This window comes from Moorena sp. SIO3A2, from assembly GCF_010672265.1.
In the GTDB taxonomy this organism is placed as follows: domain Bacteria; phylum Cyanobacteriota; class Cyanobacteriia; order Cyanobacteriales; family Coleofasciculaceae; genus Moorena; species Moorena producens.
Map to the genome: position 1 here is coordinate 1 of NZ_JAAHHC010000007.1, position 115,343 is coordinate 115,343.

At 43.7% G+C, this 115,343-nt stretch carries 100 protein-coding genes, 2 tRNA genes and 5 pseudogenes; 44 read left to right on the forward strand and 63 right to left on the reverse strand.

All coding sequences use genetic code 11. The annotated features are described in order from the left end of the window. The first annotated feature begins 582 nt into the window (after positions 1-582). On the forward strand, positions 583-1,557 hold the full coding sequence (locus tag F6K64_RS09385) for a 2-keto-4-pentenoate hydratase (RefSeq protein ID WP_287265342.1): 975 nt from the start codon (positions 583-585) through the stop codon (positions 1,555-1,557). A gap of 4 nt (positions 1,558-1,561) precedes the next feature. Next, positions 1,562-1,693 carry a hypothetical protein gene (locus F6K64_RS09390; protein ID WP_267872132.1) on the forward strand — a complete coding sequence of 44 codons (132 nt, stop codon included), beginning with the start codon at positions 1,562-1,564 and terminating at the stop codon, positions 1,691-1,693. 124 nt (positions 1,694-1,817) lie between these two features. On the opposite strand, the gene F6K64_RS09395 is transcribed toward F6K64_RS09390, so the two are convergent. Beyond that, on the reverse strand, positions 1,818-2,234 hold the full coding sequence (locus tag F6K64_RS09395; protein ID WP_008191443.1) for a ribosomal maturation YjgA family protein: 417 nt from the start codon (positions 2,232-2,234) through the stop codon (positions 1,818-1,820). 171 nt (positions 2,235-2,405) lie between these two features. Here F6K64_RS09395 and dacB point away from each other — a divergent pair, with 171 nt between their 5' ends. Then, a complete protein-coding gene (gene dacB / locus F6K64_RS09400; protein WP_287265344.1) occupies positions 2,406-3,992 on the forward strand; it encodes a D-alanyl-D-alanine carboxypeptidase/D-alanyl-D-alanine endopeptidase in 1,587 nt (528 codons plus the stop codon). A 47-nt stretch (positions 3,993-4,039) separates the two neighbouring features. Next, positions 4,040-5,206: a non-hydrolyzing UDP-N-acetylglucosamine 2-epimerase gene (wecB, locus tag F6K64_RS09405; protein WP_008191447.1), complete on the forward strand. Its 1,167-nt coding sequence runs from the start codon at positions 4,040-4,042 to the stop codon at positions 5,204-5,206. Positions 5,207-5,308: 102 nt separating this feature from the next. Here wecB and F6K64_RS09410 read toward each other — a convergent pair whose 3' ends face one another. The 14 genes from F6K64_RS09410 to F6K64_RS09475 all read right to left on the reverse strand — a co-directional run bounded on the left by F6K64_RS09410 (position 5,309) and on the right by F6K64_RS09475 (position 21,196). Further along, entirely contained in the window at positions 5,309-5,461 is a 153-nt protein-coding gene (locus tag F6K64_RS09410; protein ID WP_287248674.1) for a hypothetical protein, read from the reverse strand. Positions 5,462-5,526: 65 nt separating this feature from the next. Next, positions 5,527-6,303, reverse strand: coding sequence for a class I SAM-dependent DNA methyltransferase (locus tag F6K64_RS09415; protein ID WP_008191449.1), 777 nt, complete (start codon positions 6,301-6,303; stop codon positions 5,527-5,529). Positions 6,304-6,454: 151 nt separating this feature from the next. Next, positions 6,455-7,561, reverse strand: a complete 1,107-nt coding sequence (locus F6K64_RS09420; protein ID WP_008191451.1) for an RNA-guided endonuclease InsQ/TnpB family protein — start codon at positions 7,559-7,561, stop codon at positions 6,455-6,457. Continuing rightward, positions 7,548-8,177, reverse strand: coding sequence for an IS607 family transposase (locus F6K64_RS09425; protein WP_008191453.1), 630 nt, complete (start codon positions 8,175-8,177; stop codon positions 7,548-7,550). The genes F6K64_RS09420 and F6K64_RS09425 overlap by 14 nt, the downstream gene beginning before the upstream one ends. 353 nt (positions 8,178-8,530) lie before the next feature. After that, on the reverse strand, positions 8,531-10,471 hold the full coding sequence (locus F6K64_RS09430) for a DUF4335 domain-containing protein (RefSeq protein WP_008191455.1): 1,941 nt from the start codon (positions 10,469-10,471) through the stop codon (positions 8,531-8,533). 300 nt (positions 10,472-10,771) lie between these two features. Further along, positions 10,772-11,359, reverse strand: coding sequence for a DUF3038 domain-containing protein (locus F6K64_RS09435; RefSeq protein WP_008191457.1), 588 nt, complete (start codon positions 11,357-11,359; stop codon positions 10,772-10,774). A 247-nt stretch (positions 11,360-11,606) separates the two neighbouring features. Further along, complete coding sequence (locus tag F6K64_RS09440) at positions 11,607-14,207, reverse strand: endonuclease MutS2 (protein WP_008191459.1); 2,601 nt, start codon at positions 14,205-14,207, stop codon at positions 11,607-11,609. Between the two features lie 545 nt (positions 14,208-14,752). Further along, a complete protein-coding gene (locus tag F6K64_RS09445) occupies positions 14,753-15,637 on the reverse strand; it encodes an SDH family Clp fold serine proteinase (RefSeq protein WP_008191461.1) in 885 nt (294 codons plus the stop codon). Between the two features lie 746 nt (positions 15,638-16,383). Further along, the gene (locus F6K64_RS09450; protein WP_008191468.1) at positions 16,384-18,018 is read right to left on the reverse strand and encodes an amidase family protein; all 1,635 of its coding nucleotides are present in this window, start codon (positions 18,016-18,018) and stop codon (positions 16,384-16,386) included. Positions 18,019-18,141: 123 nt separating this feature from the next. Beyond that, positions 18,142-18,411 (reverse strand): DDE transposase, encoded by a 270-nt coding sequence (locus F6K64_RS09455; RefSeq protein ID WP_008191471.1) that lies wholly within the window; start codon positions 18,409-18,411, stop codon positions 18,142-18,144. Positions 18,412-18,565: 154 nt separating this feature from the next. Beyond that, on the reverse strand, positions 18,566-19,714 hold the full coding sequence (locus F6K64_RS09460; protein ID WP_008191473.1) for an RNA-guided endonuclease InsQ/TnpB family protein: 1,149 nt from the start codon (positions 19,712-19,714) through the stop codon (positions 18,566-18,568). 56 nt (positions 19,715-19,770) lie between these two features. Continuing rightward, complete coding sequence (locus F6K64_RS09465; protein ID WP_008191475.1) at positions 19,771-20,250, reverse strand: IS607 family transposase; 480 nt, start codon at positions 20,248-20,250, stop codon at positions 19,771-19,773. Positions 20,251-20,829: 579 nt separating this feature from the next. Next, positions 20,830-21,054, reverse strand: coding sequence for a hypothetical protein (locus tag F6K64_RS09470; RefSeq protein WP_008191476.1), 225 nt, complete (start codon positions 21,052-21,054; stop codon positions 20,830-20,832). After that, positions 21,035-21,196 (reverse strand): hypothetical protein, encoded by a 162-nt coding sequence (locus F6K64_RS09475; protein WP_008191478.1) that lies wholly within the window; start codon positions 21,194-21,196, stop codon positions 21,035-21,037. Before F6K64_RS09475 ends, F6K64_RS09470 begins: the two co-directional genes overlap by 20 nt. Before the next feature lie 197 nt (positions 21,197-21,393). Between F6K64_RS09475 and F6K64_RS09480 the strand changes: the two genes are divergently transcribed. The 3 genes from F6K64_RS09480 (at position 21,394) to F6K64_RS09490 (ending at position 25,712) form a co-directional block, all read left to right on the forward strand. Then, positions 21,394-22,098 carry an OB-fold-containig protein gene (locus F6K64_RS09480; protein WP_008191480.1) on the forward strand — a complete coding sequence of 235 codons (705 nt, stop codon included), beginning with the start codon at positions 21,394-21,396 and terminating at the stop codon, positions 22,096-22,098. A gap of 116 nt (positions 22,099-22,214) precedes the next feature. Further along, entirely contained in the window at positions 22,215-24,320 is a 2,106-nt protein-coding gene (locus F6K64_RS09485) for a flotillin family protein (RefSeq protein WP_131826844.1), read from the forward strand. 228 nt (positions 24,321-24,548) lie between these two features. Beyond that, the gene (locus F6K64_RS09490; protein ID WP_008191485.1) at positions 24,549-25,712 is read left to right on the forward strand and encodes a GuaB3 family IMP dehydrogenase-related protein; all 1,164 of its coding nucleotides are present in this window, start codon (positions 24,549-24,551) and stop codon (positions 25,710-25,712) included. A gap of 582 nt (positions 25,713-26,294) precedes the next feature. Here the strand turns inward: F6K64_RS09490 and F6K64_RS09495 are convergent. Next, positions 26,295-26,468 carry a hypothetical protein gene (locus tag F6K64_RS09495; protein WP_154659989.1) on the reverse strand — a complete coding sequence of 58 codons (174 nt, stop codon included), beginning with the start codon at positions 26,466-26,468 and terminating at the stop codon, positions 26,295-26,297. A 429-nt stretch (positions 26,469-26,897) separates the two neighbouring features. Here F6K64_RS09495 and trxA point away from each other — a divergent pair, with 429 nt between their 5' ends. After that, a complete protein-coding gene (trxA, locus tag F6K64_RS09500; protein ID WP_008191489.1) occupies positions 26,898-27,221 on the forward strand; it encodes a thioredoxin in 324 nt (107 codons plus the stop codon). A gap of 66 nt (positions 27,222-27,287) precedes the next feature. Here the strand turns inward: trxA and F6K64_RS09505 are convergent, their stop codons facing one another. Together F6K64_RS09505 and F6K64_RS09510 are read right to left on the reverse strand one after the other, a co-directional pair. After that, the gene (locus F6K64_RS09505) at positions 27,288-30,248 is read right to left on the reverse strand and encodes a methyl-accepting chemotaxis protein (RefSeq protein WP_008191491.1); all 2,961 of its coding nucleotides are present in this window, start codon (positions 30,246-30,248) and stop codon (positions 27,288-27,290) included. Positions 30,249-30,691: 443 nt separating this feature from the next. After that, a complete protein-coding gene (locus F6K64_RS09510; protein WP_008191493.1) occupies positions 30,692-31,054 on the reverse strand; it encodes a response regulator transcription factor in 363 nt (120 codons plus the stop codon). A gap of 532 nt (positions 31,055-31,586) precedes the next feature. Between F6K64_RS09510 and F6K64_RS09515 the strand changes: the two genes are divergently transcribed. Further along, positions 31,587-32,789, forward strand: coding sequence for an aminotransferase class V-fold PLP-dependent enzyme (locus F6K64_RS09515; RefSeq protein ID WP_008191495.1), 1,203 nt, complete (start codon positions 31,587-31,589; stop codon positions 32,787-32,789). A 383-nt stretch (positions 32,790-33,172) separates the two neighbouring features. Here F6K64_RS09515 and F6K64_RS09520 read toward each other — a convergent pair. Beyond that, positions 33,173-33,436 (reverse strand): annotated as a pseudogene (locus tag F6K64_RS09520) (ATP-binding cassette domain-containing protein); the annotation flags it as partial. Between the two features lie 135 nt (positions 33,437-33,571). Between F6K64_RS09520 and F6K64_RS09525 the strand changes: the two are divergent. Further along, complete coding sequence (locus F6K64_RS09525; RefSeq protein ID WP_008191500.1) at positions 33,572-34,549, forward strand: 2-hydroxyacid dehydrogenase; 978 nt, start codon at positions 33,572-33,574, stop codon at positions 34,547-34,549. A 46-nt stretch (positions 34,550-34,595) separates the two neighbouring features. Beyond that, positions 34,596-35,168: a hypothetical protein gene (locus tag F6K64_RS09530; protein ID WP_008191502.1), complete on the forward strand. Its 573-nt coding sequence runs from the start codon at positions 34,596-34,598 to the stop codon at positions 35,166-35,168. A gap of 58 nt (positions 35,169-35,226) precedes the next feature. Here the strand turns inward: F6K64_RS09530 and F6K64_RS09535 are convergent, their stop codons facing one another. Continuing rightward, entirely contained in the window at positions 35,227-35,523 is a 297-nt protein-coding gene (locus tag F6K64_RS09535) for a hypothetical protein (protein ID WP_165691815.1), read from the reverse strand. Positions 35,524-35,526: 3 nt separating this feature from the next. Here F6K64_RS09535 and F6K64_RS09540 point away from each other — a divergent pair, with 3 nt between their 5' ends. Further along, a complete protein-coding gene (locus F6K64_RS09540) occupies positions 35,527-35,682 on the forward strand; it encodes a hypothetical protein (protein WP_287263690.1) in 156 nt (51 codons plus the stop codon). Positions 35,683-36,077: 395 nt separating this feature from the next. Here the strand turns inward: F6K64_RS09540 and F6K64_RS09545 are convergent. Next, a pseudogene (locus tag F6K64_RS09545) lies at positions 36,078-36,545 on the reverse strand (class I SAM-dependent methyltransferase); the annotation flags it as partial. Between the two features lie 120 nt (positions 36,546-36,665). On the opposite strand from F6K64_RS09545, the gene F6K64_RS09550 reads away from it, so the two are divergent. Next, positions 36,666-37,067: a pre-16S rRNA-processing nuclease YqgF gene (locus tag F6K64_RS09550; protein ID WP_287265347.1), complete on the forward strand. Its 402-nt coding sequence runs from the start codon at positions 36,666-36,668 to the stop codon at positions 37,065-37,067. Positions 37,068-37,251: 184 nt separating this feature from the next. On the opposite strand, the gene F6K64_RS09555 is transcribed toward F6K64_RS09550, so the two are convergent. The 5 genes from F6K64_RS09555 to F6K64_RS09575 form a co-directional block, all read right to left on the reverse strand. Beyond that, positions 37,252-37,515: a DUF3146 family protein gene (locus F6K64_RS09555; RefSeq protein WP_287265349.1), complete on the reverse strand. Its 264-nt coding sequence runs from the start codon at positions 37,513-37,515 to the stop codon at positions 37,252-37,254. 807 nt (positions 37,516-38,322) lie between these two features. Further along, on the reverse strand, positions 38,323-38,742 hold the full coding sequence (locus F6K64_RS09560; RefSeq protein WP_287265351.1) for a secondary thiamine-phosphate synthase enzyme YjbQ: 420 nt from the start codon (positions 38,740-38,742) through the stop codon (positions 38,323-38,325). A 26-nt stretch (positions 38,743-38,768) separates the two neighbouring features. Further along, the gene (locus F6K64_RS09565; RefSeq protein WP_287265352.1) at positions 38,769-39,356 is read right to left on the reverse strand and encodes a hypothetical protein; all 588 of its coding nucleotides are present in this window, start codon (positions 39,354-39,356) and stop codon (positions 38,769-38,771) included. Positions 39,357-39,381: 25 nt separating this feature from the next. Further along, a complete protein-coding gene (locus F6K64_RS09570) occupies positions 39,382-39,981 on the reverse strand; it encodes a hypothetical protein (protein ID WP_229424213.1) in 600 nt (199 codons plus the stop codon). Between the two features lie 17 nt (positions 39,982-39,998). Then, on the reverse strand, positions 39,999-41,087 hold the full coding sequence (locus tag F6K64_RS09575) for a glycosyltransferase family protein (RefSeq protein WP_287265354.1): 1,089 nt from the start codon (positions 41,085-41,087) through the stop codon (positions 39,999-40,001). 163 nt (positions 41,088-41,250) lie between these two features. Here F6K64_RS09575 and F6K64_RS38825 point away from each other — a divergent pair. Then, positions 41,251-41,683, forward strand: a pseudogene (locus F6K64_RS38825) (RidA family protein). A 101-nt stretch (positions 41,684-41,784) separates the two neighbouring features. Here F6K64_RS38825 and F6K64_RS09590 read toward each other — a convergent pair. Next, positions 41,785-44,367, reverse strand: a complete 2,583-nt coding sequence (locus F6K64_RS09590; RefSeq protein ID WP_287265359.1) for an NACHT domain-containing protein — start codon at positions 44,365-44,367, stop codon at positions 41,785-41,787. A 385-nt stretch (positions 44,368-44,752) separates the two neighbouring features. On the opposite strand from F6K64_RS09590, the gene F6K64_RS09595 reads away from it, so the two are divergent. Continuing rightward, on the forward strand, positions 44,753-45,703 hold the full coding sequence (locus F6K64_RS09595) for a lysylphosphatidylglycerol synthase transmembrane domain-containing protein (protein ID WP_008181983.1): 951 nt from the start codon (positions 44,753-44,755) through the stop codon (positions 45,701-45,703). A 50-nt stretch (positions 45,704-45,753) separates the two neighbouring features. Here the strand turns inward: F6K64_RS09595 and aspS are convergent, their stop codons facing one another. Then, a complete protein-coding gene (gene aspS, locus F6K64_RS09600) occupies positions 45,754-47,541 on the reverse strand; it encodes an aspartate--tRNA ligase (protein ID WP_008181984.1) in 1,788 nt (595 codons plus the stop codon). 561 nt (positions 47,542-48,102) lie between these two features. On the opposite strand from aspS, the gene F6K64_RS09605 reads away from it, so the two are divergent. From F6K64_RS09605 to F6K64_RS09615, 3 genes are all read left to right on the forward strand, one after another. Continuing rightward, positions 48,103-48,513, forward strand: coding sequence for a roadblock/LC7 domain-containing protein (locus tag F6K64_RS09605; RefSeq protein ID WP_008181985.1), 411 nt, complete (start codon positions 48,103-48,105; stop codon positions 48,511-48,513). Between the two features lie 521 nt (positions 48,514-49,034). Beyond that, positions 49,035-49,895: a DUF4388 domain-containing protein gene (locus F6K64_RS09610; protein WP_008181986.1), complete on the forward strand. Its 861-nt coding sequence runs from the start codon at positions 49,035-49,037 to the stop codon at positions 49,893-49,895. A 150-nt stretch (positions 49,896-50,045) separates the two neighbouring features. After that, positions 50,046-50,594 (forward strand): GTP-binding protein, encoded by a 549-nt coding sequence (locus tag F6K64_RS09615; protein WP_008181987.1) that lies wholly within the window; start codon positions 50,046-50,048, stop codon positions 50,592-50,594. A 390-nt stretch (positions 50,595-50,984) separates the two neighbouring features. On the opposite strand, the pseudogene F6K64_RS09620 reads toward F6K64_RS09615, so the two are convergent. The 3 genes and pseudogenes from F6K64_RS09620 to F6K64_RS09630 form a co-directional block, all read right to left on the reverse strand. Further along, positions 50,985-52,303, reverse strand: a pseudogene (locus F6K64_RS09620) (IS701 family transposase). 413 nt (positions 52,304-52,716) lie between these two features. Next, positions 52,717-53,646: pseudogene (locus tag F6K64_RS09625) on the reverse strand (ISAzo13 family transposase); the annotation flags it as partial. Positions 53,647-53,877: 231 nt separating this feature from the next. After that, positions 53,878-54,258 carry a hypothetical protein gene (locus tag F6K64_RS09630; protein WP_008181994.1) on the reverse strand — a complete coding sequence of 127 codons (381 nt, stop codon included), beginning with the start codon at positions 54,256-54,258 and terminating at the stop codon, positions 53,878-53,880. A gap of 1,175 nt (positions 54,259-55,433) precedes the next feature. Between F6K64_RS09630 and F6K64_RS09635 the strand changes: the two genes are divergently transcribed. The 4 genes from F6K64_RS09635 to F6K64_RS09650 all read left to right on the forward strand — a co-directional run bounded on the left by F6K64_RS09635 (position 55,434) and on the right by F6K64_RS09650 (position 62,168). Next, the gene (locus F6K64_RS09635) at positions 55,434-55,634 is read left to right on the forward strand and encodes a hypothetical protein (RefSeq protein ID WP_131826852.1); all 201 of its coding nucleotides are present in this window, start codon (positions 55,434-55,436) and stop codon (positions 55,632-55,634) included. 451 nt (positions 55,635-56,085) lie between these two features. Then, positions 56,086-58,578 (forward strand): response regulator, encoded by a 2,493-nt coding sequence (locus F6K64_RS09640; RefSeq protein ID WP_008182000.1) that lies wholly within the window; start codon positions 56,086-56,088, stop codon positions 58,576-58,578. A gap of 1,260 nt (positions 58,579-59,838) precedes the next feature. Further along, positions 59,839-60,597 carry a DUF4388 domain-containing protein gene (locus F6K64_RS09645; protein ID WP_008182001.1) on the forward strand — a complete coding sequence of 253 codons (759 nt, stop codon included), beginning with the start codon at positions 59,839-59,841 and terminating at the stop codon, positions 60,595-60,597. 725 nt (positions 60,598-61,322) lie between these two features. Next, positions 61,323-62,168, forward strand: coding sequence for a DUF4388 domain-containing protein (locus F6K64_RS09650; protein ID WP_008182003.1), 846 nt, complete (start codon positions 61,323-61,325; stop codon positions 62,166-62,168). Positions 62,169-62,369: 201 nt separating this feature from the next. Here F6K64_RS09650 and F6K64_RS09655 read toward each other — a convergent pair whose 3' ends face one another. After that, the gene (locus F6K64_RS09655) at positions 62,370-63,014 is read right to left on the reverse strand and encodes a hypothetical protein (protein ID WP_008182005.1); all 645 of its coding nucleotides are present in this window, start codon (positions 63,012-63,014) and stop codon (positions 62,370-62,372) included. A 125-nt stretch (positions 63,015-63,139) separates the two neighbouring features. On the opposite strand from F6K64_RS09655, the gene F6K64_RS09660 reads away from it, so the two are divergent. The 3 genes from F6K64_RS09660 (at position 63,140) to F6K64_RS09670 (ending at position 66,025) form a co-directional block, all read left to right on the forward strand. Then, complete coding sequence (locus F6K64_RS09660) at positions 63,140-63,298, forward strand: hypothetical protein (protein WP_154659740.1); 159 nt, start codon at positions 63,140-63,142, stop codon at positions 63,296-63,298. Positions 63,299-63,992: 694 nt separating this feature from the next. After that, a complete protein-coding gene (locus F6K64_RS09665; RefSeq protein ID WP_008182007.1) occupies positions 63,993-65,189 on the forward strand; it encodes an NAD(P)/FAD-dependent oxidoreductase in 1,197 nt (398 codons plus the stop codon). 182 nt (positions 65,190-65,371) lie between these two features. Further along, positions 65,372-66,025: an HAD-IA family hydrolase gene (locus tag F6K64_RS09670; protein WP_008182009.1), complete on the forward strand. Its 654-nt coding sequence runs from the start codon at positions 65,372-65,374 to the stop codon at positions 66,023-66,025. Positions 66,026-66,145: 120 nt separating this feature from the next. Here the strand turns inward: F6K64_RS09670 and F6K64_RS09675 are convergent, their stop codons facing one another. Continuing rightward, positions 66,146-66,745, reverse strand: a complete 600-nt coding sequence (locus F6K64_RS09675) for a MiaE family protein (protein WP_008182010.1) — start codon at positions 66,743-66,745, stop codon at positions 66,146-66,148. Between the two features lie 589 nt (positions 66,746-67,334). Here F6K64_RS09675 and F6K64_RS09680 point away from each other — a divergent pair. Further along, on the forward strand, positions 67,335-68,081 hold the full coding sequence (locus F6K64_RS09680; RefSeq protein WP_008182011.1) for a metallophosphoesterase family protein: 747 nt from the start codon (positions 67,335-67,337) through the stop codon (positions 68,079-68,081). On the opposite strand, the gene F6K64_RS09685 is transcribed toward F6K64_RS09680, so the two are convergent. Next, positions 68,071-69,051 (reverse strand): M48 family metallopeptidase, encoded by a 981-nt coding sequence (locus F6K64_RS09685; RefSeq protein ID WP_081431826.1) that lies wholly within the window; start codon positions 69,049-69,051, stop codon positions 68,071-68,073. The two genes, F6K64_RS09680 and F6K64_RS09685, sit on opposite strands and share 11 nt — an antisense overlap. A gap of 971 nt (positions 69,052-70,022) precedes the next feature. On the opposite strand from F6K64_RS09685, the gene F6K64_RS09690 reads away from it, so the two are divergent. Beyond that, positions 70,023-70,544: a DUF4330 domain-containing protein gene (locus tag F6K64_RS09690; RefSeq protein ID WP_008182013.1), complete on the forward strand. Its 522-nt coding sequence runs from the start codon at positions 70,023-70,025 to the stop codon at positions 70,542-70,544. Between the two features lie 11 nt (positions 70,545-70,555). Here F6K64_RS09690 and F6K64_RS09695 read toward each other — a convergent pair whose 3' ends face one another. From F6K64_RS09695 to F6K64_RS09705, 3 genes are all read right to left on the reverse strand, one after another. Further along, positions 70,556-71,770, reverse strand: a complete 1,215-nt coding sequence (locus F6K64_RS09695) for an RNA-guided endonuclease InsQ/TnpB family protein (protein ID WP_287262837.1) — start codon at positions 71,768-71,770, stop codon at positions 70,556-70,558. Positions 71,771-71,807: 37 nt separating this feature from the next. Continuing rightward, positions 71,808-71,993 carry a hypothetical protein gene (locus F6K64_RS09700; RefSeq protein ID WP_131826851.1) on the reverse strand — a complete coding sequence of 62 codons (186 nt, stop codon included), beginning with the start codon at positions 71,991-71,993 and terminating at the stop codon, positions 71,808-71,810. Between the two features lie 168 nt (positions 71,994-72,161). Continuing rightward, positions 72,162-72,710, reverse strand: coding sequence for a hypothetical protein (locus F6K64_RS09705; protein WP_008182016.1), 549 nt, complete (start codon positions 72,708-72,710; stop codon positions 72,162-72,164). Between the two features lie 26 nt (positions 72,711-72,736). Between F6K64_RS09705 and F6K64_RS09710 the strand changes: the two genes are divergently transcribed. Both F6K64_RS09710 and rpoD read left to right on the forward strand, forming a co-directional pair. Beyond that, positions 72,737-73,405 carry a polysaccharide deacetylase family protein gene (locus F6K64_RS09710; protein ID WP_287247572.1) on the forward strand — a complete coding sequence of 223 codons (669 nt, stop codon included), beginning with the start codon at positions 72,737-72,739 and terminating at the stop codon, positions 73,403-73,405. 917 nt (positions 73,406-74,322) lie between these two features. Continuing rightward, entirely contained in the window at positions 74,323-75,444 is a 1,122-nt protein-coding gene (gene rpoD / locus F6K64_RS09715; protein WP_008182019.1) for an RNA polymerase sigma factor RpoD, read from the forward strand. Positions 75,445-75,866: 422 nt separating this feature from the next. Here the strand turns inward: rpoD and F6K64_RS09720 are convergent, their stop codons facing one another. Continuing rightward, positions 75,867-76,019, reverse strand: a complete 153-nt coding sequence (locus tag F6K64_RS09720) for a CAB/ELIP/HLIP family chlorophyll-binding protein (RefSeq protein WP_008182021.1) — start codon at positions 76,017-76,019, stop codon at positions 75,867-75,869. Between the two features lie 169 nt (positions 76,020-76,188). Between F6K64_RS09720 and F6K64_RS09725 the strand changes: the two genes are divergently transcribed. After that, the gene (locus F6K64_RS09725; RefSeq protein WP_008182023.1) at positions 76,189-76,746 is read left to right on the forward strand and encodes a peroxiredoxin; all 558 of its coding nucleotides are present in this window, start codon (positions 76,189-76,191) and stop codon (positions 76,744-76,746) included. Positions 76,747-76,907: 161 nt separating this feature from the next. Here F6K64_RS09725 and F6K64_RS09730 read toward each other — a convergent pair whose 3' ends face one another. From F6K64_RS09730 to F6K64_RS09740, 3 genes are all read right to left on the reverse strand, one after another. Beyond that, positions 76,908-77,693, reverse strand: a complete 786-nt coding sequence (locus F6K64_RS09730) for a hypothetical protein (RefSeq protein WP_008182024.1) — start codon at positions 77,691-77,693, stop codon at positions 76,908-76,910. 1,156 nt (positions 77,694-78,849) lie between these two features. Then, positions 78,850-79,902 (reverse strand): UDP-3-O-(3-hydroxymyristoyl)glucosamine N-acyltransferase, encoded by a 1,053-nt coding sequence (gene lpxD, locus F6K64_RS09735; protein ID WP_008182027.1) that lies wholly within the window; start codon positions 79,900-79,902, stop codon positions 78,850-78,852. 269 nt (positions 79,903-80,171) lie between these two features. Further along, positions 80,172-80,312 carry a QAALIT motif small membrane protein gene (locus F6K64_RS09740; RefSeq protein WP_154659741.1) on the reverse strand — a complete coding sequence of 47 codons (141 nt, stop codon included), beginning with the start codon at positions 80,310-80,312 and terminating at the stop codon, positions 80,172-80,174. Positions 80,313-80,868: 556 nt separating this feature from the next. Between F6K64_RS09740 and clpP the strand changes: the two genes are divergently transcribed. After that, complete coding sequence (gene clpP, locus F6K64_RS09745; protein WP_008182028.1) at positions 80,869-81,471, forward strand: ATP-dependent Clp endopeptidase proteolytic subunit ClpP; 603 nt, start codon at positions 80,869-80,871, stop codon at positions 81,469-81,471. 24 nt (positions 81,472-81,495) lie between these two features. Continuing rightward, positions 81,496-81,654 (forward strand): hypothetical protein, encoded by a 159-nt coding sequence (locus tag F6K64_RS09750; protein ID WP_008182031.1) that lies wholly within the window; start codon positions 81,496-81,498, stop codon positions 81,652-81,654. 200 nt (positions 81,655-81,854) lie between these two features. Here F6K64_RS09750 and F6K64_RS09755 read toward each other — a convergent pair whose 3' ends face one another. The 3 genes from F6K64_RS09755 to F6K64_RS09765 all read right to left on the reverse strand — a co-directional run bounded on the left by F6K64_RS09755 (position 81,855) and on the right by F6K64_RS09765 (position 84,916). Beyond that, positions 81,855-82,685: an ABC transporter permease gene (locus F6K64_RS09755; protein WP_008182032.1), complete on the reverse strand. Its 831-nt coding sequence runs from the start codon at positions 82,683-82,685 to the stop codon at positions 81,855-81,857. A gap of 113 nt (positions 82,686-82,798) precedes the next feature. Beyond that, entirely contained in the window at positions 82,799-83,557 is a 759-nt protein-coding gene (locus F6K64_RS09760; protein WP_008182033.1) for an ABC transporter ATP-binding protein, read from the reverse strand. 306 nt (positions 83,558-83,863) lie between these two features. After that, the gene (locus tag F6K64_RS09765) at positions 83,864-84,916 is read right to left on the reverse strand and encodes an ABC transporter substrate-binding protein (RefSeq protein WP_008182034.1); all 1,053 of its coding nucleotides are present in this window, start codon (positions 84,914-84,916) and stop codon (positions 83,864-83,866) included. Positions 84,917-85,523: 607 nt separating this feature from the next. Here F6K64_RS09765 and F6K64_RS38830 point away from each other — a divergent pair. Both F6K64_RS38830 and F6K64_RS09770 read left to right on the forward strand, forming a co-directional pair. Next, positions 85,524-85,646 carry a DUF8629 family protein gene (locus tag F6K64_RS38830; RefSeq protein ID WP_044492584.1) on the forward strand — a complete coding sequence of 41 codons (123 nt, stop codon included), beginning with the start codon at positions 85,524-85,526 and terminating at the stop codon, positions 85,644-85,646. Positions 85,647-86,288: 642 nt separating this feature from the next. Then, positions 86,289-87,920 carry an MBL fold metallo-hydrolase gene (locus F6K64_RS09770; protein ID WP_008182035.1) on the forward strand — a complete coding sequence of 544 codons (1,632 nt, stop codon included), beginning with the start codon at positions 86,289-86,291 and terminating at the stop codon, positions 87,918-87,920. Positions 87,921-88,291: 371 nt separating this feature from the next. Here the strand turns inward: F6K64_RS09770 and F6K64_RS09775 are convergent, their stop codons facing one another. The 4 genes from F6K64_RS09775 to F6K64_RS09790 all read right to left on the reverse strand — a co-directional run bounded on the left by F6K64_RS09775 (position 88,292) and on the right by F6K64_RS09790 (position 90,503). After that, positions 88,292-88,603: a DUF6679 family protein gene (locus tag F6K64_RS09775; RefSeq protein ID WP_008182036.1), complete on the reverse strand. Its 312-nt coding sequence runs from the start codon at positions 88,601-88,603 to the stop codon at positions 88,292-88,294. Positions 88,604-88,744: 141 nt separating this feature from the next. Then, on the reverse strand, positions 88,745-88,960 hold the full coding sequence (locus F6K64_RS09780) for a hypothetical protein (RefSeq protein WP_008182037.1): 216 nt from the start codon (positions 88,958-88,960) through the stop codon (positions 88,745-88,747). A 424-nt stretch (positions 88,961-89,384) separates the two neighbouring features. After that, on the reverse strand, positions 89,385-89,519 hold the full coding sequence (locus tag F6K64_RS09785; protein ID WP_267872009.1) for a hypothetical protein: 135 nt from the start codon (positions 89,517-89,519) through the stop codon (positions 89,385-89,387). Positions 89,520-90,281: 762 nt separating this feature from the next. Continuing rightward, the gene (locus F6K64_RS09790; protein ID WP_131826850.1) at positions 90,282-90,503 is read right to left on the reverse strand and encodes a hypothetical protein; all 222 of its coding nucleotides are present in this window, start codon (positions 90,501-90,503) and stop codon (positions 90,282-90,284) included. An 84-nt stretch (positions 90,504-90,587) separates the two neighbouring features. Here F6K64_RS09790 and F6K64_RS09795 point away from each other — a divergent pair, with 84 nt between their 5' ends. The 3 genes from F6K64_RS09795 to fba all read left to right on the forward strand — a co-directional run bounded on the left by F6K64_RS09795 (position 90,588) and on the right by fba (position 93,217). Further along, on the forward strand, positions 90,588-91,457 hold the full coding sequence (locus tag F6K64_RS09795) for an aldose epimerase family protein (protein ID WP_287255962.1): 870 nt from the start codon (positions 90,588-90,590) through the stop codon (positions 91,455-91,457). Between the two features lie 66 nt (positions 91,458-91,523). After that, positions 91,524-91,595, forward strand: a tRNA-Lys gene (locus F6K64_RS09800). Between the two features lie 542 nt (positions 91,596-92,137). Further along, positions 92,138-93,217 carry a class II fructose-bisphosphate aldolase gene (fba, locus tag F6K64_RS09805; protein ID WP_008182039.1) on the forward strand — a complete coding sequence of 360 codons (1,080 nt, stop codon included), beginning with the start codon at positions 92,138-92,140 and terminating at the stop codon, positions 93,215-93,217. Positions 93,218-93,353: 136 nt separating this feature from the next. Here fba and F6K64_RS09810 read toward each other — a convergent pair whose 3' ends face one another. Continuing rightward, entirely contained in the window at positions 93,354-93,668 is a 315-nt protein-coding gene (locus tag F6K64_RS09810; RefSeq protein WP_008182040.1) for a DUF3181 family protein, read from the reverse strand. A 238-nt stretch (positions 93,669-93,906) separates the two neighbouring features. Then, positions 93,907-94,185 carry a 2TM domain-containing protein gene (locus F6K64_RS09815; protein ID WP_008182041.1) on the reverse strand — a complete coding sequence of 93 codons (279 nt, stop codon included), beginning with the start codon at positions 94,183-94,185 and terminating at the stop codon, positions 93,907-93,909. 92 nt (positions 94,186-94,277) lie between these two features. Between F6K64_RS09815 and moaB the strand changes: the two genes are divergently transcribed. Next, a complete protein-coding gene (gene moaB, locus F6K64_RS09820) occupies positions 94,278-94,799 on the forward strand; it encodes a molybdenum cofactor biosynthesis protein B (RefSeq protein WP_008182042.1) in 522 nt (173 codons plus the stop codon). 102 nt (positions 94,800-94,901) lie between these two features. Here moaB and moaC read toward each other — a convergent pair whose 3' ends face one another. After that, complete coding sequence (gene moaC / locus F6K64_RS09825) at positions 94,902-95,396, reverse strand: cyclic pyranopterin monophosphate synthase MoaC (protein ID WP_008182043.1); 495 nt, start codon at positions 95,394-95,396, stop codon at positions 94,902-94,904. A 75-nt stretch (positions 95,397-95,471) separates the two neighbouring features. On the opposite strand from moaC, the gene F6K64_RS09830 reads away from it, so the two are divergent. Next, positions 95,472-95,545 (forward strand) — tRNA-Arg (locus tag F6K64_RS09830). 9 nt (positions 95,546-95,554) lie between these two features. Here the strand turns inward: F6K64_RS09830 and F6K64_RS09835 are convergent. From F6K64_RS09835 to F6K64_RS09845, 3 genes are all read right to left on the reverse strand, one after another. Next, positions 95,555-96,823, reverse strand: coding sequence for an MFS transporter (locus tag F6K64_RS09835; protein ID WP_008182044.1), 1,269 nt, complete (start codon positions 96,821-96,823; stop codon positions 95,555-95,557). A 555-nt stretch (positions 96,824-97,378) separates the two neighbouring features. Then, positions 97,379-97,723, reverse strand: a complete 345-nt coding sequence (locus F6K64_RS09840) for a hypothetical protein (protein ID WP_008182045.1) — start codon at positions 97,721-97,723, stop codon at positions 97,379-97,381. A 362-nt stretch (positions 97,724-98,085) separates the two neighbouring features. After that, positions 98,086-99,270 carry an NAD(P)H-quinone oxidoreductase subunit H gene (locus tag F6K64_RS09845; RefSeq protein WP_008182046.1) on the reverse strand — a complete coding sequence of 395 codons (1,185 nt, stop codon included), beginning with the start codon at positions 99,268-99,270 and terminating at the stop codon, positions 98,086-98,088. Between the two features lie 302 nt (positions 99,271-99,572). Here F6K64_RS09845 and F6K64_RS09850 point away from each other — a divergent pair, with 302 nt between their 5' ends. Further along, on the forward strand, positions 99,573-101,303 hold the full coding sequence (locus F6K64_RS09850) for a sensor histidine kinase (protein ID WP_044492597.1): 1,731 nt from the start codon (positions 99,573-99,575) through the stop codon (positions 101,301-101,303). Between the two features lie 19 nt (positions 101,304-101,322). Here F6K64_RS09850 and F6K64_RS09855 read toward each other — a convergent pair whose 3' ends face one another. The 4 genes from F6K64_RS09855 to F6K64_RS09870 all read right to left on the reverse strand — a co-directional run bounded on the left by F6K64_RS09855 (position 101,323) and on the right by F6K64_RS09870 (position 105,019). Continuing rightward, positions 101,323-102,759 (reverse strand): DICT sensory domain-containing protein, encoded by a 1,437-nt coding sequence (locus tag F6K64_RS09855; RefSeq protein ID WP_008182048.1) that lies wholly within the window; start codon positions 102,757-102,759, stop codon positions 101,323-101,325. A gap of 104 nt (positions 102,760-102,863) precedes the next feature. Beyond that, the gene (locus F6K64_RS09860) at positions 102,864-104,384 is read right to left on the reverse strand and encodes a UDP-N-acetylmuramoyl-L-alanyl-D-glutamate--2,6-diaminopimelate ligase (RefSeq protein ID WP_008182052.1); all 1,521 of its coding nucleotides are present in this window, start codon (positions 104,382-104,384) and stop codon (positions 102,864-102,866) included. 108 nt (positions 104,385-104,492) lie between these two features. Then, positions 104,493-104,765, reverse strand: a complete 273-nt coding sequence (locus tag F6K64_RS09865) for a glutaredoxin family protein (RefSeq protein ID WP_008182053.1) — start codon at positions 104,763-104,765, stop codon at positions 104,493-104,495. 8 nt (positions 104,766-104,773) lie between these two features. Further along, on the reverse strand, positions 104,774-105,019 hold the full coding sequence (locus tag F6K64_RS09870) for a hypothetical protein (RefSeq protein ID WP_165691799.1): 246 nt from the start codon (positions 105,017-105,019) through the stop codon (positions 104,774-104,776). Between F6K64_RS09870 and fghA the strand changes: the two genes are divergently transcribed. From fghA to clpB, 3 genes are all read left to right on the forward strand, one after another. After that, positions 104,906-105,757: an S-formylglutathione hydrolase gene (gene fghA, locus F6K64_RS09875; protein WP_044492587.1), complete on the forward strand. Its 852-nt coding sequence runs from the start codon at positions 104,906-104,908 to the stop codon at positions 105,755-105,757. The genes F6K64_RS09870 and fghA overlap by 114 nt on opposite strands. A 270-nt stretch (positions 105,758-106,027) precedes the next feature. Next, positions 106,028-106,774: an MBL fold metallo-hydrolase gene (locus tag F6K64_RS09880; RefSeq protein ID WP_008182061.1), complete on the forward strand. Its 747-nt coding sequence runs from the start codon at positions 106,028-106,030 to the stop codon at positions 106,772-106,774. Between the two features lie 468 nt (positions 106,775-107,242). Next, positions 107,243-109,870 (forward strand): ATP-dependent chaperone ClpB, encoded by a 2,628-nt coding sequence (gene clpB / locus F6K64_RS09885; protein WP_008182063.1) that lies wholly within the window; start codon positions 107,243-107,245, stop codon positions 109,868-109,870. A 103-nt stretch (positions 109,871-109,973) separates the two neighbouring features. On the opposite strand, the gene F6K64_RS09890 is transcribed toward clpB, so the two are convergent. The 3 genes from F6K64_RS09890 to F6K64_RS09900 are packed head-to-tail and all read right to left on the reverse strand — an operon-like array spanning position 109,974 to position 113,019. After that, positions 109,974-110,564: a hypothetical protein gene (locus F6K64_RS09890; RefSeq protein WP_008182065.1), complete on the reverse strand. Its 591-nt coding sequence runs from the start codon at positions 110,562-110,564 to the stop codon at positions 109,974-109,976. Between the two features lie 41 nt (positions 110,565-110,605). After that, the gene (locus F6K64_RS09895) at positions 110,606-112,762 is read right to left on the reverse strand and encodes an AAA family ATPase (RefSeq protein ID WP_008182068.1); all 2,157 of its coding nucleotides are present in this window, start codon (positions 112,760-112,762) and stop codon (positions 110,606-110,608) included. 29 nt (positions 112,763-112,791) lie between these two features. Next, a complete protein-coding gene (locus tag F6K64_RS09900) occupies positions 112,792-113,019 on the reverse strand; it encodes a hypothetical protein (protein WP_131826849.1) in 228 nt (75 codons plus the stop codon). 19 nt (positions 113,020-113,038) lie between these two features. Between F6K64_RS09900 and F6K64_RS09905 the strand changes: the two genes are divergently transcribed. After that, the gene (locus tag F6K64_RS09905; RefSeq protein ID WP_267872010.1) at positions 113,039-113,161 is read left to right on the forward strand and encodes a hypothetical protein; all 123 of its coding nucleotides are present in this window, start codon (positions 113,039-113,041) and stop codon (positions 113,159-113,161) included. Between the two features lie 460 nt (positions 113,162-113,621). Here F6K64_RS09905 and F6K64_RS09910 read toward each other — a convergent pair whose 3' ends face one another. Both F6K64_RS09910 and F6K64_RS09915 read right to left on the reverse strand, forming a co-directional pair. Further along, the gene (locus tag F6K64_RS09910; RefSeq protein ID WP_008182073.1) at positions 113,622-113,819 is read right to left on the reverse strand and encodes a hypothetical protein; all 198 of its coding nucleotides are present in this window, start codon (positions 113,817-113,819) and stop codon (positions 113,622-113,624) included. Between the two features lie 341 nt (positions 113,820-114,160). Then, positions 114,161-115,288: an RNA-guided endonuclease InsQ/TnpB family protein gene (locus F6K64_RS09915; RefSeq protein WP_008182078.1), complete on the reverse strand. Its 1,128-nt coding sequence runs from the start codon at positions 115,286-115,288 to the stop codon at positions 114,161-114,163. Positions 115,289-115,343 lie beyond the last annotated feature (55 nt).

A 115,343-nucleotide genomic window follows, 5' to 3' on the forward strand; every position in this document is an offset into this window, starting at 1 on the left:
TCTTGACCTTGGCGAATTAAATTCGCCAAGGTCAAGCGCACCTCTTAATCACTTCCTATTCAGGGAAATTGTGACTTGTTACTTATTACTCGTTACTTGTTACTTGTTACTTATTACTCGTTACTTGTTACTTGTTATTGTGTAGTGCAAGCATCTTGTTAGCTGACTATAGGCTAGTCAGCGAGACGCTCACACTCCAGTTACACATTTCGGATGTTCCGAGATCAGTGTTCCACCGGAAATGATCTGACTTGGCTTAATAATCTCTTGAAGCTGATCCTCGAAGACAGGGAATAGGATTTTCCGTTGACGGCTGAGTGTATTCAGTCAACCGTTAACAGTTAACCGTCAACACTACCGATTGCTGATTAGCTCGCCGAAAGTCGAGATCAACTAGTGTATTGATTCAGTCATGGGATAAGCTGAAATCATCCCCCCTTTGTCTAGGCTTTTGTCTAGACTTTTCTCTACGCTTATGGTTACCTCCTCTTGGTCGTCAATTCTCTATATGTATACTTCCCCTTCTGTAACTCATAAGTAACACCACAAAATTGAACTGAAGCAATTTTCGGCTCTTGAGTTATGCCAAATGGTTTGAATCCTGAAAACAGCTCTAGCAACACCATGCAAGATATCAAATCTATTTCCCTAGCAATTTTACTATTGGCTTCCGTTGTATATCTGCCAAGCTGCAACCTTACTGGGGCTAAGAACAACTCCAACTCAACTAGTAGCTCTCCTACTAAAGTTTTAGATCAAACCCCTGATGCTCGTCTGGTGGAGGAATTGACAACTAGCTATCTCAACAAAACCCCAGCTAGGGGAGTTGCGACTCAGCTAACCGTTGAACAAGCCCAGGCTTTGCAAGACCAATTTGTACAACAGTTGAGCTCTAGTTTAGGAAACGTTGTAGGTTACAAAGCTGGACTGACTAATCCTGCTGCTCAAGAGCGCTTCAAAGTCTCTGAACCCATACGAGGTGTACTTCTCGAAAAGATGTTGCTCAACAGTGGAGCGGTTGTCTCTGCCAACTTCGGTGCTCGACCTGTATATGAAGGAGACTTAATCGTTAGAGTTGGTAGCGAAGAGATTAATAGTGCTACTACCCCTAGGGAAGCTTTAGCTGCTCTTGATGCCGTCATTCCCTTCATGGAACTACCAGATTTAGTTTATGACCCAAAAGTGAATCTTGATGGGCCTGCTTTGGTAGCCATTAATGTCGGTGCTCGCTTGGGAGTTTTAGGAACACCGATTCCTTTATCTGCTACCCCTGATTGGGAAGAACGATTAAAAAATATAAAGATTGTAATTGTAGATAAGGCTGGCAATGAGTTAGCTGTTGGTAAAAGTAGTGCTTTATTAGGAAATCCGTTACAGGTAGTACTTTGGTTAAAAGATTCTTTGAAGGCATCAGGTAAAGTTTTGAAGAAAGGCGATTTACTGTCTTTAGGCTCCATGACTCCCCTAGTTCCTGTTAAATCTGGTACTACTATTCGTGCTCAATATATTGGATTATATCCCAAAGAAAAGGTAGAAATATCCGTTAGTTTTGAGTAATATCATGTCGGGTATAATAAAGGGAATAGGGAGTCGGGAGTCGGGAGTCGGGAGTTGGGAGGTAAGCATTCAGCTATCAGCATTAAGCTATCAGTTAATGCGCTACGCCCACGCTGCGCGAACAGCTTTTGACTAAAACAGGTAAGTATTAGTTTAATCTATTTTATGTCAGCTGTTCCCATAGCGAAGGAGGTTTATTTTAAGCTGACGGCTGACAGCTGACGGCTGAATGCTTACTGATTAATTAAGCGGATTTACTATTATCTGATCAGTTTCCGAAACTGGGAGATTTGCCGTAACCATAGCCAACCTAAGACGCTGCCAATGGCATAATAGAGGAAATCCCACCATACAAAGGTAGTTCCTAAGATGAATTTACCGATTAAGGAAGCACGAATCGGGGCTAAGAGAGGGGTTTGCCAAAGTTGTAATAATTCTAGGGCACAGGTAATGCTAAAAACTACTAAGGTAATTCTGGTTATTGCTTGGCGATTGGGGATAATAAAAAATATCAATAAACACCAAAAAATCTCATATAAAATAGCACCAGAGTAGTCATGAACCCATTTTTCTCCAAGACCAGAGTAATACTTGGAAAGAATCCCTAATGGTGTGATAATCAATAGGGATAGGATAATGAGCCAGCGTTGATGAGTAATTTTTAATAGTTTAGTCATTAACGGATTAGACAAATGAATTGAGTGCTGAGGGCGTCAGTAGGTCAGTTGTGAGTTGCGGCAGGAAACGGGCAAGATGCCCATTCCACGCCTGATGCCCGTTCCACGCCTGATGCCTGTACCTCAGTTATGAGTTGTGAGTTATGAGTTGTGAGTTATGAGTTGTGAGTTATGCCAAATCCCTTACATCGATGGGGAAAACCAATAACTTTGCTGCTGTTGTGGTTAGCTGTACAGTTAGTCATCAAGCAAGGGGTGATGGCGACACCGGCAGCAGTTGAAGTAGTTGAGGAACCGAAATCCTTTGGAGACAAGATTTGTCCTGCTGACTTAACTACAGCCATTGATGCCATAATCAGTCGTCCCGAATTTATGCGATCGCGTTGGGGTATTTTGATTCAACCCTTAGCCGACTCAGCTCCCCTCTACAGTCTTGAATCAGAACGTTTCTTTATTCCAGCATCCAATATCAAACTCATTACCACAGCAGCAGCGTTACGTCAACTAGGTCAGCAATACCGGATTCGCACACCGGTTTATGGTACTGGCACTAGCCCCTATTTGACTTCCTTACGGATTGTGGGACAAGCAGACCCAAGCTTAACCAATACCCAGTTAACAGATGTGGCACAACAACTAAAGGGTCAAGGGGTGACGTGGGTGCAACAGTTAATTGTAGAAGATGGCTATACTCCCTATGGTATTATCAATCCAACCTGGGAGTGGAGCGATAGTTATCTATACTATGGCGCTTCAGTTAATCGACTTATTCTCAATCAAAATACTGTTGGACTAACCCTATTTCCCCAACAGCCTGGTAAACCATTGCGCGTTAGTTGGAGTGATTCCATAGCGGCTAGACAGTGGCGTGTGGATAATCGTGCTGTTACCGGTAAGGCCGGAATACCATACTCAGTAGAAATAATGGGAGTTTTAGGTGAGCCGGTGTTAGTGATTAACGGTCAACTGGCGGCAGATGCTGCACCAGACTTCTGGGGGTTAGCAGTTCGCGACCCAGCCCATTATTTCCTAGAGTCCTTCCGCCGTATCCTGGAAGCTGAGGGAATTGGTGTGATTAAGGCATTGGTAAAAGACAGTTCAGCTGAGATGGTCAGATCATCAGATCAGGGGATGGGAAGAGAGGTTAATAATAGATTTCGTTCTAATGTTAATAATACAGAAATAACCAATACACAAACAACCAGAGAGTTAGCAGCAGTAGAATCTCTTCCGTTAGCGCTATTGTTAAAGGAAATCAATCAGCACAGTAATAATTTGTATGCTGAGGCATTATTGCACCAACTGGAAACAGAGGTAGGGAGTGAGTCTAGCCCTAAGTTGGGTCTGGTCGCGGTTCAACAGAGCTTAACGGAGTTAGGGGTTGACCCAAAAAGCTATAGCCTGGCTGATGGGTCTGGGCTATCTCGCCATAATTTAGCTAGTCCGTTTGCGATCGCACAAACTCTGAGACTGATGGCACAAACCCCATTAGCTCAGGTTTATCGAGAATCCTTGGCTACGGCTGAGGTTAGTGGAACTTTACGCGATCGCTTTCGTGATACCGCAGCTCTTGGTAAGCTCCAGGCCAAGACTGGTACATTAAGTGGTGTCTCAGCCTTATCCGGCTATCTTGATATTCCTGACTATAAAACTTTGGTATTTAGTATTCTGGTAAATCAATCTGACCAATCTGCTGCTACACTCCTTCGTGCTATTGATGAAATTGTTCTATTATTGACTCGCCTGGGTTATTGCTGAGTGTTGAGTAACGAAACTACCTCACCCAATTGAGAAATATTATAATTATGAAACCCCTGGAAATTCCCCCAGACCTTAGACCCGAGACCCTAAATCAGGGTTCAACCAAGTCTCCAATTCAAATCTGTATCACATTAGGGACTCGTCCGGAGGCAATTAAGTTAGCTCCAGTGATTCTTGAGTTCCAAGGCTCTGGGAAATTTAAGACTCAGGTGGTGTTAACGGGTCAGCATCGGGAAATGGTAGACCAGGTAATGCAGATGTTTGAGCTGAGGGCGGATCGGGATTTAGAAATTATGCAGCCCAAGCAAACTCTGACCGATATTACTTGTTTGAGTTTACGGGGGTTAGAGGAGTTATTTCAGGAATTGCAGCCCCAGTTGGTAGTTGTGCAGGGGGATACAACTACGGCCTTTGCTGCGGCCTTGGCAGCGTTTTACCAACGTATCCCGGTGGGTCATGTGGAGGCAGGATTGCGCACCAATGATTTGTTTAATCCCTATCCAGAGGAAGCGAATCGACGGCTGATTTCTCAGATTACTCAATTACATTTTGCCCCCACTCCCCTAGCAGTAGAGCATTTGCAGGGGTCTGGGGTGACTGGCGCAATTCATAAAACTGGGAATACAGTGATTGATGCCCTGTTGATGGTGGCTGAACGGGAACCAGTGTGTGAGGTTCCGGGTTTAGATTGGGAAGGATACCGGACGATTTTGGCAACGGTACACCGTCGGGAAAACTGGGGGAAACCACTGGAAGATATAGCCCAGGGGTTCCTCCAGATTTTAGATAAGTTCCCAGATACAGCATTATTGTTACCTCTCCATCGTAATCCTACGGTCAGGGAACCCCTAAGGGCAATGTTAGGTGACCATGAGCGGGTATTTTTAACAGAACCGCTGGATTATGTGGAATTGGTAGCAGCGATGCAACGGTGTTATTTAGTGATGACTGATTCTGGCGGATTGCAGGAGGAAGCACCGAGTTTGGGTAAGCCAGTGCTGGTGTTGCGTAAGACCACGGAACGACCGGAAGCGATCGCAGCTGGGACTGGGAAGTTGGTAGGGACTAACCCAGAGCAGATGGTGGGGGCGGCAAGTTTGTTGTTGAGTGATTCAGTAGCTTATCAGGGGATGGCAAATGCCATTAATCCCTTTGGGGATGGTCGTGCGGCGGAGCGTATAGTAAAGATTGTGGAGGATTATTTTGGGTAAGCATTCAGCTATCAGATATCAGCTATCAGCCAAAGGCCAAGGTCTATGGCCACACGAAGCGAATGGGCACACTCATTGAGGTACTTATGCGCTATGGGCACGCTACTGTTGGCGCAGCGTGCGCGTAGCGCAATCGGTGGTTTTGAATAAAATAAGCTGAGTGCTGAGTGCTGTTCGCGCAGCGTGCGCGTAGCGCATATGCTTACTAATTTGGTTGTAATCCCCGTTATTGGGCAATAACCGGTTTGTCTGCATATTAGCTTCCCGGTTAGCCGAATTTTAGATAGCTTTGCCCTGTCAGGATGACAACCCAAGTGAGTCTATTCAAGTGAGTCTATTAAGGAGAGCGGAACATCAGAATTTTTTTTGCCCCCTAGGGCAAAGTAATAGAGCTTTTCACCTTCGAGGGAGAACCGATGCCGATACCTTTTCAGATGATAAAGATCCAAAAATTCCGAGAAGATCAGTTTCCGAATCAGCTGTGAAAATCCAGAATCATCACTTGAATCAAGGAAGGTTTCTTTGATATTAAAGGCAACCCAGGCATTTTCGCTAATTACATTGAAGGCTTCCAAGAAAGCCTTTGCTGGTATGTCACCGAACCCAAGTGCTGCTACTGAAACCAGGCAGTTAGGTGACCAAGAATTGAGTTCATCACGATCTTTATCACTGAGATTGCAGAAATCCATCACATAGAATTCATCGTAGATTCCAGGCCGATCTCGCTCAGTAGCAGCCTGGGCTTCGGGAATAATATCAACTCCGATCAGCCGTGATACTCCGTGTTGTTTCAGCTTTTCACCAACTATCCCGTTTCCTGCCCCAAGATCAATTACCCGAAGCTCGTTGAGGCTCTGGTCCCCTTGAGAGACGGCAGACTGCAGGATATCCACTACAATTGATGGAGACTGGCACTTCAGACGCTCATATACAACCTGCTCGTATAATTCAGGAACTTCGAATATCCGCTCATAGTCATGTAGACGGATTTTCTCCCTGGATTCTCCATTAACAAGGTAAAAATAGACCTCATCTTGGCCAAGCTCTCGAACATTTGTAGGTGGAAATTGGATTTTATGCTTCTTCATAACTTTCATGATTCCTTTCAGTTTGAACCCAGATAAAAACGAATTGTGAAGGGTGGAGGATTCTAATAGCCAACGTCAGCAGCGCAAGACCAACTCAGGGCTTACCCAAAGACTCTAGATATAGAGTTTAGTTAACTTGCTTGTGCAACATTTAACCTGTCTAAACCTGCTCATCAGCAGGAATGACCTGTATAGCACCAGGTGAAAACCTGATGGTTGTTGCCGACAAAGCGCGGATCATTATGTTCCGCGCGCCATTCCAATCCCGTGGTAAAAAGAAACCACATTCTGGGCATTGAAATTTTTTGTTACCGCCTAATTTATCGTGAATGTGCCCACATTTTGGGCAGGTTTTACTCGTGTAAGATTCATTAACTAAGACCACCTTCACACCATGGCGATCAGCCATTTGAATCAAATGCTGACGAAACTTATAGTGGCTCCAATTGAGCAGATTACGAGCTGTCTTCTTATTTAACTTTCTGGCTGATTTTACTACCATCTCAGAGGTCTCAAATGTGGGGATAAAAATCAGCTTGTAGTTCTTGACAAGAAAAGAAGCTGATTTATTGTGGCAGTCTTTAATTAAATCTTGGATTTTTTGACGCAATCGATGGGCAGCTTTCCTCATTGCTCGTCTCTGACGCTTTGCAGAGCTTAAGTCAATACGACTCATCAACCGATCTAGTTGCTGACAAAGTCTTTGAATCCTGCCAATATCCCCAGACCCGATCTCGATATAGTTTTTGCCATCAAAACCAGTAAGAAATGTCCTAATGCCCGGATCCAAGGCTATTACTTGATCCTTATTAGTAGGAGTAGGTTCAATATATTCAGGAAAAATACCGTACCACTTACCTTTGATCCAAACTAACTGAGTACCATAAATGCACTGATCAGGCCAACCTTGAGGGCAACGTAAGGATAAGCCTTTTACCTTGGTGGGATACCAGGAACCTTTTTTGAAATCTCCAACTTTGAATTTGATCACTTGACTTGTTTGCCGACAGGATTTGAACTTGGCAAAACCGCCATTGGCCAAGGCTTGTTTGACAGCATCGATCCCATCAGCAACAGCTTCTTGTAATTGATGTCCTGGTAAGGTTTTCACCCATTCTGGCCTATCAAAATTTCTGGCCAGTTTCTGTAAATCGTAAGCACTGCCTTTATAGCCATTTTTGATAGCATCTATTGACCAGTTGTAGATCCACCTGTATGCGTTAAGCCAAGTTTTCCAGACCCTGTGAAGCTCTTTAGATGGAAACACCCTGATCTTCAATACACTGTTTGGTGTCAACTTCACTGTCTGGTTCCGAGGTTTTCTCTTGTACCGCTTGCGTGACTTGCTTTTGATATTTTCGGAGTCCGTAAAGCCTAGCAGAGAAACAGTGGAGGATGGACAGGATATCTTCGACGAGCTCTTGTTCTGGGGAGAGTTTGCGTTCATTGAGAACCACGAGCTTGACTCCACTTTTTTGGCATAACCACTCAAGTAATGGAAATCCAAATCGGACTGCTCTATCTGGGTATGCGACCACAAATGCCGAGATATCACAGCTGTATATTCGTTCCAATATTTTGAGGAACTTTCGCCGTTTAAAATTGAGTCCCGATCCAACTTCTGAAACAACTTCAGCATTTGGGTATTTTGACCGTAAAAATTCAGCTTGTCGATCAAGGTCATCTCGTTGGGAGTGTGTAGAGACTCTTGCATAACCGACAATGGGCTTACTCTGCGGATCTTCCCCTTCAATACAGAACCTTCTTTGATTGCCCTGAGTTCTGATGCTGTCAAGTTTTCCGTATTTGTCCCATCTTCTGAGGGTTGTAATGGAGACACCGTAATATTCGGCTGCCTCTTTTGGGGTGACATATTTTTTCATAACGGCTTAACCTCTACAAATCTATACTAAGAGATTTGTAGATTTATGACAAGGTTTGGAAAGATTATAGGCTAATAGCTACACCTCCGGACTTACTATGCCAAAATGCTACTTAAAACAACTGCCAAGATAGTTATACCTAGATTTTAAACTTCCCCATGGTAAATAAAAGGTTAATAGGGTGAGACCCCGCATTTTCCAAAGGAGCGCTAGGGAGCGCACACAAAAATACTGTCCAAAATTTCCTAACAATAGTTTTGGACATCCTAGGAAGGAATTTAACCTATTTAACCTATATTTAACCTATATTTAACCTAATAGGTGGTAAGCAAGAGCCCCTATTATTAATTACCTCAATTCATCCCTTCCAACAAAGTTTGTACTTTACCATCCGGGTGTAGCAGCACCCGAATTTTTGGTATACCTTCCCCTTCTAAAGGGGAAACAAAGGATTCACCGATCAGAGGTATGGGGGCGTTATCTATATAGGTTTTGGCTGCTTGCCCAAGGGGAATTATACGTCGGATTGTACCATTATTATTTAACCACAAACTATAGTTCAAGGTTTTCTGTAGCCCTTCGGGAGGTTGCCAGCGCTCCTGGAAATATCGTCTAGCTTCTGCTACCTGAGAAATCTTATCCAACAGGGTATTTTGAGATATCTGATTCGCAACGGTAGGCTCGGATGGTTTTAAGGAATCAGAAACAGGGCTACTCGGGAGATTCAGTCCAGGCACAGCTTGATCGATAACAGGGCTACTCCCGACATTTAGTCCAGGCACAGCTTGATCGATAACAGGGCTACTCCCGACATTTAGTCCAGGCACAGCTTGATCGATAATTCTAGAGGTAGAAGAACCTCTCTGGAGACTGGACACATTCTGTTGAGGAGCAGGGATGGCTTGAACCGCCACATTAGTAGTATAAGACCTAGAAGAAGTAGAAGTAGAAGTAATAGAAGTAGAAGAAATAGAAGACTCGGCCTCAGGGATTACCACTGTTTCTGTGGGGATCGATAGACTTTCTCTAGAGGAATCCTGAGTTGCCACGTCAGTAGGAGAGGGCGCTGGTTTAATCACTGGCAATTCTGACACAGTTTGTACTACAGCGATGGGACTGGGTGGAGTTGGTTTGGGTTGGGTATTTGCATCAGCAGTAGGTACATTGGTTTTACTAGCCTCAGAAACAGGTGCATCACCGTTACTAGCCCCAGGAGCAGCAGCAGGACTAACAGCAGAACTAGCTACAGGACTAGTAACAGAACTAGCTACAGGACTAACACCAGAACTAGTAGCACTCAGTTTAGGAGAGTCTGGTGTCCTAGCTGGAGCAGGAACAATCTTGAGCATCGGACGTGAATTCGGGCGTGAGGCTATTGCTGGCGCAGTGCGTACTGGTGCTGGAGAGGGTGGCTTAACGGGAGGCGGTGGTGGAGTGCGTACTGGTAGAGAGGGTGGCTTAACGGGAGGCGGTGGCGGTAACTTGGTTCCTGGGGATAAACGGGGTGGTACCGATGGAGTTGGGATGGGAGTGCTCGGTGCTGGGGGAACCTTGGAGATGGCTCGCTTTTTCCCAATTTTGCTGGAGTCTAATGCTTTTGTTTGTGATTGTGCTGTTGTTAGTGTTTTCGCTTGCTCAACAGGCTGAGGTTTATCAAGCAACTTAATCACTGCCGCTGTTACACCCACTGCCAAAAGCATTGATGCTGCTGTACGCATCCAAGCCGATGATTCTGGTTTCCAACTGGGCTGATTGAGTTTTGGTAGGGATACTACTTCAGCCGCATATTCATCCAAAGCGCTAGCTAAATCAAACAGCTGTGTAGCACTTAAATCAAGTACTGACCCAGATTCTTCATTAGCCAGCTTACCGAGAAACAGGCTATGGCTCAGTAACCCTTTCGATTGCAGATGGATTTGCTGAGTTGGAACTGCTGTGGCATTTTCTTCCTGAGGGGTTGGAAGAGTTAACAGATTTAAGGGAGTAACCTCAGCCGATCGCGTAGCGTGGCCTACGGCCTTAGAGTTTCCAGAGGCAACCAGTTGCTTTGGGGACGGCTCAAGGAAGTGCTGAACATAGCCATCTACCGCTTCATACAACACATCTAAATCTTCTGCGTTGCCTCGTAAGGTTACCTGTTGTTCTTCTGGCTTGCGGGGGTCATCAAAACGCAACTCAAACCGCAACTTCTTCACCACAGATTCTCCCACCCAGCGGGATAAGGGTGAGCGGTTTGCCCAAATTGATAGGGTACAGGTAGGAGGAGTGTAACGTCGCAGGACTATGTTGGTCATTGGTGATTATGTATTAGTCATTTGTTAATTGTTAATTGTTAATTGTTAATCGTTAATTGTTGATTTTTATAGCATTTACAAATAGATCATAAAACCAAATGCTGATTTATCATAACACCAAAAAATCAAAGGCCTTAGGCCACGCTACGCGATCGGATAGTCTTAATTCAATAGCCAGTGGACGAAACCGTCTGAGGTTGGCGCTGTATGGATATTTTATACTGTTCCCTGTTCCGAATTTCCCATCAATCCTAGTTTTACATCTCAAATAAAAATGCTATATTTTACTGCATACAATTATTAAGATACTTTACCTAATAAGGCTAACCATAAACGCTGATGACCTTTGGCTCCACTATAGAAGAGTAAATTGATTAATAGTTTAAGAGCCAGTTGCTTTAGACTATCAGTTGATACCTTTTCTTCTTGGGTCATCCGTTCTCGGTAAGTGTTGTTAAAGTTATCTAAATAATCTCCCAATAAAGCAGCACGATGAGGTTCACTGTTTTGTTGTGTCATTTGTTCGAGTAAAGCCACCGCACGACGGATCAATTCTTGATGGTTTTTAGCCAAGTGACAGATGATTAAAACTAGCGATCGCGCTTCCTCCACATCCAGCTTTTTCCGACCTCCTGAACTTTTGCGCAGGGGATTGGACTGACGCAGACGCCACAATGCTACTCGGTCTGTGATCATTGAGTCTAAATTTAATTCAGCAGCAGCTTGCAGCATCTCCTCTGAACCAATACCTGCTAGAGCTTCTAGACTAAGCAAGACTAAATCTAGCTGGGTTTTGATATTATCGAGATCGATTGAGTCTGCGGCTTGACTCAGAGGCAAATCCTCCCAAGCAGGAGGTGATTTTGGCGTCTTGACAGTGGAAACCATAATTTTATTTTAATAAAGCAAATCCGGTTTACCCGTCGCTGTTACAGGTTTGGAAACAGGACTACCAAAGATTAAGGTATGTTTCCTGCTGGTAAAGCTTTGGTTTAAAATTAGAAGATTGAAGGTTAGAAGATTGAAGGTTAGAAGGTTGAATGTTCACGCATTGCATTCTAACTCGCTAACCTGTTAACCGGCTAACCTGTTAACCGGCTAACCTGTTAACCCGCTAACCGGCTAACCTGTTAACTTATTTAAGGTAAGCAACGGTAACACCAGTCCCACCATCAGATTGTTCGGCTAGCTTAAAACGCTCCACTAGAGGGTGCTGTTCCAAGAAAGCGTGGACACCTTGTCTTAATCGACCAGTTCCTTTGCCATGAATAATCCAGAGTACTCCAAAGTCTATCGCCTTAGATATTGCTTGGTCGATGTCAATCTCTGCATTAGCTACCCGACTTCCTCGAATATCAATGGTATTTTTTGAGGTGCGCACAGCCGTAGCTGGCGGCGAGACTAGAGTTGGGGCAGGATCTGGTTTTGATGTAGTTTTTACCACATTTTCGGGTTTTTGTCCATCCAAAGATTCCACATCTGCTAGGGCAACGGTCATTTTCATTAAGCCAAAGCGTACCGTTAGCTCCCCATTATCTGCGGCACTGAGGATCTCAGCTGTCTGATTCAATCGGGGAATGCGAATGCGATCGCCTACTTTGGGACGGAATCCTGGTTTTGGTTTAGGAGGCGGTGCGGCTGGGATTTGACGCTGGGCAATCTCCTTAAGAGCGTTTGTGGCTTTTTGGGCATTTTGAGCAGTTTGGGAGCCTTGCTGCAACTGGCGAATCACTTGGGCAATTTCTTTCTTAGCTTCTGCGATCGCATCTTGCACAGACCGTTCCTGGGAAAGCTTCAATTCCCGTTCCCGCTCCTGCAAAAGTTTTGCCCGTTCAGAGAGTTTCTGATGGAGAGATTCAGCTTGTTGCAGTAACTGATTGGCCTCTTGGGCTTTAGTTTCCTGAGTGCGCCGTTGAGCTTCTAAACCCGCAATTACCTGATTCACATCTTCCGAAGCTCCCCCCAAAAGGGTTTGAGCCTGATCCACCACCGATGGGTTTAACCCTAAGCGTCTAGCAATGCTCAAGGCATTGGAGCGACCGGGAATACCCCACAATAAACGGTAAGTTGGTGACAGGGTTTGATCATCAAACTCCACCGAGGCATTCTCAAACCGCTCGTCTTGATATTTTAGTGCTTTGAGTTCCCCATAATGGGTAGTCGCAATGGTTAATTGTGTTGTGTTTGCCAGGTATTTCAGTAATGCGATCGCTAATGCACTACCTTCTGCCGGGTCAGTCCCTGCTCCTACTTCATCTAATAGTACGAGTGACGCACGAGGAGTTGAAGGTTGTTTAAGGTTGGCCGGTTGAATGTTGGCCGGTTGAATGTTGGCCGATTGTTCGCGTAGCGTGGCCTTTTGGCCAAGGTTATCTGGTTCAAGGTTAGCCGGTTGAATGTTGTCTGGAAAACCTTGGCCTTGTGGCCACGCTTCGCGAACAACCTTCAACCTGCCAACTTGCAACTCCCTGCCAACTTGCAACTCTTCTTTTGGGGTAGTTATCGCCTCAATAATCCGACTAATCCGACGAATGTGACCCGAGAAAGTGGATAAACTCTGTTCTATAGACTGCTCATCCCCAATATCTGCCAGAATTTGCTCAAACCAAGGCAGTTCTACTGGTTCCCTTGCTGGCACAAATAAACCAGCTTTTGCCATCAGTGCCGCTAAACCAAAGGTTTTCAAGGTAACGGTTTTACCGCCAGTATTGGGACCGGTAATAGCAACTACCCGAATGTAGGACTGAATCTGGACATCAATCGGAACAACTGATGTGCCTTGTTCATGTTTTTGCTGCCACACCAGTAGAGGATGGCGCAGTTGCCGCAGAGTAATGCTTTCATTCTGATTGCGGTCAATGAATCTAGGGGGATTTGCTTCTAACCACAGACTATACCTTGCCTTAGCGGTAGCTAAATCTAGGGTAGTTGCTACAACCAGCAACCGTTCCAAGTCTGCCTTAACTGCTGCTACTTGTTCACTCAAGGCACGACGTACTGCTTCCGCTTCCACTTGTTCTTGCCGCCGCTGGGTCCGAAGTTGATTGCCTAACCCAACAATGGCCTTCGGTTCTACGTATAGGGTGGCACCGGTACTAGAGGTATCGTGAACAATACCAGGAATAGCATCTTTCTGGGGAGCTTTAACCGGGAGTACAAACCGATCACCCCGTTGAGTAATTAACTGTTGCTGTAATGCGCCCCCTTTACGCTGGACAATCCCCTGGAGGATTTCATAAATTCGGTCTCGTAATGATTTCATCTGAGTCCGAATCCCTGCCAGCTTCGGGGTTGCCCGGTCAGCTACATCGCCTCGGTCATCGATACAACGGTGAATTTCTTGTTCAAGTTCTGGGTAGGTGCGGCTGTCAGCCACCAGTTCCTTCAGAATTTCTACATCCTCTTGGTCTTCAATAAACCGCCGTAGACGCCTCACACCAGCTAAGGTTGTTGCGATCGCTAATAGTTCCTCACCAGACAAAATGCCTTGGAGCTCTGCCCGATCCAGAGATTCACCAATATCTTGGATGCCGTCAAAAGTTAGTCCTGTGTCTAAACTCGTTTCCAGTTGATAGGCTTCTTTGGTTTGGGCTAGCAGGTCTAGGCTTTCCCGTTGAGTTGCTGGGGGGTGGAGATAACGAGCCGCAAAGGCTCCCAGCTTAGTAGCCGCAAAGGTAGCCAGGTGTTGGCACAGGCGGGACCATTCCAGTAGTTCTAAGGTTTCAGATTGAATCAAGGCTCAGAGACAAACGCATACCTCAATTGTATTATCCTATAATTCGGTTAGGACTGGGAAAGTTAAGATTGATCAAATTACCAATTACGTAAGTATTCAGAAGTCAGCGGTCAGCCGTCAGCTTATTTTATTCAAAAGTCTCGTTCCCTTAGCCTGGCCTACGGCTAATGGGAATAGCTGATTGCTGAACGCGCACGCGTGCGCGTAGCGCATATGCTGATGGCTGATGGCTGATGGCTGATGGCTGATTGCTCCTAGCTGATTGCTGATAAATGATATATCATAGCTTACCTAATTACTAATTGCCATCTGAAAAAGACAAAAAAAAACCAAATTGGGATATGCTGGGATAAGTTGATGTATGCCCTGCCAGATTTATCCTAAATTCTCCTTCTTCAGATGGTTTAATCGTATGGTAGGGCTTCCCTAAGGTTTTTAGCCCCAGTACGAGTAATGATTACTGAGTCCTGAGTCCTGAGTGGAGCAATTGAGTTTATCCACCTCACCCGATTATCTCATCATTCCACCATTATCAAAAATTTCTACTACTTGTCCGATAACGGTCTGCTGGTGGTATCCGGTAACGTAGGAGTAGGTTTATAGGGCAGAGGAATATACTGTACCGATGGACGTCCACCTTGAGGTTGGGGGTACAAATCCATTAGTTTATAGATAGCTTTAGGTAGACCAACCGTGACAGGTAGACCTAGTTCAGAGGCTTCCTCGACAGTAATCGGACAGTCATGGGTGATTTGACCAGTAGTAAGAAAGTCAATAATTCTATCGATGTGTTCTGGGTCAATCTTCTGCTTAGGGATATCGTCTAGCAGCAACGTTCGCACGAAACGTTGCACCTGCTTAATGGCTTTACTTGCCAAATCAGCCATCATCAAGGTTTGGTCATCAATAGCCTCAAGGGGCTTTTGCTCCACAACTCTTAGAATGCTAGCAGCAGCAGTATTCCCTAGTTGAGGGTCAACTGGTCCAAGGACAGCATTGGCATCCATCACAATTTCATCAGAGGCTAGGGCTAACATAGTACCACCACTCATGGCATAGTGGGGTACAAAGACAGTAACTTTAGAAGGATGACGAATTAAAGCTCTAGCAATTTGTTCTGTAGCCAGCACCAATCCCCCAGGAGTATGTAAAATAAGATCAATAGGAACATCTGGTGGAGTTAGACGGATTGCCCTGAGCACTTGTTCAGAATCTTCAATAGATATGTAGCGGGACACAGGGATGCCAAACAAGCTAATAGACTCTTGTCGGTGAATCAGTAAAATTAACCGACTTTTGCGGTTCTCCTCGAATTCTTGCAAAGCTCGAAAACGTCTATATTGCATCTGGCGACGTTGCCACAAGGGCTGCAACGACGAGATGATTAGAAAAATCCAGAACAGATCAAAAAAGTTAAAGCTAAAGTTCATCGCTTACTTACAGGTATCTAGTAGTTTTACCCTTTAGTTTTCCCGTGCTTAGGATGCTTTATTGCTAATTTTTAGTTTTTTTGGCTTAGTGTTGTGGGCTGATGCCTTGCTAGAGAAACCCAGACTGTTTTTAAGTCTTCAGCAAGTCCTGATAATAGTGTGTCCTATCACCTGTAGTTTAAGCAACGCCAAAACTCCTGTACATTAAATTAAGTTAAGTTTTGTTACAAAAAGCCAACTTCAGTCATAAAAGTTAAGGGTTAACCCTGATAAGTATTTAGTGACTCAACCCTTGAGTATATGCCCTTACTAATCAGTTTGGTGATTGCCGCAGTAGCTACTTACCTTTCTCTGAACACTACAGAAGAAATCTTGAAAGTGGCATCATTATTAATAGTGATAATTTGCCTGTTGCTAAGCTTTGTTTTTGCTCCACTACTAATTAAAGTGTTGATTGTCGGAATTTTCCTAGTAATTCCGACAATCCCCAAGAAATCTTAAGTCTTGTGGCTGAATGCTTAAACCCACATTCTGCAGGTTGGAGAGGAGATTAGAAAAACCCCTACAATAACTCGTAGAGGTTTGTGAATGATTTCGATTGATTTATTGGTTGTTACTAGATTGCTGAATTAGGCCATCTAAAATAGTTCCGATTGGCTCATTAGCAGCACTAGTAGTACCTTGATACTCAGTTATTTGTGATTTGGTCTGTACTTGTCTAGATCCCAAAAAATCTCAGTTACCCACTAATAGTCAAAATTTTCACCAGGCAAAGCAGGAGTGGTTGTTGGAGGTCGCCGAAACTGGGTTGCCTGTTCATAAGCATAAGCGAATCCCAGTAAGGTAGGCTCACTGTAAGGCTTACCAAAGAAAGTCAGTCCTAGGGGTAATCCCTGCTCAGTAAAGCCCATTGCCACGGAAATGCCGGGAAAACCAGAAACATTGGCTAAGTACCCTGGTATGTAGGGGTCATTTGAGGCACATTGATAGGTTGGATCCTCGACATTATAGAGCGGACCGGCAGGACAAGTCATGGTGGGCCAAATAATCGCGTCGAGATTTTGGGCATTCATAATCGATAAAATCTCCTGGCGAACCCTGGGAAACTCGAAATGGAGAATATAAAGATATTCGGTATCAGCCAGTTCTGGATGCTTTAAAGACTCTCCAAACCCTCCGACGCGACCGGGATTGAGAGCCTGTTCTGAATTGACTAATGGGTTAGATAAGCTCATCGAATACATTTCCCTCAGGGTGTCAGGGAATGGAAGCTGGAGGTTTTTGAGGTAACTATCGATCTGGGGTTCAAACTCAGCCTCTGTTACCTCTTCCATGAAAGGCCAGAGGTTTTCCAATTTGGGAGAGAAATCCACCGACTCAACTGTTGCACCTAATTCCCTCAGCTTAGCAACTGCTGCATCAGTTGCAGCATCTACCTCAGGGTTCCCACCCCGAAAATCAATCGCCACCCCAATTCTTGCCCCTTTTAGGGCTTTTTTATTGAGAAACTGGGTGTAGTCCTTATATGTTTTCCCAACACTTTCCAGGGTACGGTAATCATTGGGATCAACCCCTGCCATTACACCCAAAGCGATCGCTGCATCTGTCACGGTTCGAGCCATAGGGCCTGCACTATCAAAGGAGAGGGTTAGGGGGATAATACCATCTCGACTAACCAGTCCCTGAGTGGGTTTGATACCGACAAGACCTGCTACTGCTGCAGGGCCACGAATTGAGCCTGAAGTATCGCTTCCGGTGGCTAAAACAGCAAAATTTGCCGCAATTACAGCCCCACTGCCTCCACTCGAACCCGAAGGATCACGAGTTAATTTGTAGGGATTGCGTGTCAGTCCCCCAAGGGAACTGTAACCTAGCCTACCATAGGATTCAGCAAATTCACTCATGTTTGCTTTACCAAGAATAATGGCTCCTGCCTCTCGCAACTTCTTAACAGTAAAAGCATCATCGGGGGGTAAGGAACCTTCCAGCAGCACCGATCCTCCTGTTGTGGGTAAATCGGTAGTGTCATAGTTATCTTTCAGAATGATGGGGATGCCATGTAAAGGACTTCGCGGTCCTTTCTGCTGGCGTTCTTGGTCTAACTCCCTTGCTTCTTTAAGGGCATTGTTATTGATAGAAATTAGCCCATTAATTTTCGGTCCCTGATCGTCATAGGCTTCAATACGATTGAGATAAAGTTGCACTAATTGTTCGGAAGTGAGTGCATTCTTCTCAAAAGCTTGGTTAATCTCTGCGATTGTTGCTTCCCTGAGACGAAAGGTCTCAGCGACTGCCTCTGAGGGAAAAGTACTCAGACCTAACATGAAAAGATAAGTCAGCCCTTGTTTAGCTATTTGCCACCAGGTCAGTTTTTGTTTCATATATAAATTGAAATTGCCGCATCAAGAATATTACTGATTGAACTAAGAGGATGTTTCACAAGTGATCAGAGGTCAAATTTTAGGCCAAGCGGCGATCCATGATCCGTATCATAGCCAGATAAATCAATGTCTCTGATGTTTGAGCCAATAACTCATAAGTCTCTGACCATATCGACAGCATCCCATCAGCCAACCAAAAGTGCGCTCCACTACCCAACGCTTTTTAAGCAGTACGAAGCTTTTGGTCTGTTGGGGTCGGAGTAAGAATTGTACCATCCAACCGCACAAATCCATGACCCACATGATCAAAGGCTCACAACTATTGCCTCCATCAACCCAAATCAGATACAACCGCGAGACCGCCTTGCCCATCTGTTTGACTTTGTCGAGCACTCGTTTACCGATACTTTTTAGCTACCAAAATCTACCAAAGTACATCTTAGCCCGCCAATGCAAGCTGATTTCTCAGCCAGGGGGTATCTCCCAAAGCGCGAAGAAAAATTCCTCGCGCGCCATTGATGTCCCGTTCGCGAAGCGTGACCAAAGGTCAATCCATTACCTGACCATCAATTCTTGACTTAATAGTCTTGTTACCGCCAATGTTTACTAATTCGCCAGTCCAACTAACAGTTTTACTGGTATAAGCTTCACAGACGTCAACTACAAACTTCCCTGTCTCTTGAGCCTTATGCTTGAGAAACTCTTTGAAACGATAGTGAGCAAATGATAGTAAGTTGCGAACCGTTTTAGATCTGATTTTTCTGTTTCCTTTTTTGGACATTTCAGAAGTTTCAAAAGTAGGAAGCAGTATCACATCAAAGTTATCTACTAGGAATCGGGCAGCTTTGTGATGTAATTCGTTGATCAGATTTTTGATCTTGATGACTATCCGTCTGGCCGCTTTTCTCATCCGATATTTCTGCTTGCCTTTTGCTTTACTTATTTTTGACAAAAGGCAATCGAGATGGGAACAAAGTCGCTGAACCCGAGAAAAGTCACCATTCCCAATCTTACCAACAGAAGTCTCACTAAAAAAGGTCAAAAATGTCCTAACACCGGGGTCTAAAGCCACTACTATACCTTGGTTTTCGGTCTTAATTTGAGTTGTCTTGTGGGGAACTGTTAAGTAGTAGTTCCCATTGGTGCTAGTTAATCGACAGTCCCCAATCTGATCGGGGACTGTCTCAGCAAAGGTCAATCTACCTAGTTTTGTGTGATAAACACCTTTGTCTGAGACAGCTGACTTCGGGATATAACAAGACTGAACTGGATTCTTACGAGACCTAAATCGAACTCGGTTAATTTGCCCAGTCTTCTTAGATTTTTTCTTCGCCTCCCTAACAGCAGTGCAAGCATCCTTAATCGCTATGGATTTAATCTGATAAGGCACTGTCCCGCACCATTCAGGAAGACCATGCAATATTCCGGTTTTAAGGGCTTTCCAGTTAGCTTTTATTTCGCCATTTTGCAGTATTTTGACGGTTTTATTAAAAACATACCGGGACACTCCGAACCACTTACGGACAGTCGCCCTCTGCTGTGCATCCAGGAATATCCGGATCTTTTTTGATTTTTGACCCGTACTTCCTGAGTCCGTGGACAAGGCAACAGAAGACGTGAATGATTCAGAGAAGATCTGCGGTAAGCTCGGATTCTGGACAACTTTCAGGTTGGTCGAGAACCAAGATTTTTCCACCGTTGAGACTGACCGGAGATGAAACCTTAGAGTAGTGCAGCCTTACTACAAAACCTTTACCCTATGCTGCATAATTTACCAACTATAAAGGCTGCACTACTCTTACGGTAACTTCTAACCAAGTACTCAATGAGTTCAAACCCAAATCGGGTAAGTCTGTCTCTACAGGCAACAACAATCGTGAGCTGATCACAGCGCATAAGTCGCTCCAGTATGGTTCTAAGACCAAAGCGTTTGTAGTTAAGTCCTGAACCGATGTCCTGGATGATTTCTGCTTGCGGGAAGAGGGAGTGCATGTAGGCAACTTGTCTGGCAAGGTCGTCAAATTGTTTGCTACTACTGACTCGGCAGTAACAGATTGTAGCCCGTTGAATTCCTTGGCTTTTCCCAAGGCGTTGGAGACTACCTGTGTCAAAGAGCCTGTATCCGCTTGGGGTTCTTTCAGATTTGATCGTGCCATTGTCTGCGTACTTCCTTAAGGTGTTCCTGGAGAGTCCCGTAAGTTCGACCGCCTTACGGATTGGTACTAATGCCATTATTTAAGTCTAACAAATAATTCTAGAGATTGTTAGACTTTGTTAAACTTTTTACTACTGTTTACCAACCCTCAAATTGTTCCGTCCTATAGCAGTCGAAGCAAATAATAGGACATACTAGTCATCAAGTCAATGGTTATTAATTAATTAATAAAAGCCTAGTTTCTGACAGTTACGATTTAAGAACAAAAGTCATGAGTGCTATTGACGATGCCATGGGAAAAACTCAAGCTAGTCATATCTTGGAAATTAGCCGAAATACAATTATCTGCTTAAAAAAGAGAAAGTCAACAGAAAATTATAGGTAAAAAGAGGGTTATAAAAATAGATAAACTCCGAAAATCAGGGATTTTTATTAATTTATTGATATTAAAAAAATCAGTTAATTTAATAACGAAATAGCAAAGTTGTGAAAAAAAAATTATTTATATCACTATAAAGCAAGCCTTAAAAATTATTTTTATCCGAAAAAATAAACTTACGGCTATGGAGAAAATAATGAATAAAAAAGGCAAGATTTTCTAGATAAAATTTCTAAAGCGATGCAGAGGTGCGACCCGTGGCGAATTTAATTACGGGTCAAGCGCACCTAAGCGGTCTTGGGGTTTTCCGCCATGAGCGACTGCCGTGGGCTTGAACGTGATAGGTGATGTCGTTCGGTTGGGTTCGAGCTTTGGGCTTGCCCCGTTTCTGATAGTGGGGTTTCGACACCACAGTGCGGGTCTCCAGTCGATGCCAGGGTAAGCGCTGTTCAAATTGATCGAGACCAGCCCATGCATCTGGCTCACAGGCCAACTCTTGCACGCTCAATTTCTGTAGTTTGGTTTGCCAGTGGGGTGTTGCAATGGCTAAGTTTCTTCTGCAGTTGCTTTAGGTCAGACTCCTTGGGCTTCTGACTTTCTACCACAAACCAGTGTTGTTGCACTCCTGGGTATTTGCTATACATTCTCGGATCAGCGATAGCCTTCTATTCCTTTCTCAGTTAATTGTGATTGTGAGACTTTAAAGTCCGGAATATCGGCTAATGGTTAATCTTTCAAGAACATTAAAAATACTATACATTTTCCCGATTTCCAAGAAAGCAGTCGTTAGGCTGAATATATAGAGCAACAATTCATTCAAAAAACGCGATCGCATACACCCATGCTATTTAACCTAGCCAACCTCCCCTACTGGATCTTTTTGGGTATGGGAGTTCTACTGTTTCTGTTAGTCATTGTTTCTGGTGGCGGAGACGATGACATTGATATAGATGCAGATCTAGATCTAGATGTGGATCTCAATGTAGATGTGGATGTCGGTACTGATACAGATACTGATGCCGATGATGATTTAGGTGGTATTGAAATTCTAGGATGGGTAGGTATCGGCAAAGCCCCCCTAATTTTACTCTTGGCAACAGACTGTAGTCTTTTGGGACTTTTCGGCTGGATGTTCAATGTCATGATTGGTGGTGTTACTGGCAGTATTCCCACTGGGTTTTTGGCAGGGGTGGTATCAGTAATGTCATTGTTCCTGACCCTAGTTACCGGAGGATTCATCTCTCGACCGATAGGAAAAATTTTCGCCTCCTTTGGAGAAGATACCAGTAGCGATCGCTTAATTGGCTGTCAAGGTACAGTTTCATCTGCCACCCTTCCCAAGGAAAACCAAGGCAAAATCGGTCAAGTCGATGTCCTAGATCCAGCTCGTAATTTAGTTACAGTCAATGCCACCTTACCAAATTGGGCAACAGTTACTCCTAAACGGGGGAACAAAGTGTTAGTGATTGACCGACACCATCATAACTATCTCGTAGTGCTTAAAGATAGTGCTGATCAGCAAGCCTGGTTTGACAATGCTTATTAGTCAGCAAAGGCCCACAACCTGCTGTGATGTATATCAGTTCGTCAAGATTATCATAAATTTTCTGATTTTCCCTGATTAGTATATAGAGCTCCATTTATCAGCAAATCGATTTAGCCATGTCAAACTCATCGATGAATACAACAACAGTGCAAACTGTTCCGGTACAGTCATCTATAGCCCAGCTTCCTCCTGGAATTCTATTTTTCCCCGGTGTAATTGGAGGTCTGATTGTATTATTGCTATTAAGCATCTGGGCTTACACCAGAGTTTATGTCATCACCCCCAACAACGAAGCATTTTTGCGGACAGGTGGTGTCTTTGTCAAAAAGAAAACGGTTATTCTCAGTGGCGGGTGTGTGGTTTTGCCAGGATTTCATGAACTTACCCGTATCCCACTCAGAGAAATTTCTATTGATGTTGAGCGAACCGGTAACCTAGCAGTTCGGACCCAAGATTACCTGCGGGCTAATATGCGGGTAACCTTTTATGTCTGTATCAATGCCAATGAAGACGATGTGATTACCGCTGCCCAACGACTATCTCGTGAAGGTAAAATTTCCCCCGAAGATATTAAAGAAGCTATCGAAAAACGGGCGGATGATGCTATTAGAGCAGCAGCCAAGAAAAAGAATTTGGCAGAAATTGATTCCGATAAATTAGGATTTGCTGATGAAGTGTTGAATTTAATTCAGCAAGACTTAAGAAAAGTCGGATTAACCCTCAATAATATCGCGATTTCTGAGATAGAAGAAAGTGATACCTACGATACGAATAACTTCTTTGATGCCCAAGGAGTACGTCTGCGCACGGAAACTATTCAAAAATCAATTCAGCAAAAAACTGAAGTTGAGCTAAATACCAAAGTTGCCATTGAAGAGAAAGAACTCAACGCTGAAAAGCAATCCCTACGCATTGCCCAAGAACAAGAAGAAGCGAAACTGGGTCAAAAGCTTGAGGTTGAAGCCCTAAAAGCCCAGCGTGAGCGGGAAATCGAAGAAGCTAAAGCCACAGAAGCAGCCACAATTCAGCGGACTAAAATTTTACAGAATAAGTCTGTAGAAGAGGAAGAAATTCGGAAACTACTGGCCTTGCAGCAAAGCCAAATTGAAGCCGATATCACCCTAGAGGAAAGGAATAAAGCCCTTAAGGTAGCACAAACCCTGCAAAAACAAGAAGCTGAATTGGCAGAAATTAATCGTCAGAAAACCTTAGAAGAGGAAAAGATTCAACAACAGCTGGGAGTCCAAGCTAAGAAAATTCAGGCAGATATTGAATTAGAAGAACGGAATAAAGCCCTCAAGGTGGCACAAATCCTGCAAAAACAGGAAGCAGAAGTAGCTGAAGTTACTCGTCAGAAAACCGTCGATGCTGCGTTGCTTAATTCTCAGGTAGAATTGGCAGAAGCAGAACGAGAGTCAAAAATTGCTCAACAAGACGCTGCGATCGCAATTTCTGAAAAAGAACGCGATCGCTTCAATTCCGAAGCCGAACGAGCTCAAGCTGAAGCCGCTGTAGCCACGGCTAAGGAAGTAGAAGAGGCCGAACGGCAACAACGCCTTTCTATGATTGCTGCTGAACAAGAAGCCGAACAACGGCGGATTGGTGAGCAAAACGTGGTGGAAATCGATGTATTCCGCCGGTCTCGTCAAGCTGAAGCAGCCAGACAAGCAGCAGAACTAGAAGCTGAGTCGATCCGCACCCTAGCAGACGCAAATCGGGATAAAGCCTTGGCAGAGGCAGAAGGTAAACGATCCCTGATCGAAGCCGAAAATTCCATCAGCGATGCTCAGCTAACTGCTAAAATCATCACTACCATATGGCCAGAGTTGGCAAATCAACTACCAGAAATTGCCAAAGCCTTGGCTCCCCAGCCAGGAATTTTGGGAGATACTCGGATTTACTCCTTCCCCGGTGTCAATGGCAATAATGGTAACGGAGCTAGCAGTGTAGGTGACATCAACAAACTACTACTGTCTACCAGTGGCTTATCAATGATTAATGGTTTGTTAGAGGAAGGCAAGCTAGGGGAGTTGATTAGTCAAATCCGCCAGATGATGACTCACAACAGTAGCACAATCACCAGTAACACAATCACACCAAAGGAGAAGAAAACCCCGACCACGGATATCATCCCATCACGGCCACCAGCAACCTCAAACCTTACCGAAAAAAACCACCTTACCCAGCCAAGCATCAAGAAACCGAAATCAGGGAAAGGCTAAGGTGCGCTTGACCTTGGCGAATTAAATTCGCTATAGGTGGGCTTTCCAATGGGCGAGTAAATCGCCCTTGGATCCCACCTCAAGGTGCGCGAACGGGCGCGCACCTGAAGTATTAAGAATTCATAATTGATACTTCATGCTTCACAATTCATAGTTTCTTTGTATAGTTCGAGCAATCTTCGCTCCAATTTGATAACCTAGCTAAAATAATCTCGGAAGAAAAACAGCGTGGATATTCAAATTGGGCGAGGTAAGATAGCTCGCAGAGCCTACGGCATCGATGAAATTGCACTTGTTCCCGGACAGCGGACACTCGACCCCAGTTTGGCTGATACTCGCTGGCGTATTGGCGGTATTGAACGAGAAATTCCTATTATCGCCAGCGCTATGGATGGGGTGATTGATGTGTCCATGGCAGTCAAGTTGTCCCAAATTGGGGCAATGGGGGTTCTCAACTTAGAAGGGATTCAAACCCGTTATTCTGACCCATCACCCATTCTAGACCGCATTGCCTCGGTGGGAAATTCTGAGTTTGTTCCCCTGATGCAGGAACTTTATAGTTCACCGATTAAGCCAGAATTGATTACCCAGCGAATTCGGGAAATCAAAGACCAAGGTGCTATTGCAGCTGTGAGTCTGACCCCTGCTGGAGCCAGTAAATATAGTCAGGTAGTGGCAGAGGCTGGTGCTGATTTAATGTTTGTTCAAGCAACAGTCGTTTCTACAGCTCACCTGTCACCAGAGTCCATCAATCCCCTGGATTTGGCACAGTTTTGTCAGGATATGCCCATGCCAGTAATTTTGGGGAATTGCGTGACCTACGACGTTGCCCTCAATTTGATGAAAGTTGGGGCAACTGCTGTCTTGGTGGGTATTGGTCCTGGTGCTGCTTGTACCTCTCGGGGTGTCTTGGGTGTCGGTGTACCTCAGGCAACAGCAGTTGCAGATTGCGCTGCTGCCCGTGACGACTACTATCTCGAAACCGGTAACTATGTGCAAGTGATTGCTGATGGCGGTTTAATTACAGGAGGTGACATCTGTAAGTGTATTGCTTGTGGTGCTGATGGGGTGATGATTGGTTCTCCTTTCGCCCGTGCCAAAGAAGCTCCCGGACAAGGATTTCATTGGGGGATGGCAACCCCTTCCAGCGTGCTACCCCGTGGGACACGAATTAAAGTGGGCAGCACTGGCACACTTGAGCAAATTCTGACTGGACCAGCCCAAATGGATGATGGCACCCACAACCTTTTGGGAGCATTGAAAACCAGTATGGGAACCCTCGGAGCAAAAAACCTCAAGGAAATGCAACAAGTGGAAGTAGTGATTGCTCCCTCTCTGCTAACAGAAGGAAAAGTATACCAGAAAGCTCAGCAGTTGGGTATGGGTAAATAATATAGTGTCTAGTTGAATACTTATCATTCTTGGTTGTTCATCAATTTAAAATTGAAACTTGACCATTGACAATTACCAAATATTATGGTATTAGATATATCAGCTTTTCTACAGCTTTCTAAAGTTCACTAACAACTGTTGTCAATAGTTCAAGCACAATAGTTCAAGCACAATAGTTCAAGCACAATAGTTCAAGCACAATAGTTCAAGCACAATAGTTCAAGCAATGAGTAGATATACTTATCACGCTCACCGCCTATCGTCAAAATTTTTCGACTGGTAGGATTTTTTCAGAAAGTGCCGGAAAACCTGGTATCATTAAATAAATCTATGACATTGAAGCATCAGACAGCTAATCAAATCTGTTTTGTAGTAAATGTCAAATATGCCCAGATTCTGGGCAAGCGCTTTTGGGAAAATCCCAAAAGCTTTGAGAGATACCTCCCCATCAGTTAATGATGTGCTATACAAGGCTTCTGCAGATGCGGCGGAAATGCTGGGTTAAATGTATCTGGCTTGGAAATTGCTGAAAAAAAATCAACGGTGACATACAATGGAAAAAGCGGAGACAAATGTTTCCGTTCACTCCTCACACCACACTCCGCCCGGACCTAGTTCGGGCGGTTCCTTATTTGGCTCATTTTGAAGGTTGTTCGCCTTTGGCGTCCCTTGTAGGGTAGGTTGTTCGCGTAGCGTGGCCAATAGGCCAAGGTTAGCTGGTTGAAGGTTGTTCGCGTAGCGTGGCCAATAGCCCAAGGTTAGCTGGTTGAAGGTTGTTCGCGTAGCGTGGCCAATAGCCCAAGGTTAGCTGGTTGAAGGTTGAAAGTTGAGAAGATAACCTGTAACCTTCAAACTGCCACCTGTAACCTGTAACCTAATAACCTGTAACCTAATAACCTGTAACCTAATAACCTGTAACCTAATAACCTGTAACCTAATAACCTGTAACCTAATAACCTGTAACCTGTAACCTGTAACCTGTAACCTTCAACCTGTAACCTTCAACCTGTAACCTTCAACCTGTAACCTTCAACCTGTAACCTTCAACCTGTAACTTCTAACCGCGTCACCTGCTGTTCCCGCCCCATGGGAGTGTCAACTTTTGCCCAAGATATTTAATCGGTGTTGTGACTATGGTAGAATTTCGTAGGTACGTAGCAAAAGTATTCGCAAGGATTTCCAGGCATGTCAAAAGCCGCCCCAGTTACAGACTCCAGCTTTCAGAAAGAGGTACTTGAGAGCGACATCCCAGTATTGGTAGATTTTTGGGCACCTTGGTGCGGTCCCTGTCGGATGGTGTCTCCGGTTGTAGATGAGATAGCAGACCAGTACGAGGGTCAGGTGAAAGTCGTTAAGCTGAACACCGACGAAAATCCTAAGGTGGCAGGTGATTATGGTATCCGCAGCATACCAACGTTGATGATTTTCAAGGGAGGTCAACGAGTAGATATGGTGGTGGGTGCAGTCCCCAAAACTACCTTGGGGAATACTCTCGAAAAGCACCTCTAATGGCAAAAGGCTTGTAGGCAAAAGGGGAAATGTAAAAGATTGCTTCCCACCTCCTCAGCTCCTCAGCTATTCGTCACCAATCTTAAATTGACCAACGGACATCTGCAACTTCTGGGCAACCTCTACAGTTGTTCGTAGGGATTGAGAGACTTCCCCAGAAGAATGAGAGGTTTGTCGGGAGGTGGCAGCAATTTCCTGTATTAAGTCAGTAACGTCCCGAGATGTTTTGGCTTGGGAAACTGTGGCGTTAGAAATAGATTGGACTAACTGGTCAATCTCATGGGAGACGGCAACAATTTCTTCTAGGCTCTGTTTAGCCTTGAAAACCATTTGGGTTCCATCAACCACTTGTTTTTTTCCGTCTTCCATGGCTTTGACCACCTCTTGGGTTTCCTGCTGAATGGTGTCAATCACCTGTTCAATGTCTTTGATGGCATTGGCTGACTGGGTTGCTAGTCTACCCACTTGTTCCGCAATCACTCGAAACCCTTCTCCCTCTTCTCCCGCACGGCTCGCTTCAATCCCAGCATTGACTGACAGTAAATTAGTCTGTACGGCTATTTCCTGTACCAACCCCACTACTTTAGCAATCTCCTGAGAAGATTCCCCTAGCAGCTTTACTTTTTTTGCTGTGTTGACTACAGTCTCTCGCAAATTTACAATAGTCTTAACTGTGCTATCCATGGCTTGCCCACTAGTAAGGGCAGCGTTTGAGGCGATGTGAGAAACGTCTGCTGCTTGGCGGGCATTTTTTGAGACGGCTTCAATCGAGTACATCATCTGCTCAATAGAGCTTAGAGTGTTGGTAACCTTATCTGACTGCTCGATGGCTTGCTGGGCTAATTCACCCACTGCCTGTTCATCAGCAGCAACAGCAGTATTAACTTGGGTCGAGGCAAGTTTGACCTGGATCACAATTTGCCGCAAACTTTCAATCAGGGCATTGAAGAAGTCCGCCACTGTACCAATTTCCCCCTCACCCACTTCCGCCCGGACTGTGAGGTCTCCCTTGGCAGCATTTTCCACATTATACAAAAGTTCCAGTACTTGGTGCTGGAGTGCTTCTTTTTGCTGACGTTGTTCAATAGCATTTAACTCCGCCGCCCGGCGTGCTTGTTCGATTTGGTCAGAGGTTGATGCTGCTTTCTTTAGCGCTAAGTCCGCGTCTACTCGTGCTTGTTGTAACTGTTCAAACAGATCAGCTTGGTTGAGGGCAAAGCCAATCTGAATCGCCAATTGCTTTAATAAATCCGCCTCTTCTGGCTGCCAGTCCCGTGGCTCAGAACACTGGTGAGCACATAATAAACCTACCAGTTCCTCCTCATGCAAAATGGGCGCAACTATGTTGGCTTTGACCTGTAGCCGTTCGAGAATCTCACAGTGGCAGCCCGTTAAGCTAGCTTCATAAACGTTATGGCAAACCCAAACTCGCCCGCTTCTGAACCGATCCACAGACCCTGGCCGCAATGGGTCATTGATAAATTTCCCCATGGCTTGAATCCAACCAGGTGCTACGGATTCCGCCATGATTGTTCCACTATCCCACCCTTCATTGAATCTATAGATCACCACCCGGTCGGTTTGCAAGATGCTGCGAACTCCATCTACTGAGGTACTGAGGATATTTTCTGATGTCACAGATTTATAAATAAGGCTGGTAAACTCAGCCAATAACTGGGAGCGCTCCGCTATGGCTTGCTGCAGAAAAGCCTGTTGAGCGAGAGCTTCTTCCTTAGATACGATGTTGTCAGCAAGTTTATTGAAGGTATCTGCCAGTTGACCAAGTTCATCAGTAGCTATTACCTCAGCACGGGTTTGGCGATCGCCTGCTGCAAATTTATGGGTAGTCTGGTGTAGCCTTTTAATCGGTTCAGCAATAGACCGCCCCAGCAGAATTGCCAAAAATACATCTATTGCTAATGCCAAGAACCCAATCGACCCTTGTACCAGTAGGCTACCTGTAAGAAAATCATTCAGGTCAGATTCGCTAGTCCCCCGGACTAATACTGCCACCGGTTCTCCCTGAGAATCCATTAGAGCTTTTGCTGCCATGGTGTAGGTTTGCTCTCCTACCTTCTGACGGTCGGTAACTAACTCGCCCACTTTACCAACATTAACAGCTTTCTCAAGTAGGGATTGGTTAGGTAAGGGAAGATCAGATTGGGCTTGCTCCAAATTGGCAGCTTTACCTTGGTCTAAGGCTGTTACTAAAGCAAATTCTCCCGAAGGCTGACGCAAATAAACAGCACTGTAGCCTCCGTTAAAGGTTTTCAGGGTTTCCTTGACAATCGGTTCCTTGCCATTAACAATATCCCCAGAAACCAAAGCACCAATCACCTCGTCAGTTTTTCGGTCTTTTACTGGTGTGACCGTGTAACGAATTAGGGCACCTTGCTTTAGGGCATCTTGCTTGATCAACCCCTCAGGCAAAGGGGGTGATTCTTTTTTTAATTCTTCCCAGCTTACAATTTGATTGGCTGTAATTTGCTGAGACTGCTTGAGGACTTGACTAACCAGGTTATTGGGATCAAACCTTTCTTCTTTCCGGTCAGCATTAGCATTAACAATAATTCGTAAATCTTTGTCCACCAGAGTGGCATATTCAATCTGGCGAGCCTTAACTTCATTCTGGAGAATCTGCTTAACTTGTCCCTTTAATGACTTGGACAATAACTGATTTCTACTATGGGCAAGAGCAGCTTCAATAATAGCAGTATTTTCCGATTGACCACGGAAACCAAACCCCATTTGGTTGATTTTAATGTTGTAGTTGATTTCTGTGACAGCCAATTCTGACTGAGCTTGTCCACGTAATTGTGCTCTTCCTCCGAATATAATTAATATTGCTCCTACACCCATTAGTGCAGCCACAGAGATTACTTCGGAGGAAAACAAACTAACAATTTGCTTACTCCTAACTGGTAAGTTATAAAACCATTGTAGGCGTGATTTTTTGCTTTGTTGAGAATAAGAAATTCTGAGGGTAGTCGTTGGCTTGATTACGGGGCGCAATTGTCTACCTGTCATTATTAAGTAACTATCCAACTAGTTTAATTAAAAAAAAATAAAAAAAATTATAAGTATCTTATTATTTTTTTTATTTGAATTTTTTGTGATTTCAATAAAATAGAATAAATTTTATTTTTTTTATAGCGGAGCTCATATTAATGAGGTACAGACACCTATTTTTACCCTGTGCCCTGATCCGAAGTTCCCTGTTCCCTAAAATCCAAAACTTGTGGACTTCACCTATTTGATGATAAATGCTATAATTTTTATGACAGTACTGTGTTGCCTGTAATATCGCTAGCCACAAAAAAAAAATAATCGCAATAATAATAACAGAAATAAATTAATTTAAATTAAATCGATTTTTATCTATTACTTTTATCTCTTTTAAGAGATAAATTATTAGGGGCTAATTAGTGTTATGACTCCTATGAATCAAATGATGTGAATCAACTGATGACTCAAACCACAGCCAACTTAACAATGTCCACTAGCTGCTGTTTAGAAAAAGGTTTGGTGAGATAGGCATCAGCCCCTTGTTTCATACCCCATAGACGGTCGATGTCCTGATTTTTAGAAGAACAAATAACAATGGGAATGCTAGTGGTATCCCGATGGTTCTTCAGGCTGCGGCACAACTCAAAGCCACTCATTCCTGGCATAACTATATCTAGAACTATAACATCAGGTTTTTCCGTTACTGCCTTATCCAAAGCATCTTTAGCATCGGCAATACAAATAACTGTGTTACCACTTTCCCGTAGGTATCTAGCCATTAACTCTAACTGAGCCAGGTTATCTTCAACAATCAAAACTTTACTCATAGTTCAATTAATTGGTGTTTAACACTATAATCTAATCATGAACTTGTTGACTGTTGACTATTGGTTTACTATTGACTGTTGACTGTCCAATAGGGTCAACTCAACAAAAAACGTTCAATTCAATAAACTTTTCAAGTTTAGTCAAGTTTGATTTTCATTGACCTAGTAAAAAATAAAAGTTTTATAAAAGTTTTATAAAACTTTTATAAAACTTTTATAATTAATACGGCTAATTAGACCGGTTCTAGCTTACTGCTATGGACTTAATCCAAAGACAGTAGTAGAGTCAGTTGACTGGAGCATACATAATAAAATAACCCCAAGACCAACGGATTAGTGTTAGCTACCGTCAACTGAGGAATTGCTTAAATTTTATACATATGCACTTGACAAGCTCAAGCAGAGCTGTAGAAATGCACTAAATTTGCGCTGTTTAAATTAAGACATATGTCTTAGTTCAATATATCCAAAAAATTTTAGCTTGTCCACGGGGCTAATAAGATAAAATACCACGGGAATGACTAAAATGCTCATGACTGGTATATCTCCTACAGCAACTCCACGGGAAATCCACCGACAGCAATTTCCGGCATTAGCCCACAAAGCCTATTTCAATTTTGGGGGCCAAGGGACTCTGCCTCTGGCATCTCTAAATGCTATCCAACAAGCCTATGAGTATCTGCAGCGCTATGGCCCATTCTCTGGTAAAGTCAATGACTGGGTTACCGAGGAATCCCACAAAACTAGAAGTGCGATCGCATCAGAGTTGGGGACATCAGCAGACACCATCACCCTAACCGAAAATGTTACCGTTGGCTGCAATATTGCGATGTGGGGGATTGATTGGCAACCGGGTGATCACATCCTGATGAGTGATTGTGAACACCAAAGCATTATCGCTACTGCCCAGGAAATTTCCCGTCGGTATCAGGTAGAGGTATCTACTTGTCCAATTATGGCAACTCTAAATCAGGGAGACCCCACTAAAACTATTGAGCAATACTTACGACCTCAGACCCGATTGGTGGTATTGAGTGATCTACTTTGGAATACCGGTCAAGTATTGCCAGTCAAGGATATTACTCATGTGTGTCACAACTACGATCAGAGTAGCCAATTGGTGAGGGTTCTAGTGGATGCAGCTCAGTCAGTAGGTTCTTTGCCGTTAAACTTAACCGAACTGGGGGCAGATTTCTATGCCTTTACCGGTCACAAGTGGTGGTGTGGCCCAGCAGGAGTGGGAGGTCTCTATGTGAGTCCAGATGCCTTGGGCAGCCTCAATCCTACATTTATTGGTTGGCGGGGGATTATTCTGGATAAAGCTGGGAAACCTGTGGATTGGCAACCAGATGGACAGAGATTTGAAGTGGCTACCTCGGCTTATCCCCTGTATGGAGGATTACGTAGTGCGATCGCAATTCATCAGCAATGGGGAACTGCTGAGGAACGTTATCACCAAATTTGTCAATTGAGTGAATACCTATGGCAAGGCTTATCGAAATTAGAAGCAGTCAGCTGTTTGGCTACTTTACCTCCCAAAGCTGGTCTGGTGTCCTTTGTGTTGACTAATGGCAAGCGCCATAACACCTTAGTAGAGTTTCTGGAGCAGCAAGGCTTTTTGCTACGAACTCTCCGAGACCCAGACTGTGTCCGTGCCTGTGTTCACTACTTCACCCAGCCGGATGAAATTGATAGGTTGATTGAGGCCATTGATGGGTTTAGTTCTGATAATTAATCAGAAAAGCTTAAGTCAAAGCTTAAGTCAAAGTTTAAGGAAAGATGCACCCCATTAGATAGTCATGGCCTACGATTCACACACATTTCATACTTTCAATAATGAGGGGTTAGTGTTTGCGATCGCATTTGCAGTTAGGTTTGTTTTGTATTAGTTGATGTCTTTTTTCGTTGACGATTGACCGATTGACCCTTAACGGTTGATAGTTCACTGTCTTGATGCAATAGCGAGTGGGGGAAACCACGGCAATAGCGAGTGGGGGAGACCACGGCAATAGCGAGTGGGGGGAACCCCCTTTGGCGGCGCTGCCTCCCCAAGACCGCGCTGCCTCCCCAAGACCGCGCTGCATCGCTGTCAACCGTTAATATCATGTCAGGATAATTAGCCTCTTCTACATCATGGGTAATCATTAATATAGTGCAACCCGTTCGCTGCCAAATCTGGAGTAGAAACTGTTGCATGGTTTCCTTAGTTTCTACATCCAGTGCGCCAAAGGGTTCATCCATCAGCAGGATTTTAGGATGACAGGCTAGCGCTCTTGCGATCGCAACCCGTTGTTTCATGCCCCCAGATAATTCTTTTGGATAGGACTTAGCAAACCCAGACAGCCCTACCACATCTAAATAATAAGCAGCCTGTTCGAGGCGAAAATGCAATCAGCCAGGTCTAACTAAAGGGAATCACTATGCTAGAGTATCACCCACTACAATACCTTTATATTTGCCTTTCTACACTAAACTACTCAATACTAAGTACTAAACTACTCAGCACTGACCCACCCCATGTCTCAACCCAAAGTCTTCATAACTCGCCGCCTTCCTGATACCAGACTCGAACAACTCCACCAAATCGCCAATGTGGAAATCTGGCCAGAGCGTCAACCGCCTCCCTACGACGTATTGCTCAACAAAGTTAAAGAAATCGATGGCTTACTGTGCCTACTGACAGATTCCATTGACAAGCAAATCCTGGAAGCTGCACCATCCCTCAAGGTAATCAGCCAATTAGCAGTAGGTTACGACAACATTGATATCTCTGCTGCCACCATCCGGGGTATCCCCATTGGTCATACTCCTGGTGTGCTGACTGAGGCTACAGCTGACTTAGCCTGGATGTTACTAATGGCAACAGCACGGCGAGTGATTGAAGCAGATAAATTTGTACGTGCTGGTGATTGGCAGACTTGGGAACCTACTTTATTGTTAGGACCAAACATCAGCGGTGCTACTTTAGGAATTGTTGGCTTTGGACGCATTGGTCAAGCTGTTGCTCGTCGTGGGCGAGGGTTTGATATGGAAATTCTTTATTACAGTCGGCATCGACGGGACTCAGAATTAGAACAATCCCTTGGTGTAAAGTATGCTGAATTCGACGTGTTGCTAAGGCAATCAGACTTTATTACCATTCACACTGCTCTGTCTGAAGAAACCTACCATCTATTTAGTACTCCCCAGTTTGAGCTGATGAAATCCTCAGCGATCGTGATCAACACCGCACGAGGAGCAATCGTAGATCCAGAAGCATTGTACCAAGCTCTAAGCAATGGTCAAATCGCTGGGGCTGCTCTGGACGTAACTAAACCAGAGCCCATTCCCATGGATAGTCCTTTGTTGAGCTTGGATAATCTGATCATTACTCCTCACATTGGCAGTGCAACGTACCAAACGCGATCGCAAATGGCTACGATGGCCGTGAATAATCTTATTGCTGGACTTTTGGGTAAGCGATTACCCCATTGTGTGAATCCACAAGTGTATTAAAATGAAGTTTTAAAATAAATCGGTTTAGTTGAGTTCTAGACTTAATATGAACCCTAAAAAACCGATCCAATCAGCTATTTCAGATATCCAACCAAAACCCTCTAGTCGCCCTAGTCTGCGAGAGAGGTTCTTCGATACCCTCAAGACTAAATACCCTAACATCCAAGCTCTATATGTAACAATTTGTATCATAGCCATCTGGAGTGGTGTTGTCCTGATCTCGGATTCATGGGCACAAGGAACCAATTTGCTTGAGGAGCCTGCCCCTGATTTTGCCCTAAAAGTGGTTATGCGTCACTTTGCTTTGTTAATGCTTGGTCTGCTCATGATATGGATAGATGACCTATCATTGCAAGAGCTGGTAGTTATGAAAAAAACTCTTATAGAAAAAGATTTCGAGGAAATGAATTCGAGGGAAAAGCTCTTCTACCACTTCAAAACCAAATATCCCAACTTATCAACTATGTATACTCTGATCGCAATCATAATTTCCTGGTGTGGGATATGGGGGTTGTTTTGGGACATACCTATTCAACCTTTTTGGCGATCACTAATGACAATCTTTATAGGCTTCTTCCTGCTGTATATTGATGATTTGAAATTGGACGAACTAAACTAGACTAACTAAGTAGTAGGACACAATTAAAAATGCTATAGCGACAATTATTTATCTGGACTCAGCACTCAGGTTGAGCTAAGTAAACCTTGGTACGATATGTCAAGTAAACTAAACCTTTGTGATCACACCAGCTGTTGTACAATTCCTGCAAATCAGAGATAAGTTTCTGGTGCGCTAATCCTTCTCGTGGGATATAGGAGACGCTCATAGCACGACCAATCAGACCATCTTTGTCTAGCGCTTGCTGATAAGAAAAAGTGTAGGAATAGACATGAGGAAACAATCGACTAGCGAGCAAGGGGTCTACCGAACACATGCGGGACTCGGCGGGATGATGATTGGAGGCGATTTGCACTAGATGACTATAGCCTTGGTTGACACTCCCCGCCCTGGAAGGACGGGGATTCTTGCTTGGCCTATGGCCACGCTGCGCGAACAACGGGGTGACTTGTTTAACCAAGCCGGAGCCAGGAAAAATAGAGGTCGCCTCGACCCAAGCGTATTTAGTCTATGACCTAGGTTTCGGTGTGCCCCACCGTACCTAAATTATTTAATAAATTTAGACAAACAATGTTTTTTAATCTTAATTTTCATAGACGTCCAAATCCCTAGATTTGATTATGCAACATGATTATCTCAAAACAGGTTTTTTACATTGTCTACTTATTTTAAGATTATGTTTATCTAAAGTACCAAGTTATTTTTTAATTATGTGTCTAATCATCCTAACATGCTAGATGAAAACTGTCAAGGCAGATCTAAAAAAAGCCGTCCGTTGAAGTTACCGTAAGATAGTGGAGCCTTTATAGTCGGCAGGTTATGCGTAAAAGGTAACGGTCTTTTGTAATAAGGCTCCACTATCTAAGGTTTCGTCTCCTATAAGGACGGGGCTTTAAACCCAATTTTTTTGGTAAAATCATCTTGGCGGTTGCGGTCATTCCAGACCACAGCTAATTTTCCAGTAGGGTTTAGGATACGGCGGAACTCTAGCAAACTTGGCTCTGGGTCAAACCAATGGAAGGATTGAAAGCAAGCCACTAAGTCAATGGATGCATCAGGTAAGTTGGTCTGTTGAGCAGTTCCATCCCGGAATTCAACCAATGGATGGGTCGTAGCAGCTTGTCTCATCTGAGTATTGGGTTCGATGGCAATAACTCGCACTCCCCGTTGAGCTAGTAGCCGAGAGGAAATTCCTGTTCCTGCACCAATATCCGCAGCTACCAGTTGCCCTCTGTTCTCAAGTCCTTCCAGAATCTTGTCGATAGCTGCAGCTGGGTAACTGGGTCGGTATTTGGCATAATCTGCCACCAGCTCAGAAAATCGACTCTCTGGGTTCATCTGGTGTAATGGTGTTGTCTCAAGGTTCGTTTCGCCCATGATTTATACCAATCAGGATTTAGGCAATCACTCTACTTGTAGGGTAGGGTTAGTGGACAGTACTAGTTGTGTTGCCAGATTAGCAATTTTGACAAAGATTTATATAACCCGTGAATTGAGATGATTTTAGGCTTCGATCCAGGACGAGATAAATGTGGTGTAGCAGTGATGGAAAAAGAGGGTCAGCTGCTAACCCATGAGGTAGTCGCTTCAGGAAATGCGATCGCAAAACTCCAGCAACTGTGTCAACAATTCCCCATTGAAACCATTGTGATGGGAGACCAAACTACTGCCAAGAGATGGAAACAGAAAATCCAGGAGGAATTACCAGCATCAGTACCTATTGTCCTGGTAGATGAGCGCTACAGTAGTTTAGAAGCTCGCCCACGCTACTGGCAAATGTATCCTCCCAGAGGGTTCCAACGGCTCATTCCCCAAGGAATGCGCCAACCTCCTCGACCTATTGATGATATTGTGGCAATTTTGTTAATCGAGCGCTACTTAATCAAAGGCAAAAGCTAGAAGGGATATCGTCGTCTTCCCTTGGGCATTACCTATTGACAGGATGCTCAAGCCTGTTCTAACTTTCCCCTCTTATCCCTTGTGATCATATATTATATCATGTTTGTGAGGTACATTTTTTTATGGTTAATACTACATACTTGCTAAAACCCAGAACAAAAGTACCTCACCGAATTGATAACTGCTATAGTTCAGCTCGAATGGTAAAAGCATAGTTTCCTCCTGCTTCGAGCTGGTAATCCCACTGTTCTAAAAATCTGCCAAGGGGTTCCTGAATCAAGGCACGGCCCAAAGAGGGGGTGACTAACAGCTGACTTATCCGAAAATGCCATTGAAACTCCCATTCATAGTCTGCAGCTTGTACTTCCCCTTCAATCTTGCCCTGTTGCCAGCAGTGCCGCGTAATTCTGACGTAGGCAGTGGTTTCAGGCAAACCCTTTGCACTCACAATGGTAAAAAATCCTAATCTGCTTTAAAGACATAGGTTAGCAGACCTGTTGGGAGAGAAGTCAATAGGGATCAACCCGAATGTGGTATCAGTCTGGGTGGTTGATACCCAAGGCAACCAGATACTGATGGATGCTTTTTACCAAAAGATTTGGGTTTAAAGCCCCGTCCTTCGTTGGCCTTTGGCCACGCTACGCGAACGACGGCTTTTCCTTTTGTGTGCTATTATAATATTATAAGTAATAAACTAATATTTAGATAGGTATTATCTAATCATAAGTAGACAACGTAAAAAATATGTATTAGATACGTATTGCGTAATTTGGTAAGCACGACTATAACGTCTATGAAAAATTTAGATATAAAAAAGTATCTATCTCTAAAAAAAAAGTAAAGGTACGGTGGGGTTAGAAGTTACCGTAAGAAGAGTGGAGCCTTTAAGGTTAGTCGGCTATGCATAAAAGGGTTAAAACTTTATGATTAAGGCTCCACTCTTCTAAGGTTTCGTCTCCGGCACACCGAAACCTAGGTTAGAGACCAAATACGCTTGTGGAGAGGGGATCCCTATTTTTCCTGGCTCCGGCCTGGTTAAACAAGTCCCCTCAGTGAAGCAAGAATCCCCGTCCTTCCAGGGCGGGGAGTGTCAAAAAACCCTTCCACGCATAAAAAATCAATAATACTCAATCCCTACAGCAAGCATAACTCTCGTGGCTCTTGACTCCTGAATACAGTCACCCTTAGTACTGGTCAGCATTTATTCTTATAGGTAATGCTTTTAGGTAATAGTTAGAATAGATACTGGTTGATATTAAATCCCTGCGATATGCACCACCAACTCCCGGTAGTGAGCCTGTCGCCGATGCTCCCAAATATAAATTCCTTGCCAGGTTCCTAGGAGCAATCTCCCTTGAGCAATAGGAATCTGTTCCGATGTTTTAGTCAGTGCAGTGCGGATATGAGCAGGCATATCATCGGGACCTTCGGCACTATGGCTATAGCTTTTGCCATCTTCTGGTACTAATTTAGCAAAAAAGTTCGATAAATCCGTGAGGACATCAGGATCAGCATTTTCCTGAATTACCAAACTTGCCGAGGTATGACGCAGGAAAATGGTACACAGTCCAGTCTCCAGTCCTGATGTAGCAACCACGGATTGAACATTCCCGGTAATGTTAGAGAAGGATTTACCGGTAGTCTTAATTTTGAGTCGTTGTTGATAATGAGTCATAGAAGGGTTGGTTAATCGAGCCGCTGCTACCCGAGCTGTTTCAGTTCCTCCGATGGTGTTTCGGAGGTTTCTGTGGCTACACCTGTTGGTGGATTTTCAGCAGACTTATCCACCACAGGTGTTTCGGAGGTTTCTGTGGCTACACCTGTTGGTAGATTTTCAGCAGACTTATCCACCACAGCAGCAGTTTCTGATGACTCTATAGTATCTTCTGATAACGACTCAGGGACAGTTGCCAATTCTGCAGCAGTTTCTGATGACTCTATAGTATCTTCTGATAACGAAGTATCTTCTGATAACGACTCAGGGACAGTTGCCAATTCTTCTGTATACAGCTTATCCAGTTGAGCAGCAGTTTCTGATAACTCCGGCTTTTCTGCTGATTCTGGCTCAGTTACAGATTGATTGTCACAGGACTGATCGGCCTGCTCGGAATTTTCCGATGCCTCTGGATTCTCTGGATCCCCGTCACGCCAAGGGGAATCATAGTGATTCCAAGGCAGAATAGGCTCGTTGGGCAGGTTACGGGTCAAGACAGTGATGTTCTCTGGGTCTGGTTCCGGTAAACTCAAGGGTTCTCCAGAGGGTTTGTTATTAACCTGTTTAGAATTCATAGTCTCAGCGAAAGCCAACAATACATCACATCAGTTTAAGCGCAGGAATGCAAAACTCTGCTATGACATTCAACGTAATAATCAAGGCAACCCCCCAAGTTACATAAGCAGAATACTTCAACGATAGAGAAAAATCTTCTAATCGCTGTCTGTTTGCATTATAAGTCTCTACCAGGTTAACCAGCATCTGTAGCTGGTATTGTTCTGGTGAGAGTACCAGGTAACGTTCTAGGAATTTTTTATCTCCCAAGTTGGGACTGACTGCGATCTGACGCGGGAGAAAAGCACGGATTAGTAGGGTAAAATTAAGCATAAATCCCAGTATCTCAGCAATACCAAAGGGGCTGCGAAAAAATACTAGTCCAGAGATGGTTAAACTCGTTAACAAGGCTCCGTTAGTGACAAACAAGATATTGAGCTTTGTGGTCAAGGTTTGACTGCGCTCCCTTTGTTGATCAAGTACCATACGAACGTCTCGTGCTGCCAACTCTAGGCTGGGGAAAGAGGTCTGCTCTTTAGAGGTTTGCTCTTCAATAGTAGAGGTTTCTGGTGTGTCGATGGACTTTGGGATAGAATTATGGCTATTCTGGATCTGTTCTATAAGCGAATCTACGGTAGATATCATGGCAGGGGCTATTTAGGCTATTTAGTGTAAGTCTGGAGGTAGTTAACAATATCTTTAGCAATCTTGTCTGTTCCATCCTTTACCAAGCTTTGAGATTTTCTGGGTGGCTTGGGAGTATGATGGAGGAATTCCCACTTGCCGTGGAAAAATTCTGTCGGTGTTAAAATCTGGTGGTGACCGTAGTCTTGCACCCCTTCTATTAGGATAGCGGCTTCAGCAAATCCCGAGCGGGTAACTGAAGAAATAGGTATATCCAGGCGTAAGGCTTCAGCAAAAGTACTGTAGCCCGGTTTGGAAATCACTCGCGAGCACAAGGGCATGAAATCCACTGGTCGATAGTCGTGACCCTTGATTTTAAGTAAATTGGGTAAATCTGGCGCTTGAGAGTCAAATGTGATAAACTGCCAGTTAGGGAATCTAGATAGATTATGGTAAGGAATTTGTTCTAACCCTAATCCCCCAAAGGTGAGTAAAGCAGTTTTAAACTCTGGAGACTTCAGATCAAAATGCTTCCTTAATTGATCTGTACTGTACCCTGGTGACCCCCCTGTCAACCCCACATCGGTGATATGGGTGAAGGCGCTCATGGGTTCATGTAAAGGAAGGCGAAATAAGCGATCGCATTTTCCATAATACTCACTAATCCAATCGGCAATCTCAGCAAACTCTCCTCCCCAGTCTCGATAGATGAAGTCCCAGCCAAAGTTACTCATCATCCAACAGGGAATGTCAGCCGCTTGAGCAATACCTACAGCTAAGGGGGGAATATCGGCTAATATCAGCCCTACTCGATTGTTACGAATAAAGTCAACCTCACTAGCAATAATTGATCTAGCATTGGAACGAATTTGCTGTAGTTTGCTTAAGGTTACCTCTTTATCCATTGTTAAGCTGTCGGTTTGAATAACACCAACATCAAAAGCCCGTGGGCGATGAATAAAATCCCCCGGAATGTAGGATTCTAATAACCAGCGTGGTATTGTTGTTACTAGAATCAGTAAGATATCCGGACACAGTCGTTGAATAGCCGCAGCTACGGAGGCAGTACGTACAGCATGACCAAAACCGTGGCTAGTGATAGCGATGTATAAAACTGGTCTAGACATTCTAGGAGCTCAGGTATTGAGTTAATTGAAGGCTTTCATGCAGGCTAACAAAAATAAACCACAAGTGGCTAACTTTGGCAGTTACTACCTTGATTATAATTTCCACACTTTAAAATCAAATTCAGAAAAAAATTTAAAGTTTATTGTTTAAGGAGTTGAAAACGTGCTGGAATATATCACTTTACCGAACAACGTTTTGCCACCTGTAGCTCCTTATTCCCACGCTGTTCGGGCAGGAGATTTTCTATTTGTGACGGGACAGCTAGCTGAAGACCCTGTCACTGGAAAAGTAATAATTGGGTCAATTGAGGAGGTGCGACCCCGTAATTTAATTCGCCATAGGAAAGCGCACCTTAAAGACTAAACAGGTAATGGAAAACTTGAAGCTGGTTTTAGACCATGCTGGCACTAGCTTCGATCAGGTAGTTATGGCTCGCATTTTTGTGACTGATTTTAGATACTACCAGACAGTGAATGATTTATATGCTTCTTATTTTAACAAAAATCGGCTCCCTTGTCGAACAACGGTTGGAGTCATAGGTCTGGCTGGTAATGGTGATGTAGAAATTGATTTGATTATTTATTGTGGTGATTAATAATAATTTTCAATTAGCAATTAGCTTGCCCGTTTCGCCCATGGTAATATAGGCATTTAAATTTATAACTGTTAATAGTTTTGCCTTTTTTATTGGATAGTTCAGTTCACTTTTTCTCGAACAAACCGAATTCCCTCCCAAGCTGGCATTCGACCAGTTCGTCGCTCATCCATTAATAAAAATAATGTGTAAATTGGAGCAATTTTATCCCTATTACTGGCATACTTACGGCTTAAGTCTTGACAATTTTTAACCGTCAAATGAACAGGTTTCAGGATTTCAGGATTGGTAGCAGCTTTTTGATAAATATCAGCTCGCACACTCCAGGCAATAAATACTAACAGCACATAGAAGCGAAGTAATTTAAGATCTGGGTTTTCGTATCGGTCAAGGTCGAGGTTGAGGTAGGGATTGAGGTTGATATATTTACCTAGCTTGAGGTCTTTGTATAGGTCTTGGTATGGCTCAAGGTTCTGGTAAAGGTATCGATCGAGGTCGAGGTTTTGTTCAAGCTCTTGGTAAAGGTTTCGGTATTGGTAGAGGTTAAGCTCTAAATACCGGTAGAGTTGGATATCTAGGTATCGGAACAGTTCTAGTTCCCCCTCCAAGTTTAGGTTTAAATCTAGAGCTATATCTAGTTGAACAACATTAGCTAATTGTTTTTGCCAATTTTTCCACTTAGCTGCTTTTATCCCCACAATCACGTTGTGTTCTTTTTCCTGGCACCAGCAACCTACTGGCTGTTCAATGGCTTGGTACTCCTGTGCTTCATCGGAAGTGGGCAATCTGTACCTGAATCCTGGTGTTGAGTAGTTTTGAGTCAACCATTTACAAAATGCTTTTGCATCACGAGCTCCAATTCCAGTAATTGGCTGATTTCCCTCTAACGCTATAAAGCGTTTGCTTTCCCAATGATCTGGCTGATGAGACTGACCTGCTGCTAGGCTTTGATCCAAAAATAATTGATACTCAGCACAGGTAATATAACTCAAGCCAATTTCGATTCTGTCATCAATTCGGAATAGTTGATTCAACCGCCTAGATAACTTAACCTCTGCAGCTAACTGAGCAATTTCTTGATTAGGGGATGCTAAATCGGCTGCTAGGACTTGTTCAAGTTGTTGCTCTAGCTTAGGCTTAACGGTCAAGCCTTGCGCTAGGCAATTATAGGCAAAAGCTAAAGACTCTTCTGTAGCCTTTTCCAAGGCCGCACGAATCAAGTTAGTGCCATCAGCATCCGACGCCCAGAAGCGGATAGTTTCAGTCCACCAGGGATTATCCACATTTTTAGTCAAGATCTGCTCTTGGTTCAGTTCCTTTACCTGAGCAGCGGCTAAATAGTCCTGAAAACTCTGGTGAGCAAACTCGTAAATACCTAGCCTCCTTTCCACTAGTAACCCAGTAGCTGTCTCTATATGCTTAAGAAATTCCTTTGGTTTTAGTGGACTCCCTGCCACTGATGCTAGGTGCTCTTGACTATCAGATGGGGTGAATTCACAAGTTTCCTGTTCCATCAACCCTAGTGCTAGTCTTTGTAAGACTGATTGTTTTTGGACAGTTGTTAGGGGTCTAGGGATGTTCTGAGCTGATGACACCTCTAGCAATACATGGCAAATTTTGCTGTAAAGTTCTCCCCGACGCTCTGGTAACATGCTACCGCAAGCGTGAAGGGTAGCTATCATAGTTAGCAGCAGTGGGTTGCTTGCCATTGAAGCTATCGAGGGATTATTTCTAATCCGCTCTACTAAATCCTCAACTTGCTTCTGAGCTGATAATTGTTTACTGGGACTAATAATCTTAGCTTGTCGATACCAGCCCTGAAGAAATTGCTGAATTTGGTTGAAATTGAATGGTTGTACTTCTAAAACTGTTTCGATCTGCGACCCCAGTATACTACGATAGCCCTGGTGACGATATGTCAGGATAAAAGCAGTTTGGGGATAGGTTTGCATCTGCTGGTTAACCCATTGACTCACCTGCTGACTCTGATCCGGATCAGCTATTTCATCCAACCCATCCAACATCACTAAGCATTTGCCATTTTCTAACTGATCCCGAAACCAATTAGCAGGAGGTTTCTCCAAGCCTGCGGATTGACCCAATCCTGGTAATGACCCTTCCTCAACTTGTTTCGTAACTAGCTGTGCCAATAATGGTGTTTGCTCACTAGTAATGCGATCGCAACTATTCCGCAAATCTACCAGTATAGGAATTAGTTTTGGCGCTTTATACTGGCGGTGAGCATTGTTGGCATAGGTCAGGGTCAAATGCTGCAACGTAGTGGTTTTTCCTGACCCTGGGGGGGCAATGATTGCCAAATGTCGATAGGCTGGTCTTTTAGGTATTTTGGCGATAAAATCCCAAATTTCCGGACTGATCTGAGATTGATGGGAGTTTGTCTTAGGTAATGGTCTATTACCTGGAATTTTTGTAGCGAATCTTAGGGGGACAAATACCTGCTCGAAATCCAACCTTGATAGCCTTGTGTTCAACACTACTGTCTTCAAGTCACGAAAACCGTAGACTAAGCTTTGGTAATACTTGTCTTGAAACTGTGAGGTTGATTTTCCGTCGTTAAACTGTGAGGTGAATTTTCCCCACAACCCCATGACCAAGTTTTCTTCCGGTTCCAAAGCTTTTGACTTGTTTTGGAACGATGGCTTGTCCGACATGTTTTCTGGCATAGTGATGCTACTGCTACAAAGCCCCTTGCTTTCGAGTGTAAGCGAGTCTAATACTAAGTTGCCGCTTAAAGATGTAATTTACTGGTAAGACTATCCTTGAATTTGACTGTTAACCGTCAACGGTAAACGCTCAATCCTCTTGGGCAAAAAACTGTTGCAATAGTGACCTCGTCATAACCCAATTTGCTGTAAACAGGCTGACTCGATCACAGTCGAGGAACACTTATAAATTTTACTAAAAAATGCTATACTTCAGATATATATTTACAACTATTAGTAATCTAATTGAGTCTTTAGCATTTTATCACTGTCATTCTTTGTCTGTCATTTGTGATATCTTCGTTCGTGTCGTATTACTTTGTAAAAATGGTAGAATAGATAGTCAATGAATGTAGCGATTAAGCGAGTCCTATCACCCCTAAAACCTTACCTACGCTGGGTAATCTTAGGTGGGACATTATTCTTTTTAGCAAAAGCCTTGAAAGACAACTGGCAAGAAGTGCTAGCGATTCGGATCAGCACTTCTGGATGGACTTGTTTAGCGATCGCTGTTGGCGTGACATTACTAGCCCACACCTGGACTGGCTGGGTTTGGCATTGGATGCTGCGGGAATTCGACCAAGAACCAGGGGTTGGGTGGTGTATCCGGATCTATCTCAAAGTTAACATTGCCAAATACTTACCAGGTAACGTTTGGCACTTCTATGGTCGGATCTGGGCAGCGAAAACAGCAGGAGTTCCATTGGGAGTAGCTACTCTGAGCGTGTTAATGGAACCTCCCATGATGGCAGTAGGTGCTTTATTGCTGGCTTTGATCAGCTCTCCTTTGGCCAGCCGGATCATTCAACTCCCAATTCTGTTTGCTGTACTGATACTGATTCATCCTTGGTGTTTAAACCCATGCCTACAGTATTTAGCTAAATTAACAGGTAAGAAGAAAAGCATTGAATCGGGTGTTGATCAGATTATCCGGGTCAAGCGCTACCCAATCCTACCATTGTTGGGGGAATTGGGCTTTTTGGGATTGCGAGGTTCAGGCTTTTTGCTTACCCTGTTAGCCTTAAGTCCAATCAGCCCCAGCCAACTCCCCCTGTTGCTTAGTGGGTTTAGTGTAGCTTGGCTGTTGGGCTTAATTGTCCCAGGGGCACCAGGGGGAGTTGGGGTATTTGAAGCCACTGCAGTGGGTTTACTAGAGCATGACTTTGCTCCGGCAGTGGTGCTGAGTTCGGTTGCCTTGTATCGTTTGATCAGTATTCTATCAGAAGTTGGCGGTGCGGCACTGGCATGGTTAAATGAACCTCCAAGCGATCGCTCTTCTAATCAAGATGAAGAATGAAGTCTTGATACTTCATACTTGATACTTCATAATATTTCATACTTCATATTTCATGCTTCATCGTGATAGGTAGAAGCTACGTACAACTCCTTTAACTGTTTATCATCCACACCACCTGGAGCATCGGTTAGCAAAGAACGTGCTTGTTGGGTTTTCGGGAAAGCAATCACATCCCGAATCGATTCTTCCCCAGCCAATAGCATCACTAGCCGATCCAAACCATAAGCAATCCCACCGTGAGGAGGGGCACCATAGTCAAAGGCTTCCAGCAGAAACCCAAACTTACTGTGAGCTTCTTCTTCAGACAAGCCAATAGCTTCAAAAACCTGTTGCTGAATCTCTGGCTGGTATATCCGGAGACTACCACCACCGATTTCTACCCCGTTCCATACTAAGTCATAGGCTTGAGCTCGAGCCGTTTTCAGATCATCTAAGTCATCAGGATGGGGAGCTGTAAATGGGTGGTGCAGTGCTTCTAAACGCTTTTCATCGGCATTCCACTCAAACATGGGGAAGTCTGTTACCCAGAGTAAGTTAATCTTTGTTGAATCAATTAATCCTAACTCTTGACCAATCACAAGTCGTAAGCGGTCGAGGGTTTTATTGACGATGTCAGCTGAACCAGCACCAAAAAGCAGCAAATGACCAGCAGTAGCACCAGTTGCCTCTAATAACTGCTGTTTTTGGCTATGACTTAGGTTATCCTTAATCGCCCCGATGGTATCAATTTCACCTCCTTCCCTCACCCGGATGTAAGCTATCCCCTTAGCACCAGCTTCGCTTGCTTCTTTGAATAAGTCACCCCCTGGTTTAATCCGGACATTCGATATAGCTTCATTACCACCAGGAATAGGTAGAACTTTGACTACACCCCCAGTCTTTACTGCACCGGAAAAGACTTTGAAGCCAGAATCTTTCATCAAATCAGAGACATTGACTAGTTCTAAGCCAAAGCGAGTATCGGGTTTATCACTTCCGTAGCGTTCCATGGCTTCAGCGTAAGTGAGGCGGGGGAATGGTCTGGGGATATCAATACCTTTGACTGTCTTAAAAATGTGACATACTAATGTCTCATTAAGCTGGAGAATTTCCTCTTGGGACATAAACGACATTTCCATGTCCAACTGGGTAAACTCCGGCTGTCGGTCAGCTCTGAGGTCTTCATCTCGGAAACACCGGGCAATCTGGTAGTATCGATCCATACCCGATACCATCAACAGCTGCTTAAACAATTGGGGGGATTGGGGCAGAGCGTACCACTGACCCGGATTCACACGGGAGGGGACAAGATAGTCTCTAGCACCTTCGGGAGTGGAACGAGTTAGCACTGGGGTTTCCACTTCGATGAAGCCTTGTTCATCTTCCAGGTAACGGCGAATTCCTCTAATCACTTGATGGCGCAGTTGCACGTTTTTGCTCATGCGATCGCGTCTTAAGTCCAAATAGCGATACTTCAGCCGTAAGTCTTCTCGCACTGACTCAGTATCAGCACTGGACACCTGAAATGGCAACTGCTTACGCACTTTATTGAGCAGTTCAATGTAAAGAGCGTAAATTTCTACCTCGCCAGTAGGCAATTTGGGATTAAGGGACTCGTCAGGACGCTTAGTAACTCGTCCGGTAACCTTTACTACATATTCATTGCGCAGGTGATCGGCATCTTTATAGGAATCAGGGGTACGCTCAGGGTCACTAACAATTTGGACAATACCACTAATATCCCGTAGGTCCAAGAAGATCACACCTCCATGGTCGCGACGTTTCGAGACCCAGCCGCACAGGGTAACAGTTTCACCAATGTGCTGGCTTCGGAGTTCACCACAATAATGAGTTCGCATAGTCTTTGTCTATAATACTGGTTCAATTAACTTACTTATCAGGCTAAACCCTGGCGCGTTATAGTCTTAGATTCTCAGCCTCACGGATGATATGTGCTGTTTTACCAGCACTTGACTAGGATTAAAATCCCCCGCCAATAAGCCGACCCAGGCAATTTCAGGCACCACAAAGTCTGAATTATAGCTCATTTGACCCGAGTCTAGGCCATAGTCTGACACTAGGGTGTGTTTTCAAAGTTTTCCGCAAGATATTAGATCCCCCCCAGCCCCCCTTATTAAGGGGGGAGCCATACTCAAAGTCCCCCTTTTTTAAGGGAAACGGGGGTACTCGGAGTTTGAAGACACGCCCTAGGCTTCCTGATCTGGGGGAAAAGGTTTCATAGGTCTTATTTACCTTCGGGCTATAGTTCCTGATCTGCTAAACCAAGCCACATCTCCGACGATTTTACGGCAACCACCGAGTATGGCAACTAGACCTTAATAATTGGCTAGACTTTCCCTATCACTCTATTTTCGACAAACTCGATTGAGCAGTAACGTTTTGATGAGGAATGGATAACCATGACCATTAATACCGCCAAGCTGGAGACCATTATCCAAAATTTTGTCACCAGCACCAGTGAGGTTCAAGGAGCTGCTTTAGTTTCTCCTGATGGGCTGCCTATAGCATCCAGTTTACCGAGCGAGATGGATGAAGAACGAGTATCAGCCATGTCAGCTGCTATGTTATCCCTAGGTGAACGGATTGGCTCGGAATTGTCCAGAGGCATTCTAGACCGCATTTTCGTAGAAGGTAATAAAGGTTATGGCATACTAACCAACTGTGGCGAGTATGCGGTTCTATTAGTCTTAGCCACCAAGGCAGCTAAACAGGGGGTGCTGATGCTGGAAATCAAGCGGGTGATTCCAGATTTGAAGGCTGCCTTAGAGCCTCACCAGAGCATACCAGGAATTTATGAAACAAAACTCTAGCTAAAGTGCCACAGCAACGATCTGAAAGGTTGCCACTGCTTAGATTAGGGTGGGTTAATTTTATCTTGACCAATAATTGAATATAATATATAATAATGATTTTGGTAAAAATGGTAGCTGTTATTTGAATAATTTAAGAAATCCTTTTGATTTTAGGTAACTCAATATACCTATCGTATTAACTGGAAGTGGCTATAGTGGGAAAACTATCTAAGCGCCAGGTTTGAGTTAAGCCTATTGCCAATGTCAGATTGCCAATGTCAGAAACCCTGCTGAACCTCTCCTCTCGAAGGCTTATATCTTCATTTTACGCATCAGTCATAAGATAGAAATTTTTGACTTTACACTTAGGGAATTACTAACCCAATGGTTAGAATTGTATTGTAAAATAATTAAAATTTAATAACTTTAATATAAAATCCGAAAAAATCGATCAAAAAAAATAGATTATTCATTATGTCTTGTGACTATCAATAAACTTAAGCCTAGTAATAGGTGACTTTCTTTATTATTGGCAAGTAATGGCTATCACGAGTTCTTTAGCGGAATTTTCCCTCCCAGAATTGTTTCAGTTCCTCGATCAAGGAAACAAAACTGGATTACTAACCCTCCGATTCAAGCTAAGTAGGCATAGTCAGGAAATAAAAGCTCGACATATTCTACTGCGCCAAGGTCGGATCTTGGCAGTTAGCTATCGTCTGGATCACCAATGCCTGCTGAAAATGATGTGTCAGCGGGGTTGGCTGAGCCCTGAGGTAATTAATGAACAGGTAAATCGATGTCCGGCGAATAAACCGATTGGTCTGTACTTGAAGACTAAGGGATTTCTGCATCCAGAGCAGTTGAGACTACTATTTCATGCCCAGGTTATACGCTCAGTTTGTGGCTTATTCCGGCTCAAAGATGCTAAATTTAGGTTTGACTCTAAGGCAACCTTGCCCACGATAGAAATGACGGGTTTAAGCATCTCAGCTACCAAAGCAACTCTAATTGGTCTGCGAGCTCTACCAGATTGGACTGGATTAGCAGACAAGCTACCTGAGACAACCTCAGCACTATCTAGGGCGATGGTTGGTCATCGCCAGTTAGGGCTAGACCCTATGGAAGCTGCAGTTTGGAAATTAGCCAATGGGTCGATTCCCCTCACTGATATTGCTACTCGGTTGGGGAAGTCTCTGGAAACGGTTCAACAGATATCCTTCCGGCTGATTAGCGTGGGTTTAGTCGCAGAAGTGCCTATGCTTACTTCATATCAACAGAACTATTGGCAATCACAGGGATTAGAGCCAGTCGCCGTTGGGGCAAATCGAACTGAGGAGGACAATCCTCAAGAGCTGAGCAATCGCTTTGTGCAACACTTACTTGGTTTCTTAAGGAGGTAATAACGATTAATAACAGCTAGGTACTTTTTGGAGTTAATGGTAGTTTTTCTGCAATCAGAGTATGGTAATCCTAATCCTGTGGTTGACAATAATGTTGTCGTGTTTCCGATTCTGCTTCAGAACGGCTAACAGCAAATAAGCGTGGAAATTATGCGTCTAGTTGTAACCGGTGCCGTGGGTGCTGGAAAATCCTCTTTCATTCGCTCGGTTAGCGAAATTGATGTAGTGGATACAGATTGCCTAGCAACGGACGTGACAACTAAAATTAAGCAAAAAACTACAGTAGCGATGGACTTTGGGCGTTTGCAATTTGCTCAAGATATGGCGCTACATTTATATGGTACTCCAGGACAGTCTCGCTTTGATTTCATGTGGGATATCCTGATTCGGAAAGCGCATGCTTACATACTCCTTGTTGATGCCCATCGTCCCAGTCAGTTTAGCTCTTCCCGTCGCCTGCTCAGTTTTATGGGACAGCGTGTGAAAATTCCCCTAGTGATTGGTCTAACCCATGTTGATTGTGAAGGAGCTTGGTCAGAAGAGGATGTAGCGATCGCGTTGGGCTTTGTGGATGAAAGCAATCGACCCCCGATGGTCAGCCTCAATGCCAATCAACGAGATTCTGTGATTCAAGCATTAATAGTGCTAGTACAATATTTCATTAAATGTGACATATCCCACACTCACCCTAATGACTAAAGTGTGGGTCTATCGCCGGAAAATCTCAAACTAAGGCTACAAGGGGACAACGAAGACAAGACAGACAAGGCAGGGTTTATTGAGAACTATCCCCAGTTTATTGACAAGATACGTTTGCCCTGGCTAGTTATACCCATAAATGGTAGCTCTTAATACCAATAATCTATATAATTAAGGATCTATCGATACTAAGTTTTGGTGTCTTGAAGCCATTTTGAGGTGTTTTTTGATAACTAGCAACTTAGGTTAGTAGTAGGGTGGATAATGCCCACCCTAGCAGAACTTACGCAGCAATTCTATCTGTAGCTTCCGTTAATAATGCCCCCTACTACTTATAGAGTGTGTTGCGCAGTATTGAGTAACTCCTGCCTAGTGGTACTTAAACAGATATCAAGCCCAAATAAAGCCCAAAGCAGCTTTGTAAGCGAAGAATAGGTTGCGATTTTGAGTCAGCCACTCCACAAAACGGAAAGACATCGCTGCTCCGTTACGCCTCTAATGACTCAGGAAAGGTTTTTAAAGGTTTGTTAGCCCAACGTCTTCTTAACCCTCCAGTTAAGGTGTGCCATAAAATAAATGTATAGGCACAAAACACAAGAATGAAATGTCTCAGCAAGCTGCGAGCATCTCTGACTTGATATTCTTTAAGCCCTAACCATCCTTTGGCTTCTCGATCGAAAACTTCCACCCAATTCCTTTGAGCATAGCTAGTTACTATCCACTCGGCTGTGGCTTTTGTTGAGTCAACATTGGTAATCAAATAGTCAATCTCACGCTTCTTGGTCGAAGGTCGAGGCCTGATTGACGATAGCAATTGTTCTCGTTCCTTCGAGCTGTGATAGTTCAACTTCAACAGTGGCCACCCAAACTGTTTTCGATTGATTTAGATTGAGGTTAACCGGGATAAAAGCTGAGCCAGGCAAGACTGATGCTAATTTATCTAAGGGAATTTCCTCTCTGTTATTTGCCGATGTTTGACTTATAACTTGGCGGTTTTTGGCTAATCCCCCTAAATACTTTAGTTTCCTTTTTTCCAGCTTATGCAGAAATGTTGTGTTATTTCCATAGCCAGCATCAATTACCACGTACCCCGGTCGGTATCCTCTCAGCAAGCTGCGGTCAATTAACCCTAAAGCTAGCTCCGGCTTTTTCTTGAATTCAGGGTCTTTGTTTCCCTGAGGTAAAGAACTGGCGTGTTGATATAACTCTAAATCTAATGGTAGGCTTTTTTGGCCATCATATAGATCAGTTGTTACCACTACTACCCCATTATCGATTTTACCGATTTCGACCATGTACTGCCGTCCCACTCCGGCTGTGAAATTGCCGCTTTTTCGCGAGTCCTGAGTCATCAACAATTAACGTGAATCCTCTACTGATCCGGGTTTGGCTACACTGATTCATCACGATCAGGCGGCGTTCAACCGGTTCGGCTGACCAGGGCGCTTCCGTCAAAAAGCGATGCAGTCGGCCAAAGGGGGTTTCCCCCACTCGCTATTGCATCAAGACAATGATGTAATCGGTGGTAAGTCACTCCCACAGGGTTATAAGCCATTTGAGACAGGTTTTTTCGTTCACTTTCCCCTAATAATCCACCTATATAGTTCCTAAACTCCCGTTTTTGGGCTTTATGGGTCCAGACATCATCAAAGGGTTTACACCATCGTTCGAAGCAAGGGGGCAAGGGGTGCGGGAGTTGTCTCTTTCATTCCTCAAGTCTTAACGTGAAATGTCGGCCATAACTGTATTATACCTTTATTGATTCTCGATTTTAGTTTAAGTACCAATAGAATGATTTTTTATAAATAACCCGTCCCATCCGACCTATTCGGCCATAAGCGCGGTTTTATACACACTATGTTCGGTAGAGCCCAATAACTTTAATACTGGTCTTAGTATTGCTTTTTGCTGATCACAATTACTGGCACCTCTTTTGTTGAGGAAGCGATGCAGCTTCGGAACAGGGGAGGCAGCGCCGCCAAAGGGGGTTCCCCCCACTCGCGCTTTGCCGTGGTTTCCCCCGGAGACGAAACCTTAGACAGGGGAGCCTTTATGGTTGGTAGGCTATGCAGATGCATGGTTAAAACTTATTGATTAAGAATTCGCGCAAAAATAACTTTCCCTATTTAGACGTTGATTGAGGCAGGATAGCATAGTTCCATTCTCCATGAAAAAATTCTCGCACAATCTGCACCTCATTAAAGTCTTTTTCCCTAACTTTTATGCCAGTTTTATAGTCATTTTTGTCCAATTCAGCTTGGATATTAAGTCCGGTATTAGTCGTAGTATGACTAATTAAATTTACGACAACTTCTTGACTTGTTAAAGGTCTACCTCTCCAGTTTTTTGTTATGTGACAAAACCTTCGATGTTCAATTTTATTCCATTTGCTTGTCCCGGGAGGCAAATGGGATACTTTGATGGTCAATCCGATTTCCGTCGCTAATTTTTGTAACTCACTTTTCCCTAATCTAATTCGATAGCCATTACTGCCACCAGAGTCAGCTGTTATCAGTATTTCTTTAGCTGCTGGATAAACTTTTTTTCCCATATTTTTCCACCATTGACGAATGGAAGCTACGGCTCTCTCAGCTGTATCATGACTTATTCCTACGTTGACCCATCCCGAGTTATCAGTTACATCATAAACGACCTCAGGAATTACTTTTCCTTGTTCTGGATCAGGAAAATCATGAATTTTAACTTGAAGTGGCTCTTTTTTTCGATGCCACTCTTGTCCTACGTTGCGATAATTTCCAATCAATTCTTTTTTTTTTGTATCTACTGAAATTACTGGCTGATTACGCTCTTGAAAATCTTTGACTTTCTCATTAATGTATTGAAATTGAGCATCTCTATCTTGATCAGATGAACCTTTCTCCTTCGGAGACGCTGCGCGAACCGAAGTTTTTCTATTACTCTGTAAACTATACCCTAATTGCTTCAACAATTTTGCCACCGTTCTTGGACTAATTTGATGTCCCATTTCTTTTAGAGCTTTGGCTAATTTTGCTGTACTTTTCGATGTCCAGAGTAACGGGGAACATGGATCGGGAGCATGTCACTTATGCAGAACATTTGTACGCTTATCTGGGTAATGGGTAATAGGTAATGGGTAATAGGTAATGGGTAATAGGTAATAGGGGGAGCATGTCAGAAATGCCGAATATTTTTACCATTACTATAGCCCCCGGGTTTAAGCTTGCTCTAATGGTACATAGTTGATCTGTTCTGCAACTAAGACCGGCTCAATAACAGAATTTTTGGTGTTTTGTCAAGTAGTTCATTTGTTCGGCAAATTTGACCTGCTCCCACATGGATCTCCACGAGTCGCTGGTGCAATTAATTTTTCTAAATCTTGAATTAATGTGTGGTCATTTTGCGATAGACTTTTGCGTCCACCTCCAGGTTTTCTCACTTTTCTGTGGATCTTAGTTGAGCTGATTATTTGATTTTGATTATCATCTTGAACAATTGGAACTTGTAGTTCTTGAATTCCCCTTTTAATGGTTTTACTTGATAATCCAGTCGCAAAAGCCACTGTTTTTATTCCTTCTTTCCCTAAAGATACTGCTTCAACTCCTGACCACAATCGTCTGAGTTTTTCATCCATGTATGGCATTAAAGCCTCAAATTTGGTTCTAATATCCTCAATTATTGACATTTTTCCCAGAAACAATCACTTCGATTCTATTGTCTCATTTTTAGACCCTTATCATAAACTTATTTCTGCGCAACTCCTAAGGCGAGCCTGTCTTACGGTAACTTGGCCGTAGGCCACGCTTGGCCGTAGGCCACGCCAAAGGCGAACGCGAACAAACCACTCGCTATTGCATCAAGACAATGCCAGTAAATTGGGAGTGCCCGTTTTCCAAGAATTACCCCCACCATAAACAAGTTTTTATAGCAGAAGTCAGAAGTCAGAAGTCAGAAGTCAGAAGTTAAACTCAAGCCAAACTGTAGTTTGAGACTTTTGTCATGTCCTAATTACCCTGGCGACTGCTATATCTTGCCATTGAGTTCTATCCAACACTAGATATAACCTCTATTTTTTGGGAGATTTATTAGAAATTATTGTTTGAATAATTGGTAACAAAATCAGAGCTCCTGAGTTCGACTGTAACTTGAAAAACCTTTGAAGATGACGACGGCGAATTTCGGACTTAATTGGTAAAGTAAAATGAGCGGCTAACCTTTCAATCTTAATCTGTTTATGGATTTGCAGTAGCAACAATAAAATTTATAAAGTGATTAATTGAGCCTCACTGAAGTATTGTGATAGGTGAGTAAGATATAGTTCAGGTAATATCATTTTTTGATCGGTCTGGCTCACAAGTTCAAGACCGATCTTTTTCTACCATCAATTCCTTAAAATCTCAATCTGGTTGGGTTTTCACGGGGTTGTCACCCCGTGAGGCTTTGATGGCTATAAATCCCGATCGAGCGTGAATTTATCCAGTTCTATTACTCGATTATTGGTTATCGAGTGGTGACAAAGGACTAATAACAACTGAAAGCGGTGGTATCCTGCGCTTTTTCAAAGCGCTAGGGAAGGCCCACCAAGAGAATGACTTACGAATTTGAGTCCAACTTGGTATTATTACTGGACTAGTGTTCTCGAATAACAGAGGCTTCATCGCTACCCTTTCGTTAAAGGAGTGGTAACGCCGCTCATCCGCGCGTTGCGATCAAAGATGCGGTGCGACCCCGCGCTTTTTCAAAGCTAAGGGTGAATGGGCACCAAGAGAGCGCTAGGAAACGCCCACCAAGAGAGGGAAGGCTCACTTCTCAAGTTGACACAATCTTTACACACTCTTTACAGAATTTTGAGATGATCCAGTGCAACTAGCCGTTACTAATGGTAAAACCCAAATAGTGGTGAACACATATCAAGAAATTACATATAGCATCTGTCAAAAGGTAAGCATTCAGCTATCAGCCATCAGCCTTTGGCCTTTGGCTACGCTACTTAAGGTGCTTATGGGCGATGGCCACCCTTGGCATTGGCCAAAGGCCACACTAAGGGAATGGCCACGCTAATTGAGGTGCGAACAGCTTTTGAATAAAAGAGGTAAGCATTTGGGCGTTGCGTCAGTCTTTGAATGAATAAGAGTAGAGTGGGCATCCTGCCCGCCCGGAAATGAAACGGGCAAGATCCCCGTTCCACGGCCAGATCCCCGTTCCACGGCCAGATCCCCGTTCCACGGCCAGATCCCCGTTCCACGGCCAGATCCCCGTTCCACGGCCAGATCCCCGTTCCACGGCCAGATCCCCATTCCACGGCCAGATGCCCATTCCACAGGTGCGCTTGACCTTGGCGAATTTAATTCTTAATGGGTCAAGGGCACCTTTAAATTCTCCCAAATCAGGTTTATTTTAAGCTGACAGCTGACAGCTGACGCCTGAATGCTTAGGTCAAAAGAGGTATATTTTTTAGTGTTCTGTGTTTATCCAAAATTTGTAAAGGACTAGGCTTACAGCAGGATTGTTCATGAGACTTTTGCTGGTAGAGGATGACAATGCTCTAGCTCTAACCTTGAGTAAAGTGTTGAGAGAGCAGAATTATATTGTAAATATTGCTGGAGATGGGGAAGAAGGTTGCGAGTATGCTCAAGCCTTTACCTATGACCTGATTGTGCTGGAAGTGGATTTACCCAAGCTCGATGGTATCAGCTTGTGTAAGCGACTACGGCAGGCAAGCTATGATAGAGGGATTTTGCTGTTGCTTTCTCAAGCAGCTACTGCTGAGCAAGTCAAGCTTAATGCTGAAGCTGATGATTATATTGTTAAACCCTTTACAGCCAAGAATCTGTTGACTCGAATTAGGACATTACTGCGTCACCACAGTGTTTCTGGATTAAGGCTACTGGAATGGGGTGATGTCTGCCTAGACCCGAGTACCTGTGAAGTAACTTATAAAGGTCAACTGCTCCATCTCTCACCAAAGGAATACGGTCTTCTAGAACTATTCTTGAGCCATCCGCGCCGAGTATTTAGTCAGAGTTTCATTCTCGGACATCTGTGGTCATTTGAAGACCCTCCTTCACCAGAAACAGTTAGGGCACATGTTAAGGGGTTAAGGCGCAAGCTCAAGAGTGTTGAAGCTGATGATATGATTGAAACTGTCTATGGTATGGGCTATCGCCTCAAGAGCTTACCGAGGAGCAAGAGAAAGAAACTCAAACCAACCCCAACCAGGTTCAATCAGCCTTGGGAGCGTTCTAAAGGAACCATGTGGCGTCAGTTTGCCACTTTAGAACAGGCAGTTAATGCTCTCGAAGCCGGACATCTTACTGAGGATCTGCGAAAACAAGCCCAGCAGCAAGTCCACAAGCTCGTTAGAGCTTTAGATAAGTTTGGCTTAGTGGAAGGATCACGGCTAGCCCAAACTATTGAGTACTGGCTACAGGAAGTCAGTATAACCAAGACAAGGAACTCCGGTAAAGGTAGATATCTGTCAAGACGCAGGAACTATGACAACCAAATAGAATTGCCTAGTCCTCAATTACAGCAGCTAACCTCCCCAACTAATATTCAAAATCTGGCATCTTTGGTAGCACTTCTGTCTGAAGAACTCCAGCAACCTCCATCACCATTCTCTGGTGATGTCAGTAGTGAGTTGGAAGATAATCCTAGCATTACTGTATTAAAAGACTCTGAACTAACCGAGGATGATAGATCAGAACCCCTGGCACCCGACCAATTCCCAAAAAAGCTTCCCTTGATTTTAGTTATCGATGGAGACGTGCAACTGACACAACAGTTGGAAAGAGAAGCAGTCAATTGGGATATGCAAGTAAAAGTTGTCCTAGATCCCAGGGAAGCCAGAGTTGTCATGGATCAAGAAATACCTGATGTTGTGCTACTGGACTTGATGTTTCCCAATTATCCAGAGGTCGGAATCGCACTCCTAAAATATTTCCAGAACCAATACCCTCAAATCCCAGTAATCGTTTCTACACAGCAAAATCGGTTTAGCGATCGCGTTGAGGTTGCTCGTCAGGGAGGAAGGGCGTTTTTATCCAAACCCGTTACCCCAATACAGTTACTAGAAACCGTTGAAGATGTCTTAAATCAAGACAGACCTTCCACCGCCAAAGTCCTGGCAGTAGACGATGATCCCCTAGTGCTCGAAAGTATACGACACTTCCTACAACCTTTAGGAGTGCAGATTATTACCTTAGAAGAACCCGATCAATTTTGGGAACAGCTCGAAGCGACAGGACCTGATCTACTGATTTTGGATTTAGACATGCCCCAATTCAATGGGATTGAACTGTGCCAAGTTGTGCGCAATGATCGCATCTGGCATGGATTACCTATCCTATTGCTTTGTGAACACCTAGACTCTGAAACAATTCACCGCATTTATCAAGCTGGAGCTGATGACTATATCTTTAAACCGATAACGAAATCCGAGTTAGTCACCCGTGTTTTCCATCGTCTAGAGCGTACCAAACTGCTCCGTAGTTTAGGAGAAACTGACCAATTAACTGGTGTGGCTAATCGTCGTCAATCTACCATAGAATTTAACCGATTACTGCGCTTATCCCAACGGTACCATCAACCTCTTTGCTATGCCTTATTGGATTTAAACAACTTAAAGCAGGTGAATGAGCAATTTGGTCATGTGATGGGAGATAGAATGCTTAGGCGGTTGGGACAAATCTTGCGGCAAAAGTTTCGCAGCGAGGATATAGTTGCCCGCTGGGGAGGTAAGGAGTTCTTCATCGGGATGTATGGTCTCAATCGACAGGCTGGGGTCAGAAGGCTCCAAGAAATTTTGGAGACTGTTAGTGAAGAATTTGATGACTGTGATCTAGTGCAGGTAACATTTAGTGCTGGGGTGGCAGAGTACCCTGAGGATGGCACAGACATCGAAAGCCTCTATCGAGCCGCTGATGAGGCTATTGAGCGAGCCAAAGCCACTGGTCAAGATTGTGTATTCCCAGCTCAATCCCTAGCTGGAAAGATCAGTCAGTAGTAATTTTTCAGTAGTAATTTTTCAGTAGGTGAGCAAAGCTTTCTGAGCCTTACACCAAGCTGATTTTGATCCATTAAACCCAATTGCTACTAGGTAGGACGTGAAAAATGGAACCGATACATTCACATTTTATTTACAACTTACTCGACTATTTCACAATTGGCTCTAATATAAAGATACTTTAAAGATTATCGGTTCAAAGATATTGATCTTTGATTTGGAGTTAGGCTCAAAAGTATAAAGCTTGAGAGTAGCCATCAAGCATAGGTCATTTTTATGACCTCATTAGGGTGTAAAGCTTATTTAGTCGAATCCGACAATAGTTCAGCAAGAGCGAAAGTGCAGACTTTCCGTCGGAATCGACGTTCATTGATCCAAGTCGCAAACCTTCGTTGCTTTGTTTCTAATCCGAATATTGGGTGGGAAGTCAGGCAATAGTAGTTTGGCGGTTTGATCCCGCGATTTTTCAAACCGTGGAACCCCACGCTTTTTTAAAGCGTTAGGGAATGCGCACCAAGAGATTGATTTTTGTGGGCTTTCATCTGAAGGGGGAATCTAATCTCAAAAAAATAGGTTGCAGCCCATAGAGTTTGTAGGGCTTACCCTGAATGGATTCTCGTACAGATATGATGCCCTTATGGGAAGCCGCTTTCGCGCCCATAGGCGTTGTTGTTCTTCTTTGAGGTGGCTTTTGGCTAGAGTAGCCCTTGCCATTAAGTATAGCCATTCAATGAAGGGTAACGTAGGTTGTGGATGCACAGCCTATTGGCGAACGCGTCAGTTGAAAGATTTTGATCCAACCCTAGTAAGCAATTACTGATCAGAGTCTAACTAAAAAATCAAGCCTTACCAATAGGGTATAGAACAGGGTATACAACCGTTTATAGCCTATGAATGTGCTTTTCCCCTCGCGTGTTAAATATAAAATTTGTTGGAAAATTTATCTGCCCATAGCAATAATTTTGGTATTCCAGATCTTAAGGTAGAAGCGTTTTAGGAAAACTTTTTACCAATCTTAACATCGCTACCACCTAATCAATTGAGGGGTCTGACCTTTCGGAAACTGTTACCAATTATTGTTTCTCTCAAGAGGATTAATAAATTGATATGGGATTTAATTTCAAATTAACAAGCCACTCAGGTCATAAAACGTTGACTTTGACTTTTAAAAATGATTTCCAGGTGTTTTTTTAACAAATCTTAATATATTATAAATTAGTAATTTCCGCTAACCCTTTAGTATGAAGCCAATTAACAATTATGTCTGTTACAGGCCATTTAACCGATATTTCCCTACCAGAAGTGTTTCAGTTTATCGCCCAGGGACAAAAAACTGGTTTGCTAAGGTTGCTTCCCTTGCCAATAAACCAAGCAACCCCTAGGAGGATTCATTATATTTGGGTATATCAGGGTCACCTGGTGGCAGCTGCAGATCGGTTAGACAATCAAGGTTTGGTATCGCTGATTGTTGAACACTGCGGGGTTAGCGAACGGGTAATTGCTAAGTTAGCTCAGCTGTGTGCCATAGATAAACCTCTGGGTTTATGCCTCAGAACTCAGGGTGCTTTACAAGGTGAACAATTAAAACAGCTATTTCGAATGCAAATTCTACAGCATGTGTGTGCTTTGTTTCAGCTCAGAGATGGTCAGTTTAACTTTGAACAGAATGTACCCATACCAACACGAGAAATGACGGGTTTGAGTATACCAACAAAAATAGCTATGTTGAAAGGATTGCGATCGCTCCGCAACTGGCAAGCTCTGGCAGATAAATTACCTGACCCCAATGGCGGTTTGGTCAGTATCAACGGTGGTCAACCTAAATACAGTTTGGATTCTATAGAGTGGCAAGTTTGGGAGTACACAAATGGCAATGTTTCTCTCAAGAGAATTGCAAGGCAACTGAGATTACCAGTAGAAAAAGTGCAACAAGTTGCTTTTAGACTAATCACAACAGGTTTAGTAGAAGAAGTTCCCTTATTGGTTAGCAACTTATGTGACCTATCTACATTGACCTGACGGTCAAGTGTGGTTTTTTGAGCCCTTTTTAAACGGGATAAAAACTTCCTTAAAGTACTACTTAAAGGTAATATTAATTGTGGAGGTAAGCACAACTGTATTCCCTCAGAGCGCTTTTTAGAGTTGGAAACATATCCAGAATTGCTAGCGCTTTGGTTGATTGCTCAGTTGATATCACCGTTAATCCAAAGCTGGAAATCGTAATCAAACTAGTCTTGAATACTACAATCATTTCTTTGGCACTCATCTCGATAAGAAAAGAGTTGAGACTTAGAGGCAGGGTTTTACTCAAACACTACGTATCCAGCTTCTTCAGCTACGTTTCCAACTATTGAAAAGAACTTTCACCCATCAGCATCAAGGGACGATGTTATTTAATTCCAACTTAGCACTTTGTGGTTCTGGTCAACGGCATAGCATTATAGCACAACATCTTTGCTCCGATCAAAAAAACCAAACCTCTGTCTGGGATTGATGAGGGGCTGAGTGCTCAAAGGTTGCGTCCGCACCTTGAAAGCCCGGTCCGCTGGCTAACCTACTCCTTCTGCTTGTCCTAAGGACTCTCGGCTTTAGTAAACAGAAGGCAACTCCCAGGGTGACACGTGGGGCTGATCGCGGTTCAGCTAAAACTTGGATTGTGCCGCACAAACCATCTAACACTATATAATTTATTGTCACTCATAGTTGACACTCTCAAGGTGCTCTCTTGGTTTTAATTACCCGACATGTCCCTTAATGGTTACCTAAGCGACTTATACTTGCCAGAACTTTTTCAGTTTCTAGAGAAAGGAAAGAAAACTGGTTGGCTCAGAATTACTGCCTTACCCAGAGTTTCTGGATACCGGCGACCAGTTCATCACTTTTGGGTTTACCAGGGTCGGATTGTGGCAGCAGCTAATCGATTGGACCATCAGGGTTTAATTGTCCTGATTGCTCAACATCAGTGGGTTAAACACAGTATAGTCACTACACTAGCTCAGTCATGTACTCCCAATCAGCCACTTGGTTTATATCTCCAAAGTCAAGGTATTGTACAAACTGCACAACTAAAATGGTTGTTTCAGATTCAAATACAACGGCAAGTGTGTCCTTTGTTTGAACTGAAAGATGGTCGATTTAAATTCGAGCAGAACGTGCCGATCCCAATCCTGGAAATGACCGGTTTAAGTATACCGGCAACAGAAGCGACATTGATCGGGTTAAGGGAACTGCACCACTGGGAGGCTTTGGCTGAGCAATTGCCTGACCCTGATTGGGGTTTAGTCAGTACCATCTGCGATCCACCCCAATCCCATTATCGACTCAACGTTTTAGAATGCAAAGTGTGGAATTATACAACAGGCAAAGTTTCTCTGAAAGCGATCGCAAAGCAGCTGAAACTACCAGTAGCACAAGTAAGGCAGATTGCGTTTAGGTTAATCACAGTGGGTCTTGCACAAGCAAGACCTTTGTTGAAGGATACTTCTCATCAAAACTTAGACAAATCTAGACAAAAGCAAATTGCTCTCGACAAACAAAAATATCCATTCGTTAGCTTCCGCCGCAATTCATCCCAGGTCCGAAAGCAGTAGCGTCGGCGTCGGATGAGCGGACAGGGCTGCGGCTATCGCATCTTATTTTTGTACATGCTGGCGAGGTGAGGATTTCAGCAATCGAGTCCGGTTTTTAATCAATTGATGAAATCCTTACTGGATAAGGGTTTTGGAATTTAGATGGGGTTTGCCTCTGAAAGCGTCATAAACTGACGTTTTGTGTAAGTTTGATCGAACAGTTCAAAGATAAATATCTTCTCCTTGCTCTGTGAAGCGAACATCTTTAATATTCAACTGAGAGTTAGCAGTAAGAGTTTTACGCAAACTACCGAAAAGGGCAAATTGCTCACAAGTGGAGAGGGAGACAAACTGCCGCTGGGAATCTGGTGATAGGCGCAAATCGACGGTAGCCACACCAGTATTGGCATTGACCTTCACGCGGTATCCCGATACATTAAAGTCACTGGAGTTACCAGTCTCTAAAACTTTTCCTATAACTGTATTTACTGGATTTCCTACTGGTACAGCTACCTGTTCAGATACCAGAGACTGACACTGACTGTCAGCCCGATAGACATTAAGAATTACTCCGTTAGCTCGATTGCTATTATTATTACCTTGGCTGACTGTAGCCTTAAGCGCGACCTTACCAACCTTGGTTCCTGGTTGAGTTTCTTCCGTAGGTACAGTAATCTTAGGTAGAGTAGTATTAGAGGGTGCTACACCAGTGGTAGAGCTAGCCTCGGTGGCTGGTTCAGCAGATAGATTCGCTACAGGAGTTTTCTGGGAACCAGGATTGTTATCACTCACCAAACCATAGCTACTGAAACCAACGACAATTGCTCCAATCGCAACAGGAGCTAGATAGTGTTGAAAACTTTTCATTTGGCTTCGCTCAAAACAATGCTTCTAGCTGTTGTCTAAAGCAACAGTTACATCAATCAATATTCAAGGTAGAGCGTGGTTGATCAGGATAAAACAGTTAAAAAATAGAAACTAGAAAATAAAAATTGAAATCATTTTCACGCTTATATCCCAATTCTGGGGCATTAGGGCTATACATCAATTTAATCTGGCCATCTCCCGACACTGCCAACACTCTCGACACTCGTGACACTCCCGAGCTCCCCATCTGTATCTATAGTCCTACTTTGAAGAATTGGTATTAACTATGGGGGAGGTTAGTAAACAGCTAGAGAAAATGTCGCAGAGTCTACCAAAAACTCTGATTATTTGTTAAACTTAAATTACGGTAACACCGACAGGGATTATTATGTAACTTAAATTAAAGCCGAAAACCAAGGGTTTAGTAGTTGCGCTCTCTATCCCGGTGTTAGACTTTTTTGACATTTTTATGGCGCTCGCGGGATATTCCGTCAGAGAAGCGCGGAGATACCCCCTGGATGCTATTGCATCTGGCATTGGCGAGCCATAATTTGCCTTTGGTAGGTTTTGGTAGCTAAAAAGTATCGGTTAAACCCAGCTATCCTGTTGTAATAGCCTTGCTATCGTGACATACTCCTACACTGAGTCTTAGAGTTCAGTGTAGGCTTCTTGCCAACTCCACCCAACGGTTAGGATACAAGGCCGTAGGCCACGCGGGGCGCGTTCGGCAAGCTTTATTAACGACACGGGATGCCCCGACCCACCGGAACAATACAACTCGTTCTATTTTTTAGGCACGCAGGTGGCGGTTAGCTCTTAATTTGTTTTCCCTGCTATCTTCATTATAGATGAAAATAAAAAAACAAAGTTCCGCCTCCGCCATTCATCCCACGCCCACCTTTGGTACGGATATGGGGCATAAGCGCGGATCAAGCTAAAAGAAGTTCCCCTAATAGGACATCCCCGATTCAATCAACCATGACTAAACAACCAGCCCGAATCTGCATTCTCGGTGGAGGCTTTGGGGGTCTCTATACAGCCCTACGCTTAAGCCAGCTGCCTTGGGAAAAGCCCCAACAACCAGAAATTGTCTTGGTTGATCAAAATGATCGGTTCTTATTCTCACCGCTGTTGTATGAACTGATCACCAGCGAACTACAAACCTGGGAAATTGCTCCACCCTATGAAGAACTGTTAGCAAACACAGGTGTACGGTTTACTCAGGCAGCGGTAGCAGGCATTGATGTAGAACAGCAGCAGGTACAGTTAGAGACTGGATCGGAATTTCAGTATGATCGCCTGGTGTTAGCCCTAGGTGGAGAAACCCCTCTAGAGCAGTTGCCTGGGGTGGCTGAGTATGCTATCCCGTTCCGAACTATTACTGATGCCTATCACCTGGAAGAACGCTTACGGATTTTGGAAGAATCCGATACAGATAAAATCCGGATCGCTATAGTTGGTGCAGGTTACTCTGGTGTGGAACTAGCTTGCCATCTAGCCGAACGGTTGGGAGAGCGCGGAAGGTTGCGGTTGATTGAACTCGGTGATGTGATTTTAAGAACATCAACGGACTTTAACCGAGAAGCAGCACGCAAAGCTTTGAATGAACAGAAAGTCTGGATTGATTTGGAAACCAGTGTTGAGTCCATTGGACCTGACACCATTTCTCTGTTGTATAAAGGACAGGTGGATACTATTCCCGTAGATTTGGTGCTGTGGACAGTAGGAACAAGAGTGACACCAGTTGTGCGATCGCTTCCGCTCAAACAAAACCACCGTGGTCAGCTGACTACCACCCACAGGTTACAAGCGGTTGACCATCCCGAAATTTTTGCCCTAGGTGATCTAGCCGATTGCCGAGATGCTGATAATCAACCAGTTCCCAATACAGCTCAATCCGCTTTTCAGCAAGCCGATTATGTGGGTTGGAATGTCTGGGCTTCTTTAACTGGGCGTCCCCTGCTGCCCTTCCGTTACCAGCAGTTGGGAGAGATGATGACTTTGGGGAAAGACAATGCAACTCTGAGTGGTTTAGGTCTGAAGCTGGATGGTCCTTTAGCCCACATAGTACGCCGACTTGCCTATCTTTATCGGATGCCAACTATAGAGCACCAACTGAAAGTGGGCATGAACTGGATTACTCGACCATTAACTGATATTCTGTCTGGAACATAAAGGCATATAGCAGTCCTAAATGATTCGTGAAATATATTGGCCAAAGCAATTGCTATAACCCTTTACCAGCAACGATTCCAGATTTTTATCATTTTACAAATGATTTAGGATTGCTATAGATACAGGAAAATGGAAAATTGAAATTAAATGAACAATTAACCATTAACAATTAACCATTAACCATGGAAAAACCGCGAGTAATTTTTCTAGATGCTGTCGGTACCCTATTTGGTGTTCAAGGGAGTGTAGGGGAAGTTTATAGTGCGATCGCTAATCAATTTGGGGTTACAGTACCTGCTTCAGCTTTGGACAAAGCCTTTGTCAAAGCCTTCGCCTCAGCAGAACCAGCGGTTTTTCCAGAAACAGATCCTGAAGAAATTCCCCAGCGAGAATTTGAATGGTGGTGGGTGATTGCCTCCCGCACCTTTGAACAAGTTGGTGTACTTGACCAGTTCACCGATTTCATTGATTTTTTTGACGAACTGTATGGCCACTTTGCCACTGCTCAACCTTGGTTCATTTATCCCGATGTTATCCCAGCGCTGAAAGCATGGCAGCATATTGGTATTGAGTTGGGTGTCGTCTCAAATTTTGATTCCCGTCTCCATCTTGTCTTAAAAGCCCTAAAATTAGAAGAATTTTTCTCCTCCATCACAATTTCTACCCAAACTGGCTTTGCCAAGCCTGATCCACAGATTTTTGCTGCTGCTTTACAAAAACATCACTGTACTGCTCAGGAGGCTTTTCATATTGGTGATAGTTTTCAAGAAGACTATCAGGGCGCTCAGGCAGCTCGGTTGAGAGCATTTTTGATCAAGCGCAAACCAATCACTTAACCATTACGCGATGCTCCTAGGTCGCCGCTACGCGAACGCATCTATTGGTTGCCACACCAGTGTCTGCTTGATAGCCGCTGCTCTGGTATAATTTGACTATTTCTTTGAGGAGACTGGCTGCTAACTGTGAATTCTTGGTTCTGGGTAAAGGCTAACCAGCAACTCACTTTCTTTAACTGCTAACTCATCCAACCGCTGATCTACTAGTACTCGCTCAAAATAGGTATCAGCCAGTACCCAGTAAACACCATAGTGACGAGCCTCAGATGCCATCAAGCTATGATAAAATTTTGCTAAAGATGGATCACAACAGTGAGTTGCTAGTAATCCCAAACGTTCGTGAGAACGAGCCTCGATCAGTCCAGCAACTAGTAAAGAATCCAACAACCGTTCTGGTTCGTTTCGGCGAATCTGAGCTTTCAATCCAGCTCCATAGGGTGGTGAAGAAAGGGGACCTAAGGGAATGCTACGTCTTTCTAGCCACTGGTTAACTTGCTCGAAGTGTTCTAGTTCCTCACGGGCAATGACCGTCAGTTGACGCACCAGTTTACTGTAGGATGGGTAGCGAAACATTAAATTCAGTGCTACTCCAGCCGCTTTACGTTCACAATGGGAATGGTCGAGTAAAATAACATCAAGGTTTGCAAGGGCTTGCTCGATCCAAGCCTGGCTAGTAGGGTGTTTCAGGGTATTAATCAAAGGCAGAGCAGAAGAAGACACGGTTTTTGTTCAAATCAAACAAATCAAAGTAGTTGGCTTGTTCATTGCAAACAGGCTTTGGGATCGGTAGGCGATGCTATTAATTTTAACTGAATCGTGTCAATCCTCGTCTTGTTAAGGCGCAGGTGTAATCCCGTCAAAAACTGGGTTCAATACCCGCTTTTGTAGCAACAAGTTGGGTCGTAAACCCCGACTTAACCGTAGCAAATCCGGGTAGTTCATGATAAATTTACATAGACACTACACATAAATACTTATAAGACAAGTTAAACTAGCTACTTGAGCCTATTCCTCAAAACTATTACACTTAACGACTCTATTCAGGAATAGGAAATATCTTAAAAGGAAGACCACTCTCACAGAATCGGTGCATATATCTACAAATAGGTATGAGGCTAATGGTATTAGGTATTAGCTACAACAAAAGCAGTTGATAGCCTCTGTGCTTGAGGAGGGCTGCTTCATACGCTGGTCAGAACCCGCTTAGCCATTTAACCTAGAAATCTGATGCCTAAAGCCATTAACCTTAAATTTTATATGAAGGGATCTACCTGATATTTAACGAAATTAGATTTGGATAAGTAAAGTAATGACCCACCGTCGTATTGTTATCGGTGACGTTCATGGTCACTATAATCCTCTTATGACCTTATTGGATGCGATCGCACCCACTAGTGACGACACCGTTTATTTTCTCGGAGACTTGATTGATCGAGGACCGATGAGTGCTCAGGTTGTGGAATTTGTCAAGCAAAATGCTCACCCCTGTTTATTAGGTAATCATGAGCTGATGTTACTAGAAATTATCGGTAACAATTCAGTACCTAACTCAACACGACAAGCCTGGCTCTATAGTGGTGGTGAAACTACTATCAACAGCTATGGTGGAAAAGTCTGCCAAGATCACCTAGATTGGATCAAAACACTGCCAACCTACATTGATTTAGGAGATACCTGGCTAGTTCATGCCGGGGTTAATCCTCGCATGACCATTGAGGAGCAAACCGTTGAGCAATTTTGTTGGATTCGGGATGAATTTCACAGTATGCGTGAACCTTACTTTCTCGACAAGCTGATCATCACCGGTCACACCATGACTTTCACCTTACCAGGAGTGGCTCCCGGTACAATAGCCCAAGGTTGTGGTTGGCTAGATATAGACACTGGTGCTTATCATCCCAAAAGTGGTTGGATGACAGGTCTAGACATTACCAATAATCTTGTTTATCAAGTTAACGTCTTTCGGGGTTATGTTCGCCAATTCCCCTTGGAAGAAGCCGTGACCAAGATAGAACCTAGTAAAATATGCCGACGTCAAGTGTTGATTACCTCCTGACGGTTCTAGAGGTTAACAAAAAAACTATTGGGCAAGCTTGCGGCTCTTGAGCTAGCTGTGCTGATCTGAGCACTCGCCCTCTACGACCTGTTGTCCTTTTGAGGGCAGCTTTTTTCTGGTTGCGGACTGCACGAGTTTTGTTTTTGTAAGCCCGATTGTTTAATCCATCACCAACATAGGCACGATTTGAATCGATAGACTGCTCCAAGGAATCAATTCGGTCTGCTGTTGACGGATGAGTACTCAAAAACCCTGGAATAAAGCCTCTTTGCTTGAGTAGTTTTTTCATAAAGTCTACTGATCCTATCGGAGCATAGCCTGCTTGTTTTAAGTTCTTGATACCTAGTTCATCCGCTTGAAATTCATGCTGACGACTGTTGGGACGACGTAGTGCTAATTCCACGCCCAGATTAACCATCGTGTTGCTATCAACTCCAGCCGCTTCTGCTAAACCTCTAGCGATCGCGGCTTGCTTAATTTGCTGGATACTATGACGACCTACGATATGACCAATCTCATGAGCCATTACACTTGCCAGTTGAGCTTCATTGTCTGCTGCTGCGATTAAACCCGTGTTAATATAAACAAATCCTCCCATGGTAGCGAAGGCATTAATATTACCATCATCGACCACCTGGAATGTATAGTTAATGTTTGGACGTTCGCTCCTTTTAGCTAGTCGCTGACCAATTTGATCAACATAGCGATTAATTTCCCGATTGCGATAGAGCTTAAATTGCTTTCCAACAAGTTGCTGATTAATTTGCTGACCAATTTGGACTTCCTGTTGATCAGACATATTAGATAACTGGATAATCTGAATACCACGCAATAGCAGCTCTAACCAAGGAACCCCTTGGGCGATCTGGGCTGTTCCCACCACCAGACTCAGGGATAGAAGCATGCTGATTAACGGATATAACAAATGACGTCGATAACGGGAGTAAATCGATAATATATTGCTGAACATAGCAAAATTATGAATTATTAAATCGAAAAGAGATTATTTTAGCTATTATCCCTTTTTCCACTGGAAAAAGGGTTTGCAGCCATGGCTTGCTGTAGAGGAGCCTTGTCTTTAACATCATAAGTCAACTCTCTACTAGGAGTTGTCTGCCATAATTACTGACCAGTAGCATTCCTCGTTATGGTTGAACCCCAAATAGGGTAATATGTTCCACAGACGAACCTGGTGTTTGTTATTCTCACTCACCAGTTATGGATAACTCTAATTATAGGTATTAGGTAGATCAAAAGCAGTTAACAGCCGATATCCTTTAATAGGAGCCCTTCATAACTAGGTTATAAACCCCTTAGCCATTCAACCTAGAGCCAGGGAACCTTAAGGAGTTATCTTTACACTATACAATTTTCACAAAAACAGAGAAGATAATAAACGAGAGTTAGCCACCTAATTTATTGGGTGGCCAGCGAACGCGCCCCGCGTGGCCAAAGGCCAGCGCCCCGGGATTTATCCCGGCTACCGTGTTAGAATAGAAGGACGAGTAAGAACAAGGTTGGTTACGTTGATTTTTTGCGCTTTTCGGTGAGATTCCGACCAGTAAGAGACGGGGTTAATCCTACTCCTCAAGGAACAGGTAAGTAACGCAGCAAAAAGTAGTGACTTATTGCCCTAATTTGTTTGGTACAACCACTCCGAAAGTTTTTTTAAATCAAAAGTAAATCCACAGGTTAACTTTTTTGTTAATCCGTTCGCGTAGCGTGGCCTACGGCCAGGGAGGTAGGGCATCTTTGAGTGTGCCGCAACGATACAGGTAGGTTCTCCTAGTCGGTATCGTAAGCGTCGTGGAGAGGCGCGACCCAAGGCGAATCAGATTCGCCATTGGAAAGCGCGCCAAGCGCGGTTTTAATCCGCGTAACGACATCAACTTAGAATCCCCGTCTTTTCAAAGCGGGGAGAACTCAAACCTAAGCAAGTTTATGGCTATTGTAGATTCTAAAGGACGTTTGTTTGGCAAGGTGAGCATTATCGACTTCGGTGCTGCCTTGGTGATTTTGTTGGTAGTTGTAGGAATCTTCTTCTTTCCTGGTGAGTCTGGTTCCGTTGCCCAACTCAATAGCACCAAACCAGTAGAAGTAGATGTTATTGTCCGGGGGTTAAGCTTGCTTGAACCAGATGTGTTGGTCAATCAGTTGGAGGAGACCAAGAAGACTAATATTGTGATTCGTAAGCAACCCTATGGTCAGGTTGACGTCAAATCCGTCAAAATTCTGCGTAGAAGTGTCCTGGTGCCACAACCAGATGGCTCTATCAAAGAACTACCAGATCCCAGACCTAGCTTTTATGGAATTAATATGTTACTCACCTTAGGTGGTAAAGCAACAATCACCAAAGATGGAGTAGTCCTAGGCAATAGCAAGATTAAAATTGGTACCCCAGTAGAGTTAGAAGGTAGAGATTATAACTTCAACGCCAGTGTTATTAATGTCAGAGTAAATTGACACTCCTCTGCCTAAAGGCGAGAGGATTCTTGCTTCAATGGGATTCCAACGAATTTACCCTCAGCAAGCATCTTCACCGTATGCCCTACGGCTGTTAATCCTCTAATTGCCACTACCTGAGCTGCTGCTATATCTCTATTCGTTGTATAGCCACAGGCAGAGCAAATGTGAGTACGTTGTGAAAGCTCTTTCTTTCCCGTTTCTGTCAAACAATTAGGACAAATCTGGCTGGTTTTACGTGCATCTACTTTCTGGAAATACACCCCACGCTTAAAACAAGTTTGTGCCAATATCTTGAAAAATTGGCCAAACCCAGCATCTAAGCAGTGTTTCCCTAATATTCCACGGGATAGCCCCACCAGATTCAAATCTTCTACAAATATCATCCCTGCATGATCGCACAGATGATGGCAAAGCTTCCTGTGCCAATCTTTACGGCAATTGGCTACATACTCGTGTAGTTTTGCTACCTTTTTTTGTGCGCGCCTCCAATTCTTCGAGCCTATAGGTTTCCTGGAAACACGCTTTTGCAGCAATTTCAGCTTGCGTTCGGCATCACCCAGGAACCTCGGACGCTTGATTAAAAGACCGCTAGAAGTAGCAATAAAACTAGTTAATCCTACATCAATTCCTACTGCTTCACCATGGGGTATTGGTTGAGGTAAATCAACATTCCATTGAATGGTTAGCATGACGTACCAACCGGAAACCCGTTTAACTATACGAGCTTGCTTGATTTGAGCATCATTAGGAATTTCTCGTGACTGACGGAATTTTACCCAACCAATTACAGGCAATTTCACTAACCCATGTTCTAATCTTTTCCCTTTCATTTGAGGAAAAACAAAAGACCTCATTCTGCCTTTTTTCTTGAATCGGGGGAATCCAGCGTTACGCTCCCACATGTTGGTGAAAGCTGTTTCAACTCTTTTTAAAGTTTGCTGCAACACTTGAGATTGGATCTTTTTGAGTTCAAGGTTCTGTTTTTTGGCAGCCGTCAAAGATTTACACTGACTTGCATAGGTAGGACGCGGTGTGTCAGCGGGAATGATGTAGCAACTACGGAGGCGGCAAGAATTAATCTGACAACTACGAGATTTGTACCAATCCTTCCTTTCCGCTAAAGCGTAGTTGTATACCAAGCGAGTTATCTCAAGCCACTCATCAAAGATTTTTGATTGTTGTTTGGTAGGTTTGAGCTTGAACTCGTAGGTGAGATTAAACATTTGCTTTTCCTCCTTGCCTTCTATAATAGCCATTATATTATCTACCGTCAATACGAAAGATAACAAAACCCCGTTGTTCGCGTTCGCCTTTGGCGTGGCCTACGGCCAAGCGTCGCCTTTGGCGATAGTTACCGTAAGATAGTGGAGCCTTTAGAGTCGGCAGGCTATGCATAAAAGAGGTGCGACCCGTGGCGAATTTAATAATTAGATGCGGAAAGCGCACCTTTGGTTAAAACTTATTGATTAAGGCTCCACTATATAAGGTTTCTATCCAGCGAAGGACGGGGCTTTAAACCCAAAATTTTTGGGAATCACGAGTGATGGGGTGAATTGAACTAATCATTTATCCCATACACCCCACCATCGGGCAGCCGCAAGGGAGAGCTTTAGCTCATTTAGTATCAGCTTTTTCCACCGAAGCATCATTGATTCCCAGGGTAAGCCTTAGAGGTTTCCGGTAAGGATAGGCTCTAGCAACTTGCCGGTAAACGTCATAATTAGTAGGTAGTGTCACTGTCTGTGCCCCCTCTTGATAGGTGATATCGTATTTAACTGTACGCAACAGCTCTGGCTTGCTAGGCTTATGATGAAGTGGCTGACGCTGTTCTACCTCATCAATGGTTGGTTTTGGTGGGACAACTGGCCACCATAACCCCTTGTCATCAGGTCCTGTTACAGCACCTTCTGGTTTCTCACCATTGCGGTTGACTACGGACTTGGAAGCAAACTCCTCAACATCGGGATCTCTATCAGTTGTTGAATTAAGAGAATACTCAACTCGCCAGGTTAAGGTGGTTAGTGCTGTAGCTTCATACTCAGTAATAATCACAGTGTTACAACTGCTAAGCGCTACTGCTACACAAAAGCCGATCAACATCAAAATAATCTGGCGACGCCGCAAAATGCGATCAAGTAGGACATGGAAACTAGTCAAATTCACTCCACCCCATCCAAACTTACGACTAAATGCAATTTGCTCCCCTATACCCTATTCTGTACCAAATTCTCAAACCTGCCTTTCCCAATTGCCTGTGGTCAGGAGCAACGAATTCACCTGCGATCGCACTCACCTTCGATGATGGACCCCATCCACAGTACACTCCCAAGTTACTGCAAGTCTTAGACCGCTACCAAGTCAGAGCCAGTTTTTTCTGGTTGGGCGTTTGCGTACACCAAGCCCCCAGTGTCGCTAGAGAGGTTTACCAACAAGGTCACTGGTTAGGACTTCATGGATATTACCATCAGTCTTTTCCCTTTTTAAAACGGGATGCCCTTCAGCAGAGTTTGCTCCTTACCCAAGACGCGATCGCTCAAGCTTGTCAGATTCACCCAGACAAGGTAAAAGACGTTCGTCCCCCTAACGGATTATTTACACCCCGAACCTTGAATATACTGCACCAGTGGAACTATAGATCAGTAATGTGGAGTGTTGTTCCAGAAGACTGGAAACGTCCTGGTGTCAGTATAATCGTGGAGAGAGTCCTAAAGCAGGTTCAAAACGGTTCCCTGATCGTCCTACATGATGGTTATTATGGAGGACAAGATGTGGTTGAAACTACGGCTGAGTTAATTCCTCAGCTATTGAACCAAGGTTACAAATTTGTTAGCATTGACCAGCTATGGCAGGAAAATTAGTAGTTTTGTTAATTGAGTTAGGCTTTTCTGACTCACCGCACCGTAAACTCCTAGAAAAACTGCTTTGCTAGACGCTTCCGGTTTTCCATCTCATTACTCCTGTAGTGAACTACTTAATCCAATTACCTACTCTATATACTTCATATAGAGTATACTATCCATTTTAACGCTATATGTAGTGCTCAGCTAATCTGATAAATTTTCAAAAAAATGAGCAAACTGTAAAAATTAAAATTAGAAATTAAAATAATGATCAACCGAAAGCTCCATCGGACGAGGAGACTTGCTTCCCCTACGCAATGTTCCCATCGTCTTTCTCTAGATTATTTCCGATGCCCTGATTCACCATTCCCTTACGCAGGAATACCGAATTAGGAGCTGGTTAAATCAACTTACTTGGCAGTACTTTCACTTAGCGTGTTACTACATTGGCTAGGAAAATGTATTACAAAAGTAATACTAAATAATCATTACCTAGACCCATAGCTTGTCAATGGTTATCATACAGGACAAGTTAATTAACCTAGTGAAGTTCAACTGTCGGGTTTTATAGAACATTAGTACTAAACTAGTGACTATATTCTAGGCATAAAGGAAAGTGGGTACTTATTGCTACACTTTCTCAAAGCTTTTGACCAGATAAATAAGCTAAATTTTTCAGATAAACACTAGAGCAAAATTTTGTAAATAAGGCTACAATCAAAAAGTCTTCCCAAAATTCAGTATTAACACTTAAATGGATAGTAGATTCACTGCAAGTTAAGTCCAAGGAAATAGAGTCGATCTAATTCCTACGGCTGAAGCGATTCGACCCACCATAGGGTGCAACAAACAAGGTTCTCACTGACTAAGCCATCTTAAGTAGATCAACGGACATCATCTACTGGTCTGAAACTGAAGGAGCATGAGGAAAAAACATGACCCAGGCAAATGAATTACTCGCAACAATCGCTCAACCTCAGAGCGATTTAGAAGTCTTGATTGAGGATGACGTGAACCGAGATGATTTGGTGGACGCTCAACCTGACGAGGAAAATAGTAAGCCTGGTAAGGGGCGATCTAACCGTCGCCGAACCCAAAGCAAAAAGAAGCACTATACAGAAGATTCAATTCGCCTCTATTTGCAGGAAATTGGCAGGATTCGTCTACTCAGAGCTGATGAAGAAATTGAATTAGCCCGTAAAATTGCTGATTTGTTGGAATTAGAACGAGTGCGGGAGCGCTTGTCTGAGCAGTTAGAGCGGGAACCTGGAGATCGGGAATGGGCAACAGAGGTCGATATGGAGCTGCCAGCTTTCCGTTACCGCTTACACGTCGGTCGGCGGGCTAAGGAAAAAATGGTGCAGTCTAACCTCCGTTTGGTGGTTTCCATCGCCAAGAAATACATGAATCGAGGACTCTCATTCCAAGACTTGATTCAAGAAGGTTCTCTAGGTTTAATCCGGGCTGCGGAAAAATTTGACCACGAAAAAGGCTACAAGTTTTCTACCTATGCTACCTGGTGGATTCGTCAAGCTATTACTCGTGCTATTGCTGACCAGTCCCGGACTATCCGCTTACCCGTTCACCTTTATGAAACCATCTCGCGGATCAAGAAAACCACTAAACTTCTTTCTCAAGAAATGGGTCGCAAGCCCACAGAAGAGGAAATTGCAGATCGGATGGAAATGACCATCGAGAAGTTGCGATTCATTGCCAAATCAGCTCAACTTCCCATCTCCTTAGAAACGCCTATTGGTAAAGAAGAAGACTCCCGCTTGGGAGACTTTATTGAAGCCGATGGTGAAACCCCAGAAGATCAGGTTTCCAAAAATCTACTCCGGGAAGACCTAGAAAGTGTCCTTGATACCCTTAGTCCCCGGGAACGTGACGTACTGCGTCTACGCTATGGATTAGATGATGGACGGATGAAGACTTTGGAAGAAATCGGCCAAATCTTCAACGTCACGCGGGAACGGATTCGACAAATTGAAGCCAAAGCCCTTCGCAAACTACGCCATCCAAATCGCAATAGCATTCTCAAGGAATATATCCGATAGAAAACCCTGCTGCTTGATAGCAATCAGGGTTTTCTGTTATCGTTCAATTTACTTCGTGGGGAATAGGGAGTCAGTATGAAGTCTGGTTAATCACATATAATACGGTTGGTACCATGGATGTTAATTGTCAATTGACTCCTAACAATTGTTAATTTTCAATTTTCCATTGGCTATCAACCAAACATGATAAGTATTCAAACAGACATTATATCACATTCCTTACCCCAATTCCTACCCAGAAATTAGTTCCGGTGCGCTTTCCTATGGCGAATTAAATTACGGGGTCGCACCGTTTTCATATTTTAGCTGACATTCCGTAGAACAAACTATGGAATCAGCTAAAAACACATAAGAAAGCTGGAGTTCAACACTAGAACTCCAGCTATTTATTGAGATTGACAAATTTAACTAACTATTGGGAACTACATTAATCCCAAGAAGTGTAGTACACCTTGACCAGTAATATATTCTGTGACTAAAGCAGCGATGAAGCCGATCATAGCTAGACGACCATTTAAGTTTTCTGCTTTAGGGGTGAAACCGAACTTGGCTTCGTTAGACTCTTGATTGGACATGGTTCTTTGCTCCGCTAATTTACTCTGTGTAGCCCGTTTATATTAATAAATGTAACAAATTATTGGCTAAATGTCAATTATCTGCATAGGCAAGCGGGATGAATTGTGTATAAAGTCTTAGTTGATCAATGATGTAAACTTATGTGAAGTATAATTTGCTGTTTTCATCATGATCTCTCGTCGCGCATTTATCAGCAGTCTGTTGGCTAGCTTGATCGTTTTACTGGCTTGGATAAATTTTGCCAACCCTGCCCATGCTCTCGGTGGCAAACAACCTCCTATTAATGAACCCGCACCCGAGTTCACCCTACCGACCAATACTGGTAAGGGTTCGGTGTCCCTCTCCGATTATCACGGTAAGTGGGTCGTACTCTATTTCTACCCCAAAGACTTTACTAGTGGTTGCACCTTGGAAGCTCAGCGATTTCAGCAAGATTTGGCCAAATATATGGAGATAAATGCGCAGATCCTAGGGGTGAGCGTGGATCATGTCGATTCTCACGCGGAGTTTTGTGAATCAGAAGGTTTACAGTTCCCACTTTTAGCTGACACCGATGGCTCTGTCAGCAAGGCTTATGGTTCTTGGCTAGGTATTATGTCCCTACGCCATACCTATATCATTGATCCAGAAGGCATTCTACGGGAAATATTCCTTGGTGTGATACCAGCAATTCATAGCACCGAAGTACTGGCTCGCCTGGATGAGTTAATGTCTACTTCTTTCTGAGTTGATTTCCCACTAAGGATTAAGCTTTAACAAGATTTATGCCCTGAGGAGGTCTAATCTCTGGTCTAATATATCTGCTCTAATCTCTATAGATAGAGTTTAACCAAATCAACTCATTTCTAGATATAGCTCTACATATAGCTTGAGTGCCTAAGTCCTATTTAAGCATCCTTGAAGGAGGCTACTGAAAGTAGGCTGAGTACTGAAGCCGGATCATCAACAGTAGCGCTGGTTAGCTTAACATTGTCAATGATGAGCCCAGACTGAGTTTGATGACTCAATTCATTCACAACACCAAAGCCTAGGCTGTAAGTTCCAGCAGTAGTGAAGGTATGAGTAAATCCTTGAAATCCGGTTTGGTTGTAAAAGTTTTTCGGTGCTTGACTAAAGACCCCTAGGATTGGGTTAGCTAGTTCATAGACAATTTGGGACTTGGGAGAACTAAGGCAGAAGAAAGCGAAGTCGGCAACAATAGCCTCATCTCCCACGTCTTCATTGGTGAGAAAATTCCAATCAAAGGTTAAGGTATCACCAACACAAGGGGTAATCATTTGTTGGATAGCAGCACCTCTGACTACCTTGCTAGAAGTACCACATATGCCAACGGTGTCTAAAATTTTCTGGGCAATACAATCAAGAGTTCCTGTGGACAGGTATAAAAACTCCTCCAGTTTAGAGGCTGATGGGGCTTTTGGCTGACCTGTTCTGGTGACTTCGGTATTGCTAGTTCTTAGTAAAAGCTGCTTTTCTCCCTCGGTTGGAGTAATGCCAAAACTAGCTCTTTTGATCCCGCCTGGTCCTAGCTTTTGCCAGCCTTTGAGTCCTTCTTCAAAGCCACCATTAACTAATTTAACTGGTTCCTCACCACTAGAAAAACTAGACGAGTCAACCAGATAGTTGATTTCTTTTCTTAAGGTGGACTGTTTTGGAATTTGAGACGTGGACATAAAATTAATTTTTCTAGAACGCTAAAGGTTGAAACGACGACGATGATTCCAGAAAAATCAGAGGCAATCTTAACTTTTGATATGAGCACCAACCGTATTAACACCCTGATTAATCTGATCAGTTTGATGATCGTCTAATGACTAATGGTAAGTATTCAGCTGTCAGCTATCAGCTAATGCGCTACTTGAGGTGCTGTCTTGATGCAAAGCGCGAGTGGGGGGAACCCCCTTTGGCGGCGCTGCCTCCCCTGTTCCGAAGCTGCATCGCTACTTGAGGTGCTAGCAGGCGGTTTAACTGCAGGGGGTTGGATGAGTAAAACAAGCAGGGATTTTCAAGCAGCCATATCAGCACCCTCAGCTTGTTTACTACCTCCCGTTGATTAGCTGACGACTGACGGCTGATAGCTGAATGCTTACGACTAATGAACGTATTGTGTAAATTTTTACAGGTTTTTTTTATTAAAAGTCAATGTATCTAGGTAATCTTTACAAACTATTTATACTTTGAGATTTATTTATTAAGTTTCCGAGAAGAAACGATTAACTATAACCTTAAAAAATTATTAAAATTAGAGTTTTTATTTCTCACTAAGCTTCCAATATGAAGATTTTGTCAAGAAATCTGTTCAAGTCAGCTTAATTCCTTAATGTTCCAAAATCATAGCAAAAGAAACAGCAAAAATTGTTCAGTTGTTGGCTCTCCTAGAGTGGCTAGGATAAATTAGTACAAAATAATCGCCATAGTCCTTGCTTAGTAAGCTCTTGAGTAATTTAAAAATGCAATTTTAATAAAAGCGATGCAGCTTCGGAACAGGGGAGGCAGCGCCGCCAAAGGGGGTTCCCCCCATGAGCGACTGCCGTGGTTTTCCCCGGAGACGAAACCTTAGACAGGGGAGCCTTTATGGTTGGTAGGCTATGCAGATGCATGGTTAAAACTTATTGATTAAGGCGAGCCTGTCTTACGGTAACTATCGCCAAAGGCGACGCTTGGCCGTAGGCCACGCCAAAGGCGAACGCGAACAAACCATGAGCGACTGCATCAAGACAATGTATTTTTAGTTTATTGAATCCCTTGCTCTTTAAGGGTTTAAGCTCATTTAAACTACTAATTTACTATAATCAGTCTAGGAGAGCCCAGTTGTTTAACTTTTTATATTTATTTTTTATCTTTAAAGTTTCGTTCAAGTTGTTTCAAGATTTTATACATTTCTGGAAGCCGATTGTAGATGGCAGATATTTTTAGCCAGAGTTTGTTGGAAATAGCAGGATAGCCAGAAACTATACTTCCGGGTTCTACATCTTTGTGGATTCCCGATTTAGCGGTCACAATTGCTCCATCCCCAACTTTCACTTGATTCGCAATTCCTACCTGACCCGCCAGCAACACTTGATTACCTACTTTGACTCCTCCAGATAATCCAACTTGGGCTGCCAAGGCACAGTTTTGTCCCACCTCGGAGCCATGACCAATATGTACCAAATTATCTAATTTAGTGTTACGTCCAATCCGGGTTTCCCCAACCGCTGGACGGTCAATGGTGCTGTTACAGCCAACTTCGACCCCATCTTCTAAGACCGTGTAGCCAGATTGTTGCATTTTATACCACCCTTGGGGGGTTGGCACAAAGCCAAACCCTTCAGCACCAATGACTGCACCACTATGAATCACACAATCGTTACCAATGCGGCTCCGTTCATGAATAGTGCAGTTGGCATGTAGAACAGTGCGATCGCCTATTTCTACTTCAGGATATAGTACTACATTAGGATGAATACAGACCTGATTGCCAATCTTTACCCCTGCTGAAATTATGACGAAAGGTCCAATATAGACATCTGTTCCTAACTGAGCATCTGGGTCAATCACTGCAGTGGGATGGATGACTGGTGCTGGTTGAAAGGGTTGATAGAAACATGCGATCGCATGAGCAAATAGTAATCTCGGTTCAGATGTCCCTACCCAAGCAATACCTCTTTCTGTCGCTTTTGCCTGTAATGCTTCATCCAGGGACAAAATTAATGCACTCGCCTGGGTTTTTTCTACCATGTGGGCAAACTTGGGTCCTTCAATATAACTGAGAGTGCCTGGGGTGGCTTGATCGATGGGAGCAACTCCGGTAATTTCAGGGTTAAGCTCTGTATCGCTATTCAGGCTATGGCACAAAGACGCTGTACTACCCAGGTGTTCTATTAAAAGACTAAATTTCATGGCTCGGCAATGGGTGGGTGTGGAATTGGACATCTGGAATGATAGGATAAATTGGTGACTAACCGCCATTGCTATTGAGTTAGTTAAATGGGATTCACAATTCCTTAGTTATCTTGGGTGTTCCTAGCCCTTAACTTATTCCATCACTCCGATTGCCCTTGGATGATTGAGTCATTAGTCTACAAGTCTGTTAGTTCCATCCATAGATGGAACCAATTAAGACATCGAAGGTTTAATGACTAACGACTAATCAATCATGTCTGGTGGTGCTACCGTAAACTTAAGAACACTTTTGGGGTTGACCGTGACGGCGGTACAGCATCAGACTGTTGAGGATCTGGTGGACTAATATAGACTAGTAAGTTGAGCAATATTGTAATGGTAAATGCCTGAAAAACTTTCTTAAACACGAGCCACACTCCTCATTCCTAATATATAGTCTTGGTGAAACAATCGAAAGCGATGCTACTTGACTGAGATACGAACTTTATAAAAATTGATACACCCGTGAAGGTAATTAACTCTACCAGTTTATTTAAGCAACCATATAAGTGCCAAGTTATATGTTCCGCCTCAGTGACTGGCACAGTGCAAAGGGTTGCTCCTAAGTCATTCTGTGTAATTTAATAGATTAGGGGTAGCCGAGATTAGAACCAAAGCAAGAGTTTGCTAGTCGCTACAATGTAAAGGAAAACCAATCTACCAGCCACCTTAAGTCAGCACCCCACTCTTGTCTAGACAGGACTCCCTAGCCTAGTCATGCAACATAGCTGACCAACCGATAACAAGCCGCGAGGCAAACATGAGGTTATGCTTCGATAGGGGCTTGAGGCTGTTAACAGGAACGGGTATGAACTGCATCTGTTCTCCCCACATTGATCTAAGACGGTTTTAACCGCCCTTTTCCTTTGTTTTTCCTCCCCAGTCGCCCATACACGGGGTTTGCAAATTTCACGCTTATTTTTTATGATTCCTACAGTTATCGAGCAATCCGGTCGTGGCGAACGTGCCTTTGATATTTACTCTCGTTTGTTGCGAGAGCGCATTGTATTCCTCGGACAACAGGTTGATTCTGACTTAGCTAACTTAGTGGTTGCCCAATTACTCTTTCTAGAAGCCGATGACCAGGAAAAAGATATTTACCTGTACATCAACTCTCCCGGCGGTTCAGTGACTGCGGGCATGGGCATTTTCGATACGATGAATCAAGTTGCTCCGGACGTCTGCACTATCTGTGTTGGACTAGCAGCTAGTATGGGGGCTTTCTTACTCAGTGCTGGTGCTAAGGGTAAACGCATGAGCTTGCCCCACTCCCGGATTATGATTCATCAGCCACTGGGAGGAGCACAGGGACAGGCAAGCGATATAGAAATCCAAGCAAAAGAAATCCTGTACCACAAGCAGCAGCTAAACAATTATTTAGCAGAACATACCGGTCAGCCACTGGAAAAGATTCAGGAGGATACCGAGCGGGATTTCTTTATGTCAGCGACTGAGGCTAAGGACTATGGTTTAATCGACCAGGTCATTGAGCGACGTCCCATAGCAACCCCTTTACCAACAAACTAATGTCTTAGTTGACACTCCCCGTCTATGCGCGAGCAGGGAGTGTCAACTAAGACGTTAGTTTGGGGAGATGCTAAAGCGATCGCTAACCAGGTCCCGACTATTGCTGAAGTGGCTCCGGAAATTAACAATCGGCAGTTAATCACAGGAGTTAAGCAATTACAATACATCAATAACTATATATAGTTATTTATTACAAGTAACAATAAAATCAATCACCAAAAGGTAACTTCAGCTATAGGAAATGAAAACGGATATCGGATTTCCTAGTTAGCGTGAGGTACATCTAGATTTTTTTCCTGATCTTGATTGAGACTTTCGCTTATATCGAAATCGAATCATATAAAAAATTAATCTTAAGAGCTGCTTTACTATTAATTATCAAATCAATTATCTCTGGTGAGAGAACTTTCATGCCATTGCCCCAGAACCAAGTTGGATAAGGTGGTCAAGATTACAAAAATCAAGATACCTAGACTACTAATCATAAACAAAGCAGCAAACATCCGGGGAATTTCGAGATTGTAGCCAGCAATTAGCATTTGATAAGCAATTCCTGAATTAGCACCGCCTGTACCCGCAACAAACTCAGCTACTACTGCTCCGATTAAGGCTAATCCACCACTGATACGTAATGCAGCTAAAAAATAGGGTAAAGCACTTGGTAATCGCAGATACAGCATTGTCTGCCAGCGAGATGCTTTGTAAAGGCGGAACAGGTCACTTAAGTTGGAATCGATACTATTTAAACCAAAAGTCGTATTAGAAATAATCGGGAAGAATGCTACAATCCAAGCACAAATTACCAAAGCAGCAAAGGTATTGTTCCTCAGCCAAATAATAATTAAAGGCGCGATCGCAGCAATAGGCATTGTTTGCAGAACTACTGCATAGGGATATAAGCTTTTTTCAATCCACTTACTCTGAGCCATTAACATGGCAATTAGCAATCCTGAAACTGCTGCTGTTATAAACGCAGCTACAGTGATTTTTAGGGTGATCAGCAATGGCTCAAATAAACTGTTCCAGTCCCTAATTAATACCTTGATAATTAGCAAAGGACCTGGTAAGATATAGGATGGAGTACTAGTCACTCGAACAGAGATATCCCACACCATCAACACCAGGATTCCCACTGCCACAGGGGCTATAATATCGATAGATAGCAAACGTTTCAATTTTAGCTTTGCCAGAACAAATGCTTGATTTTTTTTCATAAAATTATTATATACTGTTTAATATAGCTGTAAAATTATAGCTGTAAAATTTATATTCATATTTTTGATAATCATAAATTATCATTTATTTATAAATAATAATTTATAAATTATCACTCATAATTCATCCCTTTTGACAACTGCTCAGCCACCTTCTGACAATATTTGGTATAAACTAAGGATGTACGAAACTGTTCGTTACGTGGTGATGGTTCATCAATAGTTATATCCGCCACTACTCGACCTGGACGAGCTGCCATTACTACCACCCGATTGGATAGATATACGGCTTCATAAATATTGTGAGTCACAAAAACCACAGTCCAGTGTTTCTTACTCCACAAATCAAGTAACTCCAGGTTCAGCTTAGTCCGGGTGATATCATCCAAGGCTCCAAAGGGCTCATCCATCAGCAATACCTTGGGAGAAGTAACAAGAGCTCTGGCAATAGAGACTCGCATTTTCATGCCACCGGATAGTTGACGGGGATAGGATCGGGCAAAACTTTCCAGTCCAACTAATTGGAGCGCTTCTTTAATAGCATTATCAGCCACTTTTTTAGAGACCCTAGCCAATTTAAGAGGCAATCGCACATTTCCCATTACCGTTGCCCAAGGCATTAGTGCTGCTTCTTGGAAGACAAAAGCTATCTCCTTTTGGTGAGCGCGATCGCTCCATTCTATGTTTCCCGAACTCATAGTGCTTAGTCCAGCAATGATGCGTAGCAGGGTACTCTTGCCACATCCCGATGGTCCTACCAGACTGATGAATTCGGACTTATTGATGTTGAGATTTAGGTCTTTTAGCGCTACAGTACCATTGTCAAAAGTTTTGTTGACATGGGTAAGAGAAATAGCTGGTTTTTGGTTCATCTATTGTCAGTTAGTAGCAATAGACTTCTTGCAGAAGTCGGTAACAGGTAACAGCGGAAAAAAAATTATAAAAACACTATCATAAAACTACTTTTGCAAGAGGTCTAATCAGTGATTAGCAATCCGTTAATAGTTTAAATTATCAATCACTAGATATAAATTAATGTCTAATAACAATATCTAATAAATTTGATTTTAACATGTCTATAAATAATATATTCGGCATTTTACTTTTTTTTTTAATAAGCTGTTATTTCGGTACTTAATTAAAGTAACTACAAAGTAACTAATAAACTAAAATGTTAACTAACTTTCTGTATAAAAATTTACTCCTTTATTGACAAATGCTAAGGTGTAGGCTTGTTTGTAATCAGTCTTGGCATCAAGTACCCCAACGGTAACTAACTCATTGAACAAACTTTCCCAGCGTTCATCGGTCATTGCCCCAATGCCAAGTTTTTCAGCATCACCAGAGATGATAATACCATACTCTTGAAGCTTATCCAGACCATAGGCAATTAGGTCATCACTCATCTCTGGATTATCTTTTTTGATCAGCTCATTGGCTGGTTCGGGATTCTCTAGATAGCTATACCATCCTTTGATTGACGCATCAACAAATCGCTGAACTAGATCCGGGTTAGTTTCAACGAGTTTCTTCGTGGTTTCAATGGTGAAAGTATAGGGATTATAACCAGCATCTGCTAAGGGTAATATATTGGGCTTAAAACCTCCTTGTTTTTCTATAATGTAAGGTTCAGAGGTCAAAATTCCCTGTTGGGCTGAATTTTTCTCTACTAAAAAAGGGCTAACATTAAAGTTATAGGGGCGTTTCTGGTCATCTGTAAAACCGTATTTTGCCTTGAGTAGGGGCCAATAGGTTGTGATGGCTCCAGGAGCAACAAAAATCGGTTTACCTTTTAATTGTGCTAGAGAGTCATTGCCTACCCCTGGATGAGCCAAGAGAATTCGTATTCCTTTTTGGAAGATACTTGCTACAGTAATTTTGGGAATACCTTGTTGCACTGCTCTAATAGCATCAACAGCCTGTCCCATACTTAAATCAACGACTCCCCCCAGTAATAATTGGGTGGGATTGCTCTGAGGACCGGTTGGTTGTATAACAACATCTAGGTCATAGTTTTGATAAATGCCAGTAGCGACAGCCTGATAAAAACCACCGTACTCTGCTTCAGCTTTCCAGCCCAGAGCAAATTTTATTTTATCTAATTTACCTTTTTTTTCTGTAGTTAATGGTGTAGAGGTTTGATTAGTACAAGCTGCCAAAACACTACTCCCAAGAGTGATGGAGCTAAGTTTAAGTAATTGGCGACGCTTAATTTTATAGATTTCTTTCATATAAAACTTCAACCGGCTAGAGCAGTAATTGAGATGATCTGGTTGTGGTGGTTTGAAATGGTGCAGCTTTAGGCAAACTAGAACGGTCTGGTAGGGAAAAACCTTGAATTTGGTCTAGGTTCGCGATTAGCAGCTTCTAAGATAGTGCGTAATTTACCTAAGTTACTACCGATAGCGATCGCACTAAGCTGGTACTCACTAAGCTGTACTCACTAAGCTGTACTCACTAAGCTGGTACTTTGTACTTGCCATTTTTTCTAAGCTGACTATCACTTTGGCGTTTAAACCCCAACAAACACACCGATAGAAATAATACCATACTCGCTCTAATTAAAAAATTAAGAATATATAATCATAGAGAAATATAAAAATATTACAGTAGCCATGGCTTTTAAGCTAACACGCATCTAAATTAAATCTGTTCATATTATGAAACAAACCATGAAACCCTCTCCCCACCTCCATTTCCCCATCTCCCCATCAGCCTCAACCCAAAAATTAAGTGCGTGACAGCTTAGGCAGGGGATGAAGGCAGGTTCTGGACGAAAGAGGGAGTTACAATGAACGTGACGCTTTTTTCTCACAGCCATGAGGAGTTATTAAGAAAATGGAAGTAAAACTGGTTTTAGTGGTACTAACAATTGCTTTTACTGCTTTGTGCCTGTTTTTTGGGACTAAGAATGGATTTTATGATTCAGACGATTATCACGGCAACGGCTCTGCACACTAAGCTTCCAGTATTTACTTTAGCTGTCAGCTGCTGAGCTTTCAACAAGCATTCATCGTGTAGTCTTGGAAAAACCCACGCATCTGGCATCACAGCAGAGGCTAAAGGCTAGAAGCTGACCAAAGAGCGTGGAATGTGAGGGGGCTAAGGGCGTTTTCCCAAGCCCCTGCCTTCTTGGCATGGGGAGTGTCAAAAAATTGAAATCGTCACTTAGAGGTTAGAGGGACTTAACCAATCCCTCCCTACTTAACTTCCTACTGTGGTAATGTTTTTGGCAACCCTTATCCCCTATTGACTCTGACCTCGAAAGGAGGGAAACTAGGTGAGAATTCCCCACACCCACCCTAAAGGGTAGGGTGTAGGATTATCGTAGACTCCAGAGTGGCCTCTAGGATATATCCAGCATACAAACCCCTCTAAATTGGTACGGAGTCACAACTCTACCACGTTTGTTTTGACTGGGGAAGAATCCGTTGAATTTTCCGTTCAAGGAAGATACAGCCAACGGAAAAATAGTTTCACCTTATTTTCCGTTGGCGATCACCCATTCTGTCTGCCTCTTCCAAGGCTTAATCATTCACCCTTCCCTGATTAGTAAGACGTGGGTTAACGGAGCCGGATTAGCTAAAATCTAAGTTGAAGCTCATGAGCAATCAACGCCCAGTAGCATCCTCTGATCAGGATGACCGATTAACCTGCTTTCCTTACGGTGTTGGTCATGGTGCAGAAGGGGTTTGTTTGTTGGTGCAGATGGGACCACACCGCATTCTCCTTGATTGTGGATTAGAAGACATTTCCCCCCTACAGATCGATGGGATACCACCAGCAGATTTAGTCCTGTGTAGCCACGCTCACTCAGACCATAGTCAGGGATTGCTGGCTCTTCACCAAACTTTTCCACAATTACCAATCTATGCTAGTGAGGTAACGACTCAACTATTACTACTCAACTGGCCGGAACTGCCTCCTGAGGATATTCTCCCATTTTGTCAAGCTCTCCCGTGGGTTACCCCTGTAGAATTCTGTGAGGGACTCACTGCTCAATTGTTCCCAGCTGGACACTTGCCAGGAGCAGCAGCATTTTTACTCACTTACACCACTCGCCATCGAACTTACCGACTGCTTTACACCGGTGACTTTTTCCTGTCTAACTCACGGCTGGTGGAGGGATTATCCCTTGAATCGCTCAGGGGGACACAGCCGGATGTGGTAATTGTAGAAGGCAGTTATGGCACTGCTCGACATCCCCATCGGCGGCAACAAGAAAATCAACTAGTAGAGCGTATTGAGCAGGCCATTGCTACCAATAACTCAGTTGTGTTGCCAGTGCCTACCTTAGGTCTAGGTCAAGAAATCCTGATGCTCCTGCGCTCTCATCACCACTTTACAGGACGCGACCTTGATATTTGGGTCAATGGAAACGTGGCTGCTGGTTGTAATGCTTACTTAGAACTGCTGTCTCACTTTCCCAGCTCAGTACAAAATTTTGCCCGACATCAAGCCTTGTTTTGGGATGAGCGGGTACGCCCTCGGGTGCGGCGGTTAGATCTCCAGCACCGAGATGCTATCGGTAAATCTCCCTGTATTATCCTCACTGACTTAAACATGGATTGGAGGGAGTACTGGCAGCAAGAGAACCGTTCTTGGGTTGTCCTACAACCGGAACATCTTAAATCTTTGGATCCAATCGATGAGTACGGATCTCTTAAGGTTGAAACTTATCTGCTGGCTCAACATGGGGATTGTCTGGGAACCACCCAGTTGATTCATAATCTTCGACCTCAACATGTGATTTTTGTTCACGGCTCTCCTACCTACCTCGCTGATCTTGCTGGTTTGGAAGAATTACAAAATCGATATCATCTCCATACGCCAGCAGCAGGAACACTCGTAGAACTTCCCATCGGTGATACCTTTATCAGACCTGCTCTACCAACGGAAACAAACTATGAAGGAGAGTTGAATGAATTAGATACACTTGTCTATATCACTCTTTCAAGGGCGATCGCAACGGATCCTCGTTGGCAAAATTTCGCTGATACTGGTTTAGTAGAAGCCCGCTGGCAAGGAGAAGAACTGGTCTTGCGGGGATTGTCACAACGAGAACTACTCAAACAAGGGGGCAGAGCCAAGATACCAATTAATATCGAGTGTTGTGGTAATTGTTTGTACCAAAGAGGGCAGCGCTGCTGGAATCCAGCCTCAGCTCTCTATGGTTTTAAAGTAACACTGGAGGGGTACTGTCCAGTTTTTGAACGGATAGAACCCCTTGAGTAACGAATAGTTAAGGGAAAATTGCTAGCTAGTTGTGAGTTATCAATTTTCCGATACTTTTTAGCTACCAAAGTCTACCAAGATAGACCAAAGTCCGCCAATGCAAGATGCTTTCGCATCCAGGGGGTATCTCCCAAAGCTCTCAGGAATATCCCGCGAGCGCCATAAAAATGTCAAAAAAGTTATAACACCGGGATCTAAGCGCAACTATTAAACCCTTGGTTTTCGGCTTTAATTTAAGTTACATAATAATCGCTTTCGGTGTTACCTAATTTAAGTCTAACAAATAATAAGAGTTTTTGGTAGACTCTGCGACATTTTCGATTAGTTTTTACTCACCCTTAACGGTTGGTTGTCCATTAACAATGAATAATCTAGTCCTGATTTAAGTCTTGGGAGCGGGGGTGAATTTGTTCAGCCTCCGGACAATCATCAGAGACTATCGGATCAACATTACCTCGGAAAACAGAAGCTAGCTTGTGACTCACAGAGCCTATGCTTTCCAAGCGGACCATTTCTTCCCAGGAACTGATCTCATCCTCTTCGTCTGTTTCATAACGAATTGTGACTAAATCTCCCTCGATATCAACAATGCGGGCGTGTTCAATCCAACGTTGCTGATCCCGCAAGAAAACGCAGACCTCACGACCATCGCAGCAGAGTTGATAAATCTTGCGGTGTAGCATATTCGGCTTCTCCTGTTGCAGATAACTCTTGGTTTTACTGGTGAAGTAAGCGGTTAAGTTTCTCTAGAAACAACTTTATTCTGACATACTTCCCACGAATAGAATTGGCGGGATTCTCTCCATCATTGCGATGATGAGATACTATGGAAGGTTAAAATAAACCTGAGCAACCAGAGCAGGAATACTCCAGATCCTTTTTTTGTTGGCTCTGGCGACTAAAATACCATTTACTTGATTTGTCGAGCCGCCATCAGCAGCAAAAATAGATTCCAAGAATTTATAAGGATTACCAATAAATAATTGTAGCTCACTCCTCGTATCCCCAGCCCTAAAGGGTAGGGGTTGACTTGAAATCATTTTTGGTTAACTTAACATGGAATCAAGCGGGTTTGTCTATTCCTTGTTAAAGATTAAAATAGCTTAATAGTCTTTTATGTTCATTGCTTGAGAGTGTAGCTTGCATTAGAAGCGAGCTTGAGTTTGAGTTGATTAACGCTGCTCGTGTCATTGATTACTTTTTTTCTGCATTTTGAGTTCTCCACGGATTGAAATCGCGTGGATTCTAAGAGTCGTGTCGTTACGCGGGTTAAAACCGCGCTGCACGACGCTTATAAAACTTACTAGAGAGTGAGTCTAGTCTCTTTTGTTGTGGCAGACTCAAAACTGCCCTACCTCCCTGGCCTTTGGCCAAGCTACGCGAACGGATTAACAAAAAGTTAACCGGTGGATTTACTTTTAATTTAATTGCACAATAGCTTTCGGAGTGGTTGTACCAAACAAATCAGGGCAATAAATCACTACTTTTTGCTCCATTGTTTGCCTGTTCCATGGTCGTAGGATATACCCCGTCTCCAAATGTCCGGAATCTCACCGAAAAGCGCAAAATATAAACGCGACCAACCTTGTTCTTACTCACGATTCTATTTTAACACGAAAGCCCTTGATAAATCCCAGCGCGCTGGCCTTTGGCCACGCTACGGGAACGCTGTCCACCCAATAAATTAGGTGGCTAACTCTCGCTTGTTATTTTTCTGTTTTTATGCATTGTCTTGATGCAGAGCGCGAGTTTGGGAAACCCCCTGAGGTCGGCGCTACATCCCTTAATTCAGCAACCTATACCGCCCTAACCGATTTCTCCTGCTTGCCAGCAATGGTGCTGTAGTCTGTTAGAGATGGTGTTTGGGGGTATGGTCACTCTATAGTTATGTGACTACTCCTACATCATAATCTTTGATTTGATGTAGGCTTCTCAAACTCACGAATGAGACTTACTGTTCCTCGATATCCTGTATCGATTTACCACAGCCATTGAGCGGCAGTCCAACCGCCATCAATTTATCATACCAAAACCAAGAGACTCAGCCAGGTAATTCCCCTCCCGCGCATGAAGCGCGGGTATAAAGGGAGACCCCTTACCTGTTTAGTTGGAAACTCAGATTCCACTAGCATCCTTATACAGATAATGGAGTAAGAATTTAACAACTCCCCCAAGTTGAAACATAGGGGATTATGAGCGGATATTGCTAAAGCGGTTAAAAACCGGCTACTTGCAACGTTCACAGTAAGATTTGACTCACACTGTTGTGGCGGTTTAAACACACTACTACCGAACTTGGCTCAAAAAGAGCTATACCGTTCCCCTTAGTCTTCTTAGCTGTCAGGTTTGTCACCGACTTGGCTATTTATAGGATACAGCAGGAGAAACCCTACTGCTTATAAACGTCGGCGTGGCTAAAGCCTCCTGGTTCAAGAAGCAAGCATTTTGGTAGGTGTCTACAGGTTCCACATACCCATCATTGTGACATACTAATCCCTGTACGTGCTTGGCACTAAGCATGAATTTTGTAAAAAAAACTGCCAACCTGCCAACCTGCCATCGATCGCAGTCAGAGTCACTCAAAAATAGGCTTTTGCTGTGATCAAAAGCGATTAGGCACTCAATAGACTGATAAATCGGATTTTAAATCGTAAGGGAGAAAAGCCAGTGTTTGAGATCGTACGCACTCAAGACCAATACGAAACTTACATTCTCACTGACCACAATGCCCAATCTCGATTAGAAGTGGTTCCTGAACGAGGTGGCATTGTCATTCGGTGGAATATCCAAGGTCAGGAGATTTTTTATCTTGATGCGGAACGCTTTAAAGATCCCAATCTGAGTGTACGGGGTGGCATTCCCATCCTCTTCCCCATCTGTGGGAACTTAGTTAATGATACTTATACATACCTTGGCAAAGACTATACTCTCAAACAACACGGCTTTGCCCGTAATTTGCCTTGGCAGGTGACTAATAGTGCAACGAATGAGATGGCAGTGTTGACTATCACCCTCAAGAGTAATGACCAAACTCGCTCTGTCTATCCCTTTGACTTCGAAGTTACCTTTACCTATCGATTAAAAGGCAACACCCTAGACATTGATCAGCGCTATACGAATCATTCCGCTGAACCGATGCCCTTTGCCACAGGTTTCCATCCCTACTTCTTGGCACCTGACAAAACTAAACTGGAGTTTGATATTCCTGCATCGGAGTATCAGGAGAAGCAAACTCAAGCAGTACATCCTTTCACTGGCAGTTTTGATTTTAGCTGTGATGAAATTGATGTATCGTTTGGGCAACTGAGTAATAATACGGCCAGTGTTACTGATGCTGAAAGGGGATTAGCGATCGCATTGACCTACACTGACGCTTACTCGACCTTGGTATTTTGGACAGTTCAAGGCAAGGACTTTTATTGCCTTGAACCTTGGAGTGCTCCCCGTAACGCTCTTAACACTGGAGAAAATTTAACTCACTTAGCTCCCGGAGAGAGTAGTGAGACATCGGTGAGGCTAACGGCGAAATTTTTCTAAATTTCCCTAGACATTTCCTTATCAATGTGATATTCTTAGTAAAGGTATGTTTGATAAAAGCTTACCGGGTCGCTAACTCAATGGTAGAGTACTCGGCTTTTAACCGATTAGTTCCGGGTTCGAGTCCCGGGCGACCCATTTTGACCTAACTTTTAGATAGCCGTATATCTCTATCGATACAAATTCTAGGTACTAGGTACAAGATAAACAGTTGACCACCTCTGTGGTTTAAGAGGGATACTTCCTGGGCTTGTCAGAACCCGCACTCGCCAACGAAGCTTAAATTATTGTTCCAATCAGAAAGGTTAGGAGCTATTATCAAAAATAATAGCAAAACTACCTATACTTTACTGTTTATCCAGATTTTACCCAGGGGTGGTTGGGGATTATTTTCTATATTTGGGGATTTTTGTCAAGTTTTATAGATTCAGCTTTCTCTAGATGATCTAATTAAGAAATTTGAATAAAAGCTGCAAAATATCTTAAGATTATCTAAAGAATTAACCTGTCTTGATGCAGTCGCTCATGGGGGTTTCCCCCAAGACCTCGCTGCATCGCTGTCTAGAAGCAACTAGATTTACATGTCTGGACTGGCGATTCTGTTCACGAGTCACTAGGGAGTGTCAGACGTGAGGCTTCTCGCCGGAATAGCTAACAAACAAAGTTAGGAGGAATATAATATGGCACTTGTACCCATGCGGCTACTGTTGGATCACGCAGCTGAGAACGGCTACGGGATTCCAGCATACAACGTTAACAACATGGAACAAATCCTGTCTATCATGCAGGCTGCTGAAGAAGCGGATAGTCCGGTAATCTTACAAGCTTCTCGTGGTGCCCGCAAATATGCAGGTGAGAACTTCCTCCGCCATCTGGTCACAGCAGCGGTGGAATCCTACCCTCATATTCCCATTGCCATGCACCAAGACCATGGCAATAGCCCAGCCACCTGCTATTCGGCAATTCGTAATGGCTTCACCAGTGTGATGATGGATGGCTCCTTGGAAGCTGATGCTAAGACTCCAGCCAGCTTCGATTACAACGTCAGTGTTACTGCCGAAGTAGTAAAAGTTGCCCATGCTATCGGTGTTAGTGTTGAAGGGGAACTGGGTTGCCTAGGTTCACTGGAAACCGGTAAAGGTGACAAAGAAGATGGTCACGGATTTGAAGGAACTCTGACTCGCGACCAACTATTGACCGACCCCGACGAAGCAGTTGAATTTGTTGAGCGCACCCAAGTTGATGCTCTAGCTGTAGCTATTGGTACTAGCCACGGTGCTTACAAGTTCACCCGCAAGCCGACTGGAGAAATTCTTGCCATTAGTCGCATTGAAGAAATTCATAACCGTCTGCCTAACACTCACTTGGTGATGCACGGTTCCTCATCTGTGCCTCAAGAGTGGCTTGACATGATCAACCAGTACGGTGGTTCTATTCCTGAAACCTATGGTGTACCCCTTGAAGAAATTCAAAAGGGTATTAAGAGCGGTGTCCGTAAGGTTAACATCGACACCGACAACCGCTTGGCTATTACTGCTGCTATCCGGGAAGCTGCTGCCAAAGATCCTTCTAACTTTGACCCCCGTCACTTCCTCAAGCCTTCTATCAAGTATATGAAGCAGGTTTGCTTGAAGCGTTACGAAGCCTTTGGTACTGCTGGTAATGCTAGCAAGATCAAGCAAGCGACTATCGATGTTTTTGCAACTAAGTATGCCAACGGTGAGTTAAGTGCTGTGGCGAAAAAAGCTGTAACTGCCTAGTTTTTCACGCTTCACAGGAAAACCTTTGCTGTTTTGGTGAACCAAGAACAAGCAGAATTATTTGGGTAGCTGTTCAAGTTACCCAATTTTTTGTTATTAGTGATTAGTTATTTTAAAATTGCCTATTTTCAGACACTTACAGCTGTCTTTGATACTCTTCGAGAATATCGATTAGATCCATCTGACACTGCATGGGTAGCAAATCTGCTAGGGGAACTTGCCGTTTACCACCACCTAGCTTCACCTGAATGCTTTGCAGGATTGGCATCATCTGGTCTTCTGTGATTGTATTAGTGTTACCGATTAATAGGGGATAAAATTGTTCAGCCAAAGTGGTATGTAGATGGGCATCCCTGAGGTAAAGATGCCACTTGGCTACATCAATATATACCTTGTCGCCAATTTCAGCAGCGAGAGTTTCGATTGCTTCTGTAGAAGTTGGATTAGCCATGGTAATTAGCTGTTTCTAATTAATTGCATGTTGGGATATCTAAGGAAGGTTTAAAGTTGAAGGTTTAAAGTTAAAGGTTTAAAGTTTAAATTTTCCCTCAAAACAGTTGGCTCATCACCTTGAATTAAAAGAGCCGAGTTTATTTGCTGGCTTTCAGTTAACCGTCAACAGTTAACCGTCAACCGTTAACCGTCAACAGTCAACCGAAAATCAATTACTACAATTATCTTGGGTGATTTCATCCTTGAGGGGATTCGGTTGGAGGTTCTTGAGTAGGCAGGGGGGTATAGTTTGCGATCGCAAATATATAAACCCCATGCCCTACTAAAATCAATCCCCACAGACCAGTAAACCAGTATGCCCAAGTCCATTGAGCATACTGTATAGTTTTGAAGAACCACACTCCGGAATTACAAGCAGCAAAAATTGCCACATGTACAGCAAAGTTCATGCGGTCATCTAGACGACGGTAGGCTGGATCACGTCGATCAGGTTTACGAGGCCAACGAGGAGGCATAGATATTTGTCAGTTTTTAGTTGTGTAACGGCTTGGTCTGATACCAACCCTAGTCAGTTAATTTAATTTTAGAACCTAATGTTGGATTGAAGATGATCCGAACCAAACAGTTTGTTCCTTTAAAGATTGCAGTGATGACGGTGTCCGATTCCCGTACCGAAGCCACGGATAAGTCCGGTAAGCTGCTGGTTGAGAGTTTAACCCAGGCGGGGCATCACTTAGCGGAAAAGGTTCTTGTTCCAGACAACATCTACAAAATCCGTGAGGTGGTTTCCCGATGGATTGCTGACGAATCCGTACAGGTAGTCTTGACTACAGGAGGAACTGGTGTTACTGGTCGAGATGGTACACCAGAAGCGATTCAACCCCTCCTGGATAAGGAAATCCAGGGCTTTGGTGAAATTTTCCGCATGATTTCCTACCAAGAGATTAAGACTTCTACTATCCAATCTCGTGCCCTGGCTGGTGTGGCTAACGGAACATACATCTTTTGTCTGCCTGGGTCTTCTGGAGCTTGTCGAACAGGTTGGGAGCAGATTATCAAAGACCAGCTCGATTTGGGAAATTCCCCCTGTAATCTTGTGGAACTGATGCCACGTTTGCGAGAAACCTAATCTGAGCCATAGATTTCCTGTTCAAACGGTAATTGGCAACTGAGTGCCTCAGTGGATCAGTGCTAAGTGCTGACCCAACTTGACTTGAGCTGATTCCTTAACTTAGCAATCCCCTGAGATTTGGTAATCCCCGGATTTACCTCCGGTCTTACTCAACAGGCGAATCGATTGAATCTCGATAGACTTTTCCAACGCTTTGGCCATATCGTAAAGGGTCAAAGCCGCAACAGAAACTGCTGTTAGTGCTTCCATTTCGACACCAGTTTCAGCTTTAGTAGTCACAGATGCCTGAATCTGGTATCCCGGTAGTTGGGGGTTAGGTTCAATTTGAACTTCTATCTTGTGCAAGGGCAAGGGATGACACAAAGGAATCAGTTGGGACGTTTGCTTTGCTGCCATAATCCCAGCCAGCCTAGCGGTTCCTAAGACATCACCCTTGGGGGCATTACCAGCTTGGATAGTGTTGAAGGTTGTGGTTTTCATCCGTACCTGAGCAGCGGCTACTGCCTGACGCTTCGTAAGCTCTTTGCCAGAAACATCGACCATCTGAGCTTGACCTTGACTATCGAGATGGGATAGCGAGCGATTGATTTCCACAAGAGTATTGCAAAATTTTTGATCTATGTGTTATGATAAGTAACTGTTGACCCACAGAAAAGTGGCAGCAGTTAAGGGCTTGTAGCTCAGTGGACTAGAGCACGTGGCTACGGACCACGGTGTCGGGGGTTCGAATCCCTCCTAGCCCGTTTAATAAGCTAAGACATTATAGTATCTACAGCATATAAATCCCGTTCACGACCGATGGCAAATCTGAGGGAACGGGATAAATTTTTGTTGGACTGGGTCATAAAGATAATCAGTGCCAAAAATGCTATACCAGCACCACAGGAAAAAATCCCTCGATATCCTAAGAGGTCAGCGAAATAACCAAAGATCGGCCCAGCTAGACCAATCCCTAAATCAAACCCACTAATGCAGACAGCGAATACCTGACCCCGTTGATCAGCAGAGGAGCGGTCAGCCATCAAAGCAGTCATCATCGGTATGAATAGTCCAGTGCCAGCTCCTTCTAATAAACCAGCTAGTAAAAATCCAACTCCGGTTTCAGCCTGGGAAATCATCAACATTGAGATGATATAGCAAACCACACTAGCGGTGATAAATACTCCTCGTCCATACCGATCAGATGCCTGACCAGTTAATGCACGAATCACAAAACTAGCGATCGCAGTAGCTGTGAAAAACAATCCTGGATTGAGATTAATACCAGTCTCTCGAATAAACAGAGAGACAAAGCTAACTTTTGTTCCAAATACTATACCGAACAACAGCATGACCAAAGCTGGAATTCCAAGAGGAGGGCTGCTTAACAGCTCCCATAGTTTGACCAATAGCTGCCAACTCGAGTTTAACCAAGATTCTGATTTTCTCGGCTTTTGTTTAGCATGCCTGATTGGTTCACGAATCTGACTCCCTAACAGCACACCCAGCCCACCTAGAGCTGCAGACACTAAGAATAAAACAGTGTAGCTAACCTCTTGTTGTAGAAAACCCCCCAGCGCAGGTCCGAGACCTAAACCAATCGGTGTTGCCAAACTCATGTAACCAATTAACTCACCTCGCTTGTCAACAGGGGACAAATCGGTGACTAGAGCCAGATAACCGATGGTAAAGGCTGCAATACTGATGCCATGAAACATTCGAACCAGCATCAACAGGCTAATCGACTGGGTAAATAGATAGCCCAAAGGCGCTAGAGCGACAGCGATAGTACCAATAATTACTACCAACTTGCGACTGCGCAGGTCTGCCATACGCCCCAGTGGGTTTCTAAACAGCAACAGACCAATGGCAAAGCAACCCATTACTAACCCTACCTGTTGCTTGGTACCACCCACGTCTTCAATATATTGTGGCAGCGTTGGCGACAAAGACGTTAAGCTTGACCAAAACAACAGACCAACAGTAAATAAAATCAGCAAACTTTGGCGTTGCTGCCCTTCCAGGGTCTGAAAAACTTTCACGCGCTCTATAATCCTGAGAAAACTGGCACTTGAGATAGTTAGATAAAATCCGGTTGACTAATCATCATAGTCCTTATCGGGTAATGACTATTTGCGCTTTGGCTTACAGGTAATTGACAATTACCTGTAAGCCAAAGCGCGAACAGCCAAAAATCCGGGGACTATTTGGGAAGTAATTAACTGGACTTTATACTACTTCTCTAGTTTACTCTTCTTAACATTTTGCCCAGAGGCTTAGATAGGGTGATCGGGTGATGCGGTGATCGGGGTTGGGGGAAGAATCTCATGACCTATTATTGTTCACAAATTAATTAGGATTGCGATGCTCTGAAAGAGCCGCTACGCGAACGCAGCAACAACTCAGGTCAAGCTTGGCTACCGGTAGCCCATAATGGAGCGCTTAATATGATCACAAAAGTATTCCCGAAAGCGTTTGTAGAAGGGATAGGGGTCTTGCTGTTAGCACCTTTACAGGTTTTACTGTATCAAGGATAATTTTGAGCAAGCCTTTGGCTTACGCGAAGGGTCACCATTTTCACTATTTTATTTTACGGTTCACGAGCCTCTAATAATCGATTTTCTAGCCCAGTCTTTAGTATTCTCCAGGTAAGTCACCAACATTTTCCATTCCCTAGCTTCTTTTGTCAAATCCTTAACATTGCTCAGGTAGACTAGAGTAATGCGGCGCTCTTCGTTATCAGAACAAACCTCTAGAATGGTTTTGTATAGCTTTTCCCAATGCTCTAACCAGTTATCTTCAATGGGATCAAAAATTGCCTCGAACAAATTACGCCATAACAACTCAATAGTTTTAATAGTTTTGAGATTTTCCTCGGTAGGCTTATCCCAGCCTACATGGCGCTGACGTAATACTTTAATAGGTGGGGGATTTTCACTCATAGACAGCAAGTTGACTATTCAGTCTTTGGAGCTACATTCCTAGAATTCCCTAAATGCTGTCTTAACATCACAGTTTCACAAAAAATCAAAAATTCCTCCTAGTTTAGCAAAGAATAGGAGGAATAGCCGATAATCTTAGCTGCCTAACTTCTAGATATGAGGCTAATGGTAAGCTATCAGCTATCAGCTATCAACCAAATACCAAGACCAAAGGCTGACGGCTGATAGCTGACGGCTGATAGCTGACGGCTAATGCTAAAAGACGGCTAGTTGAGAGCTTCCGTCCTTGAGGCGGAGCTAACTAACGTTGCCCCCGCTTAGTCTAAAACCTAGAGCCTATTACCTAGAACCATTAACCTAATTTAACGGTCTACTGACCCCATAATAATGTCAATACTACCGAGAATCGCCATAATATCGGCAACTTTGACTCCTCTGAGGATATGGGGCAGAATCTGTAAGTTATTGAAATCGGCTGGACGAATCTTCCAACGCCAAGGAAAGACATTATTATCACCAATAATGAAAATTCCTAGTTCTCCTTTCCCAGACTCAAGACGGACATAGTGTTCGCCCTTGGGAATCTTGAAGGTAGGGGCAATTTTCTTGCCCATGAACTGATAATCGAAGTCGTTCCACTGGGATTTGCGACCCTCTGCCATCCGCTTGGCTTCTAGGTTTTCGTAAGGACCACCGGGAAGTGCTTTTAAGGCTTGACGGATAATCTTAACGGACTCCCGCATTTCCCTAATCCGCACCACATACCGGGCAAAACAATCACCCCCGGTTTCCCAGTGTACTTCCCAATCGAAGTCGTCGTAGCATTCGTAGTGGTCAACTTTGCGCAAATCCCACTTGACTCCAGAACCTCGTAGCATCGGGCCAGAAAGTCCCCAGTTAATGGCTTCTTCCCGACTAATGGTACCGACACCTTCAACTCGGCGGCGGAAGATAGGGTTGTTGGTGATTAACCGTTCGTACTCATCAACTTTAGGGTCAAAGTAGTCACAGAAGTCTTCGCACTTATCTATCCATCCATAGGGTAGGTCAACAGCAACTCCACCAATACGGAAGTAGTTGTTGTTAATTAACCGTTGTCCACTGGCAGCTTCCCATAGGTCATAAATCATCTCCCGTTCCCGGAAGATGTAGAAGAATGGGGTTTGGGCACCCACATCTGCTAGGAATGGTCCAAGCCACAGCAGGTGATTGGCAATCCGATTCAACTCCAGCATGATCACGCGGATGTAGCTGGCACGTTTGGGTACCGGAATATCTGCTAATTTCTCTGGGGCATTGACTGTAATTGCCTCGTTGAACATCCCTGCTGCATAGTCCCATCGGCTCACGTAAGGGACATACATAATGTTAGTGCGATTCTCGGCAATTTTCTCCATGCCTCGGTGCAGGTAGCCAATTACCGGCTCACAATCTATCACATCCTCCCCATCTAGGGTGACAATTAAGCGGAGAACGCCATGCATGGAGGGATGGTGGGGACCCATGTTGATCACCATGGGTTCGGTTCTGGTCTCGATCTTTGCCATATTTTGATTAATTGCCCCAACTGTTAGCTGCTAGCTGTTAGCCGCTAGCTATTAGCTTACCAAAACAGAGGCAGATAGGTAGTGTATGTTGTTAACTCTAACAATGCAAGAACAATTTGATATTTTTAATTCAAACTGTTAATTTCTGTTTAAGCTCCTTCTTTCCAATGCTTAGGTTAACGGGAATTGCTACGTAGAAGTTCGGTTCTACGATCCTTAAACTATCAGCAATCACATTACCATCTTTATCAAAGGAGTTGATAGTTTGAATTACTGCACTAGCTGTGCATCGGGGGTGGATTGTGGTGCCAAGGTGGTTATTACCAAGTATAAGTGAAATTTTATCCCAACAGGAATTAATTGAAAGCGATGACAAGGTTACTGTTTCAGTAGAGCAAGCAACTGTGATTGACACTTGCTCAGTAGGTGCTAGCTGTCGCAGAACAAGAGAAGCGGCTAGCCCTAAGCATAGGGCAGCAGCAGCTAAAGCTCAACGGGAATGGCAAAGTGCGATCGCTACCTTGGAACAGTTGCTGTTGCCAGGGGTTTCAGGCAACCGATCAACAAGCCATAATCCCGAACACTCGTCGAAGCAAGGACTAATTATAGCTGGTCCTGCTCCAGTCTTAAGTGATCGAGAGCTACTGGCAAGTTTCGAGACTGGGATTTTTACGAACGACGCCTTGAATCCTTGGGCTTTTATGCCCTTCCAGCTACCTCCGGCTCAACCTGATACTACTCCTTTTGTACAAAATACGACCTACAGGTTACCCCTGTTTCCAGGAGACCCCTTAGCTAACGAGCAGTTTTGTTTAGTTTTTACTAAAGACTTTAGCTTAGTCATGGTCTCTGGGAAAGACCACTTTGGCGTTCCAGGCTTTCAATTCTCCTTTGACCCAGAGGATATCCAACATGTTTGGGCATCACTGCGCCATAGACTATTACTGAGCAGTTCTCATCATCTCAAGCAGTTGGAAGCTTTAATGGAAAAATTTGTGCCAAAGCCCCCCGATTACCGCATTGTAATGAACTTTGGTCGTGGGCTTCTGGAGAATTTACCAGAACTGCCTTCAGTAGAACTGAGCCAGACTATACCGGTTACAATATCCGAGTCAACAATGGTTCAGCCAAGACAACCTCAGCATCAGAGGGATAGGGTCAAAACTGGTAGTCACTCACAAAATGGGTCTTCTAGTACACCCTTTGCCAAGAAACAGAAAGTACAGGAGCCTAACTGGCAACGATTGGTGAAAAATGAAGCGCGAGGCTTTCCTAGAATCTCTGCTGTTCACCCAAAAGAAAATTCTGAAGCTACACCTGACGTTGAGCTGCTCCGAGCTCTGACCCATGAAATCCGGACACCCCTAACTACAATTCACACCCTGACTAAACTACTGCTTAGACGTCGTGACTTGCCTCCAGAAGTCATGCGGCGTATAGAAATTATTGACCATGAGTGTAGCGAACAAATCAACCGCATGGAGTTGATTTTCCGGGCAGTAGAATTAGAAACAACGGCAGCCAAGCAAACCCCTGTTAGCCTGACCTGTATATCTCTGGCTCGGGTTTTTCACAACAGCATCCCCCGCTGGCAAAAACAAGCACAGCGACGTAATTTAACCCTAGATGTAGTCTTACCGCAACAGTTGCCAACAGTGGTCAGTCATCCCGCCTTGCTAGATCAGGTGCTAACTGGCTTGATGGAAAATTTCACCCGGTCTATTCCAACAGGGGGTCACATCCAGTTACAGGTTACACCTGCTGGAAACCAGCTGAAGTTACAATTCCAGTCTCAGATTAATCACGAAACAATTGCTGACGACCATTGCCCGACATTGAAGTCCCTTGGTCAGCTGCTGACTTTCCAGCCAGAAACGGGTAGTATCAGTTTGAATTTGAATGTGACCAAAAATCTATTCCAGGCGTTGGGGGGCAAACTAATTGTTAAGCAACGACCCCAACAGGGTGAGGTGATGACAGTATTTTTACCGTTAGCTGACCTGGCTAAGACACCATTGCCTGGGATTGGTTAACCATTACCTCGACGATTTTTTAAGTTTCAGAGGCAATTGGTAGCAGCACTTTAAATTGGGAGCCTTGCCCGAATCGACTAACTACTGCAATTGAACCACCGCCCCGTTGTAATAACTGTTGCACAATGGTTAAACCTATCCCTGCACCAAGGTCTTCCCTAGGTGTTGACCTACCCCGATAAAAACTGTCAAAAATCTTAGGTATGTCACTTTCAGCAATGCCAATACCTGTATCACTAAATATCAGCTGAACATACTTGCCCTTACGAGTTCCCTGTACTCTAACTTTACCGCCAGCGGGAGTAAACTTTAAACTATTGTGCAACAGATTAATCACGATATGCCTCAAGCCCACCTCTGAAAACAAGACTGAGGGGAGATTGGCGGGAATTGTGTAGCCGAGCTGGATGCCTTTTTCTTGGGCAAGGGGTTGATAGGTGCTGACAATACCAGGAACAATGTCTGCTAGCTTCAACGGCAAGGTTTGATCCGTTTGGGGGTCACCCTCTAGCTGAACCAGTTCTAGTAATCCAGCCACTAAGGAATTTAAGCGATCGCATTCTTTATAAAGAAGCCCAATATAGCGTTGGCGTTGGGCGAGCTTCATTTGTGAGGCATCGAGCAGCTTCAGGGCAGTTTTCATGTTCGTTATGGGTGTCCGTAATTCCTGAGCCACTCGCTGAAGTATCTCATCACTCATATAAGGCTCGACCTTTGATAAGGAATTCTTCCCTACCACAACCGACTCAGGAACTGCTGGCGGTGATGGGGGAGATGGGTTAGTCTCCCCGATTGGCTGTGTTGCCAGGGTATTCTGAACAATTTCTTCTGTACGTTGTACTTGTTTAAGCAACAACTGGGTTAGTAGTGTACTATTAAGTGTTTCTGGGGGAGCTAAAAGGGTTTCCCAATGGCTGAGTTGGTCTGCTGTATTGCTCCCAATAACTGTACTTAACCCCTGTAAAAACTGCCGAATTACTGATTGCTCAAGGGTAAAAACAGCTAACAATGGTTGACTGAGTTCACTATCAGTTAGATTGTCAGATTCCGATAGATCAGGCTGGCAAGCCACAATTAAACTACTATAGTTCTCACCGAGAATCAGTAAGAAATACTCCTGTTGTAGTTGAGTTTCAGTCTCCAACGGTAGGGAAAACAGTTGAGAATCTCTGTTGAGGTTAACTCCGTTTTTCCAGTCATCTCCTAAACAGTGGCACAGATAAATTGTTTTGGGTAAATCAACCTGTTGTTGATACCGTTTTATTTCTCTGTGCCAGCCCTCACCCTGTGGCTTGACCAAAATTGTGGCTGAAATGTTTTGCTGAATTAGCAGGTCAAAGGTTGCTCTGACTAGCGATTTCAGGGTGACAGGAGTGATTGTTAGAGACTCGGGAGAGGCAAGAGTCTCTAAAACCAGCTGGTAGAGAGACAATTCTGGATTAGGTGGCAGGTTCATTTAGGGTTAAAGGTGGTTTGGTTAAAGGTGGTTTGGTTAAAGCTTAAACGTTGACCTTCCATGTGATAATCTACAACCTGCCCGCTAAAATAGCTGTCAACTTGCTAACCTATAACCTGTAGCCTACTCATCAAAGCATCTCGGGCTTGCTCTCGGTCATCGAAGTGGATTTTTTCAGTGCCCAGAATTTGATAATCTTCGTGACCCTTACCAGCAATTAAAACTCCATCCCCCGGTTTTGCTTGCAAGATGGCAGTCCGAATGGCGGTAGCGCGATCGCAAATTACCATTGGTTCCACTGATTGAGGAATCCCCTCTAAAACATCCTCTAAGATGCTTTCTGGGTTTTCGGTGCGAGGGTTATCCGAGGTGACTACAGCAACATCAGCTAACTGAGCCGCTATTTTCCCCATCTTAGGACGCTTAGTGCGATCGCGATCGCCACCACAGCCAAATACACAAATCATCTTGCCCTCAATAAAGGGTCGTGATGCCCTTAGTAAGTTTTCCAAACTATCTGGGGTGTGGGCATAATCGACAATAACACTAATATCCTGTTCCGGTTGAATTTGCACCCGTTCCATCCGCCCTGGCACTCCTGGAAATTGAGCCAAGGCTGCTGCTACTAATTCTAAATCCAAACCCAGCTCTAAAACTGTTCCTACTGCTGCGAGCAAGTTAGACAGATTGTATTGACCCACTAGGGGCGAATTAAAGCTAACCTCTCCTACTGGAGTATGCATAATTCCTCTAACCCCTGTTGGCTCGTAGCTTAAGTCCTTCGTCCAGAAATCAGCGGATGGGTTTTGGATACTATAGCTCCAGACTTGCTCAGTTGGTAACTGTTGGATTAACCGCTCTCCATAGGAGTCATCAGCATTAATAATTGCCCTGCCTTTGAGATAGTCGGAACTAAACAGCTTAGCTTTAGCGCTGAAGTAATCATCCATGTTCTGGTGGTAGTCCAAATGGTCTTGGGTGAGATTGGTAAACACCGCCACCTCAAACGGACAGCCCTGGATTCGACCTTGGGCTAAGGCGTGTGAACTAACTTCCATCACTGCCATTTGGGCACCTGCTTTGACCGCTAACTGGAGCTGTTGTTGCAATTGAACTGCAAATGGTGTAGTGTAGCTTGCTGTTTGCTCAAAACCTGGCCAACGGGCATAGAGGGTACCCAAAAGTGCTGTGGGGATAGGACTAGAGCTATGAGCGAGCAGAAATTCAATCAGATGGGTAGTTGTAGTTTTGCCATTAGTACCCGTGACTCCAATCAGCCTGAGCTTCTGTGCTGGGTAGTCGTAGAAGGCTGCTGCAGTTTGAGCAGACACGGTGGTCATGTCATCGGCAGCAATTACACAAACTCCTGTTTCCGGTGAAAGTTCCTGGGGGGGATGTTTGGCAGCCGCTTGGGGAGAAATTATCGCTGCTACTGCCCCAGATGCGATCGCACTTTCCCAGAACTCTCCACCATCTACCCTAGTGCCTGGCATCCCGATAAATAAATCTCCTGGTTGGCAGGCGTGGGAATTGGTACAGATGCCTGTAACCGTTACATCAAGACCCTCGGGGCTAGGAATTTCCACAATATTGGCAATTTTGGCTAATAATTCCCTTAGCTTCATAATCTATTGCACCAAATGACACTATAAGATCTACCGAATCATCACAGCCACCAGTCAACCGTCAACCGTTAAACCGTCAACCGTCAAACCGTCAACCTGATGTATCGCCTATTTTGGCTCACTAACAGGGAAATATTTCCGTAACATTCGCTGCAATTGTGCAACGCTAGCACGAGGAGAGGGGCGAGGCAGGAGCTGTTCCTGACCAAAGTGGTTGATACATAGTACTGGCACTTCATACTGATAGGATTGGAACCAATCCTCTCGACTGGTAATGTCTCGAACCTCTAGCTTAAAGGTTAACCCTTCAATCATCTCTAGCTTTTCAAGCAATCCCTCACAAAGATGGCAACCGGGTTTACTGTAAAGAATTAATTCCATCAGGCAAGTTAGTTGAAAATTGTTGATTTAGACGATAGTTTAGTAAAGATAAGTGCAGCTTCGGCAAACATAGCTGGAGAAACGCTAAAATGCTGGACAGCCACATTCGCCTTCATGGTACGTCCATTTGAACCAGCCCCATGTCCACAGACCTTCGCCTCGTCTCCGAAAACCGTTGCTTTGGCGGTACAGTAGGTTTTTACACTCATCAATCTCAGACTTGTAGGAGCGAGATGGGGTTTTCCGTATACCAACCCCCCCAGGCGAAAGTGCAATCCGTTCCAGTTCTATATTACCTGTCAGGTTTGACTTGCACGGAAGAGAATTTTATGGTTAAATCGGGTGCTCAGCGATTTGCAGCCAAGTATGGATTGATGTTGGTGGCTCCAGATACCAGCCCTCGGAATACAGGAATTCCAGGTGAGGACGATGAGTGGGACTTGGGGTCTGGTGCTGGTTTTTACGTAGATGCCACTCTTGAACCTTGGTCAGCTCACTACCAAATGTATAGCTACGTTGTCCATGAGTTACCCGAGGTAATTGCCAAAAATTTCCCCACGCAAGTTGAGAAACAAGGTATATTTGGTCATTCTATGGGCGGTCATGGTGCGTTGATTTGTGCCTTAAAAAACCCAAAGCAGTACCTATCTGTTTCTGCTTTTGCTCCCATTGCTGCTCCCATGCGCAGCCCCTGGGGTCAGAAGGCATTCACCAATTACCTCGGGACAGACCAAGAGCAATGGCGAGCTTACGATGCCAGCGAACTGGTGTTGACAGCCAACTATAACCATACAATTTTGATTGACCAAGGCACCGCTGACCCCTTTTATGAGAAGCAGCAGTTGCTCCCTGAGGTGTTTGAGAAGGCTTGTGAAAAAGCAGATCAGCCCCTGACTTTCCGTCTCCAGGTCGGCTATAACCATGGTTACTATTTTATCGCCACCTTTATAAAAGACCATATCAGCCATCATGCTGAGGCTTTGTTGGATTGAACAAAATTGAGATAATCCCTTGGTTGCTGAAAAAGTCGAGGTTGGAAGTGTGGACAATACTTCTGCTATTCAGGTTAATCAAAAACTCTAAAAAAACTGGTAATTTATAACTATTAAACCCAGTTTTATTTCTGCAAATCCTAGAATAATATACAGATTTTAGAATAATGTGTTGTTAAAAAAAACTCATTAACTAAGCGCATAAATCTTGTAAATACTAGGAAAATAAAAACAAATTAATGTCAACATCAGTACATTGAGGTTCTGAATATGGCTAATGAAGGTGAAATGTTGGCTTCAACTGTGAACCATCAGCAGTGGGTTTGTACCGTTTGTGGCTATAACATGATTGGTGAAATGCCTGATGTCTGTCCGTTCTGTAGAGCACGCCATGACAAATTCGTTACTTGGGATGAGGCAGAGCAAACCTATCGAGTGACCCCACACCAGATAAATAACTACGTTACACAATTGATTTCTGTGCCTCGTCTTGGTATGGAGCATGCTGCTTATCGCATTGAAACGGATAGTGGTGCGGTATGGATTGATTGTCCATCAGCATTCAATCGAGACTTGGAGCCAGTAGAAGCTATCTACTTTACCCATAAAGATTTCATGGGTGCATCCAACCAGTATCGTGATTTATGGGAAGCTAAAGTTTATCTGCACGTTAACGATGCTGAGCATCCACTTGCCGAGCAATTTCCGATTGACAACAAAATTTATGGTGACTTCACCGAGCATGGCATTGAAGCTTTCTATATTGGTGGACATACACCGGGCTTCATGATATATATCTATGACTTGGTCTTGTTTATTGGTGACTATGCCTTCCCTCCAGGGTCTAGTATGCAATTCAACCCCTTTGGACCAAAAGACAAAACCCGTAAACGTGCATCACGGATACTAGATATTGTTTCCGAGAGATCCCTTGAGGTTGTATGTGGCTTCAACTTTTTTACTGACTTCGATAGCTGGCGTGAGGATTTCAATCACCTACTTGATACAGCTAGATAAATTCAAGAAGCGGTGTTGCTTAATAATGGAATGATTAACCAACGCCGAAATTCAAACCATTAACCATCTAGGATTAATAGCAGCAATTATCGATTTTTATCTGTTATTACACATTGGAAACAGCATTTTGTAACTAGCAACTTGGGTTATTAAGCTGTTGCCCATTTAAATTGGTTATTATTCAGTCTCTTGCAGAGCGCGAGTGGGTGAAACCACGGCAGACCGCGAGTGGGGGAGACCCCCGGATGAAGGCACTGCCTCCCCAAGACCGCGCTACATCCCTTGGAAAAAACACCGTCAAACCCTCTCCCCTGCTCCCCTGCTGTCAAAACAATAGAATTTAAATGAAAACCAGCTTAGCTGGCTTTGAGGACGGCAATATCCCAAAAAGAAGACGTGAAGACCGATCTATGGGATCGCACTGGCTTTTTTAGAATTGTGAACAGTTAGAGGAAAGAGTGATTAGAGATGCAACCAAGTAACCCTAACCAGTTTACCGAAAAAGCCTGGGAAGCGATCGCACAAACCCAAGATGTTGCTAAAGCCGCACGGCAACAACAAATCGAAACCGAACACTTGATGAAGGCGATGCTGGATCAAGATGGACTCGCTACCAGTATTCTGAACAAAGCGGAAGTGTCTGTGCAACGGGTAAGGGAAGCAACGGAATCCTTTATCAAAAAGCAACCTAAGGTTTCTGGTAATAGCGACTCCGTTTACCTAGGACGCAGCATGAATAGCTTGCTAGACCGAGCAGAGTCCTATCGTAAAGAATACCAGGACGATTATATCTCCATTGAGCATCTGATCCTCGGTTATCTGAAAGATGACCGCTTTGGTAAGTCATTATTCCAGGAGTTTAAACTAGATGAAAATAGGCTTAAACTTACCATTGCTGACATTCGAGGGAATCAGAAAGTGACCGACCAAAATCCAGAGGGCAAATACCAAGCACTGGAAAAATATGGACGTGATCTGACAGAGGCGGCGCGGGAGGGAAAGCTTGACCCAGTTATTGGGCGAGATGATGAAATTCGGCGCACGATTCAAATTCTCTCGCGCCGTACTAAAAATAACCCAGTGCTGATGGGGGAACCTGGTGTTGGGAAAACTGCTATTGCTGAAGGCTTGGCACAACGGATTATAGCCGGTGATGTGCCTCAATCCCTCAAAGACCGACAATTGATTGCTCTGGATATGGGCGCATTGATTGCTGGGGCTAAGTTTCGGGGAGAGTTTGAAGAACGCCTGAAAGCGGTACTAAAAGAAGTGACCGATTCCCAAGGCAAAATTATCCTGTTCATTGATGAAATCCATACCGTTGTCGGTGCTGGTGCTTCTCAAGGAGCAATGGATGCGGGAAATTTGCTCAAACCAATGTTATCACGGGGTGAATTGCGCTGTATCGGTGCTACTACTCTCGATGAGTACCGCAAGTACATTGAAAAAGATGCAGCACTCGAAAGACGCTTCCAGCAGGTCTATGTTGACCAGCCTAGTGTAGCTGATACTATCTCGATTCTACGAGGTCTTAAAGAACGGTATGAAGTTCACCATGGGGTAAAAATTGCCGATAGTGCTTTAGTGGCAGCAGCTACTTTGTCTACTCGGTATATTAGCGATCGCTTTTTACCAGACAAAGCCATTGACTTAATGGATGAAGCGGCAGCACGGCTAAAAATGGAAATTACTTCCAAGCCAGAAGAACTCGATGAAATTGACCGCAAAATTATCCAGCTGGAAATGGAACGGTTGTCTTTACAAAAAGAAACTGATCTCGCCTCCATCGAAAGGCTGGAAAGACTCGAAAAAGAACTGGCTGATCTTAAAGAAGAACAGCGTACTTTGAATGCCCAGTGGCAATCAGAAAAAGATGTGATTGACCGGATTCAGGGGATTAAGGAAGAGATTGATCGAGTTAACGTAGAAATTCAACAGGCAGAACGGGATTATGACCTCAACCGAGCCGCTAAGTTAAAATACGGCAAGTTAGCCGAGTTGCAAAAATCCCTGGCAGCCGTTGAGCAACAGCTAGCCGAGAACCAAACCAGTAGTAAATCCCTGCTGCGGGAAGAAGTTACAGAAGCTGACATTGCGGAAATTATCTCTAAGTGGACTGGAATTCCCATTAGTAAGCTGGTTGAGTCTCAGAAAGAGAAGCTACTGCACCTGGAAGAAGAACTACACAAGCGGGTGATTGGTCAAGAGGAAGCCGTTACTGCTGTTGCCGATGCTATTCAGCGATCGCGTGCGGGATTAGCTGACCCCAATCGTCCCACCGCTAGCTTTATTTTCCTCGGTCCTACCGGTGTGGGTAAGACAGAATTGGCAAAAGCCTTAGCAGCCTATCTGTTTGACACCGAAGAGGCTATGGTGCGAATCGATATGTCTGAGTATATGGAAAAGCATACCGTTTCCCGACTGATTGGTGCTCCTCCAGGCTATGTGGGTTACGAAGAAGGAGGTCAGTTAACCGAAGCTATCCGTAGACGTCCCTATGCCGTAATTCTATTTGACGAAATCGAAAAAGCACACCCGGATGTCTTTAATGTCATGCTGCAAATCCTTGATGATGGTCGAGTGACTGATGCTCAAGGGCATACCGTAGATTTCAAGAATAGCGTTATTATCATGACTAGCAATATTGGCTCCCAGTATATTCTGGATGTAGCTGGGGATGACTCCAAGTATGAAGAAATGCGGAGTCGGGTCATGGAAGCAATGCGCTCTAGTTTCCGCCCTGAATTCCTCAATCGGATTGATGAGGTGATTATTTTCCATACCTTGCAAAAACATCAGTTGCGCAATATTGTCCAGCTGCAAACCCTGCGCTTAGAGCAACGGTTAGCAGAGCGCAAGATGTCCCTAAAACTCTCCGATGCAGCTCTTGACTTTTTGGCAGATTTAGGGTACGATCCAGTTTTTGGAGCACGACCCCTAAAGCGAGCTATTCAGCGGGAGTTGGAAACTCCTCTTGCTAAAGGAATTCTCAGGAGTGAATTTAATGATGGGGACACTATCTTTGTGGATGTCAACAATGAACGGCTTTCCTTTCAGCGATTGCCTGCTCAGTTGTTGCTCAGTGAGTCCAATTGAAGGGTAGAAAGGTTGAAGGGTATTGTGTGCTATACCCCTAAGCATTCAGCCATTAGGGATCAGCGATCAGCTGAATGCTTAGAGCCAAAAATATACCCTAACCCTAAAACCTATGCTCTGCATGCAGCGCCATAACACTTCCTTTTGGCAATACTTTTTGTCTCTCCCTATCCAAATACTTATCCAAATCAGTGAGAACTTCCTCAGCTGGAATACTTGATACTATAGCGCCATAGTCATTGACAACCCTAGGGAATTCCTGATTCACCTGATCTTGCAGTTCTGGAATTGCCCTTACTGAGGTTTGTAGTCTCCCTACAGGATGATTACCTGCCTTAATTCCCTTGGCTTTAGCGATAATCCAATTTGACAATAACTCTAATCTCAAAACCGCAAAGATAGGTTCATATCCTTCTCTCGCTTTTTTATTCAAGCCATCCACATCCTTCTGTCCTAGTGTCACCGTATGCTTGGTGGTGGTCTTTACTTCAATGGAAAGATTAGGAAAGTAGGGGTGATTCCAACTATCGATATCTACACCTTGAGAGGAATAGTTTTCTACCTGAAAACCCAAGCGACAGAAGGTAATCGCTAGGAAAATCTGGCAAGTTTTGCCAAACCCATTATCTTTTCTAGAGCGACTATTTAGGTGTTGTTGAATGGTGGTTAAATGGTTGAATGTTGATGCATCCATATTCTAAATTCTAAATTCTAAATTCTAAATTCTAAATTCTATTACCCATTACCCTCGATAGTTGGTCCACGAGTTGGTGTCCACTGTCCCAATCGGTATAGTTTGTTGGGCTTAGTTAGCTTGAAACTCAGCTGCTCGACGAAATCATCTTCTGAAGTCGCAATAATCAATTGCTTTTTATCCAATACCTGATCCAACACCTGAGCCAATCGTTCTTTATGGACTGGGTCGAGATTTTGCGACGGGTCATCTAGCACCATGAAACCGATATTATGAGTCAATTGCTCTGAAGTTGCTAGGGCTAGAAATATACTCAAAGCAGCACAATTAATATCACCCTTGTTCAACAGTCGTAAGGCAACTTCTGACTCTCCATATCCCACCGCCATCACTTCATATTTTTCTGGGTCAATCTCAATATCTGGAAAGTCACTGCGATGGGCGAGCTGACGATAGATACTAGAAATTGCTGCTCTGGTAGCATCGATTTTTTCTTTAGCTGAGTTTCCTAGCACTTCCTGTACAGCTTCACCAATAGTCAACAATCGGTCACAGAAGGCTTCCAAGTCAGCTTTTGCTGCTTCAACTTCTTTATAGTCAGGGCAATCTTGAATGGAAAACAAATTATCTACCTCTTGGCGATAACGCAAGACAGTAATAATCCGTTTAATGTTTTCCAAGTCTTGATCAATGCTATCGATACGCTGATTACTTTGCTCAACTGCGGTGCGAATCCTGGCTAATTCTTGATCTACTTCAGTAATGGCTTGATTGAGCAGAGCAAGAGCGTTAACAGAGTCATTAATTTCTGTTTCTAAAGCTACTGCGATCGCATTTTTTGCTTGTTGTAATCCCTTATCCTTATCTAATCGTTCCCGTTGCAACCGCTCCAAGGTTTTAATCAGTCTCTGTAACTCCTCTACTGCTGTTTCTAATTCCCGAATCTCCTTCTGAATCGGTTTTAGCTGTAACTTCATGTCTTGCTGCCAGGATTCTAATTCCTGACGCAACTGAACTGGATTAATTGGTGTAGAGCAAACGGGACAATCTTGGGCTTGATCTTCTTGTACTGACTTCAGAAATTTTAGGGTTTGGATAATGATACCGGCACGATTGTTGATAGTATTTAGACTCCCTTGCTTAGCCGGTAACTCTTCTTGTTCAATTTGATTTTTTTTTGCCAAAATTTCTGGTAGCATGCCGTATTGAGCTTCCAGTTGGTGAATCTCGTTTTCTTTTTGGTTGAGTTCCATAACCTTGGTCTCAACATTAGCTTTCAAACGATTTAATTCACTTTGCTGATTCAGCAATTCTTTCTGCCGTTCCCAGTCGGGCTGAGCATTACGTAATTGCTTAATCGCCTCCTTACCACCATCTACAAATCCTTCCAAATCATCAGTAGTTTGGTATTTTGGTAAAGAGGGCACCAGCAATCCATAGTCTTTGGCAAAATTCTCAACTGCATTTTCAACCCCTTGGCAAATAGCTTTTGCTCCATTTAGGGATAATTGGCTGAGCGGAATATCATGAAAAATGGCTTCTTCTTCTGCTAGACCTAAGTCATTTTCCTTAATCGCTTTTGCCGTTTCAATTTTGCTGATAATCTGACCAAACTCTTGATCAATTTTCTTAAACTCTTCCTGGGCTTTAGCTCGCTTAATTCCATCCAAGAGATTGCGCCAATCCGTCAAACCCATGAGGCGATCCAGAGCATTTTTGCGCTCTTTTGGTTCCTGAATCAGTAGCGCACTGATAGTTTCTTGATGTAGGTAGACACAACTCATGTAGTCAGACAATTCTAGACCCAGTAGCACCCGCAAGTCAGTTTCATCTTCCTGATACGAGCCATTATTAATCTGATAGTAAAACTTGGGATTACCACGACGTTTGCGGTCACTCCGATATACCTTTAGTATTTCCTCATTCCCTTCAAATATAACTTCGACACTAGTCTCCCTTGACGATTGGTTTTTCACTAACCAATTCTTGCGCTCTTCAATTTTAGTAGCACTTTTATTAGCGACATCTTTGCCAAATAGACACCACTCAATCGCATTCAGGGTACTACTTTTACCTCCCCCCTGAGCTCCTACAATTAATGTGCAGGCTTGATCAAAGCGAAATTCCCGTTCTCCCGCTTGTTCAGGAAAGCCTCTAAACCCCTTGATCTTGACTGATACCAGTCGATAGTTTTCCATAGACACTGTTCCTCATCAGACTCTCTTGCTCATAGACCAATGGTAGCCATCAGTTTTTTGTAGGCTTTTTTGTAAGCACTTCGATGTTTTTCCAACCGATAACGAGCCATATCAGTGACCCCTTGTGATGAACCGCTATCAAACTCTTTGAGCAATTCCTCACCAAGGGCTATCAAACCTTGCTCATGGTCTGAATCAATGGCTTGATCTTTCAGTTGCTCAAATAATTTATCATTGTCTTTCATTAGCGATCGCATTAATTAGTCATGTAACCATATGCCCTATGCCCATAGGCTGAGAGCTGAATGCTTAGGGTGTGACCCTCAGCCCTCAGCCGTCAGCCGTCAGCCGTCAGCCGTCAGCCGTCAGCCGTCAGCCGTCAGCCGTCAGCCGACGTAACAGAGATTAAACCAATGCTTACTTGTTGTCTTGATCCCAAGCGCGAGTGGGGGAAACCCCCGTGAGGCCACTGGATCGCTTATTCAAAAGCTGAGAGCTGATAGCTGATATATAGCAGAAGTCATTTGTCAGAAGTCAGAAGTCAGAAGTTAAACTCAAGCCAAACTGTAGTTTGAGACTTTTGTCATGTCCTAATTACCCTGGCGACTGCTATAGCACTACGCATTAAGGTGTTTGACATTTATAAAAGCAGCAAAAGCTATTATAATCAGCTATTGCTAGCATGCCTATTGCCTTGCGCGTAGCGCTATAGCACATTAAGTAGCACCATCTGTAGCGCATTAGCTGATAGCTGAGAGCTGATAGCTGAATGCTTACTAGACTATGAGCTGGTTACTGATAACTCAGCATTTAGCACTTACCATTCCGCATTCAGCACTGTTCAACCTATATCAGCCGATTAACTCTTCTTCTGCTTAGGGGATGAAGCAGCTTTATTTTCCTCTATCCATTCTTCGATCAACTCCAATAAGATATGATTCATGGTGACTCCTTTGAGAGCGCACATAGATTTGAATTTTGCCCGTAAGGATTCAGGCAAAAATAGTTTGTAGCTAACTTGTTTTTCTTCTGACACATCTTTTGACAACTTTGACATCCCAATTATCCTACTAAGGGTTAAACTATTCAATAGGTATTTTAAGTTTTTTGTGTTATTTAGAGATTTTGTGTTATTATAACCCTATGAAACCCAAAGAAGCCAGCGGCACTGAGTCTGGTAAAATTTTGTTCGACCAGACTTTGTAGCCTATGGGCTGGTTAGCGCACTAGCTACAGCAGAGGTTCCCCCGGGGATCTCTGCTTAACTGCATCATGAATCTTACACAAACCTAGACATTCGGTCTGAAGTTCAATTCCTGCTTCGTTTTCTTCTACGTGGGAAGTCGGCTTCTTCCACTCCACAGGCGTTTGATCGATTGCCATCGACAGTGAGAGCCCCTACCGAGCTTCCCAACGCTCTATGTTGATTGCCGCGTTGAGATCCCGGTCTTCAAGATTTCCACAACCTCCACAAATATACACCCTTTCCTTCAATGGCATATTCTGTTTATGTCCGCATTTGTGGCAAGTCTTTGATGATGGAAACCACCTATCTACTAGGGTCAGCTTGAATCCATGGAATTCTTGCTTGTAAGTCAGCAACTCTCTGAATCGGTAGAATCCCAACAAGGAGATGGCCTCCGCTAGTTTATGATTAGCCAACATTCCCAACACGTTCAAGTCTTCAATCAAAATTTCTTGATAAGTCTGAGCTAATCGAGTGGTTTCCTTTTGCAAAAAGTCCTCTCTAATGTTTGCAAGGTGCTTGTGTTGCTTTCTCAGTCTTCCATAGTAAGTCAGTGCGTTCTGACTTGGTTTTGTCTTTGTCTGACCGTTGCCTAACACCTTTTTGCGATTGCGCCACTGTAGCTTCGATAGCTTGGTTTTCGCTTTCTTTATCGATTCGGGCGTTTCAATCTGGGTGCGGTCAGACAATGTGGCAAAGCACTTGACTCCGAGGTCTATTCCGACTTTCTGCTGGGTGTGTTTGATCGCAGGAACGGGACAAGCATCGATTTTGAACGATATAAACCACTTCCCGACTTCTCTGGAAATCGTGAATGTTTGGGAAATACAGTTGTAAGGGATCCCCTCCTTTAATCTGAACCATCCCAAGGTAGGGATATTGATTTGTTTCCCGGCAAACAACAGTCGCTTACCGTTGCAGTCATCAACGGTGAAACTGCATTGATGACGCTTTGTCTTAAATTTTGGCATCTGAGCTTTAAGCTTAGGGTCGCGCCAACGACTCAAAGCTTTAGCTAAGTTCCGGAATGCATTTTGGTAAATACGACTTGGATACTTGTTACACCAAGCCAACTCAGTACTTTTCTTGGTGACATTAGTGAACACCTTCTTAATGGCATTCAACCGTTTAGAATCGGAAGCTTTGACATGATCAAACTCCCATGATGCTTTCATCATCCCTAGTCCGTAGTTGTAGACGAATCGGGAGAATCCTGCGCACTGAGCTAGCCAATTGGCTTGCTTGTGATTAACTTTGAGTTCTCGTTTGATAGCATACATGAGACGAAACCTTAGAATAAAGGAGCCTTAATTAATAAGTTTTAACCCTTTTACC

What these genes read in the sequence shown, in the direction of transcription:
- F6K64_RS09385 (WP_287265342.1), top strand. Translation starts at nt 583, where the DNA reads ATGCCAAATGGTTTGAATCCTGAAAACAGCTCTAGCAACACCATGCAA.
- F6K64_RS09390 (WP_267872132.1), top strand. Translation starts at nt 1,562, where the DNA reads ATGTCGGGTATAATAAAGGGAATAGGGAGTCGGGAGTCGGGAGTCGGG.
- F6K64_RS09395 (WP_008191443.1), bottom strand. Translation starts at nt 2,234, where the DNA reads ATGACTAAACTATTAAAAATTACTCATCAACGCTGGCTCATTATCCTA.
- dacB (WP_287265344.1), top strand. Translation starts at nt 2,406, where the DNA reads ATGCCAAATCCCTTACATCGATGGGGAAAACCAATAACTTTGCTGCTG.
- wecB (WP_008191447.1), top strand. Translation starts at nt 4,040, where the DNA reads ATGAAACCCCTGGAAATTCCCCCAGACCTTAGACCCGAGACCCTAAAT.
- F6K64_RS09410 (WP_287248674.1), bottom strand. Translation starts at nt 5,461, where the DNA reads ATGCAGACAAACCGGTTATTGCCCAATAACGGGGATTACAACCAAATT.
- F6K64_RS09415 (WP_008191449.1), bottom strand. Translation starts at nt 6,303, where the DNA reads ATGAAAGTTATGAAGAAGCATAAAATCCAATTTCCACCTACAAATGTT.
- F6K64_RS09425 (WP_008191453.1), bottom strand. Translation starts at nt 8,177, where the DNA reads ATGAAAAAATATGTCACCCCAAAAGAGGCAGCCGAATATTACGGTGTC.
- F6K64_RS09430 (WP_008191455.1), bottom strand. Translation starts at nt 10,471, where the DNA reads ATGACCAACATAGTCCTGCGACGTTACACTCCTCCTACCTGTACCCTA.
- F6K64_RS09435 (WP_008191457.1), bottom strand. Translation starts at nt 11,359, where the DNA reads ATGGTTTCCACTGTCAAGACGCCAAAATCACCTCCTGCTTGGGAGGAT.
- F6K64_RS09445 (WP_008191461.1), bottom strand. Translation starts at nt 15,637, where the DNA reads ATGAACTTTAGCTTTAACTTTTTTGATCTGTTCTGGATTTTTCTAATC.
- F6K64_RS09450 (WP_008191468.1), bottom strand. Translation starts at nt 18,018, where the DNA reads ATGAAACAAAAACTGACCTGGTGGCAAATAGCTAAACAAGGGCTGACT.
- F6K64_RS09465 (WP_008191475.1), bottom strand. Translation starts at nt 20,250, where the DNA reads ATGGCATTAGTACCAATCCGTAAGGCGGTCGAACTTACGGGACTCTCC.
- F6K64_RS09475 (WP_008191478.1), bottom strand. Translation starts at nt 21,196, where the DNA reads ATGTATAGCAAATACCCAGGAGTGCAACAACACTGGTTTGTGGTAGAA.
- F6K64_RS09480 (WP_008191480.1), top strand. Translation starts at nt 21,394, where the DNA reads ATGCTATTTAACCTAGCCAACCTCCCCTACTGGATCTTTTTGGGTATG.
- F6K64_RS09485 (WP_131826844.1), top strand. Translation starts at nt 22,215, where the DNA reads ATGTCAAACTCATCGATGAATACAACAACAGTGCAAACTGTTCCGGTA.
- trxA (WP_008191489.1), top strand. Translation starts at nt 26,898, where the DNA reads ATGTCAAAAGCCGCCCCAGTTACAGACTCCAGCTTTCAGAAAGAGGTA.
- F6K64_RS09505 (WP_008191491.1), bottom strand. Translation starts at nt 30,248, where the DNA reads ATGACAGGTAGACAATTGCGCCCCGTAATCAAGCCAACGACTACCCTC.
- F6K64_RS09510 (WP_008191493.1), bottom strand. Translation starts at nt 31,054, where the DNA reads ATGAGTAAAGTTTTGATTGTTGAAGATAACCTGGCTCAGTTAGAGTTA.
- F6K64_RS09515 (WP_008191495.1), top strand. Translation starts at nt 31,587, where the DNA reads ATGACTGGTATATCTCCTACAGCAACTCCACGGGAAATCCACCGACAG.
- F6K64_RS09525 (WP_008191500.1), top strand. Translation starts at nt 33,572, where the DNA reads ATGTCTCAACCCAAAGTCTTCATAACTCGCCGCCTTCCTGATACCAGA.
- F6K64_RS09530 (WP_008191502.1), top strand. Translation starts at nt 34,596, where the DNA reads ATGAACCCTAAAAAACCGATCCAATCAGCTATTTCAGATATCCAACCA.
- F6K64_RS09540 (WP_287263690.1), top strand. Translation starts at nt 35,527, where the DNA reads ATGACTATAGCCTTGGTTGACACTCCCCGCCCTGGAAGGACGGGGATT.
- F6K64_RS09550 (WP_287265347.1), top strand. Translation starts at nt 36,666, where the DNA reads ATGATTTTAGGCTTCGATCCAGGACGAGATAAATGTGGTGTAGCAGTG.
- F6K64_RS09560 (WP_287265351.1), bottom strand. Translation starts at nt 38,742, where the DNA reads ATGACTCATTATCAACAACGACTCAAAATTAAGACTACCGGTAAATCC.
- F6K64_RS09565 (WP_287265352.1), bottom strand. Translation starts at nt 39,356, where the DNA reads ATGAATTCTAAACAGGTTAATAACAAACCCTCTGGAGAACCCTTGAGT.
- F6K64_RS09570 (WP_229424213.1), bottom strand. Translation starts at nt 39,981, where the DNA reads ATGATATCTACCGTAGATTCGCTTATAGAACAGATCCAGAATAGCCAT.
- F6K64_RS09575 (WP_287265354.1), bottom strand. Translation starts at nt 41,087, where the DNA reads ATGTCTAGACCAGTTTTATACATCGCTATCACTAGCCACGGTTTTGGT.
- F6K64_RS09590 (WP_287265359.1), bottom strand. Translation starts at nt 44,367, where the DNA reads ATGCCAGAAAACATGTCGGACAAGCCATCGTTCCAAAACAAGTCAAAA.
- F6K64_RS09595 (WP_008181983.1), top strand. Translation starts at nt 44,753, where the DNA reads ATGAATGTAGCGATTAAGCGAGTCCTATCACCCCTAAAACCTTACCTA.
- aspS (WP_008181984.1), bottom strand. Translation starts at nt 47,541, where the DNA reads ATGCGAACTCATTATTGTGGTGAACTCCGAAGCCAGCACATTGGTGAA.
- F6K64_RS09605 (WP_008181985.1), top strand. Translation starts at nt 48,103, where the DNA reads ATGACCATTAATACCGCCAAGCTGGAGACCATTATCCAAAATTTTGTC.
- F6K64_RS09610 (WP_008181986.1), top strand. Translation starts at nt 49,035, where the DNA reads ATGGCTATCACGAGTTCTTTAGCGGAATTTTCCCTCCCAGAATTGTTT.
- F6K64_RS09615 (WP_008181987.1), top strand. Translation starts at nt 50,046, where the DNA reads ATGCGTCTAGTTGTAACCGGTGCCGTGGGTGCTGGAAAATCCTCTTTC.
- F6K64_RS09630 (WP_008181994.1), bottom strand. Translation starts at nt 54,258, where the DNA reads ATGTCAATAATTGAGGATATTAGAACCAAATTTGAGGCTTTAATGCCA.
- F6K64_RS09640 (WP_008182000.1), top strand. Translation starts at nt 56,086, where the DNA reads ATGAGACTTTTGCTGGTAGAGGATGACAATGCTCTAGCTCTAACCTTG.
- F6K64_RS09645 (WP_008182001.1), top strand. Translation starts at nt 59,839, where the DNA reads ATGTCTGTTACAGGCCATTTAACCGATATTTCCCTACCAGAAGTGTTT.
- F6K64_RS09650 (WP_008182003.1), top strand. Translation starts at nt 61,323, where the DNA reads ATGTCCCTTAATGGTTACCTAAGCGACTTATACTTGCCAGAACTTTTT.
- F6K64_RS09655 (WP_008182005.1), bottom strand. Translation starts at nt 63,014, where the DNA reads ATGAAAAGTTTTCAACACTATCTAGCTCCTGTTGCGATTGGAGCAATT.
- F6K64_RS09665 (WP_008182007.1), top strand. Translation starts at nt 63,993, where the DNA reads ATGACTAAACAACCAGCCCGAATCTGCATTCTCGGTGGAGGCTTTGGG.
- F6K64_RS09670 (WP_008182009.1), top strand. Translation starts at nt 65,372, where the DNA reads ATGGAAAAACCGCGAGTAATTTTTCTAGATGCTGTCGGTACCCTATTT.
- F6K64_RS09680 (WP_008182011.1), top strand. Translation starts at nt 67,335, where the DNA reads ATGACCCACCGTCGTATTGTTATCGGTGACGTTCATGGTCACTATAAT.
- F6K64_RS09685 (WP_081431826.1), bottom strand. Translation starts at nt 69,051, where the DNA reads ATGTTCAGCAATATATTATCGATTTACTCCCGTTATCGACGTCATTTG.
- F6K64_RS09690 (WP_008182013.1), top strand. Translation starts at nt 70,023, where the DNA reads ATGGCTATTGTAGATTCTAAAGGACGTTTGTTTGGCAAGGTGAGCATT.
- F6K64_RS09695 (WP_287262837.1), bottom strand. Translation starts at nt 71,770, where the DNA reads ATGTTTAATCTCACCTACGAGTTCAAGCTCAAACCTACCAAACAACAA.
- F6K64_RS09710 (WP_287247572.1), top strand. Translation starts at nt 72,737, where the DNA reads ATGCAATTTGCTCCCCTATACCCTATTCTGTACCAAATTCTCAAACCT.
- rpoD (WP_008182019.1), top strand. Translation starts at nt 74,323, where the DNA reads ATGACCCAGGCAAATGAATTACTCGCAACAATCGCTCAACCTCAGAGC.
- F6K64_RS09720 (WP_008182021.1), bottom strand. Translation starts at nt 76,019, where the DNA reads ATGTCCAATCAAGAGTCTAACGAAGCCAAGTTCGGTTTCACCCCTAAA.
- F6K64_RS09725 (WP_008182023.1), top strand. Translation starts at nt 76,189, where the DNA reads ATGATCTCTCGTCGCGCATTTATCAGCAGTCTGTTGGCTAGCTTGATC.
- F6K64_RS09730 (WP_008182024.1), bottom strand. Translation starts at nt 77,693, where the DNA reads ATGTCCACGTCTCAAATTCCAAAACAGTCCACCTTAAGAAAAGAAATC.
- lpxD (WP_008182027.1), bottom strand. Translation starts at nt 79,902, where the DNA reads ATGAAATTTAGTCTTTTAATAGAACACCTGGGTAGTACAGCGTCTTTG.
- clpP (WP_008182028.1), top strand. Translation starts at nt 80,869, where the DNA reads ATGATTCCTACAGTTATCGAGCAATCCGGTCGTGGCGAACGTGCCTTT.
- F6K64_RS09750 (WP_008182031.1), top strand. Translation starts at nt 81,496, where the DNA reads ATGCGCGAGCAGGGAGTGTCAACTAAGACGTTAGTTTGGGGAGATGCT.
- F6K64_RS09755 (WP_008182032.1), bottom strand. Translation starts at nt 82,685, where the DNA reads ATGAAAAAAAATCAAGCATTTGTTCTGGCAAAGCTAAAATTGAAACGT.
- F6K64_RS09760 (WP_008182033.1), bottom strand. Translation starts at nt 83,557, where the DNA reads ATGAACCAAAAACCAGCTATTTCTCTTACCCATGTCAACAAAACTTTT.
- F6K64_RS09765 (WP_008182034.1), bottom strand. Translation starts at nt 84,916, where the DNA reads ATGAAAGAAATCTATAAAATTAAGCGTCGCCAATTACTTAAACTTAGC.
- F6K64_RS38830 (WP_044492584.1), top strand. Translation starts at nt 85,524, where the DNA reads ATGGAAGTAAAACTGGTTTTAGTGGTACTAACAATTGCTTTTACTGCT.
- F6K64_RS09770 (WP_008182035.1), top strand. Translation starts at nt 86,289, where the DNA reads ATGAGCAATCAACGCCCAGTAGCATCCTCTGATCAGGATGACCGATTA.
- F6K64_RS09775 (WP_008182036.1), bottom strand. Translation starts at nt 88,603, where the DNA reads ATGCTACACCGCAAGATTTATCAACTCTGCTGCGATGGTCGTGAGGTC.
- F6K64_RS09780 (WP_008182037.1), bottom strand. Translation starts at nt 88,960, where the DNA reads ATGATTTCAAGTCAACCCCTACCCTTTAGGGCTGGGGATACGAGGAGT.
- fba (WP_008182039.1), top strand. Translation starts at nt 92,138, where the DNA reads ATGGCACTTGTACCCATGCGGCTACTGTTGGATCACGCAGCTGAGAAC.
- F6K64_RS09810 (WP_008182040.1), bottom strand. Translation starts at nt 93,668, where the DNA reads ATGGCTAATCCAACTTCTACAGAAGCAATCGAAACTCTCGCTGCTGAA.
- F6K64_RS09815 (WP_008182041.1), bottom strand. Translation starts at nt 94,185, where the DNA reads ATGCCTCCTCGTTGGCCTCGTAAACCTGATCGACGTGATCCAGCCTAC.
- moaB (WP_008182042.1), top strand. Translation starts at nt 94,278, where the DNA reads ATGATCCGAACCAAACAGTTTGTTCCTTTAAAGATTGCAGTGATGACG.
- F6K64_RS09840 (WP_008182045.1), bottom strand. Translation starts at nt 97,723, where the DNA reads ATGAGTGAAAATCCCCCACCTATTAAAGTATTACGTCAGCGCCATGTA.
- F6K64_RS09845 (WP_008182046.1), bottom strand. Translation starts at nt 99,270, where the DNA reads ATGGCAAAGATCGAGACCAGAACCGAACCCATGGTGATCAACATGGGT.
- F6K64_RS09855 (WP_008182048.1), bottom strand. Translation starts at nt 102,759, where the DNA reads ATGAACCTGCCACCTAATCCAGAATTGTCTCTCTACCAGCTGGTTTTA.
- F6K64_RS09860 (WP_008182052.1), bottom strand. Translation starts at nt 104,384, where the DNA reads ATGAAGCTAAGGGAATTATTAGCCAAAATTGCCAATATTGTGGAAATT.
- F6K64_RS09865 (WP_008182053.1), bottom strand. Translation starts at nt 104,765, where the DNA reads ATGGAATTAATTCTTTACAGTAAACCCGGTTGCCATCTTTGTGAGGGA.
- fghA (WP_044492587.1), top strand. Translation starts at nt 104,906, where the DNA reads ATGTCCACAGACCTTCGCCTCGTCTCCGAAAACCGTTGCTTTGGCGGT.
- F6K64_RS09880 (WP_008182061.1), top strand. Translation starts at nt 106,028, where the DNA reads ATGGCTAATGAAGGTGAAATGTTGGCTTCAACTGTGAACCATCAGCAG.
- clpB (WP_008182063.1), top strand. Translation starts at nt 107,243, where the DNA reads ATGCAACCAAGTAACCCTAACCAGTTTACCGAAAAAGCCTGGGAAGCG.
- F6K64_RS09890 (WP_008182065.1), bottom strand. Translation starts at nt 110,564, where the DNA reads ATGGATGCATCAACATTCAACCATTTAACCACCATTCAACAACACCTA.
- F6K64_RS09895 (WP_008182068.1), bottom strand. Translation starts at nt 112,762, where the DNA reads ATGGAAAACTATCGACTGGTATCAGTCAAGATCAAGGGGTTTAGAGGC.
- F6K64_RS09900 (WP_131826849.1), bottom strand. Translation starts at nt 113,019, where the DNA reads ATGCGATCGCTAATGAAAGACAATGATAAATTATTTGAGCAACTGAAA.
- F6K64_RS09905 (WP_267872010.1), top strand. Translation starts at nt 113,039, where the DNA reads ATGCCCTATGCCCATAGGCTGAGAGCTGAATGCTTAGGGTGTGACCCT.
- F6K64_RS09910 (WP_008182073.1), bottom strand. Translation starts at nt 113,819, where the DNA reads ATGTCAAAGTTGTCAAAAGATGTGTCAGAAGAAAAACAAGTTAGCTAC.
- F6K64_RS09915 (WP_008182078.1), bottom strand. Translation starts at nt 115,288, where the DNA reads ATGTATGCTATCAAACGAGAACTCAAAGTTAATCACAAGCAAGCCAAT.